Genomic DNA, 111358 nt, shown 5'->3' on the forward strand with positions numbered 1-111358 from the left:
GAAGCAGATGCCGAAGAGCGGGGTCTTCCGCTCCAGGACGCCCCGCATCACGGAGACCGGGTGGTCGGCGGTGGCCGGGTCACCGGGTCCGTTGGAGAAGAAGACGCCGTCGGGCTCGACCGCGTACACCTCCTCCAGCGTGGCAGTGGCGGGCAGTACGTGCACCTCGATGCCGCGCTCGGCCATCCGGTGCGGGGTCATGCCCTTGATGCCGAGGTCGATCGCGGCGACGGTGAACTTCTTCGTGCCGATCGCGGGGACGACGTACGCCTCCTTGGTGGCGACCTCGGCGGAGAGGTCGGCGCCCACCATCTCGGGGGCCTGCTGGACACGGGCCAGCAGCGCGGCCTCGTCGGCGACGGCGTCGCCGGAGAAGATCCCGACGCGCATGGCGCCGCGCTCACGCAGGTGGCGGGTGAGGGCGCGGGTGTCGATGCCGCTGATGCCGACAACACCCTGGCGCTCCAGCTCCTCGTCGAGCGAGCGCCGCGAGCGCCAGTTGGAGGGCACCCGGGCGGGGTCGCGGACGACGTAGCCGGAGACCCAGATCCGTCCGGACTCGGGGTCCTCGTCGTTCACGCCGGTGTTGCCGACGTGCGGGGCGGTCATCACGACGACCTGGCGGTGGTACGAGGGGTCGGTCAGCGTCTCCTGGTAGCCGGTCATGCCGGTGGAGAACACCGCCTCGCCGAAGGTCTCCCCCACGGCCCCGTAGGCACGGCCGCGGAAGGCGCGGCCGTCCTCCAGGACGAGTACGGCGGGAGCCCCTCCTGCCCTCTGCGAGGCGTTCCCCGGCTTGGAGATCGTCATCGTGCGGTGCCTTCCGTAGTGCTGGTGAGATGGGTGATGGCCTCGACCCAGGCCGGGTGCTCGGCCGAGCGGTCGGAGCGGAATCCGGAGTCGATCAGCTTGTCGCCGTGCGCCCAGGTGATGATCAGCAGGCCGCCCTCGGGGAGGACCTTGCCGGCGATGCCCTTGTCGAGCCTGGCCTCGCGCAGTGCGGCGGCCGGGACGAAGAAGTCGGCCGCCCCGGGTCGTACGACGTCGAGTCCCTGGTCGGTCAGGGTGAGCTCGACGCGGCTGCGGGTGCCGAGGCCGTGGGCGACGATCCGGTCGAGCCACTGCCCGGCGGTCGTCGAGGCGTGGTAGCGGCCGGTCAGCGTCAGCAGCTTCTCGCCGTCCGCGAAGCCCTCCGGGGTGGAGCCGAGTTCCGGCAGACCGGACTGGAGGCTCCCCCGCCACTTCCATCCCTGGCGCATCAGCCAGTAGACGAAGGCGATGAGGACGATCAGTCCGACGACCCAGCTGATGCGAGCGGACCAGTCGGTCACTTCGGCCGACTTCTGCTCGGCGGCGAGCTGGAGGTGCAGGGGGGTCAGTGATGTCACGCGAGCTTCCCGTCGACGACCGTGGCACGGCCCCGCAGGAAGGTGTGGGTGACTCGCCCCGGCAGCTCGCGGCCCTCGTACGGAGTGTTGCGGCTGCGGGAGGCGAAGCCCGCGGGGTCCACGACACCACGGTAAGCCGGATCGACCAGGGTGAGGTTGGCGGGCTCACCGGCCGAGACGGGCCGGCCGTGTCCGTCGAGACGGCCGATGGCGGCCGGGCGGAACGACATCCGGTCGGCGACGCCCGCCCAGTCGATGAGGCCGGTGTCGACCATCGTCTGCTGGACGACGGAGAGCGCGGTCTCCAGGCCCACCATGCCCATGGCGGCGGCGGCCCACTCGCAGTCCTTGTCCTCGTGCGGGTGCGGGGCGTGGTCGGTGGCGACGCAGTCGATGGTGCCGTCGGCGAGCGCCTCGCGCAGGGCCGTGACGTCGGCCTCGGTGCGCAGCGGCGGGTTCACCTTGTAGACGGGGTCGTAGGACCGTACGAGCTCGTCGGTGAGGAGCAGGTGGTGCGGGGTGACCTCGGCGGTGACGTTCCAGCCCTTGGACTTGGCCCAGCGGACGATCTCCACGGAGCCGGCGGTCGACAGGTGGCAGATGTGCACCCGGGAGCCGACGTGGGCGGCGAGGAGGACGTCTCGGGCGATGATCGACTCCTCGGCGACGGCGGGCCAGCCGCCGAGGCCGAGTTCCGCGGAGACGACGCCCTCGTTCATCTGGGCGCCCTCGGTGAGACGGGGCTCCTGGGCGTGCTGGGCGACGACACCGTCGAAGGCCTTCACGTACTCCAGTGCGCGGCGCATGATCACCGCGTCGTCGACGCACTTGCCGTCGTCGGAGAAGACCTTCACTCCGGCGGCCGAATCGTGCATGGCGCCGAGCTCGGCGAGCTTCTTGCCCTCCAGGCCGACGGTGACGGCGCCGATCGGCTGCACGTCGCAGTAGCCGGATTCCTTGCCGAGCCGCCAGACCTGCTCGACGACACCGGCGGTGTCGGCGACGGGAAAGGTGTTGGCCATGGCGTGCACGGCCGTGAAGCCTCCGACGGCCGCCGCCTTCGTCCCGGTGAGGACGGTCTCGGAGTCCTCGCGGCCGGGCTCGCGCAGGTGGGTGTGGAGGTCGACCAGGCCGGGCAGCAGGATCCGGCCCTCGGCCTCGACGACGCTCGCGTCGCCGGCCTCGATGCCGGTGCCGACCGCCGCGACGGTCTCACCGTCGATCAGGACGTCCTGGGGTTCGCCGCCGAGGATCTTCGCGCCGCGGATAAGGATCTTGCTCATGGTTACTTGTTCTCCTCGGTACGGGAGGGGGCGGTGGCGGGCGACGGGTGGGCCGGGGCGGCGGGCTCCGAGCCGCCCAGCAGCAGGTACAGGACGGCCATGCGGATCGAGACGCCGTTGGCGACCTGCTCGACGGCCGTGCACCGGTCTGAGTCGGCGACCTCGGCGGTGATCTCCATGCCGCGGACCATCGGGCCGGGGTGCATGACGATGGCGTGCTCGGGCATCTTCGCCATCCGGTCGCCGTCCAGGCCGTAGCGGCGGGAGTACTCGCGCTCGGTCGGGAAGTACGCGGCGTTCATCCGTTCGCGCTGTACGCGGAGCATCATCACCGCGTCGGACTTCGGCAGCACCTCGTCGAGGCCGTAGCTGACGTCGCAGGGCCACTGCTCGACGCCGACGGGGACGAGGGTCGGCGGGGCCACCAGGGTGACGTGGGCGCCGAGCGTGTGCAGCAGGTGGACGTTGGAGCGGGCCACACGGCTGTGCAGGATGTCGCCGACGACGGTGATCCGGCGGCCTTCGAGATCGCGGCCGAGGCCGCTGTCGGCCCCGACGAGGCGACGGCGCACGGTGAAGGCGTCCAGGAGGGCCTGAGTGGGGTGCTCGTGGGTGCCGTCACCGGCGTTGACGACGGCGCCGTCGATCCAGCCGGAGGTCGCGAGGCGGTACGGGGCACCGGAGGCGCCGTGCCGGATGACGACGGCGTCGGCGCCCATCGCCTCCAGGGTCAGCGCGGTGTCCTTGAGCGACTCGCCCTTGGAGACGGACGAGCCCTTCGCGGAGAAGTTGATGACATCGGCGGAGAGGCGCTTGGCGGCGGCCTCGAAGGAGATGCGGGTACGCGTCGAGTCCTCGAAGAAGAGGTTGACGACGGTACGGCCGCGCAGGGTGGGGAGCTTCTTGATCGGCCGGTCCGCGACCCGTGCCATCTCCTCGGCGGTGTCGAGGATCAGGACGGCATCGTCGCGGGTGAGATCGGCGGCCGAGATGAGGTGACGCTTCATCTGGGTGTTCTCCGAGAGGCTGGAGGATTCAGGCATGCGGGCGCGCGGAGGCGGCCGTACGGGCCCGGGGTGCGCCGTACGGGTGAAGTGCGGTTACTGTGCGCCCGCGGGGGCGGTCCGCTCGACACCGAGCAGCACGGCGTCGCGGCCGTCCTCCTCGGCGAGCTGGACCTTGACCGTCTCCCGCAGCGACGTGGGGAGGTTCTTGCCGACGTAGTCGGCACGGATCGGGAGTTCGCGGTGACCGCGGTCGACGAGGACGGCGAGCTGCACCGCGCGGGGCCTGCCGATGTCGCCCAGCGCGTCGAGCGCGGCGCGGATCGTACGGCCCGAGAAGAGGACGTCGTCGACGAGGACGACCAGGCGGCCCTCGATGCCCTCGCCGGGGATGTCGGTGCGGGCCAGGGCACGCGCAGGGCGCAGCCGCAGGTCGTCGCGGTACATGGTGATGTCGAGGGAGCCGACCGGCATCTTCCGGCCGGTGATCTCCTGGAGTTTTTCGGCGAGCCGGCGGGCGAGGAAAACGCCCCGCGTCGGGATGCCGAGGAGTACCACGTCGTCGGCGCCCTTGGCGCGTTCGACGATCTCGTGGGCGATTCGGGTCACTACCCGGGCGATGTCGGGAGCCTCGAGAACGGGGCGTGCCGCGTTGCCGGTGGCTTCATGCTGTGCGTCCATAAGAAACGGACCTCCTTCTCCGCCTCACTGGACGGATCTTAAAGGACGTCGAAATTGCGTCATCCACGTTACCAGGGCTTGTGCCGGGCCCCGGTCGCACCCCCGGGAGGTGCCGGTGCGGACCATTCGGCTTGACGCATCCAAGTAACGCTGCGTAACCTCACAGTGAGTTACCAGCCACGCGGCGGAGCCGCAAAATGTTCCAGCGTCCGGGGAGCCTTATGTCCAGCGAATACGCAAAACAGCTCGGGGCCAAGCTCCGTGCCATCCGCACCCAGCAGGGCCTCTCCCTCCACGGCGTGGAGGAGAAGTCGCAGGGCCGCTGGAAGGCCGTCGTGGTCGGTTCGTACGAGCGCGGCGACCGTGCCGTGACCGTGCAGCGCCTCGCCGAGCTCGCGGACTTCTACGGGGTCCCGGTGCAGGAGCTCCTGCCCGGTACGACGCCCGGCGGGGCCGCCGAGCCGCCGCCGAAGCTCGTCCTGGACCTGGAGCGCCTCGCCCACGTCCCGCCGGAGAAGGCCGGACCGCTGCAGCGCTACGCCGCGACGATCCAGAGCCAGCGCGGTGACTACAACGGCAAGGTGCTCTCGATCCGCCAGGACGACCTGCGCACGCTGGCCGTGATCTACGACCAGTCGCCGTCCGTGCTCACGGAACAGCTGATCAGCTGGGGCGTGCTGGACGCGGACGCGCGCCGCGCCGTCGCCCACGACGAGGGCTGAGGCCCCTTCGCAGAAACGTGCCGCCGTGTCGACGCGGGCCCCTCTCCGGGGGCCCGGTCGGCACGGCGTTCTCATTTGTGCGGCTGCCGGACGGGACGCCCGGCATCGGGGCGCGGACATGCCGAAGGGCCCACGGTCGTCCGACCGTGGGCCCTTCGGCGGCTGAACGCCGCCGGAGGCTACTGCTCCCGGCGAAGGTTCGGCTTGAGGTCCTTGAACCGGGCCAGCAGCCCGTTCACGAAGGACGGGGAGTCGTCGGTGGAGAACTCCTTGGCGAGCTGGACCGCCTCGTCGATCACCACCGCGTCCGGGGTGCCGTCCTCCCAGATCAGCTCGTACGCACCGAGCCGCAGGATGTTCCGGTCGACGACCGGCATGCGGTCGATCTCCCAGTCCACGGCGTAGGTCACGATGAGGTCGTCGATCCGGTCCGCGTACTGCGCGTACCCCTCGACGAGCTCCATCGTGTACTCGGTGACCGGCGGCTGGCGGTTGTCGGCCCGAGAGTGCCGCACCCAGTCCGCGAGGACCGTCTGCACGGACTCACCGCGCTGGTCGGCCTCGAAGAGGATCTGGAAGGCGCGCTTGCGGGCCTTGTTCCGGGCAGCCACGGTTAGCTGTTCACCCGGCCGAGGTAGTCGCCCGTGCGGGTGTCGACCTTGATCTTCTCACCCGTGGTGATGAAGAGCGGAACGCCGATCTCGTAGTCGGTCTCCAGCGTGGCGGGCTTGGTGCCGCCGGTGGAGCGGTCGCCCTGGACGCCCGGGTCGGTGTGCTTGACGGTCAGCTCGACGGCGGCGGGCAGCTCGACGTAGAGCACCTCGCCCTCGTGCTGGGCGACGGAGGCGGTGAAGCCCTCGATCAGGAAGTTGGCGGCGTTGCCGACAGACTTGCGGTCGACCATGAGCTGGTCGTACGTGTCCATGTCCATGAAGACGAAGTACTCGCCGTCCATGTACGAGAACTGCATGTCGCGACGGTCGATGGTGGCCGTTTCGACCTTCACGCCGGCGTTGAACGTCTTGTCGACGACCTTGCCGGAGAGCACGTTCTTGAGCTTGGTGCGCACGAAGGCCGGGCCCTTGCCGGGCTTGACGTGCTGGAACTCGACGACGGACCAGAGCTGGCCTCCGTCGAGCTTGAGCACCAGGCCGTTCTTGAGGTCGTTCGTGGAAGCCACGGTTGCGGAATCTCCTGGACTGAAGCTGGTGGAACGACCGAGGATGCGCGCTAGAGCGCGAGCAGCTCCTTGGTCGTAATGGTGAGTAGCTCGGGTCCGCCGTCCGCCTCGGGGCGCACGACGAGCGTGTCATCGATCCGGACCCCGCCCCGGCCCGGGAGGTGGACCCCCGGTTCGACGGTGACCGGCACGCAAGCGTCCAGTTTACCCATGGCCGCAGGTGCCAGCTGCGGGTCCTCGTCGATTTCGAGCCCCACCCCGTGCCCGGTCCATGGGGCGAGGCTCCCGCCGTGGCCCGCGGAGTCCAGGATGTGACGGGCCGCGCGGTCCACGTCGCGGTAGGCGGCGCCCGGTACGAGGGCTTCGCGTCCGGCCCGCTGAGCGGCGAAAACCAGGTCGTAGAGCTCGATCTGCCAGTCGGCCGGCGACGTCCCGATGACGAATGTGCGGCCGATCTCGCAGCGGTAGCCGCGATAGTTGGCGCCGAGGCAGACGGAGAGGAAATCCCCCTCCTCCACCCGTCGGTCCGAGGGCCGGTGGCGGCCCTGGCCCGAGTTCGGCCCGGTGGCCACGGAGGTGGTGAAGGCGGGACCGTCGGCGCCGTGGTCCACCAGGCGGCGCTCCAGCTCCAGGGCGAGATGCCGTTCCGTGCGGCCCACCAGGATCGATTCGAGGAGTTCTCCCAGGGCCTGGTCGGTGATCTCGGCGGCGATCCGCAGACAGGCGATCTCCTCCTCGTCCTTGACCACCCGGAGCTGCTCGACGGTGGCGCCGAGGTCGGCGAGCCGGAGCCGCGGGGCGACCGAGCCCATGGCCCGGTGGCGGGAGACCGTCAGATGGTGCTCCTCGACGGCCAGGGACTCCGCACCGGAGGAACCGGCCAGGTCCGCGGCCGCGACCGCCGGATCACCGTCGCCGTCCGCCAGCGGGGACACCCGCAGCTGATCGTCCGTACGCCCGTCGCAGGGATCGTCGGACGGGTCGCGGGGGCAGAGCAGCACATCCCCACCGGGGCCGAGCAGCAGCACGGCACCCGGAGGCGCTCCGCCCGCGAGATAGCGGACGTTGGCGGGGCGGGAGACCAGCGCGGCCGCGGATCCGACGGCGGCGCACCGGTCGCGGAGCAGCCCGCGGCGGACGGCGTACACGTCTGACATGCCACGAGCCTACGAGCGGTGGCGCGGGCCTGCTCGGTCAGCGCATCCGACCGGGGGCCGCGGCCCGCCCGTCACCGGACCGGGAAACACCGCTCGGTGGTCGTTCACCAGGCCGGTGGACTGGCTATGGAGCGGGCGAGTATGTCGTCCAGGACGCGGGCGGTGGTCTGCACGTCGTACGTCGAGTTGTCGATGATCGGCAGTCCGGAGCCGTACCACCCGGCCATCCGGCCGTGGATCCGGGCGACCTCCTCGTCCGACAGGCGGCGGTTCCCGCTGCGGGCGGCATTGCGCTCCAGCACGATCTCCAGGCCCGGCAGCAGGACGACGGGCAGCAGTCCGGGCCCCACATGGCGCTTCCAGCCGCCGAGACCGACGACCGGCCGGTCCGGGAAGACGGCGTCGTCCAGGATGCAGGAGATGCCGTTGGCGAGGAAGTTGCGGGCGGCGAAGCCGCAGGTGCGGCGGGCGAGGCGGTACTGGGCCTCGGAGTGGTCGTTCCACCCGGCCTGGGGGTCGGCGAAGCCGGAGCAGACCCATTCACGGACGTCGTCGAGACTGACGTGGGCCGTGGGGACCCGGCGGCGGCTGGCCCAGAGCTTGGCCACGGTAGTCTTGCCGGCGCCCGCGGGCCCGATCAGCAGAACGGCGAGGGTCGCGCTGCCGGTGCCGGACTCGGCGGGTGGCGACGGCAGCGGAACGGGTCCGCCGGGCGGCAGCTGGACGTGCCCGATGGTCTCCCTGGAGCGCGGGGCCGGAGCGTGCTGCGGCGCGGGTCCGCTCCAGCCCGGGGGCGTGGGGGGCGTGGGAGGGGTGCTGGGCGGCGGCCCCGGCGGTCCGGGGTGCTGGGCCTGGTGCGTCCAGCCGACAGGTCCGCTTCCGGGGCCTTGGGGCGGCGGCAGCGGGGCCCCCACTGCGTGCTGCATCCGGTGCCACTCCGTCTCGTACAGGCAACTGGCGCTGGTGGAACGGCAACCGTACCGTCCCCGGCCGCCACTGGGGGAACGGCCGGGGACGGTCCACAGTGCCCGGTCGGCCAGGTCGGCCGACCGGTGTGCCGGTCCGTCAGCCGGTCGGTTCGTCCGCGAGGGCCCGCAGGGCGAGGCGGTAGGAACCGATGCCGAACCCGGCGACGGTCCCGGTGGCGACCGGTGCGACCACGGAGTTGTGGCGGAATTCCTCCCGTGCGTACGGGTTCGAGATGTGCACCTCGATCAGCGGCGCGGTGCGCTGGGCCGCCGCGTCCCGCATCCCGTACGAATAATGGGTGAAGGCACCCGGGTTGAGAACGACCGGAATTGAACCGTCCGCGGCCTCGTGGAGCCAGCGGATCAGCTCGCCCTCGTCGTTGGTCTCCCGGACCTCGACGTCGAAGCCGAGCTCCTTGCCGAGGGCCTGACACGTCTCGACGAGTCCGGCATAGGACGTGGCGCCGTACACGTCGGGCTCCCGGGAGCCGAGCCGTCCGAGGTTCGGCCCGTTGAGGACGAGGACCCGGCGGGTCACGCCGACACCTCCCCGTACGCGGCGAGCAGCACGGCCGGGTCGGGGCCCTCCAGCACGGTGGGCTTGCCGAGGCCGTCCAGGACGATGAAGCGCAGCAGGTCGCCGCGGGACTTCTTGTCGACCTTCATGTTCTCCAGCAGCTTGGGCCACTGGTCGCCGCGGTAGGTGAGCGGGAGTCCGACGGACTCCAGGACGGCGCGGTGCCGGTCGGCGGTGGCGTCGTCGAGGCGTCCGGCCAGCCGGCCCAGCTCGGCGGCGAAGACCATGCCGACCGAGACGGCCGCGCCGTGCCGCCACTTGTAGCGCTCGTTCTTCTCGATCGCGTGGGCCAGGGTGTGGCCGTAGTTGAGGATCTCGCGCAGCCCGGATTCCTTGAGGTCGCTGGAGACGACCTCGGCCTTCACCCGGATGGCGCGCTCGATCAGCTCGGCGGTGTGGGGCCCGGTGGGCGTCCGGGCTCCGTCCGGGTCCGCCTCGATGAGGTCGAGGATCACGGGGTCGGCGATGAAGCCGGCCTTGATGATCTCGGCCATGCCGCTGACGTAGTCGTGCACCGGCAGCGAGTCCAGCGCGGCGAGGTCGCACAGGACCCCGGCGGGCGGGTGGAAGGCGCCGACGAGGTTCTTGCCCTCGGCGGTGTTGATGCCGGTCTTGCCGCCGACGGCCGCGTCGACCATGGCGAGCACGGTCGTGGGCACGGCGATCCAGCGCACTCCGCGCAGCCAGGTCGCCGCGACGAATCCGGCGACATCGGTGGTGGCTCCGCCGCCGACGCCGACGATGACGTCGGTGCGGGTGAAGCCGGTCTGTCCGAGCGCCTTCCAGCAGTAGGCGGCGACCTCGACGGTCTTGGCCTCCTCGGCGTTCGGCAGCTGGATCGCGATGGCCTCGTAGCCCTGCTCGGCGAGGTCCTGGCGGACCGCCTCACCGGTCTCGGCGAGCGCCTCGGGGTGCAGGACGGCGACCCGCTTGGCGCGGTCGCCGATGAGCGTGGGCAGCTCGCCGAGGAGCTGCCGGCCGATCAGCACCTCGTACGGGTCGGTGCCCGCGCTGCCGGCGATCTGGATACGGGTGGGGCCCTGCTCGGTCATGTGTTCTCCCGGCCGGGGGTGACGGGGGCGTCCGTGCGTTCCGGCAGTTCCAGTGCGTCGAGGACCGCCTGGGCGACCTCTTCGGGGGTGCGCTCGTCGGTGGCGACGGTCACCCGGGCCACCTCGGTGTACAGGTGGCGGCGCGCGTCCATCAGCTCGCGCCACTGCCGGCGCGGGTTGACGGCGAGCAGGGGGCGGGCGGTGTTCAGGCCGACCCGCTTGACGGCCTCCTCGACATCCATCGAGAGATAGACGACGGCGTGGTCGGCGAGCAGCGCGCGGGTCGTCGCGTCGAGCACGGCGCCGCCGCCGAGGGAGAGGACACCCGTGTGCTCGGCGACGGCGGTGTGCACGGCCTGTCGCTCCAGCTCGCGGAAGTGCTCCTCGCCCTCGTCGTAGAAGATCTCCGAGATCGGCTTGCCGGCCGCGCCGACGACGTCCGCGTCGGTGTCCCGGTAGGTGGTGCCGAGCCGGTCGGCCAGCAGTTCACCGACCGTGGACTTGCCGACGCCCATCGGCCCGACGAGGACGATCAGCGGGCCGCTCATCGGATCTGCAGGTGGTCGAGGTACGACTGCACGTTGCGGCGGGTCTCCGCGACGCTGTCCCCGCCGAACTTCTCCGCGACGGCGTCGGCCAGGACCAGCGCGACCATCGCCTCGGCGACGATGCCCGCGGCCGGAACGGCACAGACATCGGAGCGCTGGTGGTGAGCCTTGGCGGGCTCACCGGTGACCACATCGACGGTGGCGAGCGCGCGCGGGACGGTCGCGATCGGCTTCATCGCGGCGCGGACCCGCAGCAGCTCGCCGGTGGTCAGACCGCCCTCCGTGCCGCCGGAGCGGCCGGATGCGCGCTTGATGCCGTCCTCGGTGACCAGGATCTCGTCGTGCGCCTTCGAGCCGGGAACCCGGGCCAGGTCGAAGCCGTCGCCGACCTCGACGCCCTTGATGGCCTGGATGCCCATCAGCGCCGCGGCGAGCCGGGCGTCGAGGCGGCGGTCCCAGTGGACGTGCGAGCCGAGGCCGACGGGCACCCCGTAGGCCAGCACCTCGACGACGCCGCCGAGGGTGTCGCCGTCCTTGTGGGCCTGGTCGATCTCGGCGACCATCTCCTTGCTCGCGTCGGCGTCCAGGCAGCGCACCGGGTCGGCGTCCAGCCGCTCGACGTCGGCGGGCGTCGGGTAGACGCCGTACGGCGCCCTGGCCGCGGCCAGCTCGACGACATGGCTGACAATCTCGATGCCCGCGGTCTCCTTGAGGTACGACCGGGCGACGGCACCGAGCGCGACCCGGGCCGCGGTCTCCCGGGCGCTGGCGCGCTCCAGGATCGGCCGCGCCTCGTCGAAGCCGTACTTCTGCATCCCGGCGAGGTCGGCGTGGCCGGGACGGGGGCGGGTCAGCGGGGCGTTGCGGGCCAGCGCGGCCAGTTCGTCGGGGTCGACCGGGTCGGCCGACATGACCTGCTCCCACTTGGGCCACTCGGTGTTGCCCACCATCACGGCGACCGGCGAGCCCATCGTGAGACCGTGCCGCACTCCGCCGAGGAAGGTGACCTCGTCCTTCTCGAACTTCATCCGCGCACCGCGGCCGTAACCGAGCCGCCGCCGGGCGAGTGCGTCCGCCACCATCTCCGTGGTGACCGGGACACCGGCGGGAAGACCCTCCAGCGTCGCCACGAGTGCGGGGCCGTGCGACTCCCCCGCGGTCAGCCAGCGCAACCTGCTCAACGGTGCTCCTCTTGCTCGCGCCTGGAACTGCGACGGCGCGACCGGGTGCGCGGCCCTGGCCCGCCGCTTCGATCCTCCCACGCCCGGGGGCGTGAACCGGCCGCCGGTCCAGCAGACGGACGCCTTCCGTTCACCGGGCGGGAGGGGTCAGCGGGCGGCGAGTGCCGCTTCCCCGGCCCGCCGCATGGCCGCGAGCGGCGCCGGCGCGCGATCCGTCATCTGCTCGACCTGAAGGACGGCCTGGTGCACCAGAAGGTCGAGACCTCCGATGACTGCACCCTTGCGGGCCGCCCAGGCGGTGGCCAGTCCGGTCGGCCAGGGCTCGTACAGCACATCGAAGAGCGTGCCCGGCCGGTCCGGTACGGCGCCGGCCAGCGCGTCCGTGGCACCGGCCGGAGTGGTGGCGACGACCAGCGGCGCACGGAGCGCCTGCTCGGCCTCCGCCCAGTCGGAGATCCGCACGTCGACGCCGAGCCGTTCGCCCCAGCCGCGCATCTCCTGGCCCCGTTCCCGGCTGCGGACGTACGCCGTGACCGGTCCCGTGCAGATCTCGGACAGTGCGGCGAGCGCCGAGGAGGCGGTCGCTCCGGCTCCGAGGACGGCGGCGGATTCGGTCTTCTCCACACCGCGTTCCCGCAGCGCGGCAATCATGCCGGGGATGTCGGTGTTGTCGCCGACCCGTCGCCCGTCGGCCGTGAGGACGACCGTGTTGACGGCCTCCACGGACGACGCGGTCGCGCTGACGGAATCCAGCAGCGGGATGATCGCACGCTTGAGCGGCATGGTCAGCGAGAGCCCGGCCCAGGTGGAGTCGAGCCCCTCCATGAAGGCGGGGAGACCCTCCTCGTCGATCTCGAAGCGGTCGTACGACCACCCGGTCAGGCCGAGTTCGTCGTACGCGGCCCGGTGCAGCACCGGGGAGAGCGAGTGGGCGATGGGCGAACCGAGGACGGCTGCCCGGCGACGCCCGTCAGTCGAGGCCATGCTCTTCCTTGAATTTCTGGTTGAGCTTCTCGTGCTCGGCGGCCGTCTTGGTGAACTCGGTCTTCTTGCCGTCGAGCGAGATGAAGAACATCCACCCGTCACGAGTGGGATTGAGTGTCGCTCGCAGGGCTTCGTCGCCCGGATTGCTGATCGGACCCGGCGGAAGGCCCGCGTGGTAATAGGTGTTGTAGGGGTCCGGATTGGTCCGGACCTCATTCGAGCTGATCTTGATCTTGCTCTGGTTCTTGAGGTAATTGAATGCGGAGTCGAATTGAATCTTACGGTTCGTGACGATGTTGTCCGGCTTCAAGCGGTTGTAGACGACTTCGGCCATCTTGCGGAAGTCGTCGTGCGTGAGGCCCTCCGCCTGGACCATGCTGGCGACAGTGAGAACCTGCCACGGACCATCCAGCTTGTACTTCTTGGCCGTTCCTTCGAGGTCGAACTTGTCGTACTCCTCGTTGGCACGGGAGACCATCTTCTTCAGAAGTGTCTCCGGCTTGGTTTCCTTGGTGACCGGATAGGCGGCCGGGTAAAGGAATCCTTCCAGCGGGTCCTTGATGTCCTTGCCGTCGCTCACCCAGTCCGGCAGACCGAGGCCGGACGCCTTGGACGTGGCAATTCCCTTGGTCGTTCCCTTTTTGAGGCCCAGCTTCTTGTCGATCATCCCGTAGATGACGATATTGCGGTAACCCTCGGGAATCACCAGAAGATTCTGGCTGTTCGGGTCGATCATCATCTTCAGGGCCTCGGCCGCGGACATCTTCTCGTGGAGCAGATAGACGCCGGCCTGGATCGACTTGCCCTTGGGATTGTCGTTCTGCGCGGCGACGAACGCGTCGACGCTCTTGACGACGCCCTTCTGCTTCAGGATGTTGCCGATGTCGTAACCGAGGGCGCCCTTCTCGATCTCGACCTCGACGTCGCCCGTGCCCGTTCCGGTGTAGTCGGGCGCCGCGCCGAACTTGTCCTGCCAGAACGAGTATCCGAGGTAGCCCACTCCCCCGAGGCCGCCGACCAGGACCACCGCGACGACCAGGCAGGCAAAGCCGCTGCGGCTCTTCTTCTTGCCCTTGCCCCGGCGCTCGTTGCCACCCCGGCTGCCGCGGCGTGACTCGCGCGGGTCGTCGTCCTGCTCGTCGTCCTTGCCGCCCCCGTCGTCCGCGCCGGTGAAGAAGGGGTGGGTCTCCTCCGGCTGGACCTCCGGGTCCCAGTCGGGGCTCTGCGCCGGGGCCGGCTCGGGAGCGGCCTCCCGGCGGCCCGGGGGCTGCGGCGGCGGGTAGGCCTCCGGCGTGCCGTAGTAGTCGTGCGTCTCGCCGTAGCCGGCCTGCCGGCCACCGTACGGGTCGGCCTGCTGGGCGTCGTAGGGCATCGCGGCGGGCTGCTGTCCGGTGTCCCAGCCTCCGCTGTTGTACGGGGGCTGGGACTGCTGGGGCTGCTGCTGCGCGTACGGGTCCTGCGGCTGCTGGGGCTGCTGTTGCGCGTAAGGGTCCTGCTGAACTCCGTACCCGGGTTGCTGCTGGTAGGACTGCTGCTGCCCGTACGGGTCCTGCGACTGGGGCTGCTGCGCGTAAGGATCCTGGGGCTGCGCCTGGTGCGCGTACGGGTCCTGCGACTGCGGCTGCTGCCCGTACGGGTCCTGGGGGTAGGGCTGCTGGCCGCCGCCGTACTGGTTCTGGCCGTGGGCAGGCTGCTGTCCTCCCCATCCCTGCTCCCCGTACAGGGGATCCTCGGGATGCCACGGTTCGGAGCCGGGGCCCCGGCCATACTCAGTCATCGATCCCCTAGAGCCGCGAGACGACGTTCCGTCTCTGTGCTGTGCGGTTCGTTCGAACACCGCCGCATCGCGCGGAACGTTACCGTATCGCGATCAGCCAGCCACTTCGACGCCTTCACCCGGGGCTTTGCCTGACGCCCGTTCGGACTCCAGAGCGTTCTGAAGGATCACCACAGCGGCAGCCTGATCGATGACGGAACGGCCTTTCTTGGACTTCACGCCCGAAGCGCGCAGTCCTTGACTGGCCGTCACTGTGGTCATCCTCTCGTCCACCAGACGCACCGGAATGGGCGCGACCGAGCGGGCGACCTCCTGGGCGAAGACCCGGATCTTGGCGGCGGCGGGGCCTTCACCGCCGCCGAGGGACCGCGGCAGACCGATGATGATCTCGATCGGCTCGTACTCCTCGACGATCTGCCCGAGCCGCCGGTGGGCCGCCGGGACATCGCGTCCCGGAACGGTCTCCACCGGCGTGGCGAGGATCCCGTCGGGGTCGCACGAGGCGACCCCGATCCGGGCGTCCCCGACGTCGATCGCGAGTCGACGGCCGCGGCGCATCTGCGTCATCCCCGCCGTCACGCCGTCTCGGTGACGAGGCGTTCGACAGCGGCCACGGCGGCGCCGATGGCCTCGGGGTTCTGGCCGCCGCCCTGGGCGACGTCCGGCTTCCCGCCGCCACCGCCGCCGAGGGTCTTGGCGGCCGCACGGACCAGGTCGCCGGCCTTGAGTCCGCGCTCACGGGCGGCCTCGTTGGTGGCGATCACGGTCAGCGGCCGGCCGTTGGCGGTGGTGAACAGGGCCACGACGGCCGGGCGGCCGCCCTGGACGCGACCGCGGACATCGAGGACGAGCCTACGCAGGTCGTCGGCCGACGTGCCGTCGAGGACCTGACCGGTGACCAGGGCGACGCCGCGTACGTCCTTGGCGGAGTCGGCCAGGCCGGCGGCGGCCTGGAGGACCTTCTCCGCGCGGAACTTCTCGATCTCCTTCTCGGCGTCCTTCAGCTTGCCGAGCATTCCGGCGATCTTCTCCGGGAGCTCCTCGGGGCGGCCCTTGACCAGCTCCTGGAGCTGGGCGACAACCGTGTGCTCCCGGGCGAGGAAGTTGTACGCGTCGACGCCGACGAGGGCCTCGATACGGCGCACACCGGACCCGATGGACGATTCGCCGAGCAGCTTCACCAGGCCCAGCTGGGCGGTGTTGTGGACGTGCGTACCGCCGCAGAGCTCCTTGGAGAAGTCGCCGATGGTGACGACCCGGACCCGCTCCCCGTACTTCTCGCCGAACTCGGCGATGGCACCCTGCTTCTTGGCCTCGGCGATCGGCATGACCTCGGCCTGGACGTCGAGTTCGCGGGCGAGGACCTCGTTGATCCTCTGCTCGACGTCGGTGAGGACCGTGCCGGGTACGGCGGCGGGCGAGCCGAAGTCGAAGCGGAAGCGGCCCGGCGAGTTCTCCGAACCGGCCTGGGCGGCCGTCGGGCCCAGTGCGTCGCGCAGCGCCTGGTGCGTGAGGTGCGTGGCGCTGTGGGCGCGGGCGATGGCGCGGCGGCGGGTGGTGTCGATGGCGGCGTAGGCCGAGGCACCGACGGTCACCTCGCCGACCTGCACCGAACCCTTGTGGACGGAGACGCCGGGGACGGGCTGCTGGACGTCGCGGACCTGGATGACGGCGCCGCTGTCCAGCCGGATGCGGCCCTGGTCGGCGAGCTGGCCGCCGCCCTCGGCGTAGAACGGGGTGCGGTCCAGGACGACTTCGACCTCGTCGCCCTCGGTGGCGGCGGGCGAGGGGACGCCGTCGACGAGCAGGCCGACGATGGTCGACTCGCCCTCGGTTGCGGTGTAGCCGGTGAACTCGGTGATGCCGGAGTTGTCGGCGACCTCGCGGTAGGCGGACAGGTCGGCGTGGCCGGTCTTCTTGGCCCTGGCGTCGGCCTTGGCCCGCTCCCGCTGCTCCTTCATCAGGCGGCGGAAGCCGTCCTCGTCCACCGAGAGGCCCTGTTCGGCGGCCATCTCCAGGGTGAGGTCGATCGGGAAGCCCCAGGTGTCGTGGAGCAGGAACGCCTTGTCGCCGGCGAGGACCCTGCCGCCGGCGGCCTTGGTCTCGGTGACGGCGGTGTCGAGGATGTTGGTGCCGCCCTTGAGGGCCTTGAGGAAGGCGGCCTCTTCGGCGAGGGCGACGGTCTCGATGCGCTTGCGGTCGGTGATCAGCTCCGGGTACTGCTGCCCCATCGTGTCGATCACGACATCGACCAGGTCCTTGACGACCGGGCCCGTGGCACCCAGCAGCCGCATATTGCGGATGGCGCGGCGCATGATGCGGCGCAGGACGTAGCCCCGGCCCTCGTTGCCGGGGGTGACGCCGTCGCCGATGAGCATCACGGAGGTACGGATGTGGTCGGCGACCACGCGGAGCGAGACGTCCGAACCGTGCTCGGCGCCGTACCGGACGCCGGTCAGCCCGGTGGCCCGGTCCATGACGACGCGCAGGGTGTCGGTCTCGTACATGTTCTGTACGCCCTGCAGGATCATGGCGAGGCGTTCCAGGCCGAGACCCGTGTCGATGTTCTTCGACGGCAGGTCGCCGAGGATCGGGAAGTCCTCCTTGCCGTCACCGGCGCCCCGCTCGAACTGCATGAAGACGAGGTTCCAGATCTCCACGTAGCGCTCGTCGTTGACGGCCGGGCCGCCCTCGACGCCGAACTCGGGGCCGCGGTCGTAGTTGATCTCGGAGCAGGGACCGCAGGGGCCGGGGACGCCCATGGACCAGAAGTTGTCCTTCTTGCCCAGGCGCTGGATCCGCTCGGCCGGTACGCCGATCTTGTCGCGCCAGATGGCCTCGGCCTCGTCGTCGTCGAGATAGACCGTGATCCAGAGCCGCTCGGGGTCGAGACCGAAGCCGCCGTCCGCCACGGAGCTCGTCAGAGCCTCCCAGGCGTAGCCGATGGCGCCTTCCTTGAAGTAGTCGCCGAAGGAGAAGTTGCCGCACATCTGGAAGAACGTGCCGTGCCGGGTGGTCTTGCCGACCTCTTCGATGTCCGGCGTCCGGACGCACTTCTGCACGCTGGTGACGCGCGGGGCGGGCGGCTTGACCTCGCCGAGGAAGTACGGCTTGAAGGGAACCATGCCCGCCGGAACGAGCAGCAGAGTCGGGTCGTCCGCGATGAGCGACGCCGAAGGGACGACGGTGTGACCGCGCTCCTCGAAGAAGCTCAGCCAGCGGCGACGAATTTCAGCCGACTCCATCAGTGGTCCTCATTCCGGTTGTACGAGTTGTAGGGAAGCTTGCGGTAGCGGGTGGCTTCGAGGGACCTGTCGGGTCCGACGGGCTCGGCCGCTTCGACGGCGAAGTGGCGCCGTACGGGGAGCTCGGGGTCGACCGGTGCCTCCAGGCCCAGCGCCTCGCCCAGTTCGGCCTCGCGCCGGGCCATGGACTCACGGACGTCCAGAGCGAAGTCCTTGAGCTTGTGGCCGGTCTCGATCGCCCTGTCGGCGGCCTGCGCCGCGAGGCTCTCGGGGGTCAGCTGCTTGAGCTTGCGGTTGACCTTGGTGGTGGCCCAGACGCCGGCGGCGGCGCCGGCGGTGAACCAGAACGTACGGCGGAACATCGCTGCGTCAGTCCTTCGATCCGCGGGAGTTTCTGCCGTTGCGCTTCCTGCCGCGCGCGGACGGCACGGTACGGCCGACGATCACCGCACGGCGGGCCGGCCGTCGGGCAGGTTCCGGCTCCGGGCCGGCCTTGCGGCCGATGGCCTGGCGCACCCCGTAACCGAAAGCGGCGACCTTGACGAGCGGCCCGCCGAAGGTCGAGGCGACGGTGGTGGAGAGAGCGGAGGCGTTGGAGGTGACTTCCTGGACGTCCGTGGCGATCGCGTCGACCTTGTCGAGCTGGGTCTGCGCGGAGCGCACGGTGGCGGAGGCGTCGGCAAGCAGCGGGACCGCCCGCTCGGTCACGTCCGCCACGAGCTTGGTGGTCGCCCTGAGCGTCTGGGCCAGCCTCACCAGTACGACGGCGAGGAACGAAACCAGGATCGCCCAGAAGACGGCCACCAGGATCCCGGCCACCTCTCCACCGGACACAGTGCACCGCTCTCTAGCTTGTCGCTGTCTCTGTACTGTCTCTGTCTGTCTCTGCTCGGTCCGGCGACCGCTGCCGCAACAGCCAGTCGTCGTCTCCCGAGCCTATCGCGCCGGTGGTCGCGCCCCGTACCGCATTACCGGCGGGAAGGACCGGAGTTGCCATAAGGCGATTGTACGGAGAGCATTCATGCCAGTACTCTGCGTGTTTCATGCGACGCCCCCAGCGCTCCTTCCCCTCCCCCCACGGTCCGGGAACTCCCACAGCCGCCCCCGGCGGTCTCCCGGCGGAACTCAACAGCTTCGTCGGCCGGGAGAACGAACTGGCCGGCCTCGGCCGACGGCTGGACGAATCGAGGCTCGTCACCGTGGTCGGGGTGGGCGGAGTGGGCAAGACCCGCTGCGCCACCAAGATCGCGGCGCTCATGGAGAAACGGTACTGCGACGGTGTCCGCATGGTGGAGCTGTCCGCCATCCACGATCCCGAGCTGCTGGAACACGCGCTGGTGGACGCCCTCGGACTGACCGATCACACCAGCAGACCGCCCCGTACGACGCTCGTCGAGCACCTGGCCGGACGCCAACTCCTCCTGGTGATCGACGGCTTCGAGCATCTCGTGGACGCCTGTGCCGAGCTGGTGCGCGAACTGCTGCGCCGGGCCCCGCAGCTGCGGGTGCTGGCCGCCGGGCGGCTGCCCCTGGAGCTGGACGGCGAGCTCACCTTCCCGCTCGCGCCGATGAAGGACGAGGACGCGATGCTGCTCCTCGCGGAGCGGGCCGCCGCGGTGCGGCCGGGGTTCCGGTTGACCGACCGCAATCGCTCGAGCGCACGGGAGCTGTGCCGCCGGCTGGACGGGATCCCGCTCGCGCTGGAGCTGGCCGCCGGACGGCTGCGCGCCCTCTCCACCGAGCAGGTGCTGCAGCGTCTGGACGACCGCTTCCGGCTGCTGACCGGCTCCGGCCGCGGCTCCCTGGCACGCCACCAGACCCTCCGCACGGCCATCGGCTGGAGCCACGAACTCTGCGCTCCGGAGCAGCGGCTGCTCTGGGCGCGGCTCTCGGTGTTCGCCGGGCAGTTCGATCTGGAAGCCGTCGAGTACGTCTGCGGCGGCGGCGGCCTGCCGGCCGAGTCGGTGCTCGATGCGCTCTGCGGACTGCTGGCGCAGTCCGTCGTCGTGCGCGAGGACTCGGCGGCCGGCACCCGCTACCGGATGCTGGACACGGTGCGGGAGTACGGCGCCGAGTGGCTGGCGGCCACCGGCGACACGGACCGGCTGCGCCGCCGCCACCGGGACTGGTTCCTGGGCCTGGCCACCTGGTGCGAGCTCGACTGGTTCAGCCCGCGGCAGGGCGAGGTGGCCGCCCGGGTGGAGAGCGAGCTGCCGAATCTGCGGCGGGCGATGGAGTCTTCGCTGGAGAGCCCGGGCGAGGCCCACCTCGCGCAGTACCTCGCGGGCACCCTCTGGTTCCTCTGGGTGGGCTGCGGACGCCTGTCGGAGGGCCGGCACTGGCTGGACCACGTGCTGGAGGAGGAGACACCGTACGACTCCTCGCGGCTCAAGGCGCTGTGGGTGCTGGGTCATGTGGCCGTGCTGCAGGGGGACCCGGTCGGCGCGATCTCCGCACTGCAGGAGTGCCGGGACGAGGCCGACCGGGCCGACGACTCCACGGCGCTCGCGTACGCGGTGCACCGGATGGGGTGCCTGGCGCTCGTCACGGACGACATGGTCAGGGCGCAGGAGTTGCTGGACGACGCGCTCGGCCGCTACCGGGAGCTCGGCGAGCTGAACAGCAATGTGCTGATGGCCCAGATCGAGCTGGCGATGGCGGTCGGGTTCCACGGGGACCCGGACGGCGCCGCCTCGATCTGCGAGGAGGTCAGGGAGATCTGCGAGGACCACGGGGAGCGGTGGGCCCTCTCGTACGCGCTGTACGTCCTGGCCTTCGCGGCGCTGCGACGGGACCGGCCGGACCGGGCCCGGGAGCTGCTCGGGGAGTCCCTGGCGATCGGCCGCATGTTCCACGATCTGCTCGGCTCGGTCCTCGCCCTGGAGCTGATGGCCCTGGTCACGGCGGTCGAGGGGGATGCGGCGGAGGCGGCGGTGCTGCAGGGGGCCGCCGACCGGATCTGGCCGTCGGTGGGGCTGCCGCTGTTCGGTTCGGCCTACTACGGGCAGCCCCGTGTCCGCTGCGAGCAGCTGGCCCGCCGGGAGCTGGGTGACGGCCCGTACGAATCGGGGCTGCGTGCGGGCGGGCGGCTGGATCTGGACGCAGCGGTGGCCAGGGCGCTGGCGGGCGGGCCCGCGGGCCGGCCACGGACGCCGGAGCGTTTCCCCGGGCCGCTGCCGGACCCCGGGGAAACGCGGAGGCCCGCCACCTCCCGTACGACGGGAAGGGGCGGGCCGGAGCGCTGGTGAGAGCGACTGCGCCTGGATCAGCGGGCGTAGTACTCGACGACGAGCTGCTCGTCGCAGATCACGGGGATTTCCTTGCGGTTCGGGTCCCGGTCAAGGCGGAAGGCCAGGGCCTTCAGGTTCACCTGCAGGTAGCGCGGGGTCTCGCCGTCGGGGGCGTAACCACCCTCGCGGGCCACCTGGAAGGGGTGCTTGTCGCGGCTGCGCTCGCGGACCATCACGATGTTGTCGGGACGGACACGGAAGGACGGCTTGTCGACCTTGCGGCCGTCGACCTCGATGTGACCGTGCACGACCATCTGGCGCGCCTGGTAGATGGTCTTGGCGATGCCCGAACGCAGAACCAGAGCGTCGAGACGGCGCTCGAGCTCGACGACCAGCGCCTCGCCCGTCTTGCCCTCGGCCTTCTTGGCGCGGTCGTAGGCACGCGCCATCTGGCGCTCGCTGATGTCGTACTGGGCACGCAGGCGCTGCTTCTCCAGCAGACGGACCTTGTAGTCCGAGTTCTGCTTGCGACCGCGGCCGTGCTCGCCCGGCGGGTAGGGGCGGGCCTCGAAGTACTTGACGGCCTTCGGCGTCAGCGCGATGCCGAGCGCGCGGCTCTTCTTGACCTTGGGACGCGACTGGTTAGGCACGTTCTCCAGACCTCCGTTGTAGGTTAGGTTAGGCTCACCTTACTTGAGGAGATCGCATGTCTCGCCCGGGGAACACCACACACATCACGGACAGCACTGACAGCGTCGACACCCCTCGGGGTGCCGATACGACGGAGGACCGATCAGATCGTGGTCAGCCGCGTCCCGGCGGGCTAGAAAACACTCGGATGCCGTCAGCAGCCGAGCGCACACGAACTCTCGTACAGAGTACCTGTTCGGCGGTACTGCTCGTGCCCGGGCTGAACGCGGCCGACCCGCATCAGCTGATGCCGTCGGCCAGGAACGTAGGGCCCGACGGGGATCTGTTCCTCGAACTCCCCGCGGAATCCCCGGCCGTACGGGCCGCGACGCACGCCGAGGGCGACGAGCTGACCGCTGTGCTGGAGATCACGGACGTCGCCCCGGTCTCCGTACCGCACCGCATCCGCGGCCGCGCCCGGATCTCCGGCTGGCTCACCACCGTACCCGGCGTGTCGGGGCCCGGCCGGACGACGCTCCGGCTGGAGACGGGCGAGGCGTACGTGGACGATCTGTGGGGCGCCGAGGAGGTCGAACCCGAGGAGTTCCGGGACGCGCTGCCCGACCCGCTCGTCGGACACGAGGCGGAACTGCTCCAGCATCTGCACACGGCGCACGGCGAACAGCTGTCCACGCTGTGCGGACTGCTGGGCGAGCTCTCGGCCCGCCGCTGCGCGGCCCACCGGCCCTCCGTCGTACCGCTCGCGCTGGACCGGTACGGGCTGCGCGTACGCCTCTGCGAGGGCCGGGGACGCTGCTTCGACGCGCGCTTCGAATTTCCCGAGCCGGTGCGCGACATCAGCGGACTCCGCCACGCCATGCACACGCTCTTCGAGGCAGCGGCGGGCTGAAGCCGAAGCGAAGAAACCGGCCCCGCCGCGCTCCCGCAGGCCCAGCGGCTGCGTGCCCCGCCCTCCCCCAGACCCCTGCGGCTGCGTGGCCCGCGCGTCCGCGGACCACGCGTGGACCCCTCAGTCCGCGGACGGGCTCGCGGCGCCGTCGGAGCCCGCGCGGCCGAGGCGCTCGCGGACCCGCTCCACCACATCCGCGTAACGCGCCTCCGCGCCGTAGCGCGTGGGCTGGTAGTAGTGCTTGTCGCGGACCGCGTCCGGGGCGTACTGCTGGACGGCGATGCCGCCGGGGACGTCGTGCGGATACACATAGCCCTGGGCGTGGCCCAGCTTGGCGGCGCCCTTGTAGTGGCCGTCGCGCAGATGGGCCGGGACGGGGCCCGCGAGCCCCTTCCGCACATCCTCCTGGGCGGCGAAGATCGCCAGCGTCGCCGCGTTGGACTTGGGAGCGAGAGCCAGCGCGATCGTGGCGTGGCTCAGGGTGAGCGCCGCCTCCGGGAATCCGATCATGGCGACCGCCTGGGCGGCCGCGACGGCGGTGGGCAGCGCCGTGGGGTCGGCGAGACCGATGTCCTCGCTGGCCGAGATCATCAGCCGCCGGGCGATGAACCGGGGGTCCTCCCCCGCCTCGATCATCCGGGCCAGGTAGTGCAGCGCGGCGTCGACGTCGGAGCCGCGGATCGACTTGATGAGCGCGCTCGCCACGTCGTAGTGCTGGTCGCCGTCACGGTCGTACTTGACCGCCGCGCGGTCGACGGTTTCCTCCAGGGTCTGGAGGCTGATCTCCGTCTCCTGCTTGGACAGCGCCGCACCGGCCGCGGCCTCCAGCGCGGTCAGCGCCCGGCGGGCGTCCCCGCCCGCGATGCGCAGCAGATGCGCCTCGGCGTCCTCCGGCAGCGCCACCGCGCCGCCGAGCCCGCGCGCGTCGGCCAGCGCACGCCGGAGCAGACCGCGCAGGTCGTCGTCGGTGAGCGACTCCAGGGTGAGCAGCAGCGAGCGCGACAGCAGCGGCGAGATGATCGAGAAGTACGGATTCTCGGTGGTCGCCGCGATCAGGGTCACCCAGCGGTTCTCCACGGCCGGAAGCAGGGAGTCCTGCTGCGCCTTGGAGAAGCGGTGGATCTCGTCGAGGAAGAGGACGGTCTCCTTGCCGTACCCGCCGGTGGCGCGACGGGCGCCCTCGATGACGGCCCGCACTTCCTTGACGCCCGCGGTGATCGCGGAGAGCTCGACGAAGCGCTTGTTGGTGGCCTTGCTGACCACGTACGCCAGAGTCGTCTTCCCGATGCCGGGCGGCCCCCAGAGGATCACGGACGAAGGACCCGCGGGCCCGCCGTTCCCCTCGCCGACGAGGCGGCGCAGCGGCGAGCCCGGCTTGAGCAGATGCTGCTGGCCGACGACCTCGTCGAGAGTGCGGGGGCGCATCCGGACAGCCAGTGGGCTGCTGGACGGGTCCTTCTCCTGGCGGTCTTCGGCGGCTGCGGTAAAGAGGTCGGGCTCCACGTTTCGAAGCCTATGCCACGGCACCGACATCCCTGCCGGGCCGGTCGCCCGGCAGGAGCGGCGGTCCGGTCAGCCGGTCCAGAAGTCCCACCAGCGGGTCAGGATCAGCATGCCGATAATGCCGACCCACAGGACCGGCGGCACCCAGTGGAACTCCGTCAGCCCGTTGCGCAGCCAGTTCGGCGCGGGCAGGATCCGGTGCTCGATGTTGTGCGTGGTGACGTAGCAGAACATGAAGATCGTGGCGACCCAGGCCAGGCAGCACCACAGGCAGAGCGAGTTGATGTTGTAGAGGGACTGGTACTGGAGCCAGGTGCAGAAGCCGACGCCGAACAGCGTGCCGGCGTTCATCCCGAGCCAGTACCAGCTGCGGAAGCGGGCGCCCGCGAGCAGCGCCAGGCCGATGCCGATGATCACGGAGTAGGTGGCGAGACCGAGCATCGGGTTCGGGAAGCCGAAGGCGGCCGCCTGCTCGCTCTTCATGATGTTGCCGCACGCGACGACCGGGTTGAGGCTGCATCCCGGTGTGAAGTTGGGGTCTTCCAGCAGCTTGAACTTGTCGATCGTGATGACCCAGGCGGCGAGGAGTCCGGCGGCGCCCGTGATCACCAGCAGCAGTGCCAACGCCCGGCTGCCGCCGATGGTCCTCTTCCCGCCGTCCTCGTCCTGTTCGGGGGAGGGATGGTCAACCGCTGCAGTCGTCATATCGCCGTTCCATCAGTGAGTGGCCTGCTGGGCACCGTCATTGTGCCGCACCACGTCACTGGTCTTCTGTTCGATGGACATAAAGGTGTGCGCGAGGTTTCCGGCAGGGACGGTACGGAGCCACAGGGGTCCACGCGACCGTCCGGACCACGACCGAGTGTGCGGGGGCGGTGCGCGGACCGCGCGGGCGCTACGGCGAACCGGCCGCTGTCGACGGCCCGGACCTGGGGATCCGGCGGGGCGGGGCGTTCGGGATCCTCGGACCGGGCGGGCCGGGAAGTGCACGGCAGCGGAAGTCCCGCAGGGCCACCGGAGCCGCGACGAGGGGCCCGGATCGGTGCTCGGGACGCCCCCGGCTTCCGCCGACCGCGGTCGGCGCTCCCGGCTCGGAGTCGTCCGGCAGGATGAATCCGAGCCCGCCGGGTTGACGGTGCGCGAGGCGGTGGCGCATGCCGCCCGCCCCTGCCCGAGGCCACGCGACCGCGAGGGCGTGATCGCGCCGGTGGTCCCGGACCGTAGGCCGGCGCCCGCGCCAAGGAGCTTTCCGGCGGCCGGCGGCGACGTCCCGGTGCGGCGCTCGGCGCGACCGCGGTCACGTCCCGGTCGACGCGGACGGTCCGGGGCTTGCGCCGAGTGTTCCCGCCCGAGCGGGCCGCCGTGATCGAGCAGTCGGGGACCGGGGGTGCGGGGAGACCCCGCCGGTGCAGCGGCCCGGTGCGGCGGCCTCGTGCCGTGCACGAGGCCGCCGGTGGAAGGACCGGCCCGACGGCCGACCGGGGTGCCGCGCCGGTCGGCCGGGCGGGCCGGGATTCCGGCCCGCCCTAGGCCAGGCGCTCGCGGATCGTCCGCGCCACGTCCGCCAGGGAGACCGCCGTCTGCTCGCCGGACTCCATGTCCTTGAGCTGGACCGCGCCCTCTGCCAGGTCCCGCTCGCCCGCGACGATCGTGAACCGGGCGCCCGACCGGTTGGCGCTCTTCATCGCGCCCTTGAGGCCGCGGTTTCCGTACGCGAAGTCCGCCGCCACGCCCTCGCGGCGCAGTTGCGTGACGATCCCGAAGAGCACCCGCCGGGCCTCCTCGCCGAGCGGTACCGCGAAGACGCTGGTCGCCGCGGGCAGTTCGAGCTCGATGCCCTCCGCCTCCAGTGCGAGCACCGTGCGGTCCACGCCGAGCGCCCAGCCGACCGACGGGAGCGCCGGCCCGCCGATCATCTCGGACAGGCCGTCGTAGCGGCCGCCGCCGCCCACCGCGGACTGCGAGCCGAGTCCGTCGTGGACGAACTCGAAGGTGGTGCGGGTGTAGTAGTCGAGGCCGCGGACGAGCTTCTCGTCGTCCTCGTACACCACACCGGCCGCGGAGAGCAGGTCGCGCACCTCCTCGTGGTACGCCTTGCAGGCGTCGCAGAGGTAGTCGCGCAGCACGGGCGCGCCGGCCAGCTGCTTCTGCACCTCGGGCCGCTTGTCGTCGAGGACCCGGAGCGGGTTGATCTCGATGCGGCGGCGGGTCTCCTCGTCCAGGTCGAGCTCGCGCAGGAAGCCCTGGAGCGCGTCCCGGTAGACGGGGCGGCACTCCTTGTCGCCCAGCGAGTTGAGCAGGATGCGGAAGTTCCGCAGGCCCAGCGTGCGGTAGGCCTGGTCGGCCAGGATGATCAGCTCGGCGTCCAGCGCCGGGTCCTCGGCACCGATCGCCTCGGCACCGACCTGCGAGAAGTGCCGGTAACGGCCCTTCTGCGGGCGCTCGTAGCGGTAGTACGAGCCGGAGTACCAGAGCTTCACGGGCAGATTGCCGAGCTTGTGGAGGTTGGCCTCCAGCGCGGCGCGCAGCACGGATGCGGTGCCCTCGGGGCGCAGCGCCAGCTGGGAGCCGCCCTTGGTGGTGAGGGTGTACATCTCCTTGGTCACGATGTCGGTGGACTCACCGACGCCGCGCGAGAAGAGGGCGACGTCCTCGAAACCGGGCGTCTCGATGTAGCCGTAGCCGGAGTTCTTCAGGGGTGCGGCGATCGCGTCGCGCACCGCGAGGTACTTCGCGGAGTCGGGCGGGGTCAGGTCGTACGTGCCCTTGGGGGCCTTGAAGGTGCTCACGGAACTTCTCTCGTCACATTCCTCGTCGGGGCGCGTCCATACCGTGCAGGTACGGATTCGAGGCGCGCTCGCGGCCGATGGTCGTCTGGGGGCCGTGGCCGGACAGCACCACGGTCGAGTCGTCGAGCGGCAGGCACACGCGCGCCAGCGACTCGAGCAGCTCGGCGTGGTCGCCGCCGGGCAGGTCGGTGCGTCCGACGGAGCCGGCGAAGAGCAGGTCGCCCGAGAAGAGGATCTGCGGAACATCCGCGGCCTCGGGCATCCTGAACGCCACCGACCCCTTGGTATGGCCGGGCGCATGCGCGACACCGAACTCCAGACCGGCCAGCTTCAGCAGAGCGCCGTCGCTCAGTTCCTCGACGTCGTCCGGCTCCCCCACCGTCAGCTCGCCCATGAGCGGCATCCCGATGGAGCGGCCGAGGGCCTTCTCCGGGTCGCTCATCATGTACCGGTCCTCCGGGTGGATCCAGGCGGGGACGCCGTGCGCGCCGCACACCGGGACGACCGAGGCGACATGGTCGATGTGGCCGTGGGTCAGGACGACGGCGACGGGCTTCAGCCGATGCTTCTTCAGTGCCTCCTCGACTCCGGATGCGGCCTGGTGGCCCGGGTCGATGATCACGCACTCCTCGCCTGCGGCCGGGGCAACCAGGTAGCAGTTGGTCCCCCAGGCCCCGGCGGGGAACCCGGCAATGAGCACGATCGTCCTTACTGGTCGTCCGACGGCGGAATGCGACGGAGAAGGTCGCGGCAGTTCAGAGCCTACCGGCGCTCCTCATTCCACAGCTAACCCATATACGGTACGGGCAGCCCAGGCCCCATCAGACGACCTACAAGGAGATCACCCGGTGGTCAGCAGCGATCAGCGGCGGCGGCAGCTCGCCAGGGAGAAGTTCGAGCGGCAGCAGCAGCGCCGGGAGGAGGCCCGCCGCAGGACGAGGCGGCTGACGGTCGTCATCGCGTCGGCGGTGGCCGTGGTGGCGGTCATCGGGGCGGGTACGTATCTCGCCCTCGACGGCGACGGCAAGAAGGACAAGAACGACTCGGCCGCGAGCGAGAGCCCGGCGCCTTCGCCGTCGGCGAGCAAGAGCAGTGCGCCCGAGCCCGCGATGAAGATCGACAAGAAGTCGAAGTACACGATGTCGATCAGGACGAGCCAGGGCGACATCGCGTTCACGATGGACGCGGCGAAGACCCCGCACACCACGAACTCGTTCAAGTCACTGGCCGACAAGGGCTTCTTCGACAGTACGAAGTGCCATCGGCTGACCACGCAGGGCATTTTCGTCCTGCAGTGCGGCGACCCCAAGGGCGACGGCACGGGCGGCCCCGGCTACACCATCCCGGACGAGAACCTGACCGCGCTGGGCAAGGCGGGCAAGGACGGCACGGTGACCTATCCGGCGGGCACCGTGGCGATGGCGAACACCGGCCAGGCGCACACCGGCGGCAGCCAGTTCTTCCTGGTCTACAAGGACAGCAAACTCCCGCCCTCCTACACCCCGTTCGGCACGATGGACGCTGCCTCGCTGAAGGCCGTCGAGGAGATCGGTGCGGCGGGTGTGGCCGGCGGTGCGGCCGACGGTGCGCCGAAGAAGGCCGTGGACATCTCGAAGGCCGCCGTCGCGAAGTCCTGACGCGGCCGGGCGGCCCGCTCGGGCCGTCCGGTGAGGACGGCGAAGCGCGGGCCGGAATATTTTGAGCCGCGCTGAGTGCGGACAGCCGGGCGGCCCGTCGCCTAGATTGGCGTTGTGCAGGGCGGGCGCTGCCCGCCCCAGGAAACTGTGGACGATGCCAGGGGGGCGAACCCTCTCACGGGCATCAGGTGGAGGAGGCGCTGTGAGCAGCGACCCGTGGGGCCGTGTCGATGAGACAGGCACCGTGTACGTGCGTACAGCCGATGGCGAGCAGGTCGTCGGATCGTGGCAGGCGGGTTCCCCCGAGGAGGCTCTGGCCTACTTCGAGCGCAAGTACGAGGGCATTGTGGTCGAGATCGGCCTCCTCGAACGGCGGGTGAAGACCACCGACCTGTCGGCGAAGGACGCGACGACCGCCATCGAGCATCTGCGTCTGCAGGTGGACGAGCATCACGCCGTCGGTGACCTCGAAGCGCTGCGCAAGCGGCTCGACGCGCTGGGCGCGACGGTCGAATCGCGGCGCGAGGAGCGCAAGGCCCAGAAGGCGAAGCAGACCGACGAGGCGAAGCACGCCAAGGAGGCGCTGGTCGCCGAGGCGGAGGAGCTGGCGCAGAGCGAGCAGTGGCGCTCGGCGGGCGAGCGGCTCCGCGCGCTCGTGGACACGTGGAAGGGCCTCCCGCGGCTCGACCGCAAGTCCGACGACGAGCTGTGGCACCGCTTCTCGCATGCCCGCTCGGCGTTCTCCAAGCGCCGCAAGGCCCACTTCGCGTCGCTGGACGCCCAGCGCGAGGAGGCCCGCAAGGCCAAGGAGAAGCTGGTCGCGGAGGCCGAGTCGCTGTCCGGTTCCACGGACTGGGGAGCCACGGCCGCCCGCTATCGCGATCTGATGACGGAGTGGAAGGCGGCGGGCCGCGCCCAGCGCGAGGCCGAGGACGACCTGTGGAACCGTTTCCGCGGTGCTCAGGACGTCTTCTTCGCCGCCCGCAGCGGCGTGTTCGCCGAACGGGACGCGGAGCAGGGCGAGAACCTCAAGCTCAAGGAGGAGCTCGCGGCCGAGGCCGAGAAGCTGGTGCCGGTGAAGGACCTGAAGGCGGCCAGGGCCGCGTTCCGGGCCGTCAACGAGCGCTGGGAGGCCATCGGCCATGTGCCGCGTGACGCCCGCCCGAAGGTCGAGGGGCGGATGCACGCGGTGGAGCGGGCCCTCCAGGAGGCCGAGGAGTCGGAGTGGCGCCGGACGAACCCGGAGGCGCGTGCGCGCGCCGCGGGTCTGACCGGTCAGCTGCAGGCGGCCGTCGACAAGCTGCGTACGCAGATCGACACGGCCCGTGCCTCGGGCAACAACGCCCGGGCCGACAAGCTGGCCAAGGAGCTCGAAGGCCGGCAGGCACTGCTGGACCAGGCGCTGAAGGGCCTGGAGGAGTTCGGCGGCTGATCAAGCCGCTTGTGGTGACGAGGCCCCCTGCACGCGTCCCTCGGGACGTGTGCAGGGGGCCTCTCGTCTGCGCGGAGCGGCCGGGTCAGGGCCTGCGGGCGGAGGTGACGCGGTAGACGTCGTAGACGCCCTCCACACCCCGTACCGCCTTCAGTACGTGGCCCAGGTGTTTCGGGTCGCCCATCTCGAAGGTGAAGCGCGAGGTGGCCACCCGGTCCCGGGAGGTCTGCACGGCCGCCGACAGGATGTTGACGTGCTGGTCGGACAGGACGCGGGTGACGTCCGACAGCAGCCGCGACCGGTCCAGGGCCTCGACCTGGATGGCGACCAGGAAGACCGAGGACTGGGTCGGCGCCCACTCGACGTCCAGGATCCGCTCCGGCTGCTGCGACAGCGAGTCCACGTTGACGCAGTCGGCACGGTGCACGGAGACGCCGCTGCCGCGGGTGACGAAGCCGATGATCGGGTCGCCGGGGACGGGCGTGCAGCAGCGGGCCAGTTTGACCCAGACGTCCTCGACGCCCTTGACGACGACACCGGGATCGGCATTGGAGCGGCGCTTGCCGCGGCTGCGCGAGGGCGGCGAGCTCTCCGCGATGTCCTCGTTGGCGGCGTCCTCGCCACCGAGTGCCTGGACGAGTTTCTGTACGACACCGGCGGCGGCCACATGGCCCTCGCCGATCGCCGCGTACAGGGACGAGATGTCGGGGTAGCGCATCTCATGGGCGAGGGTCACCAGGGAGTCGCCGGTCAGGATGCGCTGGATCGGCAGGTTCTGCTTGCGCATGGCACGCGCGATCGCGTCCTTGCCCTGCTCGATCGCCTCGTCGCGGCGCTCCTTGGAGAACCAGGCGCGGATCTTGTTGCGGGCGCGGGGCGACTTGACGAAGCCCAGCCAGTCCCGGGACGGGCCGGCGCCGGCCGCCTTGGAGGTGAAGACCTCCACCAGGTCGCCGTTGTCGAGGGTCGATTCGAGCGGGACGAGCCGTCCGTTGACCCGAGCCCCTATGGTCCGGTGGCCGACCTCCGTATGCACGGCGTACGCGAAGTCGACCGGCGTGGCACCTGCGGGGAGCGCTATGACGTCGCCCTTGGGCGTGAAGACGAAGACCTCGTTGCGGGAGAGGTCGAAGCGCAGGGACTCCAGGAACTCGCTGGGGTCCTCGGTCTCCTTCTGCCAGTCCAGGAGCTGGCGCAGCCACGCCATGTCGTTGACGGTGTCCTGGCCTCGGCCGGTGTTCTTCGGCACGTCGGTGCGCACCTTGGAGGCGCCCGCGACGGCCTCCTGCTTGTACTTCCAGTGCGCGGCGATGCCGTACTCGGCACGGCGGTGCATGTCGAACGTGCGGATCTGCAGCTCGACCGGCTTGCCGCTGGGACCGATCACCGTGGTGTGCAGCGACTGGTACATGTTGAACTTGGGCATCGCGATGTAGTCCTTGAACCGGCCGGGGACCGGATTCCATCGCGCGTGGACGGTGCCGAGCGCCGCGTAGCAGTCGCGGACGGTGTCGACGAGGACCCTGATGCCCACCAGGTCGTAGATCTCGGCGAAGTCCCGGCCCCGCACGATCATCTTCTGGTAGACGCTGTAGTAGTGCTTCGGCCGCCCCGTGACGGTGGCCTTGATCCGGGCGGCACGCAGGTCGGCCTGGACCTCGTCGGTCACTATGGCGAGGTACTCGTCGCGTTTGGGGGCCCGCTCGGCGACGAGGCGGACGATCTCGTCGTACATCTTGGGGTAGAGGATCGCGAAGGCGAGATCCTCCAGCTCCCACTTGATGGTGTTCATGCCCAGGCGGTGGGCCAGCGGGGCATAGATCTCAAGCGTCTCGCGGGCCTTCTTCTCCTGCTTCTCCCGCTTGAGGTAGCGCATGGTGCGCATGTTGTGCAGCCGGTCGGCGAGCTTGATGACCAGGACCCGGGGGTCCTTGGCCATGGCGACGACCATCTTGCGTACGGTCTCGGCCTGCGCGGCCTCGCCGAACTTGACCTTGTCCAGCTTGGTGACACCGTCGACCAGCAGGGCGACCTGGTCGCCGAAGTCCCGCCGCAGGGTGTCCAGGCCGTACTCGGTGTCCTCGACCGTGTCGTGCAGCAGTCCGGCCATCAGCGTCGCCGGGTCCATGCCGAGCTCGGCGAGGATCGTCGTGACGGCGAGCGGATGCGTGATGTAGGGGTCGCCGCTCTTGCGCTTCTGGCCGCGGTGCCAGCGCTCGGCGACCTGGTAGGCGCGCTCGATCTGGCGCAGGGTGGCCGTCTCGATCTTGGTGTCGTTGCTGCGGACGATGCGCAGCAGTGGTTCGAGCACCGGGTTGTACGGGCTGGAGCGCTGCACACCGAGGCGGGCGAGCCTGGCCCGTACCCGATTGGAGGAGCCGCCGGAGCGGGTCGCGGGAGCCGCCGGGGTGACGGGCTTGGCGGCGGGCTTCGACGGGGGCTTCGCGGCGGACGCGGCCGGGGAGGCGGGGGCAGCCGGCTGGGCGGGCGAAGCGGGGGCGGGCCGCAGCACCGCTCCCCCGGTCGGCGCCGCGCCCGCACCGGGCTCGGGCGCCGGGGGCTTCGGCTTCTGCGCGGGCTGCTTCTTCCCGGGCACGGCTGAGGCCGCCGCGGGCTTGTCGGGCTGCGGGGCGGCGACTGGCTGGGCCTCGTCTGGCAAGAGCGCTCCTCGTGCGGATCCGGGTACCCGGAAAGGCCATCGTATCGACCCTGTGGCCGGTCCTCCCCCGGGGACCGTGAGACCCCTCACAACGCGGGACGGGCACCCGGTTGTTCCCGGATGCCCGTCCTGCGCGCATGAGCCGTTGCCACGTGCGGTCCGCTTCCGCTCAGACCGTGATCAGGACCTCCAGCGGGGCGCCGCGCAGGCCCTGCTCCAGACGGGCGCGCCCGGGCAGGAATCCGAGCTCCATGAGGACCGCGACACCCGCGACCTCGGCACCGGCGCGCCGGATCAGCTCCAGCGAGGCCCCGGCGGTGCCACCGGTCGCGAGGATGTCGTCGATGACCATGATCCGGTCGTCCGCGGACAGGTCCTCCGCGTGGATCTCGATCTCGGCGGTGCCGTACTCCAGCTCGTACGCCTGGCTGAGCGTGGCTCCCGGCAGTTTTCCGGCCTTGCGGACGGGTACGAAGCCGAGCCCGGCCCGGATCGCGACCGGGGCGGCCAGGATGAAGCCGCGTGCCTCAAGGCCGACGATTTTCGTGGCGCCGTGGCGCACGCAGAGTTCCGCGAGGGTCTCGGTGAGGGCCGCGAACGCTGCCGGGTCCGCGAGCAGGGGGGTGATGTCCTTGAACAGCACCCCCGGCTTGGGGTAGTCCGGCACATCGCGGATCCGGCTGAGCAGAAGCTCGCGGGTGGTCTCGGTGGTGCTGCTGGTCATCGACGCTTCCCCGGGGTCCGGCCGTGGCCCCTGGGGGGCTGCTGGCGCTGGCCGACGACCGCGGCGGCGGGTGCGGCGTCCTGGGGGAAGTCGTCGTCCTGCTGCTCGTCCTCGGCGGACTCGCCCTTGGCGGCGGCCGCCGCACGCTTGGCGAGGATCCGCTTCTTCAGGGCCTTCATCTGCGGGTCGCGTTCCTTGAGGTCGGCGACGAGCGGGGTGGCGATGAAGATCGAGGAGTACGCACCGGCGGCGAGGCCGACGAAGAGCGCCAGGGAGATGTCGTTCAGCATGCCGGCGCCGAGGACACCGCCACCGATGAACAGCAGACCGGCGACCGGCAGCAGCGCCACGACGGTGGTGTTGATGGAACGGACCAGCGTGCCGTTGATGGAGCGGTTGGCGATCTCGCTGTACGTCCACCGGGTCTGCTTGGTGATCCCGTTCGTGCCCTCCTTGAGGCTGTCGAAGACGACGACCGTGTCGTAGAGGGAGTAACCGAGGATGGTCAGCAGACCGATCACGGTGCCCGGTGTGACCTCGAAGCCGACCAGGGCGTAGACACCGACCGTGATGGTGATGTCGTGGATCAGCGCGACCAGGGCCGCGATGGCCATGCGCCACTCGAAGGCGATGGCCAGGTAGATCACCACGAGGACCATGAAGATGCCGAGACCGGTCCACGCCTTGTTGGCGATCTGCTCACCCCAGCTGGGGCCGACCAGGTCGGCGGCGATCTTCTCGGTCGGGACGTCGAGGTCCTTGGAGAGCTGGTTCTTGATCTGGTCGGACTTCGCGGTGTCGACCTCGGTGATCTGGATGCGCAGACCGCCGTTGCCGAGCTTCTGGACGATGGCCTGGTGGCCGGAGGCCTCCGTGGCCATGTCTTCCGCCTGGGCCACGCTGACATTCGTCTTCGTGGTGGTGAAGACCGCGCCGCCCTTGAACTCGATGCCCATGTTCAGGCCGCTGACCGCCAGGCCGACGATGGCCGTGATGGTGATCAGGATCGAGATCCCGTACCAGATCTTGCGCTTGCCGATGAAGTCGTAGCCGACCTCGCCTCGGTAGAGACGGGCGCCGAGACTGCCGAGTCGCGACATCTCACGCCTCCTTCGGGTCAGTGGGGGCGTTGACACGGCGCGAGCGGCGCAGCGGCGGCTTGGCACCGAGCCGCTTCGGGTCCAGACCAGACCACGGGTGACCGCTGGAGAAGAACTTCGTACGGGCCATCAGCGTCATGACGGGCTTGGTGAAGAGGAATACCACGACCACGTCGAGCAGGGTGGTGAGACCCAGCGTGAACGCGAAGCCCTGGACCTTGCCGACGGTGACCACGAAGAGCACCGCGGCGGCGAGGAACGACACGAAGTCGGAGACCAGGATGGTGCGCCGGGCGCGCGGCCAGGCGCGCTCGACGGCCGGGCGGAGCGTACGGCCCTCGCGGATCTCGTCGCGGATTCTCTCGAAGTACACGATGAAGGAGTCCGCGGTGATACCGATGGCCACGATGGCGCCGCAGACCGCCGGGAGGTTCAGCGCGAAGCCGATGGCCGGTCCGAGCAGCGACATGAGCGTGTAGGTCAGGACGCCGGAGGCCAGCAGGCTCAGGAGGGCGATGAGCGCGAGGCCGCGGTAGTAGACCACCAGGTAGATGACCACGAGGGCCAGACCGATGGCGCCGGCGATCAGACCCGCCTGGAGCTGCTCGCCACCGAGCGCGGCGGTGACGGTGGTGACGCTCTGCTCCTTGAACGAGAGCGGGAGCGCACCGTAGGAGAGGACGTTGGCCAGGTCCTCGGCGGACTGCTGGGTGAAGCTGCCGGAGATCTCGGCGCTGCCGCTGAGCGTCGTGTTCACCTGGGGAGCCGAGACGACCTCGCCGTCCAGGGCGATGGCGAACTGGTTCTGCGGGGACTGCTGCGCGGAGAGCTTCTTGGTGATCGTCTGGAACTGCTTGGAGCCCTGCTTGCTGAACTCCATGTTGACGATCCACATGCCGCGCTGCTGGTCGAAGCCGGCCTTGGCGTTGTCGACCTCGGTGCCGGACACCTCGGATGGGCCCAGGATGTACTTGGCGTCGCCCTCGGAGCTGCACGCGACGACCGAGTCGGTCGGCTTGGCGCCCTGGGCGGCCTTGGACCGGGAGGCCTTGCTGGAGCAGTCGAGCTCCTCGAACTGCTTCTGCAGCTTGGCGGCGGCCGCTTCGTCGGCGGCGGATGCCGACGGCGTGGAGCCCGCCTTCGGGGTGGTGCTCGCCTTCGGGGTGGGCGAGGAGTCGGCCTTGAGGCCGTCGGTGACTGCGCGGCCCTGGGTGGTGGCGCCCGGAGTCGGCGTCGACGACGCCTTTCCGTCGGCCCCCGCCGAAGCGCCCGGGCCGGGCTTGCCGGACGACGTGGTGCTGGGCGTCGGCGTGGGCGTGCCCTGGGCGACTGTCAGCACCGGCCGGAAGTAGAGCTTGGCGGTGGTACCGACCTGCTCACGGGCCTGGGCGGAATTCGTGCCCTTGGGGATGTTGACGATGATGTTGCGATCGCCCTGCGTCTGGACCTCGGCCTCGGAGACACCCAGACCATTGACACGGCGTTCCATGATCTGGACCGCCGTGTCCATGTTGGTCTTGTTGATCGCCGATTCCTGGCCCGGCTCGCTCTTCGCCTCGAGCGTGATGGACGTGCCGCCGGCCAGGTCGATGCCCAGACGCGGGGTCGGCTGATCGGCCAGGAACATCCCGCCGGTGAGCGCGACCATGGCGATCAGGATCAGAGCCAGGGAACGCCCCGGCCTGCCCTGACCGCCGGCCGGCCCTCGGCTCTTCTTCGGTGCTGCCACCTTCTCGTTTCTCCCTGTCCAACCGCCCCGCGCCGGGTACGCGCCCGAGCGGCCACGAAGTGTAGTGGGGACCCGCCCCCGCAGAAGACCGCACGGTCCGGGGAGTGCCGGACGCCGGTGGGCTCACGGCATCCCCGGGTCGTGGGTTACTTCGCGTCGGCCTCGCCGTCGGTCTTGCCCTCGGACTTCTTGTCGGACTCGGCATCCGTCGGCTCGGCGTCGCCGGCGTCGGCCTCGGCCTTCTTGCCCAGGTCGATCTTGGCGTCGTCCGAGGTGTCCTCGTCGGCGTCGGCCCCGGTCAGCGAGGAGGCGTCGTCCGGCACGACCGCGCCGTCGATGTCGAGTGCGTTCTCGTCGTCGCCGTGGACGATGCGGTTGTACTCCGCGTCGTCGAGGACGGCGCCGATGGCGTTCTTGGCGTAGACGGCATGGACGCCGGGCGCGATCTCAAGGAGAACCGTGTCCTCGTGAAGCTCCTTGACGGTGGCGTACATGCCCCCGATCGTCCGGACGCCGGTGCCGGGCTGCATCTCATTGCGCATCTGGGCGGCGGCCGCCTGCTTCTTCTTGGCGGACCGCGTCATCAGGAACATGGCCCCGATGAGCACGATGAAGGGGAGGAGAGTCACGGGATTCACGGGACGAGTTTCCTTCGCACGACCGCGCTGGAGGGCGGCCTGATCTACGGGGGTGGGTACACCGACCTGTAAGGGCGGCATCGGCGGAGTCTAAGCGAGTCCGCATCGATGGAACAACGCCCGGCGCCGCTCGGTGGTTCCTGTCCGGGTGAACCTGTGACCCATCACGCCCCGAACAGGCCCTGTTGTCCCTTTCCGCCGTGCTGTGGCGGCGCGAGGCCGAGGTGGGCCCAGGCCGCGGGTGTCGCGACGCGCCCCCGCGGAGTCCTGGCCAGCAGCCCCTCCCGTACGAGGAAGGGCTCGGCGACCTCCTCGACCGTTTCGCGCTCCTCGCCCACGGCCACCGCGAGGGTCGACAGCCCGACGGGACCGCCGCCGAAGAGCTTCAGCAGGGCGCCGAGCACCGCCCGGTCCAGCCGGTCGAGACCGCGGGCGTCGACCTCGTACACGCCGAGGGCCGCGGAGGCGACGGCGCGGTCGATCCGCCCGTCGGCCTTGACCTGGGCGTAGTCCCGGACGCGGCGCAGCAGCCGGTTGGCGATCCGGGGGGTGCCGCGGGACCGCCCGGCGATCTCGGCGGCGCCGTCCGTGTCTATCGCCACGTCGAGAAGGCGGGCGGAGCGGTGGATGACGCGTTCCAGTTCAGTGGGGGCGTAGAACTCCATGTGCCCGGTGAAGCCGAAGCGGTCGCGCAGCGGGGGCGGCAGCAGTCCGGCCCTGGTGGTGGCGCCGACCAGGGTGAAGGGCGGCAGTTCCAGCGGGATGGCGGTGGCGCCGGGTCCCTTGCCGACGATGACGTCGACCCGGAAGTCCTCCATCGCCATGTAGAGCATTTCCTCGGCGGGCCGCGACATGCGGTGGATCTCGTCGAGGAAGAGGACCTCTCCCTCCTGGAGCGAGGAGAGGATCGCGGCGAGATCACCCGCGTGCTGGATGGCGGGGCCCGAGGTGATCCGGATCGGCGCGTCCATCTCCGCCGCGATGATCATGGAGAGTGTGGTCTTGCCGAGGCCGGGGGCGCCGGAGAGCAGGACATGGTCGGCGCTGGCTCCCCGGGCCCTGGCCGCCTTGAGAACCAGGTCGAGCTGTTCACGCACCTTCTCCTGGCCGACGAATTCGTCGAGGTCCTTCGGCCGCAGCGCCGCTTCGACCGCGGTGTCCTCGCCGTCCGCGCCGGCGTCGACAAGGCGCTCGTCGACGCTCTCGCCAAGGCGCTCGTCGGTGTCGGATCCGGTGTCGGGTCCGGTCTCGTCCCAGTTCATTCGGTCTGTCCCGCCTCGGGTGTTTCGGTGCCGTGCGGTGCCCGGCCCGGCGTCGGGGAGGGGAGTCGGTGCCCCCCGGGGTGCCGCGCTCCGCTCAGCGCGCGCGGTTGAGGGTCTGCAGCGCGGCGCGCAGCAGCTGCGGCACGGGCGCCTGCCCGCTCTCGGCCAGCGCCGCCTCGGCCTGCGGGGTGACCGCGGTGACCGCTTCGTCGGCCTCGCGGGTGGCGTAGCCGAGACCGATCAGGGCCGCCTGCAGCTGGTCGCGCCAGGAGGAGGTGACGGCCGTGCCGATGCCCTGTCGGCCGATCTGCGCGCCGACGGGCTCGCCGAGCCTGTCCTTCAGTTCGAGGAGGAGTTTCTGCGCGCCCTTCTTGCCGATGCCGGAGACGGCGGTGAGCGCCTTCTCGTCGCCGGTGGCGACCGCGATCCGCAGGGCGTCCGGGGTATGGGTGGCGAGCATGGCCTGGGCGAGCCGGGGACCGACTCCGCTGGCGGTCTGGAGCAGCTCGAAGACCTGCCGCTCGTCGTCGTCGGCGAAGCCGTAGAGGGTGAGCGAATCCTCCCGTACGACGAGGGAGGTGGCCAGCCTGGCCTCCTTGCCGATCCGGAGGCCGGCGAGGGTGTTCGGCGCGCACTGGACGGCCATGCCGATGCCGCCGACCTCGATCACGGCCGTGGTCGGGGCGAGTGCGGCGACGGGGCCGCTGACGAAGGCGATCATCGGGGGACCTTCCGGACGGGGACTGCGGGGGTACGGGGAACGCGCGGGGTACGGGCCGCGGCGGCTGCCGCGTGTGCCTGTTGGAGGCGGTTCACCGCGGGCGCGCGCCAGATGTGGCAGATGGCGAGCGCGAGGGCGTCGGCCGCGTCGGCCGGTTTCGGCGGGGCGTCGAGCCTCAGCAGCCGGGTGACCATGGCACCGACCTGCGCCTTGTCGGCACGGCCACTGCCGGTGACGGCCGCCTTGACTTCGCTGGGGGTGTGCAGGGCGACGGGAATGCCGCGCCGGGACGCGCAGAGCATGGCGACCGCGCTGGCCTGGGCGGTGCCCATCACCGTACGGACGTTGTGCTGGCTGAACACCCGCTCCACGGCGACGAATTCGGGCCGGTGCTCGTCGAGCCACTCCTCGATGCCGCGCTCGATGGCGACCAGCCGGTGGCCGAGCTCGGCGTCGGCCGGGGTGCGGACGACGCCGACACCGAGCATCGTCAGGGGCCGCCCGGCAACACCTTCGACGACACCGACACCGCACCGGGTCAGCCCCGGGTCGACACCGAGTACCCGCATACGACGCCCCCTCCGTACCGATCGGTCAACTGTTCCCGCAGGCTATCGGCTCGCACTGACAATGCGACGGGCCGACGGGGTGTGTCCCCGTCGGCCCGTCCCTGAAGGCTGTGCCGATGCCGGCTCAGGCGTCGACCTTCTCCATGACCTCGTCCGAGACGTCGAAGTTGGCGAAGACGTTCTGCACGTCGTCGCTGTCCTCCAGGGCGTCGATCAGCTTGAAGATCTTGCGCGCGCCCTCCTCGTCCAGCTCGACCTGCATGGTGGGCAGGAAGTTGGCCTCGGCCGAGTCGTAGTCGATGCCGGCCTCCTGGAGCGCGGTGCGGACCGCGACCATGTCGGTGGCCTCGCTGACGACCTCGTACGTGTCACCGAGGTCGTTGACCTCCTCGGCGCCCGCGTCGAGCACGGCACCCAGGACGTCGTCCTCGGTCAGCCCGCCCTTGGGGACGATGACGACGCCCTTGCGGTTGAAGAGGTACGAGACCGAACCCGGGTCGGCCATCGAGCCGCCGTTGCGGGTCATCGCGACACGCACGTCGGACGCGGCGCGGTTGCGGTTGTCGGTGAGGCACTCGATGAGCACCGCGACACCGTTCGGGCCGTAACCCTCGTACATGATCGTCTGGTAGTCGACGCCGCCCGCTTCGAGACCGCCACCGCGCTTGACCGCGGAGTCGATGTTCTTGTTCGGGACGGAGCTTTTCTTCGCCTTCTGGATCGCGTCCACGAGGGTCGGGTTTCCCTCGGGGTCCACACCGCCGGTGCGGGCCGCGACCTCGATGTTCTTGATCAGCTTCGCGAAGAGCTTGCCGCGCTTGGCATCGATCACGGCCTTCTTGTGCTTCGTCGTAGCCCATTTAGAGTGGCCGGACATCTGCCTTCTCCTTCGCGTCACCAAAATCGATCGGAACCCGAGAGATCCTACCGGGATCGAGTCAGCCGACTGCGCGCACCATGTCCACGAACAACGCGTGAACCCGGTGGTCCCCGGTCAGTTCCGGGTGGAAGGACGTCGCCAGTGCGTTTCCCTGGCGGACGGCGACGATGTGACCGCCGTGCTCCGCCACCACCTCGGCCCGCGCTCCGACCGACTCCACCCACGGGGCGCGGATGAACACGCCCTCGACCGGGTCACCCTCGATGCCGGCGACCTCCACGGCCGCCTCGAAGGACTCGTTCTGTCGCCCGAAGGCGTTGCGGCGCACGATCATGTCGATCCCGCCGACCGTCTCCTGGCCCGCGCGCGGGTCGAGGATCTTGTCGGCGAGCAGGATCATTCCGGCACAGGTGCCGTAGACCGGCATTCCCTCCCGGACCCGCTCGCGCAGCGGCTCCAGCATGCCGAACAGGACAGCCAGTTTGGACATCGTGGTGGACTCGCCACCGGGAATGACCAGGCCGTCGACCTCGGAGAGTTCCTCGGGACGCCGGACCGGCCTGGCCAGGGCGTCCGCCGAGGCCAGGGCGATCAGGTGTTCCCGTACGTCGCCCTGGAGAGCCAGGACTCCGATCACAGGGGTGTCGCTCATCAGGGACTACCAGCCGCGGTTGGCGTAGCGCTCGGCCTCGGGCAGGGTGTCGCAGTTGATGCCGACCATGGCCTCGCCCAGGTTGCGGGAGGCGTCCGCGATGATCTTCGGGTCGTCGTAGAAGGTGGTGGCCTTCACGATGGCGGCGGCGCGCTTGGCCGGGTCGCCGGACTTGAAGATGCCGGAGCCGACGAAGACGCCCTCGGCACCGAGCTGGCGCATCAGCGCGGCGTCGGCGGGGGTGGCGACGCCGCCCGCGGAGAACAGCACGACGGGCAGCTTGCCGAGCTCGGCGACCTCCTTGACCAGCTCGTACGGGGCGCGGAGGTCCTTGGCGGCGGCGTACAGCTCGTTGTTGTCGTAGCCGCGCAGCCGGGCGATCTCGTTCTTGATCTGGCGCAGGTGGCGGACGGCCTCGACGACGTTCCCGGTGCCGGCCTCGCCCTTCGAACGGATCATGGCCGCGCCCTCGGCGATGCGGCGCAGGGCCTCGCCCAGATTGGTGGCGCCGCAGACGAACGGGGTGGTGAAGGCGAACTTGTCGCTGTGGTTGACCTCGTCGGCCGGGGTGAGGACCTCGGACTCGTCGATGTAGTCGACACCGAGGGACTGGAGGACCTGGGCCTCGACGAAGTGCCCGATGCGGGACTTCGCCATCACGGGGATGGAGACGGCCTCGATGATCTCCTCGATCATGGTCGGGTCCGACATCCGGGCCACGCCGCCGTCCTTGCGGATGTCGGCCGGCACCCGCTCCAGGGCCATGACGGCCACGGCGCCCGCGTCCTCGGCGATCTTCGCCTGCTCGGCGTTGACGACGTCCATGATCACGCCGCCCTTGAGCTGCTCGGCCATGCCCCGCTTGACGCGGGCGGTGCCGATGGCCGGGGAGTCGGCGGACTGCGGGGTGGTGGGAAGCGTGGACACGGATCGACCTCACTCGGAGAAAAAGTTGCTGAAAGCACTGATGGGGTGCAGTGCTGAGGAAACTCTCCGGAACCGGTCCACAGCAAGGGCCAATAGGAGGCCGGTGGATCGTTTTGAACGCGTACGGGACGGGTTGTGAGCCCAGTCACGGACGGGGCGAGCGGGGCCGCCGCCCACGGCTTCCTGTTCCTGCCCGAGGCGGTCGACGACGTCACGCACGTGGGCGGGCGGGGCCGCCGGGTCAGCTGACGGGGCGGTCCGCCAGGGCGACCGGCGGTTCGTCGTCCATCTCGAAGGCGAGCGGGAACGGGGCGTGCCCGGCCAGCCGGAACCATCGCACGGTACGGTGCCGGCGCAGCGCCCGCGCAGCGCGCACCGCGTCGTTGTGGAACCGCCGGGCCATCGGGACCCGGCGCACGGCCGCGGCGAGCTCGGACGCCGCCTCCTCGCCGCCGGGGATCTCCTTCACGGTCTCCACCTGCGCCGTCTCGCCGAAGACCGCCCGCAGGGCGGCGCTCAGCTCGCTCTCCGCGACCTCGCGGTGCTCCTCCTCCGCCTGACGGGCGGCGTGCGCGGCCTCGTACAGCACGATGGACGCGGCCGGGTCGAGAACACCCGATGTGGCCAGTTCCTGGGTGACCGAGGCGCGACGCAGGAGCTGCGCGTCGAGGGCCGCGCGGGCGGCGTCGATGCGGGCGTGCAGCCGGTCCAGCCGTCCGGCGGTCCAGCTGAGGTACATACCGGTCGCGACGATCGCGACGGCGATCCAGATGAGGGTTTCGATCACGGGCGGCAAGGCTACCGTCGGGGCGCGGACGGTGCGGCCGCCCGGCGATCAAGGACCCGGGCCGGGCCGGGGCCCGCCCTGGTCAGGCCCTAGTCCCGCGCCAGTCCGAAACGCGCCCGCAGGCCCGTGCGCTCGTCGGCGGCCACCGACGCCGCGCCGTCCGTCACCGTCTCGTACACCGCGAGGATGTCGGCCCCGACGGTCGACCAGTCGAAGCGCCGCACGTGCGCGGCTCCCCGCTCGCGCAGCTGCGCGCGCCGCTCCGGGTCGCCGAGCAGCCGGACCGCCGCCGCCGCCAGCGCGTCCGCGTCCTCGTTGGCGAACAGCTCGCCCGCCGCGCCCAGATCCAGGACCTGCGCGAACGCGTCCAGATCGCTGGCGAGGACCGGCGCACCGGCCGACATCGCCTCGACCAGGATGATCCCGAAGCTCTCGCCGCCCGTGTTGGGCGCGACGTACACATCGACGCTGCGCAGCAGCCGCGCCTTGTCCTCGTCGCTCACCATGCCGAGGAATTCGACGCGTCCGCGCATCTGCGCGGGCAGCGAGGCGACCGCCTCCTCCTCGTCGCCGCGGCCCGCCACCAGCAGCCTGGTGTCCGGACGGGCGGCGAGGATCGCGGGCAGCGCCCTCATCAGGACGGGCAGGCCCTTGCGGGGCTCGTCGATGCGCCCGATGAAACCGATGGTGCCGCCCTCCCGTCTCCCGCCACCGCCCTCGACCGGGCTTCGCGCCCCCTCTGATTGCCACTCCGCCTTGGGCTCGGCTCCGGCGAAGAAGCCGACGTCGACCCCGTTCGGGATGACGACCGCGTCGCCGCCGAGGTGCTCGACCAGGGTCCGGCGCGCGTACTCGCTCACCGCGATGCGCGCGCTGATCTTCTCCAGCGCGGGCTGCAGGATCGGGTACGCGGCGATCATGGCCCGGGAGCGCGGGTTGGAGGTGTGGAAGGTGGCGACGATCGGCCCCTGCGCGGCCCAGCAGGCGAGCAGCCCCAGCGACGGCGACGTCGGCTCGTGGATGTGGATCACGTCGTAGGTGCCGTCGTGCAGCCAGCGGCGCACCCGGGCGGCCGAGAGGAAGCCGAAGTTCAGCCGGGCCACGGAGCCGTTGTACGGGACGGGCACGGCCCGACCCGCGGAGACCACGTACGGCGGCAGCGGTGTCTCGTCGTCGGCGGGCGCCAGCACCGACACCTGATGCCCCAGACGGATCAGGTGTTCGGCCAGGTCGCGGATGTGGAACTGCACACCCCCCGGGACGTCCCAGGAGTACGGGCACACGATGCCGATCTTCACGGCCGGTCCTCCCGGTTCTCCCGGTTCTCCAGATCGGCCGACCAGAGCCGTTGCAGCATGTGCCAGTCCTCCGGATGGCCGGCGATCCCGACGGCGAAGGCATCGGCGAGCGCCTGCGTCATCGAGGACGTCTTCTCCGTGCGGCTGCCCGACTCGGGCACCTCGACGGGCGGATGGATACGCGCCTTCATGACGGGCGTCTCGTCGTAGTTGAGAGTCACCGGCAGCAGCAGTGCCCCGGTCTGCTGGGCCAGCAGCGCCGGTCCTGCGGGCATGCGCGCGGTGTCCCCGAAGAACGCCACCTCGACGCCGGACGCCGACAGGTCGCGGTCGGCGACCAGGCAGACCAGGCCGCCCGCGCGCAGCCGCCGGGCCAGGGTGCCGAAGGCGGCGCCGCCGCTGTGCGGCAGGACCTCCATGCCCAGCCCCTCCCGGTAGGCCACGAACCGGTCGTACAGCGTCTCCGGCTTGAGCCGCTCGGCGACCGTGGTGAAGGGCACCTTGAGATCGGTGGTGACCCAGGCTCCCGCCAGGTCCCAGTTCCCCAGGTGCGGCAGGGCGAGGATGACGCCGCGGCCGGTGCCCAGGCCGTCGGTCAGCCGGTACGCGTCCGTCACGTCTATCGACGCCTTGATCCGTGCCGGGCTCCAGGTGGGCAGCCGGAACGACTCCATCCAGTAGCGCATGTACGAGCGCATCCCGGCCCTGGAGAGCGCGGCGAGCCGGGCCGGGGACGCCTCGGGCACGACCCGCGCCAGATTCGCCTCCAGCCGCAGGACGCCTTTGCCCCGCCGCTTCCACGCCTGGTCGGCGATGGTGCGGAAGAGCGTCCGGGCGGCCGGCTCGGGGAGCTTCTTCACGGCGGCCCAGCCGAGCCCGTACAGCCCGTCGGTCAGCCGGTCCCGCAGGCCGCTCCGCGCGTCACCCGGTGCGCCGCTCACTGCGCGGCCCCCCTCCCCCGGTCCGCCGCGGTCTCGGCCGCCTCGGCCGCCTCGGCGGCGTCGGCCTCGGCGGACTCGCGGCGCACGGTCACGACCCGCTGCACGAGCGTCACCAGGCTGCCCGCGGCGACGATCCACAGCGCGATCGGCAGCAGCACCTGGATCCCGGGGACACCGAACTTGTGGAGCCCCGCGAACCCGGCCGCGACCAGCGAGATCACCAGCCGCTCGGCACGCTCCACGAGCCCGTTGACCGCGACCGGCAGCCCGATCGACTCGCCGCGCGCCTTCGTGTACGAGACCACCTGGCCGCTCGCCAGGCAGAAGATCGCGACCGCGCACAGCACGTTGTCGTCGCCCTTGCCCGCGTACCAGAGCGCGAAGCCGCCGAAGATCGCCCCGTCGGCGACCCGGTCCAGGGTCGAGTCCAGGAACGCGCCCCAGCGGCTGGAGATGCCGGCCTGCCGGGCCATGTTGCCGTCGACGAGGTCGGAGAAGACGAAGATCGTGATGACGATCGTGCCCCAGAAGAACTCCCCCATGGGGAAGAAGACCAGCGCACCTGCCATCACCCCGGCCGTACCGATCAGAGTGACCGCGTCAGGGCTCACGCCGAGACGGAGCAACAGTGCGGCGAACGGTGTGAGGACACGCGTAAAAAATGCACGCGCGTACTTGTTCAGCATGGCCTTCCCGAGGGTCGGTGGGCCGAGCGGCCCCTTCGGCCACCGGCTGGCCCATCGTAGTCACGCCCGCCGGACTCCACCGTCCGGGCACCCGGCCTCGCGCGGCGGCGCCCGACGTATGGACGCGACCCGGTGTGAGTGCAAAGCTCGAAATACCGCGGGCGTCGCCGTAGCCGCCGCGGCGGCTCCCCGTGCCCGTGCACCCTTCTCCCCACACCGCGCCGGATCCTCTTCCCGCTCCGCGCCACTATCTGGGAGGCACGCATCATGGGCGACAAGGCACACGCACACACCGGGGCCGCCGGCAGGGCGGCGACGGCCGACCAGCCCGCATCGATACGCAATGTGGTGCTGGTCGGCCACAGCGGCTCCGGCAAGACCACCCTCGTCGAGGCCCTCGCGCTGACCGCGGGCGCGGTCAACCGGGCGGGCCGGGTCGAGGACGGCGCGACGGTCTCCGACTACGACGAGATCGAACACCGCCGGCAACGCTCCGTACAGCTCTCCCTCGTCCCCGTCGAATGGGGCGGGTACCGGATCAATCTTCTGGACACCCCCGGATACGCGGATTTCGTCGGGGAACTCAGGGCCGGTCTGCGGGCGGCGGACGCGGCCCTTTTCGTCGTGTCCGCCGCCCAGGAGGCCGACGCCGTGGCGGGCACGACCCGCGCCGTGTGGGACGAGTGCGCCGCCGTCGGCATGCCGCGCGCCATCGTCGTCACCCATCTCGACACCGCGCGCACCTCGTTCGACCGGATGACCCGGATCTGCGGCGAGATCTTCGGCGGCGACGACCCCGACGCGGTGCTCCCGCTCTACCTGCCCGTCCACGGCCCCGAGGGCCCCGACGGGCACGCCCCGCTCACCGGGCTCACCGGGCTCCTCACCCAGCGGATCTTCGACTACGCGTCGGGAGAGCGGCGGGAGAACCCGCCCGCCGGTGCCCAGCAGGCCCCGCTCCAGGAGGCCCGCAACCGGCTCATCGAGGGGATCATCGCCGAGAGCGAGGACGAGACCCTGATGGACCGCTACCTCGACGGGGCCGACATCGACATCAAGACACTCGTCGACGACCTGGAACGCGCGATCGCCCGGGACGCCTTCCACCCCGTCCTCACCGCGGCCCCCGCCGCCGAGGGCGCCCGCCAGGGCGTCGGCACCGTCGAGCTCCTCGACCTCATCACCGGCGGCTTCCCCACGCCGCTGGAGCGTCCGCTCCCCGAGGTCACCCCTCTGCACGGAGCGCCCCGCCCGGTCCTCACCTGCGACCCGCGGGGCCCGCTCCTCGCCGAGGTCGTCAAGACGGCCTCCGACCCGTACGTCGGCCGGCTCTCGCTCGTACGCGTCTTCTCCGGCACCCTGCGCCCCGACGACACCGTCCACGTCTTCGGCCACGGCCTCACCGACCCCGGCCGCGAGACCCGCCCCTTCCACGAGGCCGAGGTACGCGTCGGCGCGCTCTCCTCCCCGTTCGGCAAACAGCAGCGCCCCCTCACGGCGTGCATCGCCGGAGATCTGGCCTGCGTCGCCAAGCTGGCCGGCGCCGAGACCGGGGACACCCTCTCCCCCACGGACCAGCCGCTGCTGATGGACCCCTGGACCACGCCCGACCCCCTGCTGCCACTCGCCATCGAGGCACACAGCAAGGCCGACGAGGACAAGCTCTCCCAGGGTCTCTCCCGGCTCGTCGCGGAGGACCCGACCATGCGCCTCGAACAGAACCAGGACACCCACCAGGTGGTCCTGTGGTGCCTCGGCGAGGCCCATCAGGACGTGGCGCTGGACCGGCTGCGCAGCCACTACGGAGTCCAGGTCGACGCCGTGCCCCACAAGGTGTCGCTGCGCGAGACCTTCGCCGCCCCCGCGACCGGGCGCGGCCGGCACGTGAAGCAGTCCGGCGGCCACGGCCAGTACGCCATCTGCGAGATCGACGTGGAGCCGCTGCCACCGGGATCGGGCATCGAATTCGTCGACAAGGTGGTCGGCGGAGCGGTACCGCGCCAGTTCGTCCCGTCCGTCGAGAAGGGCGTGCGCGCCCAGGCCGCCCGCGGCGTGGCGGCCGGGCACCCGCTCGTCGACGTACGCGTCACCCTGCGGGACGGGAAGTCCCACTCGGTGGACTCCTCCGACGCCGCGTTCCAGACGGCGGGCGCGCTGGCCCTGCGCGAAGCGGCCTCGGACACCCGCATCCAGCTCCTCGAACCCGTCGCGGAGATCCGGGTCCTGGTCCCCGACGACTACGTCGGGCCGGTGATGAGCGACCTGTCCGGACGGCGGGGCAGAGTGATCGGGACCGAGCAGTCCGGCCCCGGACGCACCCTCGTACGGGCCGAGGTACCCGAGCTGGAGATCGGCCGGTACGCGATCGAGCTCCGCTCCCTCTCCCATGGCGCCGGGCGCTTCGACCGGGCGTACGCCCGGCACGAAGCCATGCCCCCGCAGCTGGCTGAACGCGTCCGCGAACAGCAGCAGAACAACCCGAATGATGCGTAATCGCCTGCGCCGCCCGCCCTTGTCCACAAGGGCGGGCGGCGCGGCGATCCGGACGATACGCTGTGGTCCCAGCTCAGAAGGTGTGCCGGGCACGGCAGTTGGGAAACAGCCGCAGGAGCAGTTCCTTGGCGGCGAGTGGGGGCGACAGTGGCCAACGACGGATTCGATTTCTCTCCGGGAGCACAGATCCCGCTCCAGGGCTCGGGCGGACAGGCGGTGGCGACGAACGCCCTCGCCTCCGCCGCGTACCGCGACAGCCCGGTGGAGAAGATCCTTGACGCCAACAGCGAGTGGCACAAGTCCGAAGTCAAGGCGGGCCGTTCCACATTCCTCAAGTCCGACTACTTCAAGCCCAATCTCGGCGAGGCATTCTCCCGCGCCGTCCAGGAACGCACGCTGGGCGGCGCCCGGAAAGCCCTCATCCAGTCCTTCGGCACCGACCCTCAGACCGTCGTCGAGCACTGCCTGTCCGCGACCCGTCTCCGCAAGGCGCGCGACACCAAACTGACCGCCGTCACCGCCTTGTTCGGCTTTCTCTTCCTGCCCGGCATGATCCTCTGGGTCGTCGCCTTCCGGCTGCGCGACTGGCTCGGCGGCACCAAGGACAAGGCCCTCGCCACCCTGGGCAACGTCCTGCTCCCGATCATCGGCATCGTGGCCCTGTTCTTCCTGGTCAAACTGCCGGTCACCGGATTCCTGGCGCTCTACGTGCGGGCGATGATCGTCGCCCCCGTCGTCGGCTGGCTCATCGCCAAACGGATCGCGGAATCCTCCGCCAAGGACATGCGTGCCCGCTGGGAAGGGCTGCTCTCCGGCGGCGGCGTCATCGCCAAGATCCCCGAGGCGGTGCCCAAGAACCCCAACGAGACCTCCCGCGAGGCACTCCGCCAGGGCCTGCAGAAGCTCTCCGCCGAGCAGCAGTCCAACTCGGTCTTCTACGCCGGCCCCAAGGGAATCCTCGGTATGGGAACCCGCTGGGGCAGCTGGCAGCTGGCCGAAGAGCTCGTCTCCAAGGAACCCGGCAAGGAATTCCACCAGTTCCGCAGCTGGGACCTGATACGGGCCATCCACGACCAGCTCAAGGTGCTGGAGCGCGGCCCGCTGAACACCGGCGGGTTCCCCACCCCGTCGGTCACCCACTGGATCGTCTCGCCCGTCGGTGAGAACGCGGACTCGGTCTCCCGCCCCGACGGCGACGACGTCGCCACCTTCCAGGTCAAGCCGCACGAGATACAGCGAATCTGCAACCACCAGCAGTTCGGCGGCGGCGACCGGCACTACCTGGGCGTCCAGTTCACCCTCTGGGACGGCCAGTTGGTCATCACCATGATGATCACGGTCACGGTGCTCTACGAAACCCTGCGCATCGAAGTCACCGGACACGCGCTCGGCCCGGTCCATTCGCTCTTCACCAGCAAGCCCGCGGCCAAGACCAGGACGGTCAACAAGACCGTCCGGTTCTGGGAGACCCGCGACATCACCCTCGCGCTGGTCGAGCCCCAGGAGGTCGTCCGCCTCGCCCTGCGCGCGCCGTTCACCTGGTACCCGCCGCTCCTCGACTACCTGGGCGGCAAGATCGCCCTGCCCGAGCCATTCGGCCTGCGCCACGCCTGGGCCGAGAAGCCGTGGCGCCACCGCTTCATGGCCGACGACGCGATGCGCGCCGCCACCCCCGTCCTGCGCGCCGTGCACAACGCGGCCCTGCGCGTCCTGAAAGAGAACGGCGTCGAAACCGAACGGTTCGACAACCGCTCGATGATCCTGAGCGGAGCGGTCCAGGACCCGACCCCGCGCAAGGCCGACCTGTACGACGCATAACCGGCGGGAGGCCGCCCCGGCACGTCTCGACGGCCGGGGCGGCCTCCCGGAAACAGGCGGAGACGCCGGCCCGGATCAGTCCACCGGCCAGGCGTCGGCCAGCATCTTGCGCGTATCGGCGAGCAGTTGCGGCAGTACCTTCGTGTGCCCGACCACCGGCATGAAGTTGGTGTCACCACCCCAGCGCGGCACCAGATGCTGATGCAGATGGGCCGCGATACCGGCGCCCGCCACGGAACCCTGGTTCATACCGATGTTGAACCCGTGTGCTCCGGACGCCGTCCGCAGAGCCACCATCGCCCGCTTGGTGAAGTCGGCCAGCTCCAGGGTCTCCGGACCGTCCAGCTCCGTGTAGTCCGCGACATGCCGGTAGGGCACCACCATCAGGTGCCCGCCGTTGTACGGATACAGATTCAGCACGGCATAGACACTCCTGCCGCGCGCGACGACAAGGCCGTCCTCGTCCGACTGCGACGGAATCGCGCAGAACGGACAGCCGTCTCCGGCCTCCGGACCGGACGGCTTGTTCTCGCCCTGGATGTACGCCATCCGGTGGGGCGTCCACAGGCGCTGGAACGCGTCGGGCGTCCCCACTCCGATCTGCTGCTCCGGCTCACTCGTCATGCCGATCAGCATATTGCTTCGCTCCCGGCAAGCGTGTCGCCGGGGCCGCACCCGTCGGTGCCCGGCAATGCTGGGGCGATGAGCGACCAGCCCGCGGTCTCCGCCCCGCCTCGTCTCAGGCGCTGGGAGCAGCGCACGGAAGTGCCGCTCTTCGGCGCGTCCCTGCTCTTCCTGCTCGGTTACGCGGTCCGCGTGCTCGCCCCGCACCACGCCGGACCATGGCGCGGCCTCGCCCTCGCCCTGGTCGGCGCCACCTGGCTGGCCTTCGCCGCGGACTACGCCGTACGGCTCCGCCTCAGCGGCCTCGGCCACCGCTTCGTCCGTGTGCACTGGCTCGACACGGTGGTGCTGCTGCTCCCCCTGCTGCGGCCACTGCGCGTGATCCGGGTCTACACGGCTGTCCAGCAGCACAGGGAGCAACCACGGCTGAGCCTGTACGCCCGCGTGATCACGTATGCCGGTGCGAGCGCCCTGCTGCTCGGATTCTCCGCCGCGCTCGCCGTGTACCACCAGGAGCACACCGCGAAGGGTGCGTCGATCCGTACGCTGGGTGACGCGGTGTGGTGGGCCTGCGAGACGCTCACGACCGTGGGGTACGGGGACACGGTGCCGGTCACACCGGGCGGCCGGGTCGTGGCGTCGGGCCTGATGGCCTGCGGACTGGCACTGCTGGGAACGGTGACGGGGTCGTTCTCTTCGTGGCTGCTGCAGGTGTTCCGGCGGGAGGACGAGAAGAGGCCCCCGGAGAGCCGCTAGCTCTTCGGGGGCCCCGCTCCGTGTCCGTCAGACCTGGACGCGTTCCTCGACGGCCTTCTGGATCTTGGCGAGGGCGTCCTCGACGGGGACGCCGTTCTCCTGCGAGCCGTCGCGGTAGCGGAAGGAGACGGCGCCGTTGGCCATGTCCTCGTCGCCCGCGATGATCATGAAGGGCACCTTGGCCTTCTGCTGGTTCCGGATCTTCTTCTGCATCCGGTCGGACGAGGCGTCGACCTCGACCCGCAGCCCCTTCTTCCGGGCCTTGGCCGCGAACTCCTGGAGGTACGGGATGTGCGCGTCGCCGATCGGGATGCCGACCGCCTGGACCGGCGCCAGCCACACCGGGAACGCACCCGCGTAGTGCTCCAGGAGCACCGCGAAGAAGCGCTCGATGGAACCGAACAGGGCACGGTGGATCATGACCGGGCGCTGCTTGGTGCCGTCGGGGCCGGTGTACTCCAGGTCGAAGCGCTCCGGGAGGTTGAAGTCGAGCTGCACGGTCGACATCTGCCAGGTGCGGCCGATGGCGTCCTTGCACTGCACCGAGATCTTCGGGCCGTAGAACGCGGCGCCGCCCGGGTCCGGGACCAGCGGCAGCCCCTGCTTCTCGGCGACCTGGCGCAGCGTCTCGGTGGCCTCTTCCCAGATCTCGTCGGAGCCGACGAACTTCTCCGGGTCCTTGGTGGAGAGCTCCAGGTAGAAGTCGGTCAGACCGTAGTCGCGGAGCAGGTTCAGGACGAAGGTGAGCGTCCGGTCGAGCTCCTCCGCCATCTGCTCCTTGGTGCAGTAGATGTGCGCGTCGTCCTGCGTGAAGCCGCGCGAGCGGGTCAGACCGTGCACGACGCCGGACTTCTCGTACCGGTACACCGTGCCGAACTCGAAGAGGCGCAGAGGCAGTTCACGGTAGGAACGCCCGCGCGCGTCGAAGATCAGGTTGTGCATCGGGCAGTTCATCGGCTTGAGGTAGTAGTCCACCCCGTCGTCGAGCTGCATGGGCGGGTACATGCCGTCGGCGTACCAGTCCAGGTGGCCGGACTTCTCGAAGAGCTTGCCCTTGGTGGCGTGCGGGGAGTAGACGAATTCATAGCCCTCCTCCTCGTGGCGCCGGCGCGAGTAGTCCTCCATGGCGCGGCGGATGATGCCGCCCTTGGGGTGGAAGACCGCGAGACCGGGGCCGATCTCGTCCGGGAAGGAGAAGAGGTCCAGCTCGTTGCCGAGCTTGCGGTGGTCGCGCTTGGCGGCCTCCTCCAGGAACTCCAGGTGCGCCTTCAGCTCGTCCTTGGTGGGCCAGGCGGTGCCGTAGATGCGCTGGAGCATCGGGTTCTTCTCGCTGCCCCGCCAGTACGCCGCGGCGTTGCGCATCAGCTTGAACGCCGGGATGAACCGGGTGGTCGGCAGGTGCGGGCCGCGGCAGAGGTCCTTCCAGCACAGGTCGCCGGTCTTCGGGTCGAGGTTGTCGTAGATGGTCAGCTCGCCGCCGCCCACCTCGACGTCCGCGCCGTCGTCCGTGGACGCGGAGCCCTTGATGCCGATGAGCTCCAGCTTGTACGGCTCGTCGGCCAGCTCCTCGCGGGCGGCCTCGTCCGTCACGACCCGGCGGGAGAACCTCTGCCCCCGCTTCTGGATCTCCTGCATCTTCTTCTCGATGGCCTTGAGGTCCTCGGGGGTGAACGGCTTCTCGACGTCGAAGTCGTAGTAGAAGCCGTCCTTGACCGGCGGGCCGATGCCCAGCTTGGCCTCGGGGAAGAGCTGCTGCACGGCCTGCGCCATCACGTGCGCGGTGGAGTGCCGCAGGATGTTCAGGCCGTCCTCGGAGGAGATCTCGACGGGCTCGACGGTCTCGCCGTCGGCGACGACGTACGCGAGGTCCTTCAGCTCACCGGCGACCCGGGCGGCGACGACGGTGCGCTCGCCGGGGAAGAGCTCGGCTGCCGTAGTGCCCGTCGTCACCACGCGCTCTTCCCGCTCGGAATCGCGTTGGATGATCACACGGACGTCTGACACCGGTCTCTCCTGACTCAGGGGGCGCACCCACATTCCTGTGGTGGGCACATTGGGAATCGTACCGAGCCGACACCCCCCTTAGCGAAAGGGCCGGGTCCCGGCGGCCTCCGCCCCGCTACTCGCCCGTGCACGCCTCCTCGAACTGGTCGACGTTCTCCTGGAGCGACTTCATCAGCCGGTCCCGCTCCGCCTCGTCCACCTGCACGGGCACCACCTGCGCGGTCCGGGTCAGCCGCCGGAAGCCGCCGCGGCTCTCCAGTCTGCCCTCCACCCTGATCGGCAGTCCCACCAGGTGGGCGTGGCCGGCGATCCGGTACGCCTCCTCGTCCAGCTCCAGCCGTACGTGCGGCACCTCGGCGCCGGCCAGCACCCGCAGCCGTACGATCCCGGCGCCGCGCGGACCCGAGCGCCGCAGCCGTTCGACGGCGCCGGTGATCCGTACCGTCACGGCGGGCTCGTCCCGGAGGTACCGGGCTCCTGCCCGGCGCAGGGCGGGCAGGTCGCCCGGGGAGAATTCCACCGGCTCGGGGCGGGCCGGGCAGCCCTCGGGGGCCCCGGCGGCAGGCGCCCATTCCAGGGCGATCCCGGCCCCTTCCGAACCCCGGACCAGGGCGATGAGTGCCTCGGTGAGCTCCCGGCTGACGCCTGCCTCGACAGCGCTGTCGAAGGCTTCGAGCCCGCCGGTGGCCCGCTGGTAGTCCACGGCGTCGCGAGTGGCGTGCAGGGCGTGGTGGAGCCGCACGGTGAGGGCTCGGCCCGGTTCGACGGGAACGAACGCGGTGAGATCGCGGCCGCCGGGTGCGGGCCCGACGAGGATGCCGTCGAGGGCCGCTCGGGCCCTGCGACGGTGGCGTGCGCCGTGGTAGCCGGTGCGTTCCCGTACGGCGAGGGCGCCGGCGAGCAGGATCTGCCGGGCGGCGCCGTGCAGGCGCTCCGCACCCGTCCAGCCGGCTGCCCCGGCCGTTCCCGCGACCGGTTCGGGGACCTCGCGCCACCAGCGGATCTCGTCGCTGGGGACGGCGAGGGAGACGAGGACTTCGCGGGCGGAGGGTGCGGCGCTGCGGGCGAGGGCGGTCAGCGCCTCGCCGAGGAGGTCCTCGCTGTCGGGGAAGCCGGTGGTGTCCGGGACGAGGAGGCTCGTACCGCCGCCGGGCGGGGCCGGTGGCCCCGGCGGGGTCCAGCGGCTGTACCGTCCGGCCACGCCGCCGCGGCGGCGCCAGCCGTGCCGGTCGAGCAGGACGCCGAGGACCGCGGGGTCGACCCGAGCGGGGTCGGGGATGTCTCCGGTCGGCCGGGGGGCCGTCGTCCACGGTCCCGCGGATTCGCTGGGGCGCGGGCGGGTTGCCGAGGGGATCGCTTCGTCGGCGGACTCGTCCATCGGCCGGTGCATCAGGGCCTCCCTCCCGCACCTACGCGGGTCATGATCTCGCAGAGTGCCCGGTCGTCGAAGATGCGCGAGGTCGGGATCCGCACGGTGGTCCTGTGCCGTCCGGTGACCGCGTGGCCGGCCAGGTTGGTCCAGTAGCAGCAGTGCCGCAGATCGAGACGGTCGTGTCCGGCGCGCAGCCAGTCGTCCTGGCTGCGCGGCACGATCATCACGACCAGGATCTTGTGCACCGACACGGGGGTCCGGGCGAGCTTCACGAGGTGGGCGTTGTCGAGCGTGAAGGAGAACGTCGGACCCGGCGGGCGCGGCGGGAGCTGGTAGGTGCATTTGAGCTGCACCTTTATGGTCACTTCGTCGTCCACGGTGTGGCCGGGGGCGCCGTGGCTGACGTGCCAGTCGATGCCGTTGTCGGGGAAGGGCTGCGACAGGGAGCACCCCGCCGCGGCCGCGACGGCGTGCAGGTAGCCCACCTGGAGCGTCTCCATGCAGGCGGTGGTGGCGAGTGTGCCGCGCAGCGGTGGGATCCGCTGGGACAGCAGCCCGCTCGGGTCTGGCTGCGCGAGCGCCATGGCTGCGTGTGCCTTCCGGGCTGTGCCGATCGGTTCTTCGACGGAGGGATGCCGGGAGAGGAACGACGGACAACTTCCTTTCCCGTCAACTGTGTTGTCACCGCACGGAACAGCGCGCAAACGGCGTATCAGGCAAAGGGTGCGGGTATCACCGGACCGGGCAGGGGAATCACACCATCTGCCGTTCGGGCGCAAGGAGTTCGGGGATGACTCACTGGTACGAAGGGCCACTGGCCGCTTTTGACACGGAGACAACGGGAGTGGACGTCGAGGAGGACCGGATCGTTTCGGCCGCCCTGGTCGTCCAGGACGCGGCGGGCGGGCGGTTGCGGGTCACCCGCTGGCTGGTGAATCCGGGGGTTCCGGTACCCGCGGGGGCGACCGAGATCCACGGTCTGACCGATGATCACCTTCAGCGCAACGGCCGCTGGCCGGCGCCGGTGGTGGAGGAGATAGCCCGCGCGCTCACCGAGCAGTGCGCGTCCGGCCGGCCGCTCGTCGTGATGAACGCGCCGTTCGATCTGACGTTGCTGGACCGGGAGTTGAGGCGTCACCGCGCGTCGTCGCTCGCCGGATACCTGCAGAACGCACCGCTGTGCGTGCTGGATCCGCGCGTGCTCGACAAGCATCTCGACCGCTACCGCAAAGGGCGGCGGACCCTCACCGACCTCTGCGAGCTGTACGGGGTCGTGCTGGACGGCGCGCATGACGCGACGGCCGACGCGGCGGCCTCGCTGGAGCTGGTACGGGCGGTGGGGCGGCGGTTCTCCTCCCGTCTGGAGCGGCTGACCCCGCCGGAACTGCACACCTTGCAGGCCGTGTGGCATGCGGCACAGGCGCGCGGTCTCCAGGCGTGGTTCGCGAAGAACGGCACCGTGGAGGCGGTGGATCCCGCGTGGCCGCTGCGCCCGGAAGTTCCCGCCGCGGCATGACCGGACGGGCGGGGCCGATGGACACCGGTACGGCCCCCGTGCCCGGACACGCAGAAGCCGGTCCGTCGATTCTGCTGACGGACCGGCCTCTCCCGGGTGGGCGATACTGGGTTCGAACCAGTGACCTCTTCGGTGTGAACGAAGCGCTCTCCCACTGAGCTAATCGCCCGGGAACGGGTTGAACCATACAGGGCTCGGCGGGTCGGGTTCAAACTCCTTCCAGCCAGGCCGTGAGGCCCCGGCGTCCGGCGCGCATCATCAGGGCGTGGTTGGCCCGGAACACGGCCCGTCCGGGCACCGCGAGGAGTCGCATCAACCGCCTGTTCACCTCCACCTCCTGCTCGTACGTGGCACGGCTGCCGGTGCCGTGTGCGGTGACCGTCCACCGGGCCCAGCCGACGAGATCACCCCCGAGGGCCGCTTCGAGGATCCGGGCCCCGGGGTCGCGGCGGCGTTCGCGGACGGTCATGACGAGGTCGTACGGGAGGAGGGAGCGGATGCGCGTGGTGCCGGTGGTGCCGTCGGCCGTGGTGACCTCGCGGACCTGCGGCCACCATCGGGGGTAGTCGGCGGCGCGTTCGAGGATCCCGTAGACGGTGTCGGGCGGCCCCGGCAGGTCCCAGATACTCACAAAGCGGTAGTGACTCCAGTCCATGGCCCCAGTCTGCGCGTACTCAGCCGGGGAACTGAGTATCCGAGCGCATGTCCGATCCGGTGGCTCGCGCCACACTCCCGGTCATGGAACATGTGCCGCCGCCCGCCGAGGAATTGGCGCTCCTCGATCGCGAGCTGGCCCGGTTGGACGCCCACCGGTCACAGCTGCTGGTTCGCCGCGCCTGGCTGGTGAGCGTGCTGGCGCAGCCCGTCGCGCGCCCCGCCGTGCCGCCCGCACCCCCGTTCGCCCCGTCGGCGCCGGTCCGGCCGCCGTCCCCGTTCACGGCGCCGTTCGGGCCTCCCGCGCCGCCTGCCGGGCCGCGCAGCGCGCAGAACGTGCTGCTCACCCTGGGCGGTCTGCTGCTGACGATCGCCGCGATCGCGTTCACCCTGGTCAGCTGGGGCCACATGGGCATCGGTGGCCGCTCGGCGGTGCTCGGGGTGGTGACGCTCGCGGCGCTCTCCGCTCCCGCCGTGCTGGTGCGGCGCGGGCTGCCCTCGACGGCCGAGGCGCTCGCCGCCCTGGCGTCGGTGCTGATGGTGCTGGACGCGTACGCGCTGCACCGGGTGGCGGTGCCGGAGACCGGCGGTCCCGGTTTCGCCGCGGTCGCCTCGGCGGTGCTGGCCGTGCTCTGGGGTGCGTACGGGCTGCTGCTCGGCCGGCTTCGGCTGCCGTTGCCGCTGGCGGTGGTGACCGCGCAGCTGCCGCTGGTGCTGTGGGCGTGGTCGGCGGGTGCGGGGACCACGGCGTTCGGCTGGGCCCTGCTGGTGACGGCTGCGCTGGACTGTGCGATCGCGGTGCGGGGCAAGGTCGTCGCGGTACGGGTGACGGCCTGCGTCTGCTGCTGGGCGACGGGTCTGCTGGGACTGCTGGTGGCTCTGGGGCAGTCGGTGTCCGCCGACGCGGCGTCGGCCGCGGCGGCGCCGGGTGCGCTGCTGCTCGTGGGTGCGGCGGTCGCCGTGTCCGGGGCGTGGCGTGCGCCCGAGGGGCTCGCGGTGGCCGGCGGTGTGGTGGCCGGGCTCGGCGGAGTGGCCGCCGTGGGCGGAGTGCTGGCTGCCGGGGTGACCGGGAGCTGGTCGGTGCCGCTGTATCTGCTGTGCGGTGTGGTGCTGTTGGCGGCGGTGCGGGCTCCGCTGCCGCGCCGGGTCGGACAGGGGCTGGTGTGGGCGTCGTCGGCGGTGGTGGCGGGGGCGGTGCTGGCCGCGGTGCCGCCCGTCGGCCTGTCGCTGACGGGGGCGGTGTCGCAGCTGGTCCGGGTGTGGTCGGGTGAGCCGGACGGTGGCGTCCGGGGCGCGCTGGGCGTGGAGGGTCCGACTTGGTCCGCCATGGCTTCGGCCCCGGTGGTGCTGTTGGCGGTGGCCGCTCTGTCGGGGGCGGCGTACCGGTCGTGGGCACGGCTGGGTCGGGTGGCCGGGCCGGTGCTGGTGCCGGGCGCGGCGTGGCGGGGTGCGGCGGGGGCCGTCGCGGTGGTGCTCGGCTGGGCGGGGTTCACCGCGTTGCCCGCGGTGCTGGGGCTGTCGTACGCGGCTGCCGTGTCGGTTCACGCGGCGCTGGTGGCCGGGGTGTTCGCGGTGGCGGTGCGGGGCTTGCGCCGGGGGACGGACGGGGTGGGGCCGACCGCGCTGGCGTGCGGTCTGGTCGGTGCGGTGAGCGTGGGGATGCTGTCGCTCGCCACGCAGGCCGCCACGTACGCGGTGTTCACGGTGTTGCTGGTGGTGTTCGGGGCGGCTGCGGTGGTGCTCGGAGGCGCCGCCGTGTCGGCGGCTCGGTCCTTGCCACCGCTGCCGACCGCGCAGGCGGCGCGCGCGGCAGGGGTGCTGCGGACCGTGCAGGCGGTGCCCGCGTGCGGCGCGGTGGTGTGCGGGCTGGTGCTGGCCCGTGCGGCGGGGGCGTCGTGGGGACTGGCCGGGTATCGGGCGGCACCGGTCGTGCTGGTCGTCCCTGCGGTGACGGTGCTGCTCGGGGCGCGGCTGCGGGGCCGCCCCTCGGCTCTGCCGGTCGAGCTGACCGGGGCGGTGGCAGGTGTCGTGGCGGTGGGCATGGCGGTCCCGGACCGGCCGTTCCTGGCGTTGGTGCTGGCGCTGTGCGGGGTGCTGGCGGCGGGTACGGCCGTACGGCCCGAGCGCCGGCCGCTGGCCGGGTATCTGGCGACGGCGCTGTTCGTCCTGGCGGCCTGGCTGCGGCTGTCGGCTTCGGGGGTGTCCACCCCGGAGGCGTACACCCTGCCGGTGACGGTGCCCGCCCTGGCGGTCGGGATGCTGCGCCGGCGCCGTGATCGGGAGGCGTCGTCCTGGACGGCGTACGGGGCGGGTCTCGCGGCGACCCTGGTGCCGAGTCTCCTCGCGGCGTGGGCCGATCCGCACTGGGTACGGCCGCTGCTGCTCGGTGGTGCGGCGCTGGCGATCACCCTCGCGGGCGCGCGGCTGCGGCTGCAGGCCCTGCTGCTGCTCGGTGGTGCGGTGCTGGCGCTGGACGCCCTGCACGAACTCGCGCCGTACGTGGTGCAGGTCGTCGGCGCGCTGCCGCGCTGGCTGCCGCCCGCGCTGGCCGGGGTGCTGCTGCTGGCGGTCGGGGCGACGTACGAACAGCGGCTGCGCGACGCGCGGCGCCTGAAGGACGCCCTGGGCCGGATGCGCTGACGGGGTGCCGGAGGCCGGCCCGGGACGTCCTCGGAGTCCCGGGCCGTCATGCGGTCTTCGGCGGGGGTGGGATGCCCCTTGCCGGGATTTCCGGCCTTCACCCGGGAATTGGGATCGAACAGCACCCCTGCGTTCGTCGTCGCACTCGCGCGGGAATGCGACGGAGTTCCGGGAGACATCGGGTGCATTGCCCGCAGGGGCTCGGGTGTTGAACTCGTTCCAGGAATTCCCGTGGCCCTGGAAGTCCGCCGTGATCGCGGCGCTTCGGTCAGCTCTTCCCGAAAAGCGCGAGCGTCCTGCCGATGAGCACGGCCCGCTTCCCGCGGCCGTACGGGGAGCAGCACCCGTCCCGAGCGGGAAACGCAGAGGGCCCGTGAGACTCTGCGGTCTCACGGGCCCTCTGTCCCGGGGTGGGCGATACTGGGTTCGAACCAGTGACCTCTTCGGTGTGAACGAAGCGCTCTCCCACTGAGCTAATCGCCCGGGCGCAGGCCAAACATTACCGCATGTCAGCGGCGCCCCGTGACCATCCCCCGGTCACTCGTGGATCTTCCACGGCATGGTGATACCGAACTTCCAGACGTAGATCCCCACGAGCACCGCGATGATCACCAGACCGATCACGGTGAGGATGATGTTGCGCCGCCGGACCTTGGGGTCGAGCGCCCGCTGAGCGGCCTCGGTGACCTTCCGCCGCGTCCAGCGCAGCACCAGCTGCGCCCAGACGAACTCGGTCGCCCAGATCGCCATGCCGCCGAAGATCACCAGCCAGCCGGGGCCGGGCAGCGGCAGCATGATGATCCCCGCCACGACCACCGCGAGGCCGATCACGAAGACCCCGACCTGCCAGCTCAGGTGCAGCGTCCGCGACGCCTTGATGAACCCGGGCGCCCGGGAGCCGAGGTCGCGGTCCTCCTTCGTCACACCCTCCGTGACATCTCCCGTCACGCTCTGGGTCACATCCCCCGTGGCGGACGCCGGTTTCGCCGGTACGGCGCTCCCGGCCCGCTCGTCACTGTCCGCGCTCATGGGAGCCAACTTACCGGAACGCTCTTCGTCACCGGAATGGCCGTATAACCGAAAGTTACACACCGCCGTACGAGCTACCTGAAGGGACACAAAAAGGTCAGAGGGGTTTACAACGCCACCGTAGGTGGCATGTCGATTTCGCCGACGTGCGAATCCCCGAGCGCACACTGAGCGAAAGGCCCTGGCGCTTATGAACACCACGGTCAGCTGCGAGCTGCACCTGCGCCTCGTTGTGTCGAGCGAGTCCTCACTGCCTGTACCCGCGGGCCTGCGGTATGACACGGCCGATCCTTATGCCGTGCACGCCACCTTCCATACCGGAGCGGAGGAAACGGTCGAATGGGTTTTCGCCCGCGACCTCCTTGCCGAGGGGCTGCACCGGCCCACCGGCACCGGAGACGTCCGCGTCTGGCCATCCCGTAGTCACGGCCAGGGCGTCGTCTGCATCGCACTGAGCTCCCCAGAGGGCGAAGCCCTGCTCGAAGCCCCGGCGAGGGCCCTGGAGTCGTTCCTGAAGCGGACCGACGCCGCGGTTCCACCGGGCACCGAACATCGCCACTTCGACCTCGACACGGAGCTCTCACACATCCTGGCCGAGAGCTGAGCCAGGCCGAGAGCTGCACGGCGCCGTCCGACTCGGGGAGACGGCGCCGCGCGGACAACCTCATAGGGCTGACACCGACGCCGTCCTCACGGAATCCACCGTGGTGACGGCGTCGGCGCGGGTACTCCCCGTACCGGCACGCACCCGCTCCGCGCACCGGTGCGCAGCCGCCGGCCCGATCGCCCGCCGACCGCCCCGGCAGGCGGCCACCGGCCAGGGATGCCCACGGGTGGCCGGTAAGCGCTCCCCGCAGCCCTCATGGGCCCTCTCGGGCCTCTGTGCGGCGGCACCGAGCCAGTAGAGTCAGCCGCCATCGGATCGGCGGGCACCCGCCCGCCGGAGGCCAGGGAGCGGAAGCGTGCTGATCCCCCACGACACCAGGATCGCCCTCGACACGGTGGTCGATCTGCTGAACACGGCGCCGGAGAGCGAACCGCCGGCGAGCGGGCAGCCCGGGGCCGGGCCGGCCGACGGTCTCGTCGGCATCGAAGCGCTGTACGACTTCACGCACCGCCATCGCATCAGCGGGGTGGGCGAGCTCCACGAGAAGGACCTGCGCGCCGTACGGGACGTACGGACGCGCTTCGCCGAGATCTTCGCGACGGACGACGCCGTGACAGCCGCCTCGCTCGTCAACGCCCTCGTCGCCGCCGCCGGCACCACACCGCAGCTCAGCAACCACGACGGCTACGACTGGCATGTGCACTACTTCGCTCCGGACGCCTCGATCGCCGACCATCTCGCGGCCGACTGCGGCATGGCGCTGGCGTTCATCGTGGTGGCGGGCGAGCAGGAACGGCTGCGTCGCTGCGAGGCGCCGGACTGCCGGCACGCCTTCGTCGACCTTTCCCGCAACCGCTCCCGCCGCTACTGCTCAAGCCGCACCTGCGGCAACCGTCTGCATGTGGCCGCGTACCGCGCACGCCGCAGGGAAGCGGCCGGCTGACCGCTCACAGCATGAAGAGATCATGCACCGCGGCCATCAGCAGAAGACTGCCGATCACCGCGAGGAAGATCATCAAAGGGGGCTGGGAAAGCGCGAAGAGGCAACCGCGCGGCTCTTCGGCAGGGCTTGCGGGGGCATCGCCCCGGGAGGTGTCCACCATCTCGGGACGATCATGACTCAGACCGGACCCCGTTGGCGATCAAGATGCCTTGTTTCGCCGGGAGTTCACCCGTTCCCGGGGTGCGATTCGCTCCGACGTCCGATCGGTCGTCAGGTTTTCGGTACGACAGCCCCCGAAGGGAACTCCGTTGACCCCGCCGCATCACAACAGCACAGTCTCGGACCCGAGTTCGGGACCTCCGGATGCGGGTCCGACGACACGCGGCGCACCGCCGGCCTCGGAGCCGCCCCCTTCGCCGGAATCCGCGCACCGGCAAGGGAGTTGGTCCGCGAACGCCGTGAGGGAAGCGGAGCGGACAGGTCCGCGCCCTCAGCGCGGTGCCGCGCTGGAGGCGCGCACCACGAGTTCCGGCTGGAGCACCACGCCGCGGTGCTCGTGGGTACCGTCCTCGTCGTCCGCCTCCTCCAGGAGGAGTTCCGCGGCCATCCGGCCCATCACGGCCGCGGGCTGACGGACCGAGGTCAGCGGTACGGCAGCGGCGGCCGCGAACTCGATGTCGTCGTAGCCCACGATGGCGATGTCGTGCGGCACCCGCACACCCGCCGCGTACAGCGCCTGCAGCACACCGAGGGCGAGCAGGTCGTTGGCGCAGAACACCGCGGTCGGCCGGGGCACAAGCCCGAGCAGCCTGGCCCCCGCGTCGCGCCCCGACGCCACGTCCAGACGGCCGGAGGGGATCTCCACGAGGGCCTCCGGCGGCAGTCCGGCGCCGGCGAGGGTCGCCAGGGCACCCTCGCGCCGGTCCCTGATCTGGTGGAGGTCACCGGGCCCGCTGACGTACGCCACCGAGCGGTGCCCGGCCGAGAGCAGATGACCGGCGGCGAGCGCACCACCACGGACGTCGTCCACGGAGACCGCGCAGGTCCCCGCGCCGGACGCCACCCGGTCCACCAGCACGAACGGGATCCGGTGACGGCGGAAGGCCTCCAGATTGCGGCCGGTCGCGTCGGCCGGGGTGACCAGGACGCCGCACACCCGCTGCTCGGCGAAGAGCCCGAGGTACTCGGCCTCCTCCGCCGGGCTCTGGTCGCTGTTGCAGACCATGACGCCGAGACCGGCCTCACGGGCGGCACGCTCGGCGCCACGGGCCACGTCGACGAAGAACGGGTTGCCCATGTCCAGGACGAGCAGTGCCATGATCCGGCTGCGGCCCGCCCTGAGCTGGCGGGCCGACTCGCTGCGCACGTACCCGAGCTCCTCGATGGCGGCCAGCACCCGGGCGCGGGTCTCCGGCAGCACCGCCTGGGGCCGGTTGATCACGTTGGACACGGTGCCCACGGAGACTCCGGCCTGCCGGGCCACATCCTTGATCCCTGCCACGCGCGCCACTTGCCCTGCCCCACTGAATACCCTCGGCCGCACCGGTCCACGGCACCGCCCCGACGTACGGACGTACCCGTGGGCCGCCCGGCCGTCCCGGGCCGGCTGCCCCGGGGCCGCCCACCCTCGGAATGATCGGAATGAATTGTTTCAATCCGCTCGGGACGCTAGCTCCATCCCGCAACGACCGTCAAGGCGCTGCATGAATCGATTCATCGCCGTCTGAACAGCGCGCCCCGCCGGGAGGGGGCGGGGGCGTGGGTCAGATGCCGTGCTTCTTCAGGATGGCCTCGATGTCACTGAAGTCCTCACCGGACGACGCGGACTGATCCTTCGCCTTCGGGGCCTGCGCCCGGGTCGCCGGGAGCCCGGACCCCAGGGAGGGTGCCGAGGCCGCCGGGGCGACGGCCCCGTCCCGCGCCGCCCGTGCGGCGGCCTTGCGTTCCTGACGGGTACCGACGCCTCGGCGTTCGACCGCCCGTGTGGTCATGAACAGCAGCCAGGCCACGGCGAGCACCCCGAAGCCGAGCCAGACGCTCGGCTTGAAGGCGATTCCGGCGACCCAGTCCACGATCCCGGTCAGGACCAGGCCGATCGGGACCAGGGAGTAGGCGGCGATCCGGGCCGCCGCGAGGAAACGCTTCCGGTACGCGGTGACGGCGGCGATGCCCAAGCCCGCCGCGGACACCGCGGAGCAAATGGTCTCGGCAAGCATCGGGGCCTCCATGCGCAAGGGGAAACGTCCCTTCCATCCTGCACCGCCCACCACCCGGGCGGCCATGATCCCGGACCACATCAGGGACATTTCAGGGCCGGGATCCTCCCCAGGTGCCGATTCCGAAGCGCTCCGGCCGCACGGAGCCGGGTCGGGCCCGACACGGATTGGGACGCTCGCGCGGACCCTGGGAGACTGGCCGCATGAGCGATTCCACCCCTGCGGCGCCGGTCGTCCTCGACCTCTGGTGCGAGCTCCAGTGCCCCGACTGTCATCAGGCCCTCACCGATGTGCACGCCCTGCGGGCCAGGTACGGCGACCGCTTGGAGGTGCGGCTGCGGCACTTCCCGCTGGAGAAGCACAAGCACGCCTACGCCGCCGCGCAGGCCGCCGAGGAGGCGGCCGTCCAGGGCAAGGGCTGGCCGTACATCGAGGCGGTTCTGGCCCGCACCGACGACCTCGGCCGCACCGGCGAACCGCTGCTGATCGAGGTCGCGCGGGAACTCGGCCTGGACGCCGAGGAGATGGACACCGCCCTGATCGACGGACGCCACCTGCTGATCGTCGACGCCGACCAGGCCGAGGGCAAGGCGATCGGGGTCACCGGCACGCCGACGTATCTGATCGGCGACGAGCGGCTGGACGGCGGCAGGAGCCAGGACGGGCTGCGCACACGCATCGAGGAGATCGTCGACCGGCTGCTCGCCCGGCAGGGCTGAGCGGGCCCCGCTCTCAGAGGTCCTTGGCCAGGTTGTACTGAGTCGTCCGGTACCCGAGCGACTCGTACAGCCGCAGGGCGGGCGTGTTGGCGGCGAACACATGCAGTCCGAGGCGTCGGGCGCCCGCGGCCAGGGTGATGTGCTCCGCCTGCTGCATCAGGGCACGCCCGTGGCCGCGGCCCCGGTGCTCCTCGTCCACCTCCACGTCGTAGACGAAGCCGGTCGTCTCGCCGTCGTCACCCTCGCGCACCGACACCCACACATGGCCGACGACCACTCCCCCGGTGACGAGGACATGGAAGTGCATGCCCTCGGTGTCCATTCCGTCCGGCAGGTTGCGGGCGTGGTCGGAGCGGGACTTATGCATGGCCTGCTCGACCGGGACACCCTGGTCGATCCAGGACTGTGCGTACGTGTCGACGCTGGTGCGCTGCCAGGCCCCGAACTCCTCGGCCGTCATCTCCCTGGCCACGACACCCTCCGGGAGCACGGGGGCCGTCGGGCCGAGGCCCTTGAGCATGTTGCGGCTGCGTCCGGTATACCCGAGTGCGGCCGCCAGGCGTCCGGCCGCCTCGTTGCCCTCCGGCACCGACAGGTGCACCTGGCCACAGCCCCATCCGCGCAGCACCTCCTCGGCGGCGAGCACGGCGATGGTGCCGCGGCCCCGGCGCCGGCTCGGTTCGTCGATGGTCACGGAGCGCAGCTCTCCGGTGGCCGTACCGAATCGAGGATCGGTGCCGATCTCGACGGCACCGACGGGCCGCCCGTTGTCGCACACGTCGTACGCACGGTTCTTCACGCCGTCGGCGCCTTGCTGGATCGGCCCGGTCGGCCGGAGGGTCGTGGTCATCGGAGACGTTCTATCCGGTGAGCCCCGCCGCGTCACCCGTTTTTACGGGTTCGAGGCACGGGTTCTACGGGTCGAGGTCGTTCCCGGCCCGCTCGTCGAAGATCCGCATGGCCTTGAGGGTCACCGGTCCGGGCCCGCCGGGCAGCTCCCGGTCGTCCACCCGGTGGACGGCCTGCACATCACGCAGGGTGGAGGTCAGGAAGATCTCCTCGGCCCGCTCCAGGACGTCGAACGGCAGGTCGGTCTCCTGGGCCCCCGTCCACTCCACGGCCAGCGCACGGGTGATACCGGCGAGGCAGCCGGAAGCGACCGGCGGGGTGTGCAGCTGCCCGTCGAGCACGACGAAGACATTGGACCCGGTGCCTTCGCAGAGCCGTCCGACCGTGTTGGCGAAGAGCGCCTCGGAGGCGCCGTGCTCGTGGGCGCGGGCGAGGGCGACGACGTTCTCGGCGTACGAGGTCGTCTTGAGCCCGGCGAGCGCGCCGCGTTCGTTGCGCGTCCAGGGGACCGTGATCACGGCGGTCGTGTCGGGTCGGCGCCCCGCCTCCCCCAGGGCGACGACGAGGCCGGGACCGGCGTGGCCGCGGTCCGAGCCGAGCGGGGAGAGTCCTCCGGTGTAGGTGATGCGCAGCCGGCCGAGCGCCGTCGGATTGGCGTCGACGACGGCGGTGCAGGCGCGGCGCACCTCGTCGAGGTCGGGGGCGGGGAGGCCGAGACCACGGGCCGAGCGGGTCAGCCGGCCGAGGTGGCGGGTGAGGGCGAAGGGCCTGCCGCCGACGGTCTTGACCGTCTCGAAGATGCCGTCCCCCACGGTGAGCCCGTGGTCGAGTACGGACACCCGGGCGTCGTCGGCGTCCCGCAGTCCGCCGTTGACCCAAATCCTCATCACGCGGTCCTTCCAGTCTCTTCGTGAGCACCCGACGCTACAGCGAGCAGCCGGGCGGCCTTCAGTTCGGTCTCGTCCCATTCGCGCTCCGGGTCCGAGCCCCAGGTGATGCCGGCCCCGGTGCCGAAGCGGAGGGCCGGAACGGCGCCGGTCCGGTCGATCCAGAATGTCCGTATGCCGACGGCCAGGGAGGCGGTGCGGCGGTCGGCGTCGACCCAGCCGATGCCGCCGCAGTAGGGCCCGCGCGGTGCGGTCTCCAGAGCCTCGATGATTCCGAGGGCGCTGGACTTGGGTGCCCCGGTGACGGAGCCGGGCGGAAACGCGGCGTCGAGGAGTTCGGGCCAGCCGGCGCCCTCGGCGAGCTCCCCGCGCACGGTGGAGACGAGGTGGACGAGGCCGGGGTGCTTCTCCACCACGCAGAGGTCGGGGACCGTGACCGACCCGGCGGCGCAGACCCGGCCGAGGTCGTTGCGGACCAGGTCGACGATCATCACGTTCTCGGCGTGGTCCTTCTCCAGCAGATCGTCCTCGGTCCGCCCGGTGCCCTTGATCGGCCCCGACTCGACGGTCCGGCCGTCCCGCTTCAGGAAGAGCTCGGGAGAGGCGGTGGCGATCTCCACGCCGTGCGCGGGCAGCCGGATCGTTCCCGCGTAGGGAGCCGGGTTGCCGCGCGCCAGCAGCGCGGTCAGCGCGTCCACGTCCGAGGCGGCCGGGTCGGGCAGTGCCGCGGTCATCACCCGGCAGAGGTTGGCCTGGTAGACCTCGCCCGCCGCGATGTGCTCACGGATCCGCTGCACACCCGCGGTGTAGGCGGCACGGTCCAGGGACGAGCTCCAGTCACCGGCTCCGGGCCCGCGCCAGGCACCGCGGACCGGGGCGGGCACCGCTTCCGTACGTACGGTGCCGAAGCGCGCGCACACGAGTCGGCCCTCGAAATCGGCGGACACGGCCCAGAAGCCGGACGAGTCGAGGGCGGTGGGATCACTGGTCACGTCCTGCAGATCGGACGCGACGAGGCCGCCGAAGCGGGCCATGGGAGCGAGGGCGTGCACGCCGTTGAGTCTAGGACGGTGCGCGATGACCTGCGCCGGGACGAACGCACCTCAGCACGCTGCACAAACGCGTTTTTGTACTGGCCCGGGAATCCGCTAGAGTTCAACACGTCGCCGGGACGCGCAAGCGGACCGGGAAAGACAAGCGGACGTAGCTCAGTTGGTAGAGCGCAACCTTGCCAAGGTTGAGGTCGCCAGTTCGAACCTGGTCGTCCGCTCGCAGAAAGTGGGGGATCTTCCCGAACCCTCACTCCTGGTGGAGTGGCCGAGAGGCGAGGCAACGGCCTGCAAAGCCGTCTACACGGGTTCAAATCCCGTCTCCACCTCCAAGGACGATTAGCTCAGCGGGAGAGCGCTTCCCTGACACGGAAGAGGTCACTGGTTCAATCCCAGTATCGTCCACTGATCCACAAGGATCCCCGCGCGATTAGCTCAGCGGGAGAGCGCTTCCCTGACACGGAAGAGGTCACTGGTTCAATCCCAGTATCGCGCACGCAGTACACGCAGGTTCACTCTGCGCGATTAGCTCAGCGGGAGAGCGCTTCCCTGACACGGAAGAGGTCACTGGTTCAATCCCAGTATCGCGCACCAGCACAAGCCCCGGTCGTCTCGACGACCGGGGCTTCGTCGTTTCCGCGGTGAGCGGCGGCCCGTGCGTCGGTGCGCTGCGGGCCCGGACACCTCCCGCCGGACGTTTTCCGCCCGTGCCCGCAGCGCCTTCGCTCAGGAGGAGAAGAGCATGTGGCCGAAGCTCTTGTGCCGGTAGTGACCGCCGTGGTGGCCACCGTGGTGCTGCGGGGCGCCCCAGACAGGTGCGGGAGCGGCCGGGTAGGCCTGCGGGGCGGGCGGGGCGGGCGGATACGCCTGCGGGGCGGGCGGGGCGGGCGGGGCCTGCTGCGTCCACTGTGCCTCGATGCGGGTCAGGGACTCCAGCTCGCCGTAGTCGAGGAAGATCCCCCGGCAGCCGCTGCACTGCTCGATCTGTATGCCGTTGCGGTTGTACGTCTGCATCTGTGCGTGGCACTTGGGACACTGCATGGTTCGGCTCACTCCTCGGCGTCGGATCGCCGCCGCCGGAATGCATGCCCGGTGGCGGTCGGTTCAGCCTACGACGAGCGTTCGGCGGCCAACTCGGGCGGGAGAGAGGCAATTCGGGCACAGGCATCGATCATCGTCTGCTCCACTTCATCCGGAGTCCGGCCCTCCGCCGCGGACTTGGCGAGGGCGAGTGCCGCGGTCTGAACGGTCAGGGCACGGGCCGGGACGTCCAGTCCGGGCCAGGGGTCGCCCTCGGCCGGTACGGCGGGTCCGCCCGCCGCCCGGTAGGTGTCCAGGAAGCGGAGCCAGACGCCGGGGGGCAGCAGCCCGGCCGCGTACCAGGCCGCGGGGCGGGCGAGGTCCCAGGCGGGGTCACCGAGACCGGTGTCGTCGATGTCGATGAGCAGCCAGGGGCCGTGCGGCGCGGGGTGGCGGACGAGTTGACCGAGGTGCAGATCGCCGTGGCAGAGGAAGCCCGATCGGTGCGATGGTGCGGCGGCCTCGCCGCGGGCCCAGCCGGGCAGGCGGTACCAGGCTTCGAGTACGGGGGCGGTGGCCGGGCCGGCGGGGCGGGCGGCGCGCATCCGCGCAACGGCGAGCGCGGCCTTGGCGGGGCCCCGCATGGGCGGGAGCGCGAGGGAGGGCGGGGTCCGGTGCAGTCCGGCGAGCAGGGCGGCGGCCTCTTCCCAGGGGGCGGCGTCGGGGTCGCCGGGGTCGACGGGCCGGCCGTGGGGCCACAGGGTGACCGGGCGGCCGTCGAGCGTGGTGGCGGGCGCGGAGGCGCGGGGGCCCAGCGGGGCGAGCAGGATGCCGGTCAGGCGGGGGTCGTTCGCGAGGGTCAGGCGGCTCAGCAGGTCGGCGGTGTCCGTACCGGGCGCGTGGGCCTTGGCGACGACGGGGCCGCTGCGGACCACCGTGCCGTCCGCGCGGTCCGCGAGCACGGCCGGTGGCGGGCAGGCGCAGTCGGCCTCGGGGCGGGTATGGGCGGCCCGGTGGGCGAGAGCGCCGAGCGCGCGTACGACTGCGGTGGTCACGGTCTCCCCCGGTGGCGGGCGGGTGCGGGCGGGGCCGTTCCGCTCCGGTCCCGTCGATGAGCGTACGCGCGCCGCACAAAGGGCCCGGACAGCGCGATGTCCGGTCAGCTCCCCAGCTGACCGGACAAACGCTGCCGTCCGCCGCACCCCCGTCCCCACGGGGTTGTTGGCCGGATGTCCCGGTCCGGACCGCTCTTCCGGACCCGGGGCGCCGCTCAGCGCCCCAGCATCACGCCCACGGACGACGCCTGTGTGACCACCGCGTCCCAGCCGCCGAAGACGACTGTGAGCAGGGCCGCCAGAGGAAGAACCATCGCCGTCGCCACCAGCGGGTGGCGCGTACCGGACGACGGGCGGCCGCCGAACGCGGCATCGACCCTGCGTCCCCGCGTGCGGGTCATGGTCCGCGTTGCCGTGTCCGCCATGGTTCCTCTCCTGACCGTGTGTGGGGCGGCGGGCGTGTGACCTCGGGGGACGAGTACTGCACCCGCCGCTTGACCTCAACACTAGGGACGCCGAGGGCGTACGACGTCATGCCCTCGTACCGAATGCCGGGCCTCCCGGAGGATGAGCTGTGGGTAGCCGGCGTACTCCCCTGGGTGGAGATCGGGCGCCTGCATTCCGGGTCATCCCGGAGGGGTGCCCGGGGGGCTACCCGGAGCATTGCGGATCCGGCGGGCGGACGAATGCGGCGGCGGTCCGGACGCGGGGTTCGGACGAGGCCGTCTGCGGGTCGGACCATGACCGTGACTTCACTCACTCGCCCGCGCCCCGGTTCCCGGCAACGGGCCGGTGCGGTGTCGTCCCGGCCGGTGCGGGACCGTACCCGCCGGGTCGCCGCGCCCCGCGGCACTCACCGGTGCCACGGCCCTGCGAGCGCCAACCCCTTGTCACCGCAACCGCATTGAGAACCGGACGCCGTTCGGGGCCCGGCCGGCTCCCGCCCCACTCCCCGTCATGGGCCGTGCCACGCACCGACAATCGATCCGCGGGCGAGGGCGCGGCCTCTGAGCGCCCCGGGCGCCGGGTACGTAAGCTGTGCCTCGTCAGGCGTACCAGGCAGCGGGGATGGGCAGACATGGCGATGATGCGGCTCCGGCGCGAGGACCCGCGTGTCGTCGGCTCGTTCAGGCTGCACCGGCGGCTCGGAGCGGGCGGCATGGGTGTCGTCTACCTCGGTTCGGACCGGCGCGGCCAGCGGGTGGCGCTGAAGGTGATCCGGCCGGATCTGGCCGAGGACCAGGAGTTCCGCTCGCGGTTCGCGCGCGAGGTGTCCGCCGCCCGCCGGATCCGCGGCGGCTGCACGGCGCGCCTGGTGGCCGCCGATCTGGAGGCGGACCGCCCCTGGTTCGCCACGCAGTACGTCCCCGGTCCCTCGCTGCACGACAAGGTGGCCGAGGAGGGCCCGCTGTCGGCGGCCGAGGTGGCCTCGATCGGGGCCGCGCTCTCCGAGGGGCTGGTGGCGGTGCACGAGGCCGGTGTCGTCCACCGCGACCTGAAGCCGTCGAACATCCTCCTCTCCCCCAAGGGCCCCCGGATCATCGACTTCGGGATCGCCTGGGCGACCGGGGCGTCCACCCTCACCCATGTCGGTACGGCGGTGGGTTCGCCGGGATTCCTGGCTCCCGAGCAGGTGCGCGGTGCGGCGGTGACGCCCGCGACGGACGTGTTCTCGCTCGGCGCCACGCTGGCGTACGCCGCGATGGCCGACTCGCCTTTCGGACACGGCAGTTCCGAGGTGATGCTGTACCGGGTGGTGCACGAGGAACCGCAGCTGTACGACGTGCACGACGCACTGGCGCCGCTCGTGAGCGCCTGTCTGGCGAAGGACCCCGAGGAACGGCCGAGCACGCTTCAACTCTCCATGCGGCTCAAGGAGATCGCGGCACGGGAGGCGCAGGGACTGCACGAGAGCCGTCCGCCCGTCCAGCGTTCGACGCAGGAGCTGGACCGGCCGACCGGCCGTATCGACGGCCCGTACACCGAGCAGCAGACCCGGCGTACGGCGCCTCCGCCGCCCCGCCGGCAGAAGCAGAAGCAACCGCAGAGCGGTCGGCAGGCCACGTCGTCGCGGGCCGGGTCGCCGCGTACCGGTGGTTCGCGCCCGCAGCCGCATCAGCCGCCGCGCAACACGACACGGTCCGGCAAGCGCCCGCAGGGCACGAACGGGACGAACGGCCGGCCGGGCACGCGCTCCGGGGTCCGCAAGACCTCGACGGGGCGGCGTCCCGCCAACCCGAGGCTGCTGCGCCAACGGCTCGTCGTCTTCGTCGTGGTGACGCTGCTGGTGGCACTGGGCATCGCGGCGGCGCAGGGCTGTCAGGGGCCGGCCCGCGGGCTGGGCACCGACCGGCCCCAGGTCCAGCCGCAGAGCCAGGAGCAGGCGCAGAGCCGGGGCGAGGTGCCGGCCCCGGTTCAGGGGCTCCGGTAGCCGGTCAGCTCTGCGGGCGGCCCGAGGCCACGGCGTAGAACGCGACCGCGGCGGCGGCTCCCACGTTCAGCGAATCGACGCCGTGCGCCATGGGGATGCGCACCCATTCGTCGGCGGCGACCAGGGCCTGGGTGGAGAGTCCGTCGCCCTCGGCGCCGAGCATCAGCGCCACCTTGTCCATCCGGTGCGGTGCCGCCTCGTCGATGCTGCTGGCCTTCTCGTCCGGGGTCAGCGCGAGGAGTTCGAAGCCCGCTTCCCGTACGGTCTCCAGGGCCTTGGGCCAGGTGTCGAGGCGGGCGTAGGGGACGGAGAAGACCGCGCCCATCGAGACCTTGACCGAGCGCCGGTAGAGCGGATCGGCGCAGTCCGGCGAGAGCAGCACCGCGTCCATGCCCAGGGCGGCGGCGCTGCGGAAGATCGCTCCGATGTTGGTGTGGTCGTTGACGGCCTCCATGACGACCACCCGGCGGGTCGTCGCCAGCAGTTCGTCGGCTGTCGGCAGCGGTTTGCGCTGCATCGAGGCGAGAGCGCCGCGGTGGACGTGGTATCCGGTGACCCGCTCGGCGAGCTCGGGGCTGACCGCGTACACCGGGGCGGGGACCTCGTCGATGACATCGCGCATCAGATCGACCCACTTCGCCGAGAGCAGCATCGAGCGCATCTCGTACCCGGCGTGCCTGGCACGTCTGATCACCTTTTCACCCTCGGCGATGAAGAGTCCCTCGGCGGGCTCTCGCCTGCGCCGCAGTTCGACATCGGTCAGTCCGGTGTAGTCGCGCAGGCGGGGGTCGTCGGGGTCGTCGACGGTGATGAGGTCAGCCACGGGTTTGATACTGCCTTGTCCGGTGTGTGGTGCCAACGGCTTGGGAGAAGATCTGTTACCGCTGGTTACTTGGCGGGGGTACGGGCGGTGCTCGGGCCGGCTATGCGGCGGGCAGCGGTGCGGCGCCCGTGCCGACGGCGACGACGTCGCCGATGACGATGACGGCCGGAGGGCGTACGTCTTCGGCGACGGCCCTTTCGGCGACAGTCGCGAGCGTCGCGTCGACCCGGCGCTGAGCCGCCGTGGTTCCCTCCTGGACCAGGGCGACCGGGGTCTCGGGGGCCTTGCCGTGGGCGATGAGGGTGCGGGCGATGGCGCCGATCTTGTCGACGGCCATCAGGAGCACGAGGGTGCCGCGCAGCTTGGCGAGAGCCTGCCAGTCGACCAGCGAGCGTGCGTCGTCGGGGGCGACGTGGCCGCTGACGACGGTGAACTCGTGGGCCACACCGCGGTGGGTGACGGGGATTCCGGCCGCGCCGGGCACGGAGATCGAGCTGGAGATGCCGGGGACGACGGTGCAGGCGATGCCTTCGGCGGCGAGCGCGCGGGCCTCCTCCATGCCCCGGCCGAAGACGAACGGGTCGCCGCCCTTGAGCCGCACGACGGCCTTGCCCGCCTTGGCGTGCTCGATGAGCGCCTGGTTGATCGCCTCCTGGGCCATGGAGCGGCCGTACGGGATCTTCGCCGCGTCGATCACCTCGACGTGCGGCGGGAGTTCGTCGAGCAGGTCGCGCGGGCCGAGGCGGTCGGCGATGACGACGTCGGCCTCGGCGAGGAGGCGGCGGCCGCGCACCGTGATCAGGTCGGGGTCCCCGGGACCGCCGCCGACCAGGGCGACGCCGGGGGTCCGCGTGCGGTGGTGGGGCGCGGCGAGCGTGCCCTCGCGCAGTCCCTCGACGATGGCGTCGCGGACGGCGGCGGAGTGGCGCGGGTCGCGGCCGTGGGTATCGGTGGTGAGGACGGCGACGGTCACGCCTTCGCTGCGGCCGGTGGCCGGGGTCCAGGCCGTGGCGGCGTCGGCGTCGTCGCTGCGGACGCACCAGGTGCGGGAGCGCTCGGCCTCGGCGGAGGCGGCGTCGTTCGCCGCGGTGTCGTCGGACGCGACGAGCGCGTACCAGGCGTCGGCCAGGTCGCCGTCGGCGTACGCGCGGCGCTCCCAGCGGATCTCGCCGGCGTCGGCCATCGCCTCGACGGACGGGGTCGCGGCCGGCGATACGAGGAGGATGTCGGCGCCCGCCGCGATGAGGGCGGGAAGGCGGCGCTGGGCGACCTGGCCGCCGCCGACCACGACGACGCGGCGGCCGCCGAGACGCAGTCCGACGGGGTACGCAGGGTGATCGGCGTGATCTGCGTGCTCGGCCATGGCGGTGCGGGCTCCTCGTGCAGGGGACGGAGTGCGGCGGCCGCTGCGGCGGTGGAGCGGCTGTGACGTGCGGACTTGTGGGCGGGGTCCACGATACGGGGTGGGGCGCGGGGGTGGCGGGGTGCGAGGGAAGGGCGGGGCGGGCTTGCTCCCCCACCCGCCCCTCCCCGGGACTCCGCCCCGGCCCCGCGCCCCGAACGCCGACGGGGCTTGCTCTCGGCCCCTCTACTTCTCCGTGACGCCCGCGGAGTCGAACGTGGCCACCTCGTGCATCGCCCGCGCCGCGCTCTGCACGATCGGCAGCGCCAGCAGCGCACCCGTGCCCTCGCCGAGGCGGAGGTCGAGGTCGACCAGCGGGCGCAGGCCCAGCTTGTTGAGCGCGGCGACGTGACCGGGCTCGGCGCTGCGGTGGCCCGCGATGCAGGCGGCCAGGGCCTCGGGGGCGATCGCGCGGGCGACCAGGGCCGCGGCGCCCGCGCTCACGCCGTCGAGAATGACCGGTGTACGGAGCGAGGCACCGCCCAGCAGGAAGCCGGCCATCGCCGCGTGTTCGAGGCCGCCGACCGCCGCCAGGACACCGATCGGGTCGGCCGGGTCGGGCTGGTGGAGTTCGAGTGCCCGGCGGACCACGTCGACCTTGCGGGCGTGCATCTCGTCGTTGATGCCGGTACCGCGACCGGTCACCTCCGCCGGGTCCATGCCCGTGTACACGCAGATCAGAGCGGCCGACGCGGTGGTGTTGGCGATGCCCATCTCACCGGTGAGCAGCCCCTTGTTGCCCGCCGCGACCAGATCGCGGGCGGTCTCGATACCGACCTCGACGGCCGCGAGGACCTCGTCGCGGGTGAGCGCGGGGCCGGTCGTGAAGTCGGCCGTTCCGGCGCGCACCTTGCGGGGAAGGAGCCCCGGCGTCGCGGGCAGTTCCATGGCCACACCGACGTCGACCACGCAGACCTCGGCGCCGACCTGGGCCGCGAACGCGTTGCAGACCGCGCCGCCGCCGAGGAAGTTGGCGACCATCTGGCCGGTGACCTCCTGCGGCCAGGCGGTGACGCCCTGGGCGTGCACCCCGTGGTCACCCGCGAAGATCGCGACGGCCGCGGGCTCCGGGATCGGCGGCGGGCACATCCGGGAGAGCCCCGACAACTGCGCGGAGATGATCTCCAGCATGCCGAGCGCACCGGCGGGCTTCGTCATCCGCTTCTGCCGCTCCCACGCCTCGCCGAGCGCCTTGGCGTCCAGCGGGCGGATGTTGGAGATGGTCTCCTGGAGCAGGTCGTGCGGTTCCTCGCCGGGCAGGGCGCGGCGGCCGTACGTCTCCTCATGAACGACCCACGACAGCGGGCGGCGCTTGGACCAGCCCGCCTGCATCAGCTCGGGCTCCTCGGGGAACTCGTCGACGTAACCGACACAGAGGTACGCGACGACTTCGAGGTGCTCGGGCAGGCCCAGGGCGCGGACCATCTCGCGCTCGTCGAAGAAGCTGACCCAGCCGACGCCGAGCCCCTCGGCGCGGGCGGCGAGCCAGAGGTTCTCGACGGCGAGTGCCGAGGAGTACGGGGCCATCTGCGGCTGGGTGTGCCGGCCGAGGGTGTGGCGGCCGCCGCGGGTGGGGTCGGCGGTGACGACGATGTTGACCGGGGTGTCGAGGATCGCCTCGATCTTCAGTTCCTTGAACTGCTTGGCCCGGCCCTTGGGAAGCGACTTGGCGTAGGCATCGCGTTGCCGCTGTGCCAGTTCGTGCATGGAACGGCGGGTCTCCGCCGAGCGGATGACGACGAAGTCCCAGGGCTGCGAGTGGCCGACGCTGGGCGCCGTGTGCGCGGCTTCGAGGACGCGGAGCAGGACCTCGTGCGGAATCGGGTCGCTGCGGAAGCCGTTGCGGATGTCGCGGCGCTCGCGCATGACCCGGAGCACCGCCTCGCGCTCGACGTCGTCGTAGCCGGGAGCGGGCGGGGTGTCGGGGGCCCCGGTCTCCTCGGGCTGCGCCGCCCGGGGCTCGGGGGCCTCGGGGGCCTGAGCCTCCTCGGCGTCGGGCCGGGGCAGGCTCTCGGACCGCGGGGACTCCACCCGCGCGGTCACCGAGGCTTCCGCGCCGTCCGCGGGGGCCGCGCCGTCCGCGGGGGCCGTGCTGGCCGGGGTCTCGACGACCTCTGGTCCCCGCTCGGGCTCGGGCACGGTCAGCACCTCGGCCTCGGGGGCGGGGGCCGGGGCCGGCGCGGTGACCGGCTCGGTGGGCTCCGGGGGCTCGGCGGGCGCGACGGTCTCGACCGGCGCCGCGGCCTCGGCGGTCCGGGGCTGAGCGGGCTGGACCGGCTCCATGGCGATCGCCACACGCTCGGGTTCGGGCTCGGGCTCGGGCTCGGGCTCGGCCTCCGCGGCCTGCTCCACGACGGGCGTCGGTGCCAGGTTCGGTGTGGTCGGCGCCGAGGCCTCCACAGGCACGGATCCACCCGCGGGAACGGGTTCCTGGACCTCCGCCGACGCGGCCTCCTCCGGCACGGCGGCGGTCTCCACGGCGGGAGCCCCGGCGCCGGCCTCGGCCGCTGCCTCGATCACTGTCTCGGCCTCGGGCCGGGACTCGGACTCGGGCTCGGCCATGCCCTCGACGCCTGCCCCGGAGGAAACTTCGGAAGGAACCTCGGCCGGAACCTCGGAAGAAACCTCGGCCGGGGTCCCGGCAGCGGTCGGCACCGCGTCGGCCGCCGGAGCGCTTATGGCCTCCCCGGACGCCACCGGCGCGACCTGCACGGGCTGCGCCGCGGGCGCCGGCTCGGCGACCGGCTCGGCGACCGGCTCCGGAACGACCGTTTCTGCCGCCACCGGGGCGACGACCGGCTCGGGTGCCTGGGCCGCCCACGGGCTGCCGCCCTGCGGCAGGATCTCACCGAGCTGCGGGCCCGGCAGTACGGCCGCCTCGTCGCCCGGCGCCTCGAAGTACTCGGGCCCGACGGTGGGCGGTCCGGCGTGGCGTGCGGGCGCCTGGGTCTGGACCTGCGCCTGGGGTGCGTCCGCGGGTCCCCGGTCGGCCAGCGAACGGACCACTCCGCCGGTCGGCGATCCGCCGTACGACGGCCCGCCGTCGGCCACGACCGGACCGCGATGCAGCGGTCGGCGCACCGGAGTCTGTGGCTGCGGCTGGGGCGCCGGAGCGGGGGCCGGGGTGGGCGAGGGGATGCGTACGCCCCTCAGGTCGACCGAACCGGAGTCGCGGCCACCGGACTCGTGCGTCCCCTGGCCGCTCTCGGGCAGCGCTCCGGCCGCCGGCTGCTGCGCCGCGTACACGTCCGCGACCTGGACGGACTCCTGCACCTGCACCTGGACGGGTTCCTGCACCTGTACCTGCACGGGCCCCTGGGGCTGCCCGGGGGCCTCGAAGGCGGACTGGGGGTGGGCCGCCTGTACCGCGGCGCGGCCCTGGTGGGCGCCCTGCTCGGGCAGTACCGCCTGTGCGGCGACACCCTCGGGGTACTGGCCGGGGGCCGGTACCGTCTGCGGGTCGCTCCAGGCGCCCTGGGGGCTCGGCATCAGCAGGACGTCGTCGTCCTCGGGCACATGCGCGGAGGGAGCGAGGAAGGTGTAGGCATCCGGGGCGGCGACGCCCGGCTGCTCCACCATGCCTGCGTTCTCCGGCAGTCCCTCACCCGGGATCTGGCCGGTGTCAGTCATGCGTACCCCTCGCCCATCGTCAGTGCTCCTTCGGCCCTTCGCCCGGGACGCCCGAACACGCCACGCCGGCGCTCGTCAACAAGAACGAGCGGGCGCGCCGCGCGGCACGAAACGGTCGCGGACATAGTGCATTCTCGCGGCCGTTCGCCGCCGCGGCAGCTCATTTCGCCACGGCCCGCTGTGGACTGCGCCACGTTGCGCGTCCCCCGGCTCTGCCGTACCACAACGAGGGCCAAAACGGTCCCCTTTTCCGGACATTGACGAACGAAGCGACGAACGTCCAGCCGCGGTGCAACGATCGGCCAGCCTACCTCGCGCCGCACGCCGGGAGGGTCAGGGGGCGAGGTCCGAACGCAGCGCGGAGAGCAGGAACACGACCGAGCGTTCGCGCTCCGACCACACGGCCGTGTCGAGTTCGACGGACTGGAGGAGCGAACAGCGGACGGCGTACCCGTTCCCGGCGAGTGCCGCGCCGAGCGCCTCGGCCTCGTCGCGCGTGGAGGCATGGGTCACGATGCGTTCCGGACGGCGTTCGGTGACGGCGGTGGCGACGGGGACTCCGCCGCCCCCGATCCGTACGATGTCGGGCTCCGGCAGCCGCTCCAGCACATGCGGTGCCCGGCCCTCGACGACCTGGAGCTGGACTCCGAAGGAGCGGGCCGCCGCCGCGGTGCGGGCGCAGGCCGCCGGGTCGCTGTCGACCGCCAGGACCGCCGCCCCGAAGCGGGCGGCCTCCACGGCCAGGGCTCCGCTGCCGGAGCCGATGTCCCACAGGAGGTCGCCGGTACGGGGGCCCAGGCGGGCCAGTTGGGCGGCGCGCAGCCCCGGGGACCCGCCCTCGCCGCTCTCGTCCCCGGCGTCGGTGGGCCCGCCCGGGTAGGCCGCCGGGGGGAGTGCCCAGCCGCGTACGCCATGGGGGTGGCGGCCGGCGATCCAGGCGCCGGTGGCCTGCGGTTCGTGGCCGCCGCCGATGACGATCACGACGTTGGGGTCGCGCCAGACGTGGTCGGCGGCCTTCTCGGAGGTGACGACGCTGACCTGTTCGCGCGTGGTGCCGAGTTCCTCGCAGATGACGAAGGTGCGGTGGACGCCTTCGAGGAGCAGGGCGAGTTCGGCGGGGCCCGCGCCCGGCGACGTGAGGACGGCGACCTTGTGGTGGGCGCGGCAGACGTTGACGGCGCGGCGCAGGGTGCGGGGGTGGGCGACGACGATCTGGGCGTCCTCCCACGGCATTCCGGCGCGGGCGAACGCGGTGGCGACGGAGGACACGGCGGGGACCACTTCGACTTCGAGGCCGTGCTCGGGTGCGCGGAGGCTGCGTACGACTCCGAAGAAGCCGGGATCTCCGTCGGCGAGGACCACGGCGCTGCCGCGGTGTCCTGCGATCCGGCGGGCGGCCAGGTCGATGGAGCCCAGGCGGATCCGTTCGGCGTGCGCCGGGACTTCGGGGAGTGCGAGGTGGTGGGCGGCTCCGGCGACGAGCGTGGCGGCCGAGAGGGCGGCCGTGGCCGCTCCGGTCAGTGGCGAGCCGTCCCAGCCGATCACGGTGACCCGATCGGCCATCTGTCGTCAGTCTCCTGGAGTTGTCGCAGGTGGGGCTGCCCGTGAGGGCGGGCAGGGTGAGAGTACCCGGGTCCGCGCCGGCGGGGCGCCGGGGCCTCTGCGGGGGGGGTCAGTTCCAGTCGTTGTAGGAGCCGTAGCCGCCCGCGTCCGCGAGTTGCTCGGCGACCCCTTCGAGGTCCTCGGGGAGCAGGCCCCAGACGATCAGGTCGGTCCTGATGTCGGTCCAGCTTCCGTCCTCCCTCTGGGTGCGCGCTATGCGGGCGTTGCGCAGGACTCCCTCGCTGATGCAACCGAGCTTCTGGGCGACCTGCTGCGAGGCGGTGTTGTCGGCGGCGGTGCGCAGTTCGATGCGCTCGAAGCCCTGGTCGCGGAAGAGCCACTGGGCCAGCGCGAGTACGGACTCGGTGGCGTACCCCTCGCCGCGCGCCCAGGGGGCGGTGATGTAGGCGGCCTCGGTGGCGAGGGTGCGCCAGTCGGTGTTGCGCAGGCGGACCGAGCCGACGAGCCGCTGGGTGAGGAATTCGGTGACGGCGAAGACGATGCCGTCCCCGGTGGTGCGCTGCGCGGGGGCGATCCTGCGGACCCAGCGCTCGGCGTCGACGCGGGTGTAGGGGTGCGGGTCATCGGTCCAGGCGGTGACGAGTTCGTCGTTCATCATCTCGATGTACGCGGGGACGTCCGCCATGTCGAACGGGCGCAGCACCAACCGGTCCGTGCTGATGGAGATGTCCGGAAAGGTGGAAGTCATGCGCAGCTCCATGCCGAAGACCGTGTAAAGGCACAGCATGCAGCATCGGCCCGGCGTTGTGCATGGGCGGGTCCGCACGACGGAGCCCCGCGCCCCCGTGGTGGTGGGGTGCGCGGGGCCCGTCGGGCAAATGCCGTGCGCGTGTCAGGACTTGGCCGCGCTGCCGAAGGCCGGGACGACCGAGCCCTGGTAGGTGTCCTCGATGAACTTCTTGACCTCGTCGGAGTGCAGGAGCTTCACGAGCTTCTCGACGCGGGCGTCCTTCTCGTTGCCCTTCTTCACGACGACGATGTTGGCGTACGGGTTGCCGTCGGCCTTCTCCAGCGCGAGGGCGTCCTCGGAGGGCTTGAGCTTGGCCTCGATGGCGTAGTTGCCGTTGATGACGGCGGCGTCCACGTCGTTCAGGGCGCGGGGCACGGTCGCGGCCTCCAGCTCCTTGAACTCCAGGCCCTTCTTGTCGGTGATGTCGCTCAGCTTGGCGTCGGTGCCGACGCCGGCCTTGAGGGTGATCAGGCCCTTCTCGGCAAGCAGCTGGAGGGCGCGGCCCTCGTTGGTGGTGTCGTTGGGCACCGCGATGGTCTGGCCGGACTTGATGTCACCGATGGCCTTGACCTTCTTGGAGTAGAGGCCGAGGGGCTCCAGGTGGACGGTGCCGACGGAGACGAGGTGGGTGTTGTTCTTCTTGTTGAAGTCGTCGAGGTACGGCTGGTGCTGGAAGAAGTTGGCGTCGACCTGGCCGGTCTCGGTGGCGGTGTTCGGCAGGACGTAGTCCGTGAACTCCTTGACCTCCAGCTTGAGGCCCGCCTTCGCCGCCAGGTTCTTCTTGACGAAGTTCAGAATGTCGGCGTGCGGCGTCGGGGACGCGGCGACGACGAGCGCCTTGGAGGTGTCGGCCTTGGCGCCGGTCGCGCTCTTGGAGGCCGGGTCGGAGTCCGTACCGCAGGCGGTGAGGCCGAAGGCCAGGGCGGCGGTCGCGGCGGCAGCAGCGGTGATCTTGATGTTCTTGCGCACGAAAAGTGCCTCTTTCGGTGGTGAGGGTGGTGCGCCCGGACAAGGAGTTCGGGCTTGGGTGGAAAGGAAGTCTCAGGTGGTGGTGCGGCCCCGGCGGGCCAGCAGGCGTACGGCTCCGTCGCCGATCAGCTGGATCACGGTCACGATGACGATCAGCAGCGCGACGGTGATGAGCATGAACTGGTTGTCGAAGCGCTGGAATCCGTAGGTGACGGCCTTGGAGCCGAGCCCTTCGCCGCCGACCGCGCCGGCCATCGCCGAGTAGCCGATGAGCACGATGACGGTGGTGGTGGTGGCGGAGACGAGCGAGGGCAGCGCCTGCGGGAGCAGCACCTTGCGGACGATCGTCGGGATGGATCCGCCCATCGACTGGACGGCCTCGACGAGCCCGTGGTCGACCTCGCGGACGGCGGTCTCGACGAGCCGCGCGAAGAACGGGATGGCGCCGACGGCGAGCGGCACGATCATCGCGGTCGGGCCGATGAAGGTGCCGACGACCCAGGTGGTGAAGGGGATCAGGGCGATCAGCAGGATGATGAAGGGCAGCGAACGGCCGATGTTCACGATCACGCCGATGATCTTGTTGACCGGGGCGTTCCGGAGCAGTCCGCCCTTGTCGGTGAGGACCAGCAGGACACCGAGCGGCAGTCCTACGAGAACGGTGACGAGTGCGGACCAGAGCACCATGTACAGGGTGTCGACGGTTCCCTGGGTGAGCAGCGGCTGCATTTCGGACCAGGTCACTTCGCCACCTCCTCGGTGAGCGGGGCGGGGGTCGGTACGGGGACGGCGGCGGAGTCGTGCTCCACGACCTCGGCCTGGAGTCCCTGCTCGCGCAGGAAGCCGATCGGAACGACGTTCTCCTCGAAGCGGCCGGGCAGCTCGATGCGCATCCGGCCGATCTGCTTGCCGCCGACGGTGTCCATCGCGGCGCCCAGGATCGAGATGTCGATGTTGTACGTACGGGAGAGCTGCGAGATCACCGGCTGGGTGGCGGCCTCGCCGTGGAAGGTGACGTCGACGACCGTGCGGTCGGGGCCGGAGGCCGTACCGCCGACGGGGAACAGCTTGTGGGCCAGTTCGGAGCCGGGGGTGGCGAGGAGTTCGCCGACGGTTCCGGACTCGACGATGCGCCCCTTCTGCATCAGCGCGGCGGAGTCGCAGATCGTCTTGACGACGTCCATCTCGTGCGTGATGAGCAGGACGGTCAGGCCGAGCTGCTGGTTGAGGTCGCGCAGCAGCTGGAGGACGGAGCGGGTGGTCTCGGGGTCGAGGGCGGAGGTCGCCTCGTCGGAGAGCAGCACCTTGGGGTCGCCGGCCAGTGCGCGGGCGATGCCGACGCGCTGCTTCTGGCCGCCGGAGAGCTGGCCGGGGTAGGCCTTGGCCTTGTCGGCGAGGCCGACCAGGTCGAGGAGTTCGAGGGCCTTGCGGGAGCGGTCCCTGCCCGGGACGCCGAGGATCTCCAGCGGGAGTTCGACGTTGTTCTGGACGGTACGGGAGGCCAGCAGGTTGAAGTGCTGGAAGACCATGCCGATGCGGCTGCGTGCCTCGCGCAGTTCCCGGCCGGCCCGGCGGCCCCGGCCGGCGAGGGCGGTGAGGTCCTGGCCGGCCACGGTGACCGTGCCGGAGGTGGGGCGTTCCAGGAGGTTGACGCAGCGGATGAGGGAGGATTTTCCGGCGCCGCTCTGTCCGATGACGCCGTACACCTCGCCCTCGCGGACGTGCAGGTCGACGCCGTCCAGGGCGGTGACCTCACGGCCGCGCGACTGGTAGACCTTGGTGAGGCCCGTAGTGGTGATCACAGGGTTTCCGTCACTGTCGAGTGCGCGGCGCGGTGTCCGCCGGGCACGGGGCATTCGTCTGATGGGGCTGTCCGGACGTTTCGATCGGACGTCCCGGGCGGGGGCTCGGCACGGCCGGACGCGGCGGGTAGCCGGGGCAGCGGTGCTCGGGCGGGCTCGTTCCGCTGGGTGCGGACGGCTCGGGCTCGGTCTCGCTTCGGGGCGCGAGGATCGGGCGGGGGCCCTCAGAAGGTGCGCATTCGACACATACAACGAGCACCGGGCGTCGTGATCGCCTCGGTCGCAAGGGTGCGGTCGCTCGTCGTGGTCATGCGGCAAGTAAAACAGACGTAACGTTCCGCCCGGCCGGCGTGTCCGTATAGCGGACAGCCGTGGATGGTGGTGCCGACCGGCCGGGCAGGTTGTCGCGATTCCCGCTTTCGGGGCTGTGACCTGCACCGATGTGGCTGATCGGCCGTCGATGACGCATCCTGCGGCGGGTCCGGGGTCCTCGTGCGTTGTGGTCAAGGCCACGGTCCCGACCGCGGCCGGGGCCCACCGGTACCGGAAGGGACCACGGCACCGCCGGGGGCCGTCCCCGGCCTCCGGCCGCCGGCGCCGGTCCGCCCTCCGGGTGCGGGGGCGCACGCAGGGGGCCGTCCGGTCCGTAATACCCTCACCTCATGCTTGACGCCCTGACGGTCGCGGTCGCCGTGACCGCGCTCGCCCTCACCGCCTGGTGCGGACTGGCCGCGTACCGGGACCAGCCCACCAAGGACTGGCACTTCATCGGGATGGCCGTGGTCTCGCTGCTGGCGCTGGCCCAGCTGGTGGTGGGCATCGTGCAGCTGTCCCGGGGCGAACGGCCCGAGCAGGGCATGACGATCTTCATCGCGTATCTGATCGGGTCCTTCCTCGCCGTGCCCGCGGCCGGCTTCCTGTCGCTCACCGAGCGGACCCGGTGGGGTTCGGTGACGGTGGCGGCGGGCGCGGTCGTGCTGGCCGTCCTCGAAGTACGGCTCTACGACATCTGGGGAAACTGACCGTGACCGACACCGATCGCACCTCCGCCGCCGCCCCCGCCGGCCAGAAGCAGCCCTTCGACCTCGGCACCGGTCCCGGCCGGGTGCTGGTCTGGTTCTACGGGGTGTTCACCGTCGCGGCGGCCTCCCGCTCGATCGTCCAGATGATCCTGGACTTCGACCGGGCACCGCTCGCCTACGTGCTGTCGGCCGTCGCCGCCGTCGTGTACGGATTCATCACGTACTCGCTGGTGCGCGGTGGTGAGAGGGCGCGCAGGTCGGCGCTGGTGTGCTGCGCCGCCGAGCTCCTGGGTGTGCTGGTGGTGGGGACGTGGACGATGGTGGAACCCTCGGCGTTCGCCGACGCCACCGTCTGGTCCGACTTCGGCATGGGCTATCTGTTCATCCCGGTGATCCTGCCGATCACCGGGATGATGTGGCTGCGCCGCGCGAAGAACGCGTAGGACGGGCGCGCCGGACGCGGCACGGGCGGACGAGCGCAACCCGTGCGGCGCGCTGCCGGTGCTACGCGCTCGCTACGTAGGCGGGTGAGGTCGCGTCCTTCTCCAGCAGGATCATCCGGACGCCGTCCTGACCGGTCGCGTTGCCCACGGGGGCGTAGCCGGCCCGCTGGTAGAGGCGCAGATTGCTCTCGCTGCGGTGCCCGGTGTGCAGCTGGAAGCGGGTGGCCGACCGCTCGTCGGCGAGCCCCGACTCCGCGGCCCGCAGCAGCCGGGCGCCGAGGCCGTGTCCCTGGAGCCGCGGGTGGACGCAGAGCCGCCCGATCTGCCCGGTGCCGTCCTGATCGGTGGATCCGCGGACCGAACCGACGACTTCGTCGCCCAGCCGCGCCACGAACACCAGCTGCGTGGCGATCTCGGCGCGCACCGAATCGAGCGTCTGGACGAGCGGGTCGATCCGGTAGTTCCCGTACAGCTCCGCCTCGCTCTGGAAGCAGAGGTACTGAAGTTTCAAGATCTGTTCGGCGTCCTGTGCCGTCGCCGCCGAGATGATCACACTCATGCCCATGTGCGCATGCCTCCGCCCACCTGATCCACCGGTTGTCTAACGCTCCTTTCCCCGCGGTTCAGGAGCGACAACCTCCGCCGCGAGCATTCTGCGCAGACATCCAAGGCATCGGGAACGGACCGGACCCAAACTCCCCTGTGACATACCCAACTTCCCTGCGATTTCCCGGTAGGTGGGATCTCCGGGCGCGAGCATCGCCGCCAGCAGCCGGGCGCAGCGGCCGGGCAGCCGGCCCACCGCGGCGTGCAGCGCCCGGCGTTCGTCGGCACCCACGGCGATCCGCTCGGGGCAGCCGGCCGGATCCGCGAACGTCTCGTCGCGGTAGGGGCGTTCGTGCCGGGCGGTACGGCGGGCCCGGCGGGCCTCGGCCCGTACGGCGTCCCGCACCCAGCGCGCCGTGTCCGCCGGCGGCCCGCCCACCGCGAGCCGCTCCAGCAGCCGCAGCCAGACCGCCTGTTCGAGGTCGGCCGGTTCGACCGCGGGGCCCGTCGCCGAGGCGGCCGCCTCGGCCGTGGCCTCCGCGCTCACCAGCGGTCGGAGCGTTCGGACGACGGCCGCGGGGGCGGCCTCGGGCCCGGCGGGGGCGGGATCGGGAAGCGTCATGCTCCGGCAAACGCGTCCGCACCGGCGGCCGGTTGCCGTACCCGGTGCGCACCACCCGACCGGGGCACGCCCCGGCCGGGTGCTGACGCCGGTCTCACTTCGCGGCGAAGTCCGCCGCGGCGAGAAGAGCCGTGTCCGGGTTGTCAGAGAAGATCCCGTCGATCCCCGTCGCGAAGTACGTCCGGAACGCGCCGAACGCGTCGCCGTAGGCGTTGGGGTCGGTGCCGCGCCGGAAGTCGGCGGGCAGGAAGGTGTTCTCGTTGCGCATGGTGTAGGGGTGCAGGACCAGGCCCCGCGCGTGCGCGTCCTTCACGAGGGTGGTCGGCGCGGTGAGCCGCCCCGAGGCGTCCTTGGGAATGATCAGGTCCAGGGTGGGCCCGATGCCCTGGGCGAAGGAGGCCATCCACTCCAGGCCCTCGGGCTTCACCAGGTCGGCGACGGTGCGCGGGTCGCCGGAGGTGACGAAGTCCCAGGGGCGCTCGCCCGCGCCGGAGAGCAGGACGACGCGCGGGGTGGCGACGAGTCCGGCCAGGCGCTGGATGCTGCCGGGCTCGAAGGACTGGAGGATGAGCGGCGACTGCTTGCGGTGACGGTTGTAGCGGCGCAGCAGCTTGGCGAGGGGCTCTTCGAGGCCGAGGCCGAGGCCGCGGAAGTAGGTGGGGTGCTTGGTCTCGACGTACAGCCAGACCGGCTTGCCGCGCCTGCGTCCCTCGCGGTCGGCCCAGCGCAGCACCTCCTCGAAGGTGGGGATCTCCCAGCGGCCGTCGTAGAGCGTGTTCTTCTGGCGGGTGCCGGGGATGCGCTCCTTGGCCCGCAGTGTCTTCAGCTCGGCAAGGGTGAAGTCCTCGGTGAACCAGCCGGTGAGCGAGACCCCGTCCACCTTCTTCGTGGTCTTCCGGCTCGCGAACTCGGGGTGGGCGGAGACGTCGGTGGTGGCGGTGATGTCGTTCTCGTGGCGGCAGACGAGATGGCCGTCCTTGGTCGGCACCAGGTCCTGCTCGACGATGTGCGCGCCCATGTCGAGGGCCAGCTGGTAGGAGCCGAGGGTGTGCTCGGGCCGGTAGCCGCTGGTGCCGCGGTGTCCGATGACGGTCGGCACCGGCAGATCGAGGCGGAAGCCGTGGCCGCCGCCGTGGCCGCCCGGCCGTCCGGCGGCGTTCTGGGCGGCGTCGGCCGGGCCGCCGGCCAGACCGAGGGCGGCCGTACCCAGTACGGCGGCCCCCGCCCCGAGCAGGGCCCTGCGGCCGGGACCTGCCTGTGCGCGCTCTGTCATGAATGCTCCTCGCGTGTGATGTCTCGCACCTGTCGGACGCGGCCCGAGCGTAGGCAGTCGTACCGTCTCAGGAGCAGCTCCTGGGCGAACATGGCGGAAACACACGTCAACACTGCGTATCCACTCGGTGAACCCGATGTGCGGTAAGCGAGTACCCGCGAGTATCGTCCTCACCTGCATGGACCGTCACGATCCCGCGCCTCGGCCGGCCCGGCCACTACACCGGAGGAACCGTTGTCCCGACACGCACTCATCAAGGCAGTGCTCGGACCGATCTTGCGCCTGATGTTCCGCCCCCAGGTGGAGGGTGTGGAGAACATCCCCGGGGACGGTCCGGTGATCCTCGCGGGCAACCATCTGACGTTCATCGACTCGATGATCATGCCGATCTGCTGCGACCGGCCGGTGTACTACATCGGCAAGGACGAGTACGTGACGGGCAAGGGGCTCAAGGGCCGGGCGATGGCCTGGTTCTTCACGGGCTGCGGCATGATCCCGGTGGACCGGGACGGCGGCCGCGGCGGTGTCGCGGCGCTGATGACGGGCCGTCGGGTACTGGACGAGGGCAAGGCCTTCGCCATCTACCCGGAGGGCACCCGCTCCCCCGACGGCCGCCTCTACCGGGGCCGTACGGGCATCGCCCGGCTGACGCTGATGACGGGTGCGCCGGTGGTGCCGTTCGCGATGATCGGCACGGACAAGCTGCAGCCCGGGGGTACCGGTCTGCCCCGTCCCGGCAAGGTGACGGTCCGATTCGGCGAGCCGATGGAGTTCTCCCGCTACGAGGGCATGGACCGCGACCGCTATGTGCTGCGGGCGGTCACCGACTCCGTGATGGCCGAAGTGATGCGGCTGTCCGGTCAGGAATACGTCGACATGTACGCCACGAAGGCCAAGGCCGCGTGAGCTGACGCACGGCGCAGGACATGCGGAAGGGCCCGTCTCCGGACGGGCCCTTCCGCATGCCGTCCGGCCCGTGCGGGCCGGGACGGCATGCGGCTACTGGTGGACGATGCCCTCCTCCAGCTTCTGACCGCGCAACAGGAACCAGGCGGTGAGGGCCGTCGCCAGCAGGACCGCCGCGCCGACTCCCGCGGCGAGCCGCAGCCCGTCGACGAACGACTCCTGGGCGGCGGAGACCAGCGCGCCCGCCTGGTGCGCCGGAAGGCCGTGGGCCGCTTCGACGGCGCCGCCCAGCGATTCGTGGGCCGCTGCCGCGTTGGCCGACGGGACGCCCTTCGGGGTGACGAAGTCCTGGTAGACACCGGTGACGATGGAGCCGAGCAGGGCGATGCCGAGGGCCGCGCCGAGTTCGTACGCCGTCTCGGAGACCGCGCCCGCGGAGCCCGCCTGCTCCTTCGGGACACTGGAGAGGATCACGTCGGAAGTGACGGTGAAGGCGAAGCCCGCGCCGACGCCGACGACCAGCAGCACCGCGCCGATCAGCGGGTAGGCGGTCTCCTTGTGGATCAGGGTGACCGCGGCGAGCGCCAGGCCGATCGCCGCCAGGCCGCCGGAGACCACGGACCGTACGGAGTAGCGGCGGGCCACCACACCGGCGAGCAGCCCCGCGGTGACCGCGCCGGCGGCCGCGGGCAGTTCGGCGAGCCCCGCCTCCAGCGGTCCGCGTCCTTGGACCAGTTGCAGGAACTGGGAGAGGAAGAAGACCAGCCCGGACAGGCCGAGGATGGTCAGCAGATCCGCGAGGACGGCGCCCGAGAAGCCCCGGTGGTGGAAGAGCCGCATGTCCAGCAGGGGCGCGGGGAGCGTGAGCTGGCGGCGTACGAACCAGCAGAGCGCGGCCAGACCGCCGAAGCCGGCGGCGGCGACGCCCCAGCTCGTGCCGTGCGCGGCCAGCTCCTTGATGGCGTACACGACACCGATCATGCCGATGAAGGAGAGCGCCACGCTGAGCAGGTCCCAGGGGCCCGGCGCCGGATTCTTCGACTCGGGGATCATCTTGGCGCCGACGACCACCAGGACGGCCATGACGGGCAGGTTGATCAGGAAGACCGAGCCCCACCAGAAGTGTTCCAGCAGGAACCCGCCGACGACGGGGCCGACGGCCGCGCCCGCGGAGGCCATGGCTCCCCAGATGCCGATGGCGAGGCTGCGCTCGCGCGGATCGTGGAAGAGGTTGCGGATCAGGGCGAGCGTGGACGGCATCAGGGTGGCGCCCGCGACACCGAGCAGCGCCCTCGCCAGGATCATCATCTCGGGGGTGCTCGCGTACGCGTTGAGCACCGAGACCGCGCCGAAGGCGACGGCACCGGTCAGCAGCAGCTTCTTGCGGCCGATGCGGTCACCGAGGCTGCCCATGGAGACCAGGAGCCCGGCGATGACGAAGGAGTAGACGTCGCCGATCCAGAGCAGCTGGGTGCCGGACGGCTTGAGGTCCTCGGTGAGGAAGGGGGTGGCGAGTCCGAGGACCGTGGCATCGACGGCCACGAGCAGCACCGCGAGGACGAGGACGGCCAGGGCTATCCACCGCCCCGGCCGACGCGGCTCCTGGGCGGTCGGGGCGTGCTGTTCGAGACTGCTCATTGCTCTACGCTCCGGCGTGCGCCGCCGAGCAGCAACTCGGCGATCATGTACTGGAAGTCCTTCCCGGCGACCCGGCCCTCCAGGACGGCCCAGGCCCCGCTGGAGATGAGCCCGTAGAGGGCCTCGGTCAGCCATGCGGGGGTGAGGTCGATACGGAACTCGCCGCGCTCCTGGCCGCGCCTGAAGAAGGCGGAGACCCGGGCGTCGAGCCTGTTCCAGCCCTCGTTCATCTCGTCGCCCTCGAAGAGCTGATTCTCCGTGACGAGGAAGGAGAGGAGTCCGGCGCTCGGCTCGATGGCGGCGACCAGTCGGCGCAGCGCCTCCTCGGAGGTCCCCTCGTCGAGCACGGCGGCGTCCAGAGCCGCTCCGAACTCCTGGATTCCGAGGTTCTCCAATGCCCTGACCAGGGCGTCCCGTCCGGCGAAGTGCCGGTGCAGAGTGGCGCGTCCGATACCTGCGGCTCTGGCGACCTCGTCCATGGTGGCGGTCGATCTGCGGGTCAGCAGGGCGGCTGCGCTGCGCAGCACCTGCTCACGGTCGAGACTCATGAGACAACCATAAGCCATATGAGACATGAATGTCTCACCGTAGACCCGTCGCCCTGCACGGAGGGGAGAGGGGACCATGTCGGCATGAAGCCGCTGCTGCTGATCGACATCGACGGCCCGCTCAATCCGTACGCGGCACTGGCGCGCCGCCCGGTTCCGGACGGCTATGCGAGGCATCTGATGCGGCCGACGGGCTGGGACTACGGGCCTGCGCTGCCCGTCCTGCTCAACCCGCAGCACGGCAAGGCGCTGCGCGGCCTGGCCGGGCGCTACGAGCTCGTCTGGGCGACGACCTGGAAGGACGAGGCCAATGAGTGGATCGGGCCGCGTCTCGGACTGCCCCCGCTGCCGTACATCGACTGGCCGTCGATGCACGGCAGCGCCCCGGGCGGCACCTACTGGAAGACGCAGTACGTCGTGGAGTACGCGGCGGGCCGGCCGTTCGCCTGGGTCGACGACGAGATCTCCCAGCCGGACCGGGACTGGGCCGTCGGGCACGGGGCGGCCGAGGCGCTGCTGATGTGGATCGACCCGTGGATCGGGCTGCTGCCGGGCGATTTCGAGACGCTCGAAGCGTGGGCCGACAGCCGCCGGAGCGGCGGGCACTGAGCCGCCCGCCCCCGGCCGCCCGCCCCGGCCGCTGCCGCCCCCGGACCCGCCGCCCCCGGTCAGTCGTTGAGGACGGTCGGATCGAGGCCGGGGAGGCGGGCCGGGTCGCCGGCCCACCAGTGAGACAGGGGGATGAGCTCTCCTCACCGGCTGCGAGGGCGCCCGTTCAGCTCCACGGCAGGGCGGCGCGGTGCCGCCAGTACGCCTCCGGCTCCTCCACCAGCGCGTCGAGCGAGGCGCGCCGCGCCTCGTCGAGGACGACGACGGCCGCGTGCAGGTTTCCGGTGAGCTGGTTGACGGTCACCGCGCCGGAGAGCACCACTCCGGCCCACGGCTGGTGCAGGACGAGCGCCAGCGCGATCGCGTCGCTGCCCAGGCCGGCCTCTGCGGCGATCTCCCGGACCACGGCGGGGGCATCCGTTCCGGCGAGCCGGCCGTTGGCCATGGCTTCCTTGACGATCACGGTGAGCCCGGCGTCGTGGGCCTCGGCGAGCGCGGCTCCGGCCGAGGTCTCCAGGGCGTTGTAGGTGGCCTGGACGGTACGGAAGAGCGGCTCGCCGTCGACGGTGACGGCCAGGGCGGCCCGGATGGCGTCGGCCTGGGCGGGCCCGCTGGTGGACAGCCCGACGCTGACCCCTTCCGCGGCGAGACCGGCGAGCCGCGCGTGCAGCTCCTTGTCGGTGAGGGCCGGGCTGTCGGCGGTGACCGAGTGGATCTGGTAGAGGTCGAGCCGGTCCCCCAGCAGTGCGCGGGTCTCGGCGCGCTGGCGCAGATAGGTGGCCAGGCTGTGGTCCTTGACCTCGTGCGCCTCGGCCTCCACGCGCCAGTCGGCGGTGTAGGTGTAGCCCCACTTGCTGCCGACGACGACGTCGTCCGCCTCCGGGTGCGCCGTCAGCCAGTCGGCCAGGAACTCCTCCGAACGGCCGTAGGAGCGGGCCGCGTCGAAGTAGCGGACGCCCTGCGCGTAGGCGGCGTCCAGCAGTTCATGGGTGCGCCCGCGCAGCGCGTCGACGCTGCGGTCGGCAGGCAGATCGCGGTCGCGGTGGAGGTTGATGTAGCCGGGCCTGCCGACCGCCGCCAGGCCGAGCCCGATGTGGGCGGTCGGAGTCGTCGCTGTGGCCAGCCGGGCGAAAGGCATCGTGGGCTCCTCGTCGATGGGGTGCACTCCCCCGTCAACGTAACCCAGCCCGGGGAAACCGGAAGGCGGGGAGCGTACGGCCGCTCCCCGCCCCGGTTCCGTCCTCGCCGCCGTCAGTTCTTCGCGGTCGCCCACGTCTCCTGGACGGCGAGGTCCGCCTTGACCTCGGCGAGCTGGACGGCGACGGCGGACGGGGCCGTGCCGCCGCGGCCGCTGCGGGAGGCGAGGGCGCCGGGCACGTCGAGGACCGTGCGCACCTCGGGGGTGAGGTGCTCGGAGATCTTCGCGAACTGCTCGTCGGTCAGTTCGTCGAGCTCGATGCCCTGCCGCTCGCACTCCTTGACGCACTCGCCCGCGACCTCGTGCGCGACGCGGAACGGCACTCCCTGCTTGACCAGCCACTCGGCGACGTCGGTGGCGAGCGAGAAGCCGGCCGGGGCCAGCTGCTCCATGCGCTCCCGGTTGACGGTGAGCGTCGCCATCATCCCGGTGAAGGCGGGCAGCAGCACTTCGAGCTGGTCGCAGGAGTCGAAGACCGGCTCCTTGTCCTCCTGGAGGTCGCGGTTGTACGCGAGCGGGAGGGCCTTCAGCGTGGCCATGAGGCCCGTCAGATTGCCGATCAGCCGGCCGGACTTGCCGCGGGCCAGCTCGGCGATGTCCGGGTTCTTCTTCTGCGGCATGATCGAGGAGCCGGTGGAGAAGGCGTCGTGCAGGGTGACGAAGGAGAACTCCTTCGTGTTCCAGATGATGACCTCCTCCGCGATCCGGGAGAGGTTCACGCCGATCATCGCGGTGATGAACGCGAACTCGGCGACGAAGTCGCGGGAGGCCGTGCCGTCGATGGAGTTGCCGACGGAGCCGCGCTCGAAGCCGAGGTCGGCGGCGACCGCCTCCGGGTCCAGCCCGAGGGAGGAACCGGCGAGCGCGCCGGCGCCGTACGGGGAGACGGCGGTCCGCTCGTCCCACTGGCGCAGCCGCTCGGCGTCCCGGGAGAGGGACTGCACATGGGCCAGGACGTGGTGGGCGAAGAGCACCGGCTGGGCGTGCTGCAGATGCGTACGACCGGGCATCGCGACGTCCGGGTGTGTCTCGGCGAGGCCGACCAGGGCGCTCTGGAGCTCGGCGATCAGACCGCCGATGATCCGGGCGTGATCGCGCAGGTACATCCGGAAGAGCGTGGCGATCTGGTCGTTCCGGGACCGGCCGGCCCGCAGCTTGCCGCCGAGGTCCGGGCCGAGCCGCTCCAGCAGGCCACGCTCCAGCGCCGTGTGCACGTCCTCGTCGGCGACGGTGCCGGTGAACGAGCCGTCGGCGACATCGGCTTCGAGCTGGTCGAGACCGGCGATCATGCGGTTCAGCTCGTCCTCGGTGAGCAGACCCGCCTTGTTCAGGACTCGCGCGTGGGCGCGGGAGCCGGCGATGTCGTACGGCGCGAGCCGCCAGTCGAAGTGGACGGAGGCGGACAGCTTGGCCAGCGCCTCGGCCGGACCGTCGGCGAAGCGGGCGCCCCAGAGGCGTACGTCGCTGTTGCCGTTGCCGTTGCTCACTGCGTGCTCCTCGGAAGGACAAGGGGGTGGATGTGCGACCGCCTCCCCGCACGGAGGGTCGGGGAGGCGGTGACGTAACTACTGGGGATCAGGCGAGGTCACGCTTGGCGGCGATCTTCGACGAGAGGCCGAAGATCTCGATGAAGCCCTGCGCCTTGGACTGGTCGAACGTGTCGCCCGAGTCGTAGGTGGCGAGGTTGAAGTCGTAGAGCGACTGCCCGGACTTCCGGCCGGTGACGACGGCGCGGCCCGCGTGCATGGTCATCCGGATGTCGCCGGTGACGTGCTGGTTGGCCTCGTTGATGAAGCCGTCCAGGGCGCGCTTGAGCGGCGAGAACCACAGGCCGTCGTAGACCAGCTCGCCCCAGCGCTGCTCGACCTGCCGCTTGTAGCGGGCCAGCTCGCGCTCGACGGTGACGTTCTCCAGCTCCTGGTGGGCGGTGATCAGCGCGATCGCACCCGGGGCCTCGTACACCTCACGGGACTTGATGCCGACGAGGCGGTCCTCGACCATGTCGATCCGGCCGATGCCCTGGGCGCCGGCCCGCTGGTTGAGCTGCTGGATCGCCTGGAGGACGGTGACGGGCTTGCCGTCGACGGCCACGGGCACGCCCTCCTTGAAGGAGATGACGACCTCGTCGGCCTCGCGCGGGGTGGCGGGGTTCTCGGTGTACTCGTAGATGTCCTCGATCGGCGCGTTCCAGATGTCCTCCAGGAAGCCCGTCTCGACGGCGCGCCCGAAGACATTCTGGTCGATGGAGTACGGGGACTTCTTGGTGGTCGCGATCGGGAGGTTCTTCTCCTCGCAGAAGGCGATCGCCTTGTCCCGGGTCATCGCGTAGTCGCGGACCGGGGCGATGCACTTCAGGTCGGGGCCGAGCGCGGAGATGCCGGCCTCGAAGCGGACCTGGTCGTTGCCCTTGCCGGTGCAGCCGTGGGCGACGATGCCCGCGTTGTGCTTCTTGGCGGCGGCGACGAGGTGCTTGACGATGGTCGGCCGGGACAGGGCGGAGACCAGCGGGTAGCGGTCCATGTAGAGGGCGTTGGCCTTGATCGCCGGGAGGCAGTACTCCTCGGCGAACTCGTCCTTGGCGTCCGCGACCTCCGCCTCGACGGCACCGCAGGCGAGCGCGCGCTTGCGGATGACGTCCAGGTCCTCGCCGCCCTGGCCGACGTCCACGGCAACGGCGATGACCTCGGCGCCCGTCTCCTCGGCGATCCAGCCGATGGCGACGGAGGTGTCCAGGCCGCCCGAGTAGGCGAGTACGACGCGCTCGGTCACGGGTTTCTCCTTACGGTGCAATCACTGATGGGTATAACTATGCAGTCCTCCGTATGCTTTGTCAAAGGTGCAGGTGGGAGTGGTGTGTCGCGAGGCCGGTGCGAGGTGCCGTCGACCATGGCGGGCTCGTCGCCGAGCCTGACGGAGGCATCAGGTGCGCGTCGTCGCCCAGCGGCGTGACGCCCGGGACGTGTCCCCGGGCGTGCGGGGCGGGGCCCACGGACACGGGCCGGCCGACGAACCGGCCGCCGTGTTGGCGCGGGAGGTGGAGCAGGCTCTCGTCCCAGCCGTCGGACAGCTTCCGCGGGTCTGTGCGCACCGCCGCCGTGCCGTCGAGCGAAACGACCTGTTCCTCATCGGGGCCGGCGACGAGAATGGCCGCCATGGGAAAAACGTACAAGCGAATCGACGGACGGATCAGGACCTTCATCGAAGAGCAGCACATCTTCTTCACGGCGACCGCGCCCCTGGACGGCGAGGGCACGGTCAACCTCTCCCCCAAGGGCGTCAGCGGCTCGTTCGCCGTCATCGACGAACTCACCGTGGCCTACCTGGACTTCGCGGGCAGCAATGCCGAGACGGTCGCCCATCTCCGCGAGAACGGCCGCATCACGCTGATGTGGTGCGCCTTCCAGGGACCGCCGAACATCCTGCGGGTGCACGGCCGCGGCGAACCGGTCTTCCGTGACGATCCGCGCTTCGGCCCGCTGCTCGGCCGCTTCCCCGAGGTGGACCCCGGCCCGCACGGGCTGCGCGCCATCATCGTGGTGAGGGCCGATCTGATCCGGGACACCTGCGGATTCGCCGTGCCCTTCATGTCGTACGACGAGGACCGGCCACTGCACGCCAAGCGCTTCGCCCGCGAGGACGACGCGTCACTCAGTGCCTACTTCGAGAAGAAGGAGCACGTCGCGACGAGCATCGACGGGCTGCCGGGGCTGCCGCTCCCGCTGCCGGCCATGCCCGGCGCGGAATGAGACGCGGGAGGAGATTGAGCCGTACGGAGCAGATCGGCGGGTGACACCCCGCGGGACGGTCTAGCGTCCGCGGCATGCGCAGACCTCTCATGATCGGCTCGGTACTGCTCGCGCTGGCGGGCTCGGTCGCGGCCCGGCCCGCCGCGGCTCCGGCCCTGCCGGTACGGCTGGCCGACACCGGCGGCGGCACCCAGTTGATCACGGCCGAGGCCCCGGCCGCGGGGTCCGTCACGGGCACCGTCACCTGGTGGAATCTGCGCCGGGGCACCTGGGTGAAGGGGGGCTCCGCACCGGCCCGGTTCGGCGCGAAGGGCCTGGCCGAGGGGGCGTCCCGCAAGCAGGGCACCCACACCACGCCCACCGGCCTGTACGACCTGCCGTACGCCTTCGGGACCAAGGCGGCACCGGCCGGCACCGCCCATCCGTACCGCCGGGTCAACAGCCGGTCGTGGTGGTGCGAGGACACCGGGGCGCGGGCCTACAACCGCTGGGTGGAGCCCCGGCCCGCGGACTGCCGGGCGGGCGAGGCGGAGCACCTGATCGCGTATCCGACGCAGTACGCCCGCGCACTCGTCATCGGGTTCAACTACGAGCGCCCGGTGCGGGGGCGTGGCGCCGGGATCTTCCTCCATGTCAACGGCCGTGGCGCGACCGCCGGTTGCGTGTCCGTACCGGCGGCCGCGATGGACCGGATTCTCGACTGGGTGGATCCGGCCCGCCGTCCGCACATCGCGATCGGGACCCGTTCGGGCCCGACCGCGATCACCCGCTACTGACGGCCCCGGGACAACTCCGGGCCGCTCAGCGCTCGTTCTGGGCCAGTCGCAGCAGGTGGTCGGCGAGGGCCTGGCCGCCCGCCGGGTCGCGACTGATCAGCATGAGGGTGTCGTCGCCCGCGATGGTGCCGAGGATGTCGTGCAGTTCGGCCTGGTCGATGGCCGAGGCGAGGAACTGGGCCGCGCCCGGCGGGGTGCGCAGCACCACGAGGTTGGCCGAGGCCTCCGCCGAGATGAGCAGTTCGGCGGAGAGACGCCGCATCCGCTCCTCCTTCGCGGACCCGCCCAGCGGTGCCTGCGGGGTGCGGAATCCGCCCTCGCTCGGCACCGCGTAGATCAGCTCGCCGCCGGTGTTGCGGATCTTCACCGCGCCCAGCTCGTCCAGATCTCGGGAGAGCGTCGCCTGGGTGACGCTCAGCCCGTCGTCGGCGAGGAGCTTGGCCAGCTGGCTCTGCGAGCGCACCGGCTGCCGGTTCAGGATGTCCACGATCCGGCGGTGGCGTGCGGTGCGGGTCTGCGGCACGGACGGCCCGCCGTGCTCGGTCTCCTGCGCCTCGGTCATCGTCGTCGCCTCATTCTCCGGATCGTCCGTCCCCTTTTGCCGCGTCGAGAGCGCCGGGCAGCGCCCGGAGGAACGCGTCCACCTCCGTGTCACCGATGATCAGCGGCGGCATCAGCCGCAGGACATCGGGGGCGGGTGCGTTCACCAGGATTCCGGCACTCTGAGCCGCCTGTTGCGCCTGGGGCGCGAGGGGCTCGGTGAGCACGATACCCAGCAGCAGTCCGGAGCCGCGGACATGGGAGACCAGAGGGTGCCCCAGGGCCTCCACTCCGTCCCGGATCCTCTCGCCGAGCCGCTTCACCCGGTCCAGGGCACCGTCGGCCGCCAGGGTGTCCAGAACGGCGAGGCCGGCGGCGCAGGCGATCGGGTTGCCGCCGAACGTCGTGCCGTGCTGGCCCGGCTTCAGCAGCTCGGCCGCCGGGCCGAAGGCGACGGTCGCGCCGAGCGGCAGCCCACCGCCGAGACCCTTGGCGAGGGTGACGATGTCGGGGTCGACGCCCTGGTGGGCCTGGTGCTCGAACCAGTGGCCGCAGCGGCCGACACCGGTCTGCACCTCGTCGAGGACGAGCAGGGTGCCGGTGGCCCGGGTGATCTCGCGGGCGGCCTCCAGGTAGCCCTTGGGCGGCACGACCACGCCGTTCTCGCCCTGGATGGGCTCGATGATCACCAGCGCGGAGTCGGTGGTCACGGCGGCCCGCAGCGCCTCTGCGTCCCCGTACGGGACATGGGTGACCTCGCCGGGCAGCGGCTCGAAGGGCTCGCGCTTCCCGGGCTGGCCGGTGAGCGCGAGTGCGCCCATGGTCCGGCCGTGGAAGCCGCCGTCGGTGGCGACCATGCGGGTCCGTCCGGTCAGCCGGCCGATCTTGAAGGCTGCCTCGTTGGCCTCGCCGCCCGAGTTGGCGAAGTAGACCCGGCCGTCGCGGCCGAAGAGCTGGAGCAGCCGTTCGGCGAGCGCGACGGGCTGCGGCGCGATGAAGAGGTTGGAGACATGGCCGAGGGAGGCGATCTGGGTGGAGACCGCCTCGACGACGGCGGGGTGGGCGTGGCCCAGCGCGTTCACCGCGATACCGCCGACGAAGTCGAGGTACTCGGTGCCGTCGGCGTCCCACACATGGGCGCCCTCGCCGCGGACGAGGGAGAGCGGAGGGGTGCCGTAGTTGTCCATCAGGGCGTGCTGCCAGCGCTGCGACAGCTCCTGGTTGCTCATGACTCCCCCTGTGCGTCGGGCACGACCATCGTGCCGATTCCTTCGTCGGTGAAGATCTCCAGCAGGATCGAGTGCTGGACCCGGCCGTCGATGACACGGGCGGTCTCGACGCCGTTGCGTACGGCGTGCAGGCAGCCCTGCATCTTCGGCACCATGCCGCTGGACAGCTCGGGCAGCAGCTTCTCCAGCTCGGTGGCGGTGAGACGGCTGATCACGTCGTCGCTGTTGGGCCAGTCCTCGTAGAGGCCCTCGACATCGGTGAGGACCATCAGCGTCTCGGCGTTCAGCGCGGCGGCGAGTGCGGCGGCCGCGGTGTCGGCGTTGACGTTGTAGACGTGGTCGTCGTCGGCGGAGCGCGCGATGGAGGAGACGACCGGGATCCGGCCGTCGTCCAGCAGCGCCTGGATCGCCCCGGTGTCGATGGCGGTGATCTCGCCGACCCGGCCGATGTCGACGAATTCGCCGTCGATGGTCGGCCGGTGCTGGGTGGCGGTGATCGTGTGGGCGTCCTCGCCGGTCAGGCCGACGGCGAGCGGGCCGTGCTGGTTGAGCAGGCCGACGAGCTCGCGCTGGACCTGTCCGGCCAGCACCATCCGTACGACGTCCATCGCCTCGGGGGTGGTGACGCGCAGACCGGCCTTGAACTCGCTGACCAGGCCCTGCTTGTCGAGCTGGGCACTGATCTGCGGGCCTCCGCCGTGCACGACGACGGGCTTGAGGCCGGCCTGCCGCAGAAAGACGACGTCCTGGGCGAAGGCCGCCTTCAGGTCCTCGTCGACCATGGCGTTGCCGCCGAACTTGACGACGACGGTCTTGCCGTTGTGCCGGGTCAGCCAGGGCAGCGCCTCGATGAGGATCTGCGCCTTCGGGAGTGCGGTGTGCTTCCGCGCCGTGGTCATGAGCTGTACGCGCTGTTCTCGTGGACGTAGTCGGCGGTGAGGTCGTTGGCCCAGATGACGGCCGACTCGGTGCCGGCGGCCAGGTCGGCGGTGATCTTCACTTCCCGGTAGCGCATGTCGACCAGGTCGCGGTCCTCGCCGACGCCGCCGTTCTTGCAGACCCAGACGTCGTTGATGGCGACATTCAGCTGGTCCGGCTCGAAGGCGGCCTTCGTCGTACCGATCGCGGACAGGACGCGGCCCCAGTTGGGGTCCTCGCCGTGGATCGCGCACTTGAGGAGGTTGTTGCGGGCGATGGAGCGGCCCACCTCGACGGCGTCGTCCTCGGTCGCGGCATTGACGACCTCGATCCGGATGTCCTTGGAGGCGCCCTCGGCGTCACCGATGAGCTGCCGGGCGAGGTCGGCGCAGACGGCCCGTACGGCCTCGGCGAACTCGCCCTGTTCCGGGGTGATTCCACTGGCGCCGGAGGCCAGCAGCAGCACGGTGTCGTTGGTCGACATGCAGCCGTCGGAGTCGACCCGGTCGAAGGTGGTGCGGGTGGCGGCGCGCAGCGCGGTGTCCAGCGCCGGGGCGTCCACGTCGGCGTCGGTGGTGAGGACGACCAGCATGGTGGCGAGGCCCGGGGCGAGCATGCCCGCGCCCTTGGCCATGCCGCCGACGGTCCATCCCTCGCCGCCCGCGACGGCGGTCTTGTGGACGGTGTCGGTGGTCTTGATCGCGATGGCGGCCTTCTCGCCACCGTGCTCGCTCAGCGCGGCGGCGGCGGTCTCGATGCCGGGCAGCAGCTTGTCCATCGGGAGCAGCGTCCCGATCAGCCCGGTCGAGGCGACCGCGATCTCGCCCGCGCTGTGACCGGTGAGGATCTCGGCGGCCTTCTCGGCGGTGGCGTGGGTGTCCTGGAAGCCCTGCGGCCCCGTACAGGCGTTGGCGCCACCGGAGTTGAGCACGACGGCGCCGACCTCGCCGCCCTTGAGTACCTGTTCCGACCAGAGGACGGGGGCGGCCTTGACCCGGTTGGAGGTGAAGACGCCCGCGGCGGCGCGACGCGGGCCGTTGTTGACCACGAGGGCCAGGTCCGGGTTACCGCTCTCCTTGATTCCCGCGGCGATGCCCGCCGCGGAGAACCCCTGTGCTGCCGTGACACTCACGGTGCGACTCCGATCGTGGAAAGACCCGTGTCCTCGGGAAGTCCGAGGGCGATGTTCATGCTCTGCAGGGCGCCGCCGGCGGTGCCCTTGGCGAGGTTGTCGATGGCGCTGATCACGACGATCCGGCCCGCCGCCTCGTCGTGGGCGACCTGGATCTGCACGGCGTTGGAGCCGTATACGGACGCGGTGGCGGGCCACTGCCCCTCGGGGAGCAGCTCGACGAACGGCTCGTCGGCGAACGCCTTCTCGTACGCGGCCCGGACGGACTCGGCGCTCACGCCCGGCTTCGCCTTCGCGCTGCACGTGGCGAGGATGCCGCGGGGCATTGGCGCCAGGGTCGGCGTGAAGGAGACGGTGACCGGTTCACCGGCCGCCGCGCTGAGGTTCTGGATCATCTCGGGCGTGTGCCGGTGGACCCCGCCGACGCCGTACGGGGACATGTTGCCCATCACCTCGGAGCCGAGCAGATGCGGCTTGGCCGCCTTGCCCGCCCCCGACGTGCCGGACGCGGCGACGATCACGGCCTCGGGCTCGGCCAGCTGGGACGCGTACGCCGGGAAGAGCGCGAGCGAGACGGCGGTCGGGTAGCAGCCGGGCACCGCGATGCGCTTGGTCCCCGCCAGCGCCGAGCGCCCGCCCGGCAGTTCGGGCAGTCCGTAGGGCCACGTCCCGGCGTGCGGCGAACCGTAGAACTTCTCCCAGTCCGCGGCGTCCTTGAGCCGGAAGTCGGCGCCCATGTCCACGACGAGCACCCCGTCGCCGAGCTGCTCGGCGACAGCGGCGGACTGCCCGTGCGGAAGGGCGAGGAAGACGACGTCGTGCCCGGCGAGGACCTCGGCCGTGGTCGGCTGAAGCACCCGGCCGGCCAGCGGCCGCAGATGCGGTTGCAGGGCACCGAGCCTCTGCCCCGCATTGGAGTTGGCGGTGAGGGCCCCGATCTCGACCTGGGGATGGACCAGCAGGAGACGGAGCAGCTCCCCGCCGGCGTATCCGCTCGCCCCTGCCACCGCTGCACGTACCACCATCGAAATCCTCCTCGTCGATGGCATGACTATACGCAACCCTGCACTTTTATGCAAAGATTCGCGGAGTCATGCGCGCGCGTCCGAGACTAAGCGACCGAGTCGGCCCGTGAGCGGCCGGCTTGGCCCGCCAGGGTGCTGCCGAGGGCCTGGAGGGCCGGAGGCCAGGGGTCCCCTTGATCGCGGATTCGGTCGGATCGGTGGAGGTGGGGCGAGGAGCGGGAGGGGCGGTGGACTGCAACGTGGAAGACGGTCCGGCCGGTCCCGCCTGCCCGGTCCACGCAGCGGGCGTACCGAAGTCGCGCCCCCACGTAACCTCTTTCCCGTGCCAGCCTCCCACCTGCATCGTGTCGCCGTCCTTGTGCTCGAGGGTGCGAAGCCGCTCGATGTCGGAATTCCCGCGCAGGTGTTCACGACCCGCGCGAGCATGCCGTACGAGGTACGGGTGTGCGGCGCGGAATCCGGTCTCGTGACCGGCGGCGACGGCCTGTCGTACTACGTCGCCCACGGCCTCCACGCACTTGAGTGGGCCGACATCGTCTTCGTCCCCGGCTACCGGTTCCCGGACCGCGACGACCCGCCGCAGGCCGTCGTCGAGGCACTGATCGGCGCCCACGACCGGGGCGCGCGGCTCGCCGCCATCTCGACGGGCGCCTTCGCGCTCGCCGCCACGGGCCTGCTCGACGGCAAACGCGCCACAACGCACTGGCATTACGCGCGGGCGCTCGCGGCGAAGCATCCGCTCGTCCAGGTCGACGAGAACGTCCTGTTCGTCGACGAGGGCAGCGTGCTGACATCGGCCGGCGCCGCCTCGGGCATCGACCTGTGCCTGCACATTCTGCGCGGCGATCTCGGGGTGGCCGCGTCGAACCACGCGGCCAGGCGCCTGGTGGCGGCCCCCTACCGCAGCGGCGGTCAGGCCCAGTACGTGCCGCGCAGCGTGCCCGAGCCGCTCGGCGAGCGGTTCGCCGCCACCCGGGAGTGGGCGCTGCACCGGCTCGGCGAGGCCCTCACCCTTGAGGCGCTCGCCCGGCATGCGGCGGTGTCGCCGCGCACGTTCTCGCGACGCTTCGTCGAGGACACGGGGTACACGCCGATGCAGTGGGTCATGCGCGCCCGCATCGACGTGGCCCGCGAACTGCTCGAACGTTCGCAGCGGAGCGTCGAGCAGATCGCCGCCGACGTCGGTCTCGGCACCGGTACGAATCTGCGGCTGCACTTCCGTCGCATCCTCGGCACCACGCCGGGCGACTACCGGCGCACCTTCACCCAGGGCGAGTAGCCCGCCACCACCACGTGGCGCGATCCTTTCGGACCGTGGCGATCGCGCCGCTGTCACCGGCGGACGCTGCACGCGAATCTGAGGGCGAACCCGAAGGGACACCACTCATGACTCGCATCGCCATCAACGGATTCGGCCGCATCGGACGCAATGTGCTGCGCGTGCTGCTCGAACGCGACAGCGACCTCGAGGTCGTCGCCGTCAACGACCTCACGGAGCCCGCCACCCTCGCGCGGCTGCTCGCCTTCGACACGACGGCGGGGCGGCTCGGTCGCCCGGTGGATGTCGACGGGGACGCCCTCGTCGTCGACGGCCGTCGCATCACCGTGCTCGCCGAGCGTGAACCGGCGCAGCTGCCATGGGCCGAGCTCGGTGTCGACCTCGTGCTTGAGGCGACCGGCCGCTTCACATCGGCCACGGCCGCCCGTGCCCACATCGACGCGGGCGCGAAAAGGGTACTCATCAGCGCGCCGGCGAACGGCGCCGATGTCACGCTCGCGTTCGGCGTCAACACCCACGCGTACGACCCGGCGGTGCACACGATTGTCTCGAACGCCTCGTGCACGACCAACGCGCTTGCGCCGCTGGCCGCGGTGCTCGACGATCTCGCCGGCATCGAGCACGGCTTCATGACGACGGTGCACGCCTACACGCAGGAGCAGAACCTGCAGGACGGTCCGCACCGCGACGCCCGCCGCGCCCGCGCCGCCGCTGTCAACATCGTGCCGACCACCACGGGCGCCGCCAAGGCGATCGGCCTCGTGCTGCCGAACCTCGACGGCAGGCTGTCGGGCGACTCGATCCGCGTGCCGGTTCCGGTGGGCTCGATCGTCGAACTCAACACGACTGTCACCCGCGACGTGATGCGCGAGGACGTACTGGCGGCGTACCGCGCCGCGGCGGAGGGGCCGCTCGCCGGCATCCTGGAGTACTCGGACGACCCGCTCGTGTCGTCCGACATCACCGGCAATCCGGCCTCGTCGATCTTCGACTCGGCCCTCACCCGCGTCGACGGCCGCCACGTCAAGGTGGTCGCCTGGTACGACAACGAGTGGGGCTTCTCGAACCGCGTGATCGATACGCTCGATCTCCTCGCCACCAGCTGACCGGAAGCCGGGTGATCGAGGTCCACCGGGTCCGTGACGCCGCTCTCGTGACCGAGCGCTTCCCGGCGCGCACCCGGCACCCCGGCCGCCTCGCCCCGCGGCTCACCGCCCAGCAGGTCACCGAACGCGTGGCCACCGTCCGCGCCGACGGGCTCCGCACCCTGCCCGCGCGTCGGCTCCGGTGGTGCCGATGTCAGGATGGTCCCATGACGAGCAACGTTTACTTCGACATCACCATCGACGACCAGCCCGCAGGGCGGATCACTTTCAAGCTGTTCGACGACGTCGTCCCCAAGACCGCGGAGAACTTCCGCGCGCTGGCGACCGGCGAGCAGGGCTTCGGCTACAAGGGTTCGTCCTTCCACCGGGTCATCCCCGACTTCATGCTCCAGGGCGGCGACTTCACCCGCGGCGACGGCACCGGCGGCAAGAGCATCTACGGAGCGAAGTTCCCGGACGAGAACTTCAAGCTCTCGCACACCAAGCCGGGCCTTCTGTCCATGGCCAACAGTGGCCCCAACTCCAACGGCTCCCAGTTCTTCGTCACGACCATCGTGACGTCGTGGCTGGACGGCAAGCACGTGGTGTTCGGCGAGGTCGCCGACCAGGAGAGCATGGACCTGGTCAAGAAGATCGAGGCCCTGGGTTCGCAGAGCGGCCGCACCTCGGCGAAGATCACCATCGCGGACAGCGGCACCGTCTGAGCCGTACACCGCATCGCTGCACGAGCGCGCCGCCCGACGGTCTCCGTCGGGCGGCGCGCTCCGTCGTACCGGACGGGCGGAAGTTCGACCCGGCCCCGGCACCGCGTCCTGTGCGTGCCGGTCCACCGGGAGGGCTGCGTCTTCTGTACGGGACTCCGGTGATCCCGCGACGGCCCGGCCCCCACACATCCATCGTCAACCTCGGGTTGACGGATACCCCACTGTCAACCTACGGTTGACGCATGGTGAATCCCGTGGGCATGACCCATCCCGTACGCCTCGACGACCTGATCGAGGCCATCAAGAAGGTCCACACCGACGCCCTGGACCAGCTCTCCGACGCGGTCATCGCGGCGGACCACCTCGGTGACGTGGCCGATCATCTGATCGGGCACTTCGTGGACCAGGCGCGGCGCTCGGGCGCCTCCTGGTCGGAGATCGGGAAGAGCATGGGGGTGACCAGGCAGGCGGCCCAGAAGCGGTTCGTCGCCAAGAACCCCGGCGACCTCACGGCCCTTGACCCCAGTCAGGGGTTCAGCCGCTTCACCGAGCGCGCCAGGAACGTGGTGGTGGCCGCGCAGAACGAGGCCCGCGCCGCACACAACGACGAAGTACGCACCGAGCACCTGGTGCTGGGGCTGCTCAGCGAGCCGGAGGGGCTGGGCTTCGCGTTCGTCAAGGCCCAGGGCATCACGGCGGAGGCCGTGCGCCGGGCCGCGACCGACGCGCTCCCGGCCGCGGCCGACGAACTGCCGGAGCTCACCCCTTACGACGCGGGGGCGCGCAAGGCGCTGGAGCTGACGTTCCGGGAGGCCCTGCGGATGGGCCACGACTACATCGGCACCGAGCACATCCTGCTCGCCCTGCTGGAGCAGGAGGACGGCTCGGGGGTACTGACGGATCTCGGCATCGACAAGGCGACCGCCGAGCAGGGCATCGCCGAAGCCCTCACGCTCCTGACCGCCTCTCCGGACGAGAAGGCCTGACCGGCAGGGCCGGACGCGGCGGGGACCGGCGCCGGTCGTGCCCTGCCAAGGCGACCGGTCCTGGGCAAGTGCCGCCGGGCCCGGCGCCGGTCGCGCCCCGTCGAGGCGGGGCCGGTGCCGGTCGGGCGGGCAGGAGGGCGGTGCGAGGGGTGCGCCGCCCCCGGTACGGCGGCGGTCGTCCGGTGGACGCGGGACCGGTACCGGCCCGGTGGCCTCCCTCGCCCCGGACCCGCCCGGTGGTACTCGCGGCGGGTGCGCAGCGCACCGACGGCCGGGCAGGCGGCAAGACACGGCGTCCAGGGGGTGCGGCGTCCACGGAGGTGTGGCGGTCAGCGGGCCCCGGCTTCGAGCCGCAGGCTCCAACGGCCCGGCCCACCGTCGAGCGTGACCGTGGACAGCGGCCGGACGTCGACGTTCCAGTACGTCGACGGCGGGGCCTTGAGCGCGTAGACGAGGGCGGCCCGGACGACCGCCGGTTCGGCGACGGCGACGATGGAGCCGTCGCACGGGGGGCGGGTGTCCAGCCAGCCCCCTATCCGCGAGATGAAGGCGAGCAGCGGTTCGCCTCCGTGCGGGGCGCTGCGCGGGTCCGCGAGCCAGGCGTCGACGGCCGCGGGTTCGCAGGCCGCGACATCGGCGAGGGTGCAGCCGCGCCAGCGGCCCATGTCGCAGTCGCGCAGGGCGGGCTGGACGAGCGGAGCGTAGCCGAGCGCCTCGCCGGTTGCGCGGCTGCGCGGGGTCGGTGAGCAGTAGCGCAGCTCGGCGGCGCCCAGGGGCACCAGGGCGTGCGCGGCGAGCTGCACCTCGTGCCAGCCCGCGTGGTCGAGCGGCCGGTCGTCGTCGAAGCGCTCGGCGAGCAGGGCGGAGCCGCGCGCCGCGGCGACGAGCGAGACTCGAACAGTCATGGCGGTGATCGTGGATCCGAACGCCACGCGGGTCAAGAGGGCCTTCGCAGGCACTTCCGGCCGGGCAGGAACAGGGGCGTCCGCGGATGCGGTCCTTCGGCGGCTCGAAGTCGTCTCTCCCGTAGCTCCCGCGGGTTCCCTCGCTCACGGCGGGAGCTCTCCCGCGTAACCGGTCAGGGCTTCGTCGCAGGCGGTGCGCAGGCGGCGGACCCCCTCGGCGATCTCGGCCGCCCCGGCCACCGCGGCGAAGCTCAACCGGATCTGCGCGGACGGGGGTTCGGCACAGAAGTACGGGCGGCCGGGCGCGACGGCCACGCCCGCGCGCAGGGCGGCCGAGACCACCGCGGACTCGTCCGTACCGGCTTCCGACTCGGGCAGGCGCAGCCACAGGCTGCCGCCGCCCGCGGGAATGTGCGGGACCGCCAGGGCCGGGAGCTCCCGCCGCAGGGCCGTCGTCAGGGCGGTGCGCCGGTTCCTCAGCTCGGTCGACACGGAACGCAGATGGTGTCCCCACGCCGGGGAGCCGACCAGTTCGAGCGCGGCCTCCTGGAGCGGCCGGGGTACGAAGAAGCTGTCGACGACCTGGATGGCGCGCAGCCGGCCGAGCACCGGACCCCGGGCGGCGAGCGCGCCCACCCGCAGGCTGGGCGAGGCGACCTTGGTGAGGGAGCAGACGTGGACGACCACGCCGTCGGGGTCGTCGGCGGCCAGGGGCGCGGGCAGTGGTCCGGCGTCGTCGTGGACCAGGCGGCGGGCGAAGTCGTCCTCGATGACGAAGGCCCCAGCGGCCCGGGCGATCCGCACGACCTCGCCGCGCCGTGCGGGTGCGAGGACCGCCCCGGTCGGGTTCTGGAAGAGCGGCTGGCAGACGAAGACGCGGGCGCCACTGGCCCGGAACGCGGCGGCGAGCAGCTCCGGACGTACCCCGTCGGCGTCGACGGGCACCGGTACCGGCCGCAGTCCGGCGGCCCGCGCGGCGGCCAGCATCCCCGGGTAGGTGGGCGACTCGACCAGGACCGGGGCGCCCGGAGGGGCGAGGGCGCGCAGCGCGGTGGTCAGCGCGCTCTGGCCGCCCGCGGTGATGAGTACGTCGGCGGCGGTGAGTGCGGGCCCGATCTCGCGGGCGAACCAGGCCCGCAGTTCGGTCAGGCCGTCGGTGGGCGGGCGGCCCCAGGCGCCGGGGCGGCGCCCGGCCCTGGCGAGGGCGGCGGCGAGCGCCCGCTCGGGCTGGAGCGAGGGGTGGAGGTAGCCGCCGTTGAGCTCGATGACACCGGGCGGCGGTGCGGCGAGCGTGGCCAGGACACCGGAGGCGTCGACGGTGCGCGGCACCGCTTCGCGACCGCCGTCGCCGCTGAGGGTGACTTCCTGCCAGGAGGTGTCGCCCGGCGGAGGCACATCGGTACGGGGCTGCGCCCGGAAGGCGCCGGAGCCGGGCCGTGTCACGACCAGGCCCTCTGCGGCGAGCTGGGCAACGGCCCGGGAGACGGTGACGGGACTGACCCGGAAGCGCTCCACGAGAGCCCGACTCGACGGCAGCTTTCCACCGGGTGAGTAGCGGTTCAGTTCGCCGCGGAGAGAATTGACCAGTTCAGCGACGCTGCTACGCTCGTACATGAAAGCTGATGATAGCGCTACTCCCAGCGACACGATAGCGGTCGGTGCGTCGACGACCGAACCGGCGGCGCGGCCGGCAGCCGGAAGAGCAGCCGGGTCAACAGCCGGTACGGCGAACCGCGGCGGCGTGGTCCTCGCCGGGCTCGGTGTCGTCGCCTTCTCCCTGACCTTCCCGTCCACGGCCTGGGGCCTGGAGAGCTTCGGCCCCTGGTCGCTGGTGGCCCTGCGCACCCTGGTCGCCGCGGCCATCGCGGGCACCGTGCTGAGGGCGGGGCGGGTACCGGTACCGGACCGCCGGCACTGGCCCGGACTCCTCGTCGTCGCCGCAGGCGTGGTGGCCGGCTTCCCGCTGCTGACCACGCTGGCCCTGCGGACCTCGACGACCTCGCACGCGGCCGTGGTGGTGGGACTGCTTCCGCTGACCACCGCGGTGTTCTCCTCGCTGCGGACCGGGGCGCGGCCGCCCCGCGCCTTCTGGGTCTCGGCGCTCGCCGGGGCGGCGGTGGTGATCGCGTTCACCGTGCAGCAGAGCGGCGGCGAGCTGTCCGGCGGTGATCTGTATCTGTTCGGTGCGCTGCTGGTGTGCGCGGCGGGCTACACCGAGGGCGGCAGGCTCGCCGGGGTCATGCCGGGCTGGCAGGTGGTCGGCTGGGCGCTCATCGCCTCGCTGCCGTTGGCGGTGGCGGGGGCGGCGGTCGCGCTGCCCCTGGAGCCGGTGCGGTTGACCGCGCACGGAGTGATCGGGCTGGTCTGGGTGGCGGCCGTGTCCACCTTCCTCGGCCTGTACGTCTGGTACCGGGGGATGGCGGAGATCGGGGTGCCGAGGGCCAGCCAGCTCCAGCTCGCGCAGCCGTTGCTGACCCTGGTGTGGTCGTTCCTCCTGCTCGGCGAGGAGGTCTCCGGGGCGGCGCCGGTGGCGGCGGTCGCGGTGCTGGTCTGCATCGCGGCAACCCAGCGCGCGATGCGCGCCCGGCGCCCGAGGTGAAACGGCGTCCGGGGTGAAACGGCGTCCGGGCGAGACGGGGTCCGGGGCGAGCCCCTGCACGCTCCACCGGGCGAAGTCGCTTTTCGGACATAGACTTGTCGACATGGACCGCCACCCGTGAGGAGGTCACTCCAGATGGAGGCACACGCGGGCGACCGGCTGCTGACGCACGGCAGGACCGTGGGACAGCACGACCGGGTCGCAGAGATCGTCGAAGTGCTCGGGGCCGGGGGCACTCCCCCGTACCGCGTCCGCTTCGAGGACGGACACGAACACCTGATTTCGCCCGGTCCCGACAGCGTCGTCCAGCACAAGAGCCGCAAGCAGACACCGAAGAGGCCGTAACAGCCTCCGGCGGACGGCGCTGCTCCTCACTCCGGGCCCCGGTCGGGCCGCCGGATTTTCCGTCGGCCCGCCCGCAACAGCGGTACGCCCACACCGCCGCTTCTGTCAGCGGGGTGGGCGCGCCCTGTTGCGGTAGTGGTCGGCCACCACCCGGGCCATCGTTCCGATCCGGTCCGTCACCACGTCCTTGCCAGAGAAGTAGACGTGGCCGCGCACCTGGTCGTAGCCGGCGGCGAGGTGGAGGTGGCGGGAGAGTTCGGCCGGGTCCTGCCAGGCGGCGGGCTGCGCGGGGTCACCGGCCTTGTAGAGCGCCTCGCCGACGAAGAGGTCGACGCCCGTGCCCCGCACGACCTCGCTCCACCAGGGCAGCAGCTTGGCGTAGTCGGCGGCGGCGAAGCCGATGTTCCAGTAGATCTGCGGGCAGATGTAGTCGATCCAGCCCTTCTTGACCCAGCCGCGGGTGTCGGCGTGCAGGTCGTCGTAGGTCTGCACGCCCGCCTTCGTGTCGGAGCCGAGCGGATCGGTCGCGGCGTTGCGCCACACCCCGAACGGGCTGATCCCGAACTGGACGTTCTTCTTGATCTTCTTGATCCGCTCGGCGGTCTCGCGCACCAGCTTGTCGGTGTTGTCGCGCCGCCAGGCGTCCTTGTCCGGGAAGCCGGCGCCGTACTTCGCGTACGTGGCGTCGTCGTCGAAGACCTGCCCGGCCACCGGGTACGGGTAGAAGTAGTCGTCCCAGTGCACGGCGTCGATGTCGTAGCGGCGGACCGCGTCCAGCATCGCGTCCTGGACGAAGCGGCGGACCTCGGGGATTCCGGGGTTGTAGTAGAGCTTCCCGCCGTAGGGCAGGACCCAGTCCGGGTGCAGCCTGGCGGGGTGGGTGGCGGCCAGCCGGGACGGGTCGGTGTGGTTGGCGACCCGGTACGGGTTGAACCAGGCGTGCAGTTCCAGGCCGCGACGGTGCGCCTCGCGGACGGCGGTGCCCAGCGGATCCCAGCCGGGGTCCTTGCCCTGGACCCCGGTGAGGTACTGGGCCCATGGTTCGTAGGGCGAGGGCCACAGCGCGTCGGCGGTCGGCCGGACCTGGAGGATCACGGCGTTCAGCCGCAGGTCGACGGCCTCGTCGAGATACCCGATCAGCTCGGCCTGCTGCTCGGCCGGCGTCAGTCCGGGCGCGGAGGGCCAGTCGAGGTTGGCGACGGTGGCCACCCACATCCCGCGCAGCTCACGCCGGGCGACCCGGTGACCGCCCTTGCGCGGCGGTGCGCCCGCACGCCCGGAACCGGCCTGCCGGGACGGAGCCGCGAGCGCGTCACCGGCGATGGCGACGCTGCTCACCACCCCCGCGACCACCCCGGCCGCACCCGCCACAAAGCCTCTTCTGGCCATTTGCCGCATTTCGTTGCACCTGCCGTCTCTCTGTCATCGTCCGCCGCCCCTGCATTCAGGCGTAACGCAGAGCATGCCCGCCCCGGCCCGCGATGACCCGTAGGCCGCGGAGTAACGTCGGGGGGTCGGGGCGGGCACCGGAATCAGACGGGAACCTGCGACACGGAGAACAGCGAAAGGCACGAGGTGACGGACTCTATGGCCGACATTGCACGCGTCGGAGTGGTGGGCTGTGGCCAGATGGGTGCGGGTATCGCAGAGGTCTGCGCCCGCAGCGGTCTTGAGGTCATGGTGGCCGAGACCACCGGCGAGGCGCTGGAGATCGGCCGCACCCGGCTGCACAACTCCCTCTCGAAGGCCGCCGAACGCGGAAAGATCACCCCGGAGGAGCGGGACGAGACACTCGCTCGTCTGAGCTACACCACCGACCTCGGGGAGTTCGCCGACCGCGATCTCGTCATCGAGGCCGTCGTGGAGAACGAGCAGGTCAAGACCGAAATCTTCCAGGTGCTCGACCAGGTGGTGACCCGGCAGGACGCGATCCTCGCCTCGAACACCTCCTCCATCCCACTGGTGAAGCTGGCCGTGGCGACCTCTCGCCCGGACCAGGTCGTCGGCATCCACTTCTTCAACCCGGCCCCGGTGCAGAAGCTCGTCGAGCTGATCCCCGCCCTGACGACGTCCGACGAGACGGTGAAGCGCGCCGAGGCCCTCGTCCAGGACGTCCTCGGCAAGCACCCGATCCGCGCCCAGGACCGCTCG

Annotated in this window: 106 protein-coding genes and 7 tRNA genes (2 of these 113 cut by a window edge); 32 read left to right on the top strand and 81 right to left on the bottom strand. The window is 71.3% G+C overall.

Annotation, left to right across the window (positions count from 1 at the left end):
* The 5 genes from carA to pyrR all read right to left on the bottom strand — a co-directional run.
* Positions 1–810, bottom strand: partial view of a glutamine-hydrolyzing carbamoyl-phosphate synthase small subunit gene (gene carA, locus ACFVT1_RS27995; RefSeq protein WP_389800329.1) — the 5' portion only. 348 nt of this gene lie to the left of the window's left edge; 810 of the gene's 1158 nt are visible here — the first part of the coding sequence; the start codon lies at positions 808–810; its stop codon lies beyond the left edge, outside the window.
* Positions 807–1388, bottom strand: coding sequence for a hypothetical protein (locus ACFVT1_RS28000; protein ID WP_389800331.1), 582 nt, complete (start codon positions 1386–1388; stop codon positions 807–809). Before ACFVT1_RS28000 ends, carA begins: the two co-directional genes overlap by 4 nt.
* Positions 1385–2671, bottom strand: coding sequence for a dihydroorotase (locus tag ACFVT1_RS28005; RefSeq protein WP_389800332.1), 1287 nt, complete (start codon positions 2669–2671; stop codon positions 1385–1387). Before ACFVT1_RS28005 ends, ACFVT1_RS28000 begins: the two co-directional genes overlap by 4 nt.
* 2 nt (positions 2672–2673) lie before the next feature.
* The gene (locus ACFVT1_RS28010) at positions 2674–3678 is read right to left on the bottom strand and encodes an aspartate carbamoyltransferase catalytic subunit (RefSeq protein ID WP_389800587.1); all 1005 of its coding nucleotides are present in this window, start codon (positions 3676–3678) and stop codon (positions 2674–2676) included.
* Between the two features lie 93 nt (positions 3679–3771).
* Positions 3772–4356, bottom strand: coding sequence for a bifunctional pyr operon transcriptional regulator/uracil phosphoribosyltransferase PyrR (gene pyrR, locus ACFVT1_RS28015; protein WP_389800334.1), 585 nt, complete (start codon positions 4354–4356; stop codon positions 3772–3774).
* Positions 4357–4577: 221 nt separating this feature from the next.
* On the opposite strand from pyrR, the gene bldD reads away from it, so the two are divergent.
* Positions 4578–5078, top strand: coding sequence for a transcriptional regulator BldD (gene bldD / locus ACFVT1_RS28020; protein ID WP_014157378.1), 501 nt, complete (start codon positions 4578–4580; stop codon positions 5076–5078).
* Positions 5079–5257: 179 nt separating this feature from the next.
* On the opposite strand, the gene nusB is transcribed toward bldD, so the two are convergent.
* The 14 genes from nusB to ACFVT1_RS28090 form a co-directional block, all read right to left on the bottom strand.
* Positions 5258–5689 (bottom strand): transcription antitermination factor NusB, encoded by a 432-nt coding sequence (gene nusB / locus ACFVT1_RS28025; RefSeq protein WP_266735866.1) that lies wholly within the window; start codon positions 5687–5689, stop codon positions 5258–5260.
* A gap of 2 nt (positions 5690–5691) precedes the next feature.
* Positions 5692–6258 carry an elongation factor P gene (gene efp, locus ACFVT1_RS28030; protein ID WP_389647328.1) on the bottom strand — a complete coding sequence of 189 codons (567 nt, stop codon included), beginning with the start codon at positions 6256–6258 and terminating at the stop codon, positions 5692–5694.
* A 50-nt stretch (positions 6259–6308) separates the two neighbouring features.
* Positions 6309–7415: an aminopeptidase P family protein gene (locus ACFVT1_RS28035; protein ID WP_389800336.1), complete on the bottom strand. Its 1107-nt coding sequence runs from the start codon at positions 7413–7415 to the stop codon at positions 6309–6311.
* Positions 7416–7519: 104 nt separating this feature from the next.
* Positions 7520–8341, bottom strand: coding sequence for a Pro-rich N-terminal domain-containing protein (locus tag ACFVT1_RS28040; RefSeq protein ID WP_389800338.1), 822 nt, complete (start codon positions 8339–8341; stop codon positions 7520–7522).
* A gap of 139 nt (positions 8342–8480) precedes the next feature.
* Positions 8481–8921 (bottom strand): type II 3-dehydroquinate dehydratase, encoded by a 441-nt coding sequence (gene aroQ, locus ACFVT1_RS28045; RefSeq protein ID WP_389800340.1) that lies wholly within the window; start codon positions 8919–8921, stop codon positions 8481–8483.
* Entirely contained in the window at positions 8918–10012 is a 1095-nt protein-coding gene (aroB, locus tag ACFVT1_RS28050) for a 3-dehydroquinate synthase (RefSeq protein WP_389800342.1), read from the bottom strand. Before aroB ends, aroQ begins: the two co-directional genes overlap by 4 nt.
* Positions 10009–10560: a shikimate kinase gene (locus ACFVT1_RS28055; RefSeq protein ID WP_389800344.1), complete on the bottom strand. Its 552-nt coding sequence runs from the start codon at positions 10558–10560 to the stop codon at positions 10009–10011. The genes aroB and ACFVT1_RS28055 overlap by 4 nt, the downstream gene beginning before the upstream one ends.
* Positions 10557–11741 carry a chorismate synthase gene (gene aroC / locus ACFVT1_RS28060; protein ID WP_389800345.1) on the bottom strand — a complete coding sequence of 395 codons (1185 nt, stop codon included), beginning with the start codon at positions 11739–11741 and terminating at the stop codon, positions 10557–10559. Before aroC ends, ACFVT1_RS28055 begins: the two co-directional genes overlap by 4 nt.
* A gap of 147 nt (positions 11742–11888) precedes the next feature.
* Positions 11889–12725, bottom strand: a complete 837-nt coding sequence (locus ACFVT1_RS28065; protein WP_389800346.1) for a shikimate dehydrogenase — start codon at positions 12723–12725, stop codon at positions 11889–11891.
* Positions 12712–14502 carry an endolytic transglycosylase MltG gene (mltG, locus tag ACFVT1_RS28070; RefSeq protein ID WP_389800348.1) on the bottom strand — a complete coding sequence of 597 codons (1791 nt, stop codon included), beginning with the start codon at positions 14500–14502 and terminating at the stop codon, positions 12712–12714. Before mltG ends, ACFVT1_RS28065 begins: the two co-directional genes overlap by 14 nt.
* 93 nt (positions 14503–14595) lie before the next feature.
* Positions 14596–15069, bottom strand: a complete 474-nt coding sequence (ruvX, locus tag ACFVT1_RS28075; RefSeq protein ID WP_389800350.1) for a Holliday junction resolvase RuvX — start codon at positions 15067–15069, stop codon at positions 14596–14598.
* Positions 15070–15077: 8 nt separating this feature from the next.
* The gene (gene alaS, locus ACFVT1_RS28080) at positions 15078–17747 is read right to left on the bottom strand and encodes an alanine--tRNA ligase (protein WP_389800352.1); all 2670 of its coding nucleotides are present in this window, start codon (positions 17745–17747) and stop codon (positions 15078–15080) included.
* Positions 17747–18109, bottom strand: a complete 363-nt coding sequence (locus ACFVT1_RS28085; RefSeq protein WP_389800354.1) for a DUF6167 family protein — start codon at positions 18107–18109, stop codon at positions 17747–17749. The genes alaS and ACFVT1_RS28085 overlap by 1 nt, the downstream gene beginning before the upstream one ends.
* 7 nt (positions 18110–18116) lie before the next feature.
* Positions 18117–18566, bottom strand: coding sequence for a DUF948 domain-containing protein (locus ACFVT1_RS28090; protein ID WP_389800589.1), 450 nt, complete (start codon positions 18564–18566; stop codon positions 18117–18119).
* A 224-nt stretch (positions 18567–18790) separates the two neighbouring features.
* On the opposite strand from ACFVT1_RS28090, the gene ACFVT1_RS28095 reads away from it, so the two are divergent.
* Complete coding sequence (locus ACFVT1_RS28095; protein WP_389800356.1) at positions 18791–20995, top strand: ATP-binding protein; 2205 nt, start codon at positions 18791–18793, stop codon at positions 20993–20995.
* 17 nt (positions 20996–21012) lie between these two features.
* Here ACFVT1_RS28095 and rpsD read toward each other — a convergent pair whose 3' ends face one another.
* Positions 21013–21627 (bottom strand): 30S ribosomal protein S4, encoded by a 615-nt coding sequence (gene rpsD, locus ACFVT1_RS28100; protein ID WP_114243508.1) that lies wholly within the window; start codon positions 21625–21627, stop codon positions 21013–21015.
* 188 nt (positions 21628–21815) lie between these two features.
* On the opposite strand from rpsD, the gene ACFVT1_RS28105 reads away from it, so the two are divergent.
* Positions 21816–22517, top strand: coding sequence for a DUF2470 domain-containing protein (locus ACFVT1_RS28105; RefSeq protein WP_389800358.1), 702 nt, complete (start codon positions 21816–21818; stop codon positions 22515–22517).
* Positions 22518–22637: 120 nt separating this feature from the next.
* Here ACFVT1_RS28105 and ACFVT1_RS28110 read toward each other — a convergent pair whose 3' ends face one another.
* The 4 genes from ACFVT1_RS28110 to ACFVT1_RS28125 all read right to left on the bottom strand — a co-directional run bounded on the left by ACFVT1_RS28110 (position 22638) and on the right by ACFVT1_RS28125 (position 27509).
* Positions 22638–24020, bottom strand: a complete 1383-nt coding sequence (locus ACFVT1_RS28110) for a replication-associated recombination protein A (RefSeq protein ID WP_389800359.1) — start codon at positions 24018–24020, stop codon at positions 22638–22640.
* Between the two features lie 69 nt (positions 24021–24089).
* Positions 24090–24725, bottom strand: a complete 636-nt coding sequence (locus tag ACFVT1_RS28115; RefSeq protein WP_389800361.1) for a vitamin K epoxide reductase family protein — start codon at positions 24723–24725, stop codon at positions 24090–24092.
* A gap of 821 nt (positions 24726–25546) precedes the next feature.
* Positions 25547–26809 carry a histidine--tRNA ligase gene (gene hisS, locus ACFVT1_RS28120; protein WP_389800363.1) on the bottom strand — a complete coding sequence of 421 codons (1263 nt, stop codon included), beginning with the start codon at positions 26807–26809 and terminating at the stop codon, positions 25547–25549.
* Between the two features lie 13 nt (positions 26810–26822).
* Positions 26823–27509, bottom strand: coding sequence for an MBL fold metallo-hydrolase (locus ACFVT1_RS28125; RefSeq protein ID WP_389800365.1), 687 nt, complete (start codon positions 27507–27509; stop codon positions 26823–26825).
* A gap of 148 nt (positions 27510–27657) precedes the next feature.
* Between ACFVT1_RS28125 and ACFVT1_RS28130 the strand changes: the two genes are divergently transcribed.
* On the top strand, positions 27658–28446 hold the full coding sequence (locus tag ACFVT1_RS28130; protein WP_389800367.1) for a peptidylprolyl isomerase: 789 nt from the start codon (positions 27658–27660) through the stop codon (positions 28444–28446).
* 202 nt (positions 28447–28648) lie between these two features.
* Positions 28649–29878 (top strand): DUF349 domain-containing protein, encoded by a 1230-nt coding sequence (locus tag ACFVT1_RS28135; RefSeq protein WP_389800369.1) that lies wholly within the window; start codon positions 28649–28651, stop codon positions 29876–29878.
* An 85-nt stretch (positions 29879–29963) separates the two neighbouring features.
* Here ACFVT1_RS28135 and ACFVT1_RS28140 read toward each other — a convergent pair whose 3' ends face one another.
* From ACFVT1_RS28140 to pgsA, 15 genes are all read right to left on the bottom strand, one after another.
* On the bottom strand, positions 29964–32537 hold the full coding sequence (locus tag ACFVT1_RS28140) for a RelA/SpoT family protein (RefSeq protein ID WP_389800371.1): 2574 nt from the start codon (positions 32535–32537) through the stop codon (positions 29964–29966).
* Positions 32538–32706: 169 nt separating this feature from the next.
* Positions 32707–33261 (bottom strand): adenine phosphoribosyltransferase, encoded by a 555-nt coding sequence (locus ACFVT1_RS28145; protein WP_389800373.1) that lies wholly within the window; start codon positions 33259–33261, stop codon positions 32707–32709.
* A complete protein-coding gene (gene secF, locus ACFVT1_RS28150; RefSeq protein ID WP_389800375.1) occupies positions 33258–34361 on the bottom strand; it encodes a protein translocase subunit SecF in 1104 nt (367 codons plus the stop codon). Before secF ends, ACFVT1_RS28145 begins: the two co-directional genes overlap by 4 nt.
* A gap of 1 nt (position 34362) precedes the next feature.
* On the bottom strand, positions 34363–36090 hold the full coding sequence (gene secD, locus ACFVT1_RS28155; protein WP_389800377.1) for a protein translocase subunit SecD: 1728 nt from the start codon (positions 36088–36090) through the stop codon (positions 34363–34365).
* Between the two features lie 146 nt (positions 36091–36236).
* On the bottom strand, positions 36237–36728 hold the full coding sequence (gene yajC / locus ACFVT1_RS28160; protein ID WP_362205616.1) for a preprotein translocase subunit YajC: 492 nt from the start codon (positions 36726–36728) through the stop codon (positions 36237–36239).
* 164 nt (positions 36729–36892) lie between these two features.
* On the bottom strand, positions 36893–37990 hold the full coding sequence (ruvB, locus tag ACFVT1_RS28165; protein WP_389800378.1) for a Holliday junction branch migration DNA helicase RuvB: 1098 nt from the start codon (positions 37988–37990) through the stop codon (positions 36893–36895).
* A 94-nt stretch (positions 37991–38084) separates the two neighbouring features.
* On the bottom strand, positions 38085–38711 hold the full coding sequence (gene ruvA / locus ACFVT1_RS28170; RefSeq protein ID WP_362205611.1) for a Holliday junction branch migration protein RuvA: 627 nt from the start codon (positions 38709–38711) through the stop codon (positions 38085–38087).
* Positions 38708–39280 carry a crossover junction endodeoxyribonuclease RuvC gene (gene ruvC / locus ACFVT1_RS28175; RefSeq protein ID WP_030918815.1) on the bottom strand — a complete coding sequence of 191 codons (573 nt, stop codon included), beginning with the start codon at positions 39278–39280 and terminating at the stop codon, positions 38708–38710. Before ruvC ends, ruvA begins: the two co-directional genes overlap by 4 nt.
* Positions 39281–39404: 124 nt before the next feature.
* Positions 39405–40157, bottom strand: coding sequence for a YebC/PmpR family DNA-binding transcriptional regulator (locus tag ACFVT1_RS28180; protein WP_362205607.1), 753 nt, complete (start codon positions 40155–40157; stop codon positions 39405–39407).
* A gap of 61 nt (positions 40158–40218) precedes the next feature.
* Positions 40219–40812, bottom strand: a complete 594-nt coding sequence (gene pdxT, locus ACFVT1_RS28185) for a pyridoxal 5'-phosphate synthase glutaminase subunit PdxT (protein ID WP_389800381.1) — start codon at positions 40810–40812, stop codon at positions 40219–40221.
* A gap of 6 nt (positions 40813–40818) precedes the next feature.
* Positions 40819–41739, bottom strand: coding sequence for a pyridoxal 5'-phosphate synthase lyase subunit PdxS (gene pdxS / locus ACFVT1_RS28190; RefSeq protein WP_362205601.1), 921 nt, complete (start codon positions 41737–41739; stop codon positions 40819–40821).
* A 241-nt stretch (positions 41740–41980) separates the two neighbouring features.
* Positions 41981–42478, bottom strand: a complete 498-nt coding sequence (locus ACFVT1_RS28195) for a hypothetical protein (protein ID WP_362205794.1) — start codon at positions 42476–42478, stop codon at positions 41981–41983.
* Between the two features lie 137 nt (positions 42479–42615).
* Complete coding sequence (locus ACFVT1_RS28200; RefSeq protein WP_389800382.1) at positions 42616–43824, bottom strand: glycosyltransferase family 4 protein; 1209 nt, start codon at positions 43822–43824, stop codon at positions 42616–42618.
* Positions 43821–44765 carry a phosphatidylinositol mannoside acyltransferase gene (locus ACFVT1_RS28205; RefSeq protein WP_389800384.1) on the bottom strand — a complete coding sequence of 315 codons (945 nt, stop codon included), beginning with the start codon at positions 44763–44765 and terminating at the stop codon, positions 43821–43823. The genes ACFVT1_RS28200 and ACFVT1_RS28205 overlap by 4 nt, the downstream gene beginning before the upstream one ends.
* Entirely contained in the window at positions 44762–45451 is a 690-nt protein-coding gene (gene pgsA / locus ACFVT1_RS28210; RefSeq protein WP_389800385.1) for a phosphatidylinositol phosphate synthase, read from the bottom strand. Before pgsA ends, ACFVT1_RS28205 begins: the two co-directional genes overlap by 4 nt.
* 267 nt (positions 45452–45718) lie before the next feature.
* Between pgsA and ACFVT1_RS28215 the strand changes: the two genes are divergently transcribed.
* Positions 45719–47944 carry an elongation factor G-like protein EF-G2 gene (locus ACFVT1_RS28215; protein WP_389800386.1) on the top strand — a complete coding sequence of 742 codons (2226 nt, stop codon included), beginning with the start codon at positions 45719–45721 and terminating at the stop codon, positions 47942–47944.
* 147 nt (positions 47945–48091) lie between these two features.
* Entirely contained in the window at positions 48092–49762 is a 1671-nt protein-coding gene (locus ACFVT1_RS28220; protein WP_389800388.1) for a hypothetical protein, read from the top strand.
* Between the two features lie 75 nt (positions 49763–49837).
* Here ACFVT1_RS28220 and ACFVT1_RS28225 read toward each other — a convergent pair whose 3' ends face one another.
* Positions 49838–50398: an HIT domain-containing protein gene (locus ACFVT1_RS28225; RefSeq protein ID WP_362205583.1), complete on the bottom strand. Its 561-nt coding sequence runs from the start codon at positions 50396–50398 to the stop codon at positions 49838–49840.
* Between the two features lie 66 nt (positions 50399–50464).
* Here ACFVT1_RS28225 and ACFVT1_RS28230 point away from each other — a divergent pair, with 66 nt between their 5' ends.
* Positions 50465–51142 (top strand): potassium channel family protein, encoded by a 678-nt coding sequence (locus ACFVT1_RS28230; protein WP_389800389.1) that lies wholly within the window; start codon positions 50465–50467, stop codon positions 51140–51142.
* Between the two features lie 27 nt (positions 51143–51169).
* Here ACFVT1_RS28230 and thrS read toward each other — a convergent pair whose 3' ends face one another.
* The 3 genes from thrS to ACFVT1_RS28245 form a co-directional block, all read right to left on the bottom strand.
* Positions 51170–53146: a threonine--tRNA ligase gene (thrS, locus tag ACFVT1_RS28235; protein ID WP_389800391.1), complete on the bottom strand. Its 1977-nt coding sequence runs from the start codon at positions 53144–53146 to the stop codon at positions 51170–51172.
* Positions 53147–53261: 115 nt separating this feature from the next.
* A complete protein-coding gene (locus ACFVT1_RS28240; protein WP_389800393.1) occupies positions 53262–54536 on the bottom strand; it encodes a hypothetical protein in 1275 nt (424 codons plus the stop codon).
* A complete protein-coding gene (locus ACFVT1_RS28245) occupies positions 54536–55102 on the bottom strand; it encodes a DUF4365 domain-containing protein (RefSeq protein WP_389800395.1) in 567 nt (188 codons plus the stop codon). Before ACFVT1_RS28245 ends, ACFVT1_RS28240 begins: the two co-directional genes overlap by 1 nt.
* A 206-nt stretch (positions 55103–55308) precedes the next feature.
* Here ACFVT1_RS28245 and ACFVT1_RS28250 point away from each other — a divergent pair, with 206 nt between their 5' ends.
* Positions 55309–56034: a 3'-5' exonuclease gene (locus tag ACFVT1_RS28250; protein ID WP_389800396.1), complete on the top strand. Its 726-nt coding sequence runs from the start codon at positions 55309–55311 to the stop codon at positions 56032–56034.
* Positions 56035–56131: 97 nt separating this feature from the next.
* Here the strand turns inward: ACFVT1_RS28250 and ACFVT1_RS28255 are convergent.
* A tRNA-Val gene (locus tag ACFVT1_RS28255) sits at positions 56132–56203 on the bottom strand.
* A 39-nt stretch (positions 56204–56242) separates the two neighbouring features.
* Positions 56243–56689 carry an SRPBCC family protein gene (locus ACFVT1_RS28260; protein WP_389800398.1) on the bottom strand — a complete coding sequence of 149 codons (447 nt, stop codon included), beginning with the start codon at positions 56687–56689 and terminating at the stop codon, positions 56243–56245.
* 83 nt (positions 56690–56772) lie between these two features.
* Between ACFVT1_RS28260 and ACFVT1_RS28265 the strand changes: the two genes are divergently transcribed.
* Positions 56773–59328: an SCO7613 C-terminal domain-containing membrane protein gene (locus ACFVT1_RS28265; protein ID WP_389800400.1), complete on the top strand. Its 2556-nt coding sequence runs from the start codon at positions 56773–56775 to the stop codon at positions 59326–59328.
* Between the two features lie 411 nt (positions 59329–59739).
* On the opposite strand, the gene ACFVT1_RS28270 is transcribed toward ACFVT1_RS28265, so the two are convergent.
* Positions 59740–59811 (bottom strand) — tRNA-Val (locus ACFVT1_RS28270).
* A 54-nt stretch (positions 59812–59865) separates the two neighbouring features.
* Positions 59866–60357 carry a TIGR02611 family protein gene (locus ACFVT1_RS28275; RefSeq protein ID WP_389800402.1) on the bottom strand — a complete coding sequence of 164 codons (492 nt, stop codon included), beginning with the start codon at positions 60355–60357 and terminating at the stop codon, positions 59866–59868.
* A 190-nt stretch (positions 60358–60547) separates the two neighbouring features.
* Here ACFVT1_RS28275 and ACFVT1_RS28280 point away from each other — a divergent pair, with 190 nt between their 5' ends.
* Together ACFVT1_RS28280 and ACFVT1_RS28285 are read left to right on the top strand one after the other, a co-directional pair.
* On the top strand, positions 60548–60961 hold the full coding sequence (locus ACFVT1_RS28280) for an SsgA family sporulation/cell division regulator (protein ID WP_003959770.1): 414 nt from the start codon (positions 60548–60550) through the stop codon (positions 60959–60961).
* A gap of 358 nt (positions 60962–61319) precedes the next feature.
* Positions 61320–61907 carry a CGNR zinc finger domain-containing protein gene (locus ACFVT1_RS28285; protein WP_389800404.1) on the top strand — a complete coding sequence of 196 codons (588 nt, stop codon included), beginning with the start codon at positions 61320–61322 and terminating at the stop codon, positions 61905–61907.
* Between the two features lie 4 nt (positions 61908–61911).
* On the opposite strand, the gene ACFVT1_RS28290 is transcribed toward ACFVT1_RS28285, so the two are convergent.
* The 3 genes from ACFVT1_RS28290 to ACFVT1_RS28300 form a co-directional block, all read right to left on the bottom strand.
* A complete protein-coding gene (locus tag ACFVT1_RS28290) occupies positions 61912–62067 on the bottom strand; it encodes a hypothetical protein (RefSeq protein WP_266363071.1) in 156 nt (51 codons plus the stop codon).
* 330 nt (positions 62068–62397) lie between these two features.
* Positions 62398–63417, bottom strand: a complete 1020-nt coding sequence (locus ACFVT1_RS28295; protein ID WP_389800406.1) for a LacI family DNA-binding transcriptional regulator — start codon at positions 63415–63417, stop codon at positions 62398–62400.
* A gap of 253 nt (positions 63418–63670) precedes the next feature.
* Positions 63671–64123, bottom strand: coding sequence for a hypothetical protein (locus ACFVT1_RS28300; RefSeq protein WP_389800408.1), 453 nt, complete (start codon positions 64121–64123; stop codon positions 63671–63673).
* Between the two features lie 203 nt (positions 64124–64326).
* Here ACFVT1_RS28300 and ACFVT1_RS28305 point away from each other — a divergent pair, with 203 nt between their 5' ends.
* Entirely contained in the window at positions 64327–64842 is a 516-nt protein-coding gene (locus tag ACFVT1_RS28305) for a DsbA family protein (protein WP_389800410.1), read from the top strand.
* Positions 64843–64855: 13 nt separating this feature from the next.
* Here ACFVT1_RS28305 and ACFVT1_RS28310 read toward each other — a convergent pair whose 3' ends face one another.
* The 3 genes from ACFVT1_RS28310 to ACFVT1_RS28320 all read right to left on the bottom strand — a co-directional run bounded on the left by ACFVT1_RS28310 (position 64856) and on the right by ACFVT1_RS28320 (position 67612).
* Positions 64856–65692 carry a GNAT family N-acetyltransferase gene (locus tag ACFVT1_RS28310; RefSeq protein ID WP_389800412.1) on the bottom strand — a complete coding sequence of 279 codons (837 nt, stop codon included), beginning with the start codon at positions 65690–65692 and terminating at the stop codon, positions 64856–64858.
* 64 nt (positions 65693–65756) lie between these two features.
* Positions 65757–66578: an aminotransferase class IV gene (locus ACFVT1_RS28315; RefSeq protein ID WP_389800414.1), complete on the bottom strand. Its 822-nt coding sequence runs from the start codon at positions 66576–66578 to the stop codon at positions 65757–65759.
* Positions 66578–67612 carry a chorismate-binding protein gene (locus ACFVT1_RS28320; protein WP_389800591.1) on the bottom strand — a complete coding sequence of 345 codons (1035 nt, stop codon included), beginning with the start codon at positions 67610–67612 and terminating at the stop codon, positions 66578–66580. Before ACFVT1_RS28320 ends, ACFVT1_RS28315 begins: the two co-directional genes overlap by 1 nt.
* A gap of 163 nt (positions 67613–67775) precedes the next feature.
* Between ACFVT1_RS28320 and ACFVT1_RS28325 the strand changes: the two genes are divergently transcribed.
* The 5 genes from ACFVT1_RS28325 to ACFVT1_RS28345 all read left to right on the top strand — a co-directional run bounded on the left by ACFVT1_RS28325 (position 67776) and on the right by ACFVT1_RS28345 (position 68221).
* A tRNA-Gly gene (locus tag ACFVT1_RS28325) sits at positions 67776–67848 on the top strand.
* A gap of 37 nt (positions 67849–67885) precedes the next feature.
* A tRNA-Cys gene (locus ACFVT1_RS28330) sits at positions 67886–67959 on the top strand.
* 1 nt (position 67960) lies between these two features.
* Positions 67961–68032: transfer RNA gene (locus tag ACFVT1_RS28335), tRNA-Val, on the top strand.
* 19 nt (positions 68033–68051) lie between these two features.
* Positions 68052–68123, top strand: a tRNA-Val gene (locus ACFVT1_RS28340).
* Positions 68124–68146: 23 nt separating this feature from the next.
* Positions 68147–68221 (top strand) — tRNA-Val (locus ACFVT1_RS28345).
* A 132-nt stretch (positions 68222–68353) separates the two neighbouring features.
* Here the strand turns inward: ACFVT1_RS28345 and ACFVT1_RS28350 are convergent.
* From ACFVT1_RS28350 to ACFVT1_RS28360, 3 genes are all read right to left on the bottom strand, one after another.
* Positions 68354–68668: a zf-TFIIB domain-containing protein gene (locus ACFVT1_RS28350; protein ID WP_389800416.1), complete on the bottom strand. Its 315-nt coding sequence runs from the start codon at positions 68666–68668 to the stop codon at positions 68354–68356.
* Positions 68669–68736: 68 nt separating this feature from the next.
* The gene (locus tag ACFVT1_RS28355; protein WP_389800418.1) at positions 68737–69702 is read right to left on the bottom strand and encodes a phosphotransferase family protein; all 966 of its coding nucleotides are present in this window, start codon (positions 69700–69702) and stop codon (positions 68737–68739) included.
* A gap of 215 nt (positions 69703–69917) precedes the next feature.
* Complete coding sequence (locus ACFVT1_RS28360; RefSeq protein WP_389800419.1) at positions 69918–70127, bottom strand: hypothetical protein; 210 nt, start codon at positions 70125–70127, stop codon at positions 69918–69920.
* Positions 70128–70780: 653 nt separating this feature from the next.
* Here ACFVT1_RS28360 and ACFVT1_RS28365 point away from each other — a divergent pair.
* A complete protein-coding gene (locus ACFVT1_RS28365; RefSeq protein WP_389800421.1) occupies positions 70781–72133 on the top strand; it encodes a serine/threonine-protein kinase in 1353 nt (450 codons plus the stop codon).
* A 4-nt stretch (positions 72134–72137) separates the two neighbouring features.
* On the opposite strand, the gene ACFVT1_RS28370 is transcribed toward ACFVT1_RS28365, so the two are convergent.
* The 8 genes from ACFVT1_RS28370 to ACFVT1_RS28405 all read right to left on the bottom strand — a co-directional run bounded on the left by ACFVT1_RS28370 (position 72138) and on the right by ACFVT1_RS28405 (position 83112).
* Positions 72138–72956, bottom strand: coding sequence for an RNA methyltransferase (locus ACFVT1_RS28370; protein ID WP_362205524.1), 819 nt, complete (start codon positions 72954–72956; stop codon positions 72138–72140).
* 100 nt (positions 72957–73056) lie between these two features.
* Entirely contained in the window at positions 73057–74319 is a 1263-nt protein-coding gene (cobA, locus tag ACFVT1_RS28375; RefSeq protein WP_389800423.1) for a uroporphyrinogen-III C-methyltransferase, read from the bottom strand.
* 225 nt (positions 74320–74544) lie between these two features.
* Positions 74545–77988: a nicotinate-nucleotide--dimethylbenzimidazole phosphoribosyltransferase gene (gene cobT, locus ACFVT1_RS28380; RefSeq protein WP_389800425.1), complete on the bottom strand. Its 3444-nt coding sequence runs from the start codon at positions 77986–77988 to the stop codon at positions 74545–74547.
* A 333-nt stretch (positions 77989–78321) separates the two neighbouring features.
* Positions 78322–79551: a precorrin-6y C5,15-methyltransferase (decarboxylating) subunit CbiE gene (cbiE, locus tag ACFVT1_RS28385; RefSeq protein ID WP_389800427.1), complete on the bottom strand. Its 1230-nt coding sequence runs from the start codon at positions 79549–79551 to the stop codon at positions 78322–78324.
* Positions 79552–79660: 109 nt separating this feature from the next.
* Positions 79661–80338 carry a GNAT family N-acetyltransferase gene (locus ACFVT1_RS28390; RefSeq protein WP_389800429.1) on the bottom strand — a complete coding sequence of 226 codons (678 nt, stop codon included), beginning with the start codon at positions 80336–80338 and terminating at the stop codon, positions 79661–79663.
* Positions 80339–80443: 105 nt separating this feature from the next.
* Positions 80444–81310 carry a MetQ/NlpA family ABC transporter substrate-binding protein gene (locus ACFVT1_RS28395; RefSeq protein ID WP_389800431.1) on the bottom strand — a complete coding sequence of 289 codons (867 nt, stop codon included), beginning with the start codon at positions 81308–81310 and terminating at the stop codon, positions 80444–80446.
* Positions 81311–81382: 72 nt separating this feature from the next.
* On the bottom strand, positions 81383–82054 hold the full coding sequence (locus ACFVT1_RS28400; RefSeq protein WP_389800433.1) for a methionine ABC transporter permease: 672 nt from the start codon (positions 82052–82054) through the stop codon (positions 81383–81385).
* Positions 82051–83112, bottom strand: coding sequence for a methionine ABC transporter ATP-binding protein (locus ACFVT1_RS28405; RefSeq protein WP_389800435.1), 1062 nt, complete (start codon positions 83110–83112; stop codon positions 82051–82053). Before ACFVT1_RS28405 ends, ACFVT1_RS28400 begins: the two co-directional genes overlap by 4 nt.
* A gap of 662 nt (positions 83113–83774) precedes the next feature.
* Here ACFVT1_RS28405 and ACFVT1_RS28410 point away from each other — a divergent pair.
* Together ACFVT1_RS28410 and ACFVT1_RS28415 are read left to right on the top strand one after the other, a co-directional pair.
* Positions 83775–84134, top strand: a complete 360-nt coding sequence (locus ACFVT1_RS28410) for a hypothetical protein (RefSeq protein ID WP_266745155.1) — start codon at positions 83775–83777, stop codon at positions 84132–84134.
* 2 nt (positions 84135–84136) lie between these two features.
* Positions 84137–84577: a hypothetical protein gene (locus ACFVT1_RS28415; RefSeq protein ID WP_389800437.1), complete on the top strand. Its 441-nt coding sequence runs from the start codon at positions 84137–84139 to the stop codon at positions 84575–84577.
* A 61-nt stretch (positions 84578–84638) separates the two neighbouring features.
* Here the strand turns inward: ACFVT1_RS28415 and ACFVT1_RS28420 are convergent, their stop codons facing one another.
* From ACFVT1_RS28420 to ACFVT1_RS28430, 3 genes are all read right to left on the bottom strand, one after another.
* Positions 84639–85142, bottom strand: a complete 504-nt coding sequence (locus ACFVT1_RS28420) for a GNAT family N-acetyltransferase (protein WP_389800439.1) — start codon at positions 85140–85142, stop codon at positions 84639–84641.
* A 36-nt stretch (positions 85143–85178) separates the two neighbouring features.
* Entirely contained in the window at positions 85179–85745 is a 567-nt protein-coding gene (locus tag ACFVT1_RS28425; RefSeq protein ID WP_389800441.1) for a sigma-70 family RNA polymerase sigma factor, read from the bottom strand.
* Between the two features lie 94 nt (positions 85746–85839).
* Entirely contained in the window at positions 85840–87018 is a 1179-nt protein-coding gene (locus tag ACFVT1_RS28430; protein ID WP_389800443.1) for a glycerophosphodiester phosphodiesterase, read from the bottom strand.
* A 234-nt stretch (positions 87019–87252) separates the two neighbouring features.
* Here ACFVT1_RS28430 and ACFVT1_RS28435 point away from each other — a divergent pair, with 234 nt between their 5' ends.
* Positions 87253–87924: a lysophospholipid acyltransferase family protein gene (locus ACFVT1_RS28435; protein ID WP_389800445.1), complete on the top strand. Its 672-nt coding sequence runs from the start codon at positions 87253–87255 to the stop codon at positions 87922–87924.
* 93 nt (positions 87925–88017) lie between these two features.
* Here ACFVT1_RS28435 and ACFVT1_RS28440 read toward each other — a convergent pair whose 3' ends face one another.
* Positions 88018–89562, bottom strand: a complete 1545-nt coding sequence (locus ACFVT1_RS28440) for an MFS transporter (protein WP_389800447.1) — start codon at positions 89560–89562, stop codon at positions 88018–88020.
* The gene (locus tag ACFVT1_RS28445) at positions 89559–90110 is read right to left on the bottom strand and encodes a TetR/AcrR family transcriptional regulator (protein WP_389800448.1); all 552 of its coding nucleotides are present in this window, start codon (positions 90108–90110) and stop codon (positions 89559–89561) included. The genes ACFVT1_RS28440 and ACFVT1_RS28445 overlap by 4 nt, the downstream gene beginning before the upstream one ends.
* Before the next feature lie 84 nt (positions 90111–90194).
* Between ACFVT1_RS28445 and ACFVT1_RS28450 the strand changes: the two genes are divergently transcribed.
* On the top strand, positions 90195–90719 hold the full coding sequence (locus tag ACFVT1_RS28450; RefSeq protein WP_389800450.1) for a hypothetical protein: 525 nt from the start codon (positions 90195–90197) through the stop codon (positions 90717–90719).
* Between the two features lie 166 nt (positions 90720–90885).
* On the opposite strand, the gene ACFVT1_RS28455 is transcribed toward ACFVT1_RS28450, so the two are convergent.
* From ACFVT1_RS28455 to ACFVT1_RS28470, 4 genes are all read right to left on the bottom strand, one after another.
* The gene (locus ACFVT1_RS28455) at positions 90886–91857 is read right to left on the bottom strand and encodes an aldo/keto reductase (RefSeq protein WP_389800451.1); all 972 of its coding nucleotides are present in this window, start codon (positions 91855–91857) and stop codon (positions 90886–90888) included.
* A gap of 113 nt (positions 91858–91970) precedes the next feature.
* Positions 91971–93404 (bottom strand): argininosuccinate lyase, encoded by a 1434-nt coding sequence (argH, locus tag ACFVT1_RS28460; RefSeq protein ID WP_389800453.1) that lies wholly within the window; start codon positions 93402–93404, stop codon positions 91971–91973.
* 88 nt (positions 93405–93492) lie between these two features.
* Positions 93493–94686, bottom strand: coding sequence for an argininosuccinate synthase (locus ACFVT1_RS28465; RefSeq protein WP_389800454.1), 1194 nt, complete (start codon positions 94684–94686; stop codon positions 93493–93495).
* Between the two features lie 61 nt (positions 94687–94747).
* Positions 94748–95071 carry a hypothetical protein gene (locus tag ACFVT1_RS28470; RefSeq protein WP_389800456.1) on the bottom strand — a complete coding sequence of 108 codons (324 nt, stop codon included), beginning with the start codon at positions 95069–95071 and terminating at the stop codon, positions 94748–94750.
* Here ACFVT1_RS28470 and ACFVT1_RS28475 point away from each other — a divergent pair.
* Both ACFVT1_RS28475 and ACFVT1_RS28480 read left to right on the top strand, forming a co-directional pair.
* Positions 95070–95663 carry a pyridoxamine 5'-phosphate oxidase family protein gene (locus tag ACFVT1_RS28475; protein ID WP_389800458.1) on the top strand — a complete coding sequence of 198 codons (594 nt, stop codon included), beginning with the start codon at positions 95070–95072 and terminating at the stop codon, positions 95661–95663. The two genes, ACFVT1_RS28470 and ACFVT1_RS28475, sit on opposite strands and share 2 nt — an antisense overlap.
* Positions 95664–95737: 74 nt before the next feature.
* Positions 95738–96439, top strand: coding sequence for a L,D-transpeptidase (locus ACFVT1_RS28480; protein ID WP_389800459.1), 702 nt, complete (start codon positions 95738–95740; stop codon positions 96437–96439).
* A gap of 25 nt (positions 96440–96464) precedes the next feature.
* Here the strand turns inward: ACFVT1_RS28480 and ACFVT1_RS28485 are convergent, their stop codons facing one another.
* Genes ACFVT1_RS28485 through argC form a run of 5 tightly spaced genes read right to left on the bottom strand, consistent with a single transcriptional unit; the run spans position 96465 to position 101283 of the window.
* Complete coding sequence (locus ACFVT1_RS28485; protein WP_093541137.1) at positions 96465–97001, bottom strand: arginine repressor; 537 nt, start codon at positions 96999–97001, stop codon at positions 96465–96467.
* Between the two features lie 10 nt (positions 97002–97011).
* Positions 97012–98208 (bottom strand): acetylornithine transaminase, encoded by a 1197-nt coding sequence (locus tag ACFVT1_RS28490; protein WP_389800460.1) that lies wholly within the window; start codon positions 98206–98208, stop codon positions 97012–97014.
* Positions 98205–99107 (bottom strand): acetylglutamate kinase, encoded by a 903-nt coding sequence (gene argB / locus ACFVT1_RS28495; RefSeq protein ID WP_389800462.1) that lies wholly within the window; start codon positions 99105–99107, stop codon positions 98205–98207. The genes ACFVT1_RS28490 and argB overlap by 4 nt, the downstream gene beginning before the upstream one ends.
* The gene (argJ, locus tag ACFVT1_RS28500; protein WP_389800464.1) at positions 99104–100258 is read right to left on the bottom strand and encodes a bifunctional glutamate N-acetyltransferase/amino-acid acetyltransferase ArgJ; all 1155 of its coding nucleotides are present in this window, start codon (positions 100256–100258) and stop codon (positions 99104–99106) included. The genes argB and argJ overlap by 4 nt, the downstream gene beginning before the upstream one ends.
* Positions 100255–101283 (bottom strand): N-acetyl-gamma-glutamyl-phosphate reductase, encoded by a 1029-nt coding sequence (gene argC, locus ACFVT1_RS28505; protein ID WP_389800466.1) that lies wholly within the window; start codon positions 101281–101283, stop codon positions 100255–100257. The genes argJ and argC overlap by 4 nt, the downstream gene beginning before the upstream one ends.
* 322 nt (positions 101284–101605) lie before the next feature.
* Here argC and ACFVT1_RS28510 point away from each other — a divergent pair, with 322 nt between their 5' ends.
* The 4 genes from ACFVT1_RS28510 (at position 101606) to ACFVT1_RS28525 (ending at position 105358) form a co-directional block, all read left to right on the top strand.
* Positions 101606–102562, top strand: coding sequence for a GlxA family transcriptional regulator (locus ACFVT1_RS28510; RefSeq protein WP_389800468.1), 957 nt, complete (start codon positions 101606–101608; stop codon positions 102560–102562).
* Between the two features lie 107 nt (positions 102563–102669).
* On the top strand, positions 102670–103668 hold the full coding sequence (gap, locus tag ACFVT1_RS28515) for a type I glyceraldehyde-3-phosphate dehydrogenase (protein WP_389800593.1): 999 nt from the start codon (positions 102670–102672) through the stop codon (positions 103666–103668).
* A 206-nt stretch (positions 103669–103874) separates the two neighbouring features.
* Entirely contained in the window at positions 103875–104372 is a 498-nt protein-coding gene (locus ACFVT1_RS28520; RefSeq protein ID WP_389800470.1) for a peptidylprolyl isomerase, read from the top strand.
* 242 nt (positions 104373–104614) lie between these two features.
* On the top strand, positions 104615–105358 hold the full coding sequence (locus ACFVT1_RS28525; protein WP_389800472.1) for a Clp protease N-terminal domain-containing protein: 744 nt from the start codon (positions 104615–104617) through the stop codon (positions 105356–105358).
* Between the two features lie 329 nt (positions 105359–105687).
* On the opposite strand, the gene ACFVT1_RS28530 is transcribed toward ACFVT1_RS28525, so the two are convergent.
* Together ACFVT1_RS28530 and ACFVT1_RS28535 are read right to left on the bottom strand one after the other, a co-directional pair.
* The gene (locus ACFVT1_RS28530; protein ID WP_389800474.1) at positions 105688–106263 is read right to left on the bottom strand and encodes a histidine phosphatase family protein; all 576 of its coding nucleotides are present in this window, start codon (positions 106261–106263) and stop codon (positions 105688–105690) included.
* 144 nt (positions 106264–106407) lie between these two features.
* Complete coding sequence (locus tag ACFVT1_RS28535) at positions 106408–107877, bottom strand: PLP-dependent aminotransferase family protein (protein WP_389800476.1); 1470 nt, start codon at positions 107875–107877, stop codon at positions 106408–106410.
* Between ACFVT1_RS28535 and ACFVT1_RS28540 the strand changes: the two genes are divergently transcribed.
* Together ACFVT1_RS28540 and ACFVT1_RS28545 are read left to right on the top strand one after the other, a co-directional pair.
* A complete protein-coding gene (locus ACFVT1_RS28540; RefSeq protein ID WP_389800478.1) occupies positions 107876–108862 on the top strand; it encodes a DMT family transporter in 987 nt (328 codons plus the stop codon). The two genes, ACFVT1_RS28535 and ACFVT1_RS28540, sit on opposite strands and share 2 nt — an antisense overlap.
* 135 nt (positions 108863–108997) lie before the next feature.
* The gene (locus ACFVT1_RS28545; RefSeq protein ID WP_389800480.1) at positions 108998–109207 is read left to right on the top strand and encodes a DUF1918 domain-containing protein; all 210 of its coding nucleotides are present in this window, start codon (positions 108998–109000) and stop codon (positions 109205–109207) included.
* Positions 109208–109312: 105 nt separating this feature from the next.
* Here ACFVT1_RS28545 and ACFVT1_RS28550 read toward each other — a convergent pair whose 3' ends face one another.
* Positions 109313–110578: a glycoside hydrolase family 10 protein gene (locus tag ACFVT1_RS28550; RefSeq protein WP_389800595.1), complete on the bottom strand. Its 1266-nt coding sequence runs from the start codon at positions 110576–110578 to the stop codon at positions 109313–109315.
* Between the two features lie 216 nt (positions 110579–110794).
* On the opposite strand from ACFVT1_RS28550, the gene ACFVT1_RS28555 reads away from it, so the two are divergent.
* A protein-coding gene (locus ACFVT1_RS28555; RefSeq protein ID WP_362210111.1) for a 3-hydroxybutyryl-CoA dehydrogenase crosses the window boundary here: on the top strand, positions 110795–111358 show its 5' portion. The gene runs 297 nt beyond the window's last position; the window shows 564 of its 861 coding nt (coding positions 1–564); the start codon lies at positions 110795–110797; its stop codon lies beyond the right edge, outside the window.

The organism is Streptomyces sp. NPDC057963 (genome assembly GCF_042887155.1).
GTDB lineage: Bacteria > Actinomycetota > Actinomycetes > Streptomycetales > Streptomycetaceae > Streptomyces.

Excerpts from the sequence above, each read along its gene's own strand:
- ACFVT1_RS28005 (WP_389800332.1), bottom strand. The coding sequence starts at position 2,671 with ATGAGCAAGATCCTTATCCGCGGCGCGAAGATCCTCGGCGGCGAACCC.
- ACFVT1_RS28010 (WP_389800587.1), bottom strand. The coding sequence starts at position 3,678 with ATGAAGCGTCACCTCATCTCGGCCGCCGATCTCACCCGCGACGATGCC.
- pyrR (WP_389800334.1), bottom strand. The coding sequence starts at position 4,356 with ATGGACGCACAGCATGAAGCCACCGGCAACGCGGCACGCCCCGTTCTC.
- bldD (WP_014157378.1), top strand. The coding sequence starts at position 4,578 with ATGTCCAGCGAATACGCAAAACAGCTCGGGGCCAAGCTCCGTGCCATC.
- ACFVT1_RS28035 (WP_389800336.1), bottom strand. The coding sequence starts at position 7,415 with ATGTCAGACGTGTACGCCGTCCGCCGCGGGCTGCTCCGCGACCGGTGC.
- ACFVT1_RS28040 (WP_389800338.1), bottom strand. The coding sequence starts at position 8,341 with ATGCAGCACGCAGTGGGGGCCCCGCTGCCGCCGCCCCAAGGCCCCGGA.
- aroB (WP_389800342.1), bottom strand. The coding sequence starts at position 10,012 with ATGACCGAGCAGGGCCCCACCCGTATCCAGATCGCCGGCAGCGCGGGC.
- ACFVT1_RS28055 (WP_389800344.1), bottom strand. The coding sequence starts at position 10,560 with ATGAGCGGCCCGCTGATCGTCCTCGTCGGGCCGATGGGCGTCGGCAAG.
- ACFVT1_RS28065 (WP_389800346.1), bottom strand. The coding sequence starts at position 12,725 with ATGGCCTCGACTGACGGGCGTCGCCGGGCAGCCGTCCTCGGTTCGCCC.
- mltG (WP_389800348.1), bottom strand. The coding sequence starts at position 14,502 with ATGACTGAGTATGGCCGGGGCCCCGGCTCCGAACCGTGGCATCCCGAG.
- ruvX (WP_389800350.1), bottom strand. The coding sequence starts at position 15,069 with ATGACGCAGATGCGCCGCGGCCGTCGACTCGCGATCGACGTCGGGGAC.
- alaS (WP_389800352.1), bottom strand. The coding sequence starts at position 17,747 with ATGGAGTCGGCTGAAATTCGTCGCCGCTGGCTGAGCTTCTTCGAGGAG.
- ACFVT1_RS28085 (WP_389800354.1), bottom strand. The coding sequence starts at position 18,109 with ATGTTCCGCCGTACGTTCTGGTTCACCGCCGGCGCCGCCGCCGGCGTC.
- ACFVT1_RS28095 (WP_389800356.1), top strand. The coding sequence starts at position 18,791 with ATGCGACGCCCCCAGCGCTCCTTCCCCTCCCCCCACGGTCCGGGAACT.
- ACFVT1_RS28105 (WP_389800358.1), top strand. The coding sequence starts at position 21,816 with ATGCCGTCAGCAGCCGAGCGCACACGAACTCTCGTACAGAGTACCTGT.
- ACFVT1_RS28115 (WP_389800361.1), bottom strand. The coding sequence starts at position 24,725 with ATGACGACTGCAGCGGTTGACCATCCCTCCCCCGAACAGGACGAGGAC.
- ACFVT1_RS28145 (WP_389800373.1), bottom strand. The coding sequence starts at position 33,261 with ATGACCAGCAGCACCACCGAGACCACCCGCGAGCTTCTGCTCAGCCGG.
- secF (WP_389800375.1), bottom strand. The coding sequence starts at position 34,361 with ATGTCGCGACTCGGCAGTCTCGGCGCCCGTCTCTACCGAGGCGAGGTC.
- ruvB (WP_389800378.1), bottom strand. The coding sequence starts at position 37,990 with ATGAACTGGGACGAGACCGGACCCGACACCGGATCCGACACCGACGAG.
- ruvA (WP_362205611.1), bottom strand. The coding sequence starts at position 38,711 with ATGATCGCCTTCGTCAGCGGCCCCGTCGCCGCACTCGCCCCGACCACG.
- ruvC (WP_030918815.1), bottom strand. The coding sequence starts at position 39,280 with ATGCGGGTACTCGGTGTCGACCCGGGGCTGACCCGGTGCGGTGTCGGT.
- ACFVT1_RS28180 (WP_362205607.1), bottom strand. The coding sequence starts at position 40,157 with ATGTCCGGCCACTCTAAATGGGCTACGACGAAGCACAAGAAGGCCGTG.
- pdxT (WP_389800381.1), bottom strand. The coding sequence starts at position 40,812 with ATGAGCGACACCCCTGTGATCGGAGTCCTGGCTCTCCAGGGCGACGTA.
- ACFVT1_RS28195 (WP_362205794.1), bottom strand. The coding sequence starts at position 42,478 with ATGTACCTCAGCTGGACCGCCGGACGGCTGGACCGGCTGCACGCCCGC.
- pgsA (WP_389800385.1), bottom strand. The coding sequence starts at position 45,451 with ATGCTGAACAAGTACGCGCGTGCATTTTTTACGCGTGTCCTCACACCG.
- ACFVT1_RS28215 (WP_389800386.1), top strand. The coding sequence starts at position 45,719 with ATGGGCGACAAGGCACACGCACACACCGGGGCCGCCGGCAGGGCGGCG.
- ACFVT1_RS28225 (WP_362205583.1), bottom strand. The coding sequence starts at position 50,398 with ATGCTGATCGGCATGACGAGTGAGCCGGAGCAGCAGATCGGAGTGGGG.
- ACFVT1_RS28230 (WP_389800389.1), top strand. The coding sequence starts at position 50,465 with ATGAGCGACCAGCCCGCGGTCTCCGCCCCGCCTCGTCTCAGGCGCTGG.
- ACFVT1_RS28240 (WP_389800393.1), bottom strand. The coding sequence starts at position 54,536 with ATGCACCGGCCGATGGACGAGTCCGCCGACGAAGCGATCCCCTCGGCA.
- ACFVT1_RS28245 (WP_389800395.1), bottom strand. The coding sequence starts at position 55,102 with ATGGCGCTCGCGCAGCCAGACCCGAGCGGGCTGCTGTCCCAGCGGATC.
- ACFVT1_RS28250 (WP_389800396.1), top strand. The coding sequence starts at position 55,309 with ATGACTCACTGGTACGAAGGGCCACTGGCCGCTTTTGACACGGAGACA.
- ACFVT1_RS28260 (WP_389800398.1), bottom strand. The coding sequence starts at position 56,689 with ATGGACTGGAGTCACTACCGCTTTGTGAGTATCTGGGACCTGCCGGGG.
- ACFVT1_RS28265 (WP_389800400.1), top strand. The coding sequence starts at position 56,773 with ATGGAACATGTGCCGCCGCCCGCCGAGGAATTGGCGCTCCTCGATCGC.
- ACFVT1_RS28275 (WP_389800402.1), bottom strand. The coding sequence starts at position 60,357 with ATGAGCGCGGACAGTGACGAGCGGGCCGGGAGCGCCGTACCGGCGAAA.
- ACFVT1_RS28280 (WP_003959770.1), top strand. The coding sequence starts at position 60,548 with ATGAACACCACGGTCAGCTGCGAGCTGCACCTGCGCCTCGTTGTGTCG.
- ACFVT1_RS28290 (WP_266363071.1), bottom strand. The coding sequence starts at position 62,067 with ATGGTGGACACCTCCCGGGGCGATGCCCCCGCAAGCCCTGCCGAAGAG.
- ACFVT1_RS28300 (WP_389800408.1), bottom strand. The coding sequence starts at position 64,123 with ATGCTTGCCGAGACCATTTGCTCCGCGGTGTCCGCGGCGGGCTTGGGC.
- ACFVT1_RS28305 (WP_389800410.1), top strand. The coding sequence starts at position 64,327 with ATGAGCGATTCCACCCCTGCGGCGCCGGTCGTCCTCGACCTCTGGTGC.
- ACFVT1_RS28310 (WP_389800412.1), bottom strand. The coding sequence starts at position 65,692 with ATGACCACGACCCTCCGGCCGACCGGGCCGATCCAGCAAGGCGCCGAC.
- ACFVT1_RS28315 (WP_389800414.1), bottom strand. The coding sequence starts at position 66,578 with ATGAGGATTTGGGTCAACGGCGGACTGCGGGACGCCGACGACGCCCGG.
- ACFVT1_RS28320 (WP_389800591.1), bottom strand. The coding sequence starts at position 67,612 with ATGGCCCGCTTCGGCGGCCTCGTCGCGTCCGATCTGCAGGACGTGACC.
- ACFVT1_RS28350 (WP_389800416.1), bottom strand. The coding sequence starts at position 68,668 with ATGCAGTGTCCCAAGTGCCACGCACAGATGCAGACGTACAACCGCAAC.
- ACFVT1_RS28360 (WP_389800419.1), bottom strand. The coding sequence starts at position 70,127 with ATGGCGGACACGGCAACGCGGACCATGACCCGCACGCGGGGACGCAGG.
- ACFVT1_RS28365 (WP_389800421.1), top strand. The coding sequence starts at position 70,781 with ATGGCGATGATGCGGCTCCGGCGCGAGGACCCGCGTGTCGTCGGCTCG.
- cobA (WP_389800423.1), bottom strand. The coding sequence starts at position 74,319 with ATGGCCGAGCACGCAGATCACGCCGATCACCCTGCGTACCCCGTCGGA.
- cobT (WP_389800425.1), bottom strand. The coding sequence starts at position 77,988 with ATGACTGACACCGGCCAGATCCCGGGTGAGGGACTGCCGGAGAACGCA.
- cbiE (WP_389800427.1), bottom strand. The coding sequence starts at position 79,551 with ATGGCCGATCGGGTCACCGTGATCGGCTGGGACGGCTCGCCACTGACC.
- ACFVT1_RS28390 (WP_389800429.1), bottom strand. The coding sequence starts at position 80,338 with ATGCTGTGCCTTTACACGGTCTTCGGCATGGAGCTGCGCATGACTTCC.
- ACFVT1_RS28410 (WP_266745155.1), top strand. The coding sequence starts at position 83,775 with ATGCTTGACGCCCTGACGGTCGCGGTCGCCGTGACCGCGCTCGCCCTC.
- ACFVT1_RS28420 (WP_389800439.1), bottom strand. The coding sequence starts at position 85,142 with ATGGGCATGAGTGTGATCATCTCGGCGGCGACGGCACAGGACGCCGAA.
- ACFVT1_RS28425 (WP_389800441.1), bottom strand. The coding sequence starts at position 85,745 with ATGACGCTTCCCGATCCCGCCCCCGCCGGGCCCGAGGCCGCCCCCGCG.
- ACFVT1_RS28430 (WP_389800443.1), bottom strand. The coding sequence starts at position 87,018 with ATGACAGAGCGCGCACAGGCAGGTCCCGGCCGCAGGGCCCTGCTCGGG.
- ACFVT1_RS28440 (WP_389800447.1), bottom strand. The coding sequence starts at position 89,562 with ATGAGCAGTCTCGAACAGCACGCCCCGACCGCCCAGGAGCCGCGTCGG.
- ACFVT1_RS28445 (WP_389800448.1), bottom strand. The coding sequence starts at position 90,110 with ATGAGTCTCGACCGTGAGCAGGTGCTGCGCAGCGCAGCCGCCCTGCTG.
- ACFVT1_RS28450 (WP_389800450.1), top strand. The coding sequence starts at position 90,195 with ATGAAGCCGCTGCTGCTGATCGACATCGACGGCCCGCTCAATCCGTAC.
- ACFVT1_RS28455 (WP_389800451.1), bottom strand. The coding sequence starts at position 91,857 with ATGCCTTTCGCCCGGCTGGCCACAGCGACGACTCCGACCGCCCACATC.
- ACFVT1_RS28475 (WP_389800458.1), top strand. The coding sequence starts at position 95,070 with ATGGGAAAAACGTACAAGCGAATCGACGGACGGATCAGGACCTTCATC.
- ACFVT1_RS28470 (WP_389800456.1), bottom strand. The coding sequence starts at position 95,071 with ATGGCGGCCATTCTCGTCGCCGGCCCCGATGAGGAACAGGTCGTTTCG.
- ACFVT1_RS28480 (WP_389800459.1), top strand. The coding sequence starts at position 95,738 with ATGCGCAGACCTCTCATGATCGGCTCGGTACTGCTCGCGCTGGCGGGC.
- ACFVT1_RS28485 (WP_093541137.1), bottom strand. The coding sequence starts at position 97,001 with ATGACCGAGGCGCAGGAGACCGAGCACGGCGGGCCGTCCGTGCCGCAG.
- ACFVT1_RS28490 (WP_389800460.1), bottom strand. The coding sequence starts at position 98,208 with ATGAGCAACCAGGAGCTGTCGCAGCGCTGGCAGCACGCCCTGATGGAC.
- argB (WP_389800462.1), bottom strand. The coding sequence starts at position 99,107 with ATGACCACGGCGCGGAAGCACACCGCACTCCCGAAGGCGCAGATCCTC.
- argC (WP_389800466.1), bottom strand. The coding sequence starts at position 101,283 with ATGGTGGTACGTGCAGCGGTGGCAGGGGCGAGCGGATACGCCGGCGGG.
- gap (WP_389800593.1), top strand. The coding sequence starts at position 102,670 with ATGACTCGCATCGCCATCAACGGATTCGGCCGCATCGGACGCAATGTG.
- ACFVT1_RS28520 (WP_389800470.1), top strand. The coding sequence starts at position 103,875 with ATGACGAGCAACGTTTACTTCGACATCACCATCGACGACCAGCCCGCA.
- ACFVT1_RS28525 (WP_389800472.1), top strand. The coding sequence starts at position 104,615 with ATGGTGAATCCCGTGGGCATGACCCATCCCGTACGCCTCGACGACCTG.
- ACFVT1_RS28530 (WP_389800474.1), bottom strand. The coding sequence starts at position 106,263 with ATGACTGTTCGAGTCTCGCTCGTCGCCGCGGCGCGCGGCTCCGCCCTG.
- ACFVT1_RS28540 (WP_389800478.1), top strand. The coding sequence starts at position 107,876 with ATGAAAGCTGATGATAGCGCTACTCCCAGCGACACGATAGCGGTCGGT.
- ACFVT1_RS28535 (WP_389800476.1), bottom strand. The coding sequence starts at position 107,877 with ATGTACGAGCGTAGCAGCGTCGCTGAACTGGTCAATTCTCTCCGCGGC.
- ACFVT1_RS28545 (WP_389800480.1), top strand. The coding sequence starts at position 108,998 with ATGGAGGCACACGCGGGCGACCGGCTGCTGACGCACGGCAGGACCGTG.